Origin of the sequence: Planotetraspora sp. GP83 (assembly GCF_041262585.1) — a bacterium.
Classification (GTDB): domain Bacteria; phylum Actinomycetota; class Actinomycetes; order Streptosporangiales; family Streptosporangiaceae; genus JAOEGB01.
This window is the reverse complement of sequence record NZ_JBGCBZ010000020.1, coordinates 1-114,659: the sequence shown is the minus strand read 5'-3', so window position 1 is coordinate 114,659 and position 114,659 is coordinate 1. Positions and strand designations below refer to the sequence as shown.

At 71.0% G+C, this 114,659-nt stretch carries 104 protein-coding genes, 1 pseudogene and 1 riboswitch (1 of these 106 running past the window's edge); of the genes and pseudogenes, 59 read left to right on the top strand and 46 right to left on the bottom strand.

Features of this window, described 5'->3' with window-relative positions; genetic code table 11:
* Positions 1-357, top strand: partial view of an ArgE/DapE family deacylase gene (locus ABH927_RS25865; RefSeq protein ID WP_370025640.1) — the 3' end only. Its footprint begins 975 nt before the window's first position; only the last 357 of its 1,332 coding nucleotides appear in the window; the start codon falls outside the window, past its left edge; it ends in the stop codon at positions 355-357.
* 178 nt (positions 358-535) lie between these two features.
* On the opposite strand, the gene ABH927_RS25860 is transcribed toward ABH927_RS25865, so the two are convergent.
* Positions 536-2,935 (bottom strand): helicase-associated domain-containing protein, encoded by a 2,400-nt coding sequence (locus ABH927_RS25860; protein WP_370025638.1) that lies wholly within the window; start codon positions 2,933-2,935, stop codon positions 536-538.
* Between the two features lie 355 nt (positions 2,936-3,290).
* Entirely contained in the window at positions 3,291-3,800 is a 510-nt protein-coding gene (locus ABH927_RS25855) for an ATP-binding protein (protein ID WP_370025636.1), read from the bottom strand.
* A 201-nt stretch (positions 3,801-4,001) separates the two neighbouring features.
* Between ABH927_RS25855 and ABH927_RS25850 the strand changes: the two genes are divergently transcribed.
* From ABH927_RS25850 to ABH927_RS25840, 3 genes are all read left to right on the top strand, one after another.
* Positions 4,002-4,823, top strand: a complete 822-nt coding sequence (locus ABH927_RS25850; protein WP_370025634.1) for a helix-turn-helix domain-containing protein — start codon at positions 4,002-4,004, stop codon at positions 4,821-4,823.
* A complete protein-coding gene (locus ABH927_RS25845) occupies positions 4,824-5,057 on the top strand; it encodes a DUF397 domain-containing protein (protein ID WP_261582766.1) in 234 nt (77 codons plus the stop codon).
* Positions 5,058-5,160: 103 nt separating this feature from the next.
* Positions 5,161-5,439: a hypothetical protein gene (locus tag ABH927_RS25840; RefSeq protein ID WP_370025631.1), complete on the top strand. Its 279-nt coding sequence runs from the start codon at positions 5,161-5,163 to the stop codon at positions 5,437-5,439.
* A 58-nt stretch (positions 5,440-5,497) separates the two neighbouring features.
* On the opposite strand, the gene ABH927_RS25835 is transcribed toward ABH927_RS25840, so the two are convergent.
* Positions 5,498-6,082 carry a histidine phosphatase family protein gene (locus tag ABH927_RS25835; protein ID WP_370025629.1) on the bottom strand — a complete coding sequence of 195 codons (585 nt, stop codon included), beginning with the start codon at positions 6,080-6,082 and terminating at the stop codon, positions 5,498-5,500.
* Between the two features lie 94 nt (positions 6,083-6,176).
* Between ABH927_RS25835 and ABH927_RS25830 the strand changes: the two genes are divergently transcribed.
* The gene (locus tag ABH927_RS25830; RefSeq protein WP_370025627.1) at positions 6,177-7,046 is read left to right on the top strand and encodes a Gfo/Idh/MocA family protein; all 870 of its coding nucleotides are present in this window, start codon (positions 6,177-6,179) and stop codon (positions 7,044-7,046) included.
* Here ABH927_RS25830 and ABH927_RS25825 read toward each other — a convergent pair.
* Complete coding sequence (locus ABH927_RS25825; protein WP_370025625.1) at positions 7,007-8,302, bottom strand: acyltransferase family protein; 1,296 nt, start codon at positions 8,300-8,302, stop codon at positions 7,007-7,009. The genes ABH927_RS25830 and ABH927_RS25825 overlap by 40 nt on opposite strands.
* A gap of 199 nt (positions 8,303-8,501) precedes the next feature.
* Positions 8,502-8,631, top strand: a riboswitch (cobalamin riboswitch).
* Positions 8,632-8,704: 73 nt separating this feature from the next.
* Between ABH927_RS25825 and ABH927_RS25820 the strand changes: the two genes are divergently transcribed.
* The 4 genes from ABH927_RS25820 to ABH927_RS25805 all read left to right on the top strand — a co-directional run bounded on the left by ABH927_RS25820 (position 8,705) and on the right by ABH927_RS25805 (position 12,310).
* Entirely contained in the window at positions 8,705-9,709 is a 1,005-nt protein-coding gene (locus tag ABH927_RS25820) for an ABC transporter substrate-binding protein (protein WP_370025623.1), read from the top strand.
* Positions 9,710-9,807: 98 nt separating this feature from the next.
* Entirely contained in the window at positions 9,808-10,830 is a 1,023-nt protein-coding gene (locus ABH927_RS25815; RefSeq protein WP_370025621.1) for a FecCD family ABC transporter permease, read from the top strand.
* Entirely contained in the window at positions 10,827-11,618 is a 792-nt protein-coding gene (locus tag ABH927_RS25810) for an ABC transporter ATP-binding protein (protein ID WP_370025619.1), read from the top strand. Before ABH927_RS25815 ends, ABH927_RS25810 begins: the two co-directional genes overlap by 4 nt.
* Positions 11,615-12,310: an adenosylcobinamide amidohydrolase gene (locus ABH927_RS25805; RefSeq protein ID WP_370025617.1), complete on the top strand. Its 696-nt coding sequence runs from the start codon at positions 11,615-11,617 to the stop codon at positions 12,308-12,310. Before ABH927_RS25810 ends, ABH927_RS25805 begins: the two co-directional genes overlap by 4 nt.
* Positions 12,311-12,338: 28 nt before the next feature.
* Here ABH927_RS25805 and ABH927_RS25800 read toward each other — a convergent pair whose 3' ends face one another.
* From ABH927_RS25800 to ABH927_RS25790, 3 genes are all read right to left on the bottom strand, one after another.
* Positions 12,339-13,055 (bottom strand): SDR family NAD(P)-dependent oxidoreductase, encoded by a 717-nt coding sequence (locus ABH927_RS25800; protein WP_370025615.1) that lies wholly within the window; start codon positions 13,053-13,055, stop codon positions 12,339-12,341.
* A 328-nt stretch (positions 13,056-13,383) separates the two neighbouring features.
* On the bottom strand, positions 13,384-15,183 hold the full coding sequence (locus tag ABH927_RS25795; RefSeq protein WP_370025614.1) for a protein kinase domain-containing protein: 1,800 nt from the start codon (positions 15,181-15,183) through the stop codon (positions 13,384-13,386).
* Positions 15,184-15,208: 25 nt separating this feature from the next.
* Positions 15,209-16,840 (bottom strand): zinc ribbon domain-containing protein, encoded by a 1,632-nt coding sequence (locus tag ABH927_RS25790; RefSeq protein WP_370025612.1) that lies wholly within the window; start codon positions 16,838-16,840, stop codon positions 15,209-15,211.
* Between the two features lie 195 nt (positions 16,841-17,035).
* Here ABH927_RS25790 and ABH927_RS25785 point away from each other — a divergent pair, with 195 nt between their 5' ends.
* A complete protein-coding gene (locus ABH927_RS25785; RefSeq protein WP_370025610.1) occupies positions 17,036-18,202 on the top strand; it encodes a sensor histidine kinase in 1,167 nt (388 codons plus the stop codon).
* Between the two features lie 28 nt (positions 18,203-18,230).
* Positions 18,231-18,911: a response regulator gene (locus ABH927_RS25780; protein ID WP_370025608.1), complete on the top strand. Its 681-nt coding sequence runs from the start codon at positions 18,231-18,233 to the stop codon at positions 18,909-18,911.
* Here the strand turns inward: ABH927_RS25780 and ABH927_RS25775 are convergent.
* Positions 18,836-19,564 carry a hypothetical protein gene (locus tag ABH927_RS25775; protein ID WP_370025606.1) on the bottom strand — a complete coding sequence of 243 codons (729 nt, stop codon included), beginning with the start codon at positions 19,562-19,564 and terminating at the stop codon, positions 18,836-18,838. The two genes, ABH927_RS25780 and ABH927_RS25775, sit on opposite strands and share 76 nt — an antisense overlap.
* A 104-nt stretch (positions 19,565-19,668) precedes the next feature.
* Positions 19,669-20,046 carry a hypothetical protein gene (locus tag ABH927_RS25770; RefSeq protein WP_370025604.1) on the bottom strand — a complete coding sequence of 126 codons (378 nt, stop codon included), beginning with the start codon at positions 20,044-20,046 and terminating at the stop codon, positions 19,669-19,671.
* A 177-nt stretch (positions 20,047-20,223) separates the two neighbouring features.
* Between ABH927_RS25770 and ABH927_RS25765 the strand changes: the two genes are divergently transcribed.
* From ABH927_RS25765 to ABH927_RS25755, 3 genes are read left to right on the top strand one after another with little or no spacing between them, the layout of a single operon-like run.
* The gene (locus ABH927_RS25765) at positions 20,224-22,332 is read left to right on the top strand and encodes a DUF6421 family protein (protein ID WP_370025602.1); all 2,109 of its coding nucleotides are present in this window, start codon (positions 20,224-20,226) and stop codon (positions 22,330-22,332) included.
* A gap of 13 nt (positions 22,333-22,345) precedes the next feature.
* Positions 22,346-22,999 carry an SDR family NAD(P)-dependent oxidoreductase gene (locus ABH927_RS25760; RefSeq protein WP_370025600.1) on the top strand — a complete coding sequence of 218 codons (654 nt, stop codon included), beginning with the start codon at positions 22,346-22,348 and terminating at the stop codon, positions 22,997-22,999.
* A 31-nt stretch (positions 23,000-23,030) separates the two neighbouring features.
* Positions 23,031-24,104, top strand: a complete 1,074-nt coding sequence (locus ABH927_RS25755) for a low specificity L-threonine aldolase (protein ID WP_370025598.1) — start codon at positions 23,031-23,033, stop codon at positions 24,102-24,104.
* Positions 24,105-24,116: 12 nt separating this feature from the next.
* On the opposite strand, the gene ABH927_RS25750 is transcribed toward ABH927_RS25755, so the two are convergent.
* Complete coding sequence (locus tag ABH927_RS25750) at positions 24,117-24,413, bottom strand: DUF3467 domain-containing protein (RefSeq protein WP_370025596.1); 297 nt, start codon at positions 24,411-24,413, stop codon at positions 24,117-24,119.
* Between the two features lie 60 nt (positions 24,414-24,473).
* Positions 24,474-25,181, bottom strand: coding sequence for a DUF305 domain-containing protein (locus tag ABH927_RS25745; protein WP_370025594.1), 708 nt, complete (start codon positions 25,179-25,181; stop codon positions 24,474-24,476).
* Positions 25,182-25,303: 122 nt separating this feature from the next.
* On the opposite strand from ABH927_RS25745, the gene ABH927_RS25740 reads away from it, so the two are divergent.
* Together ABH927_RS25740 and ABH927_RS25735 are read left to right on the top strand one after the other, a co-directional pair.
* Positions 25,304-26,002 carry a DUF3105 domain-containing protein gene (locus ABH927_RS25740; protein WP_370025593.1) on the top strand — a complete coding sequence of 233 codons (699 nt, stop codon included), beginning with the start codon at positions 25,304-25,306 and terminating at the stop codon, positions 26,000-26,002.
* 64 nt (positions 26,003-26,066) lie between these two features.
* Positions 26,067-26,195 carry a hypothetical protein gene (locus tag ABH927_RS25735; RefSeq protein WP_370025591.1) on the top strand — a complete coding sequence of 43 codons (129 nt, stop codon included), beginning with the start codon at positions 26,067-26,069 and terminating at the stop codon, positions 26,193-26,195.
* A gap of 61 nt (positions 26,196-26,256) precedes the next feature.
* Here ABH927_RS25735 and ald read toward each other — a convergent pair whose 3' ends face one another.
* Positions 26,257-27,378, bottom strand: coding sequence for an alanine dehydrogenase (ald, locus tag ABH927_RS25730; protein ID WP_370025590.1), 1,122 nt, complete (start codon positions 27,376-27,378; stop codon positions 26,257-26,259).
* A gap of 156 nt (positions 27,379-27,534) precedes the next feature.
* Between ald and ABH927_RS25725 the strand changes: the two genes are divergently transcribed.
* Positions 27,535-28,581 (top strand): SecDF P1 head subdomain-containing protein, encoded by a 1,047-nt coding sequence (locus tag ABH927_RS25725; RefSeq protein ID WP_370025588.1) that lies wholly within the window; start codon positions 27,535-27,537, stop codon positions 28,579-28,581.
* A gap of 144 nt (positions 28,582-28,725) precedes the next feature.
* On the opposite strand, the gene ABH927_RS25720 is transcribed toward ABH927_RS25725, so the two are convergent.
* Positions 28,726-31,122 carry a molybdopterin cofactor-binding domain-containing protein gene (locus ABH927_RS25720; protein ID WP_370025586.1) on the bottom strand — a complete coding sequence of 799 codons (2,397 nt, stop codon included), beginning with the start codon at positions 31,120-31,122 and terminating at the stop codon, positions 28,726-28,728.
* A 107-nt stretch (positions 31,123-31,229) separates the two neighbouring features.
* Here ABH927_RS25720 and ABH927_RS25715 point away from each other — a divergent pair, with 107 nt between their 5' ends.
* From ABH927_RS25715 to ABH927_RS25695, 5 genes are all read left to right on the top strand, one after another.
* Positions 31,230-32,747: a PucR family transcriptional regulator gene (locus ABH927_RS25715; protein WP_370025584.1), complete on the top strand. Its 1,518-nt coding sequence runs from the start codon at positions 31,230-31,232 to the stop codon at positions 32,745-32,747.
* A 392-nt stretch (positions 32,748-33,139) separates the two neighbouring features.
* Positions 33,140-34,438 carry a helix-turn-helix domain-containing protein gene (locus ABH927_RS25710; protein WP_370025582.1) on the top strand — a complete coding sequence of 433 codons (1,299 nt, stop codon included), beginning with the start codon at positions 33,140-33,142 and terminating at the stop codon, positions 34,436-34,438.
* A gap of 87 nt (positions 34,439-34,525) precedes the next feature.
* On the top strand, positions 34,526-35,101 hold the full coding sequence (locus ABH927_RS25705) for a copper resistance protein CopC (RefSeq protein WP_370025580.1): 576 nt from the start codon (positions 34,526-34,528) through the stop codon (positions 35,099-35,101).
* A gap of 4 nt (positions 35,102-35,105) precedes the next feature.
* Positions 35,106-37,100, top strand: a complete 1,995-nt coding sequence (locus tag ABH927_RS25700; RefSeq protein ID WP_370025578.1) for a cytochrome c oxidase assembly protein — start codon at positions 35,106-35,108, stop codon at positions 37,098-37,100.
* Positions 37,101-37,239: 139 nt separating this feature from the next.
* Complete coding sequence (locus tag ABH927_RS25695) at positions 37,240-37,653, top strand: sensor histidine kinase (RefSeq protein ID WP_370025576.1); 414 nt, start codon at positions 37,240-37,242, stop codon at positions 37,651-37,653.
* Positions 37,654-37,705: 52 nt separating this feature from the next.
* On the opposite strand, the gene map is transcribed toward ABH927_RS25695, so the two are convergent.
* Complete coding sequence (gene map / locus ABH927_RS25690; protein WP_370025574.1) at positions 37,706-38,554, bottom strand: type I methionyl aminopeptidase; 849 nt, start codon at positions 38,552-38,554, stop codon at positions 37,706-37,708.
* 43 nt (positions 38,555-38,597) lie between these two features.
* Between map and ABH927_RS25685 the strand changes: the two genes are divergently transcribed.
* Positions 38,598-38,777: a hypothetical protein gene (locus tag ABH927_RS25685; protein WP_261582799.1), complete on the top strand. Its 180-nt coding sequence runs from the start codon at positions 38,598-38,600 to the stop codon at positions 38,775-38,777.
* A 199-nt stretch (positions 38,778-38,976) separates the two neighbouring features.
* Here ABH927_RS25685 and ABH927_RS25680 read toward each other — a convergent pair whose 3' ends face one another.
* Positions 38,977-39,390, bottom strand: coding sequence for a hypothetical protein (locus tag ABH927_RS25680; RefSeq protein WP_370025572.1), 414 nt, complete (start codon positions 39,388-39,390; stop codon positions 38,977-38,979).
* Between the two features lie 105 nt (positions 39,391-39,495).
* On the opposite strand from ABH927_RS25680, the gene ABH927_RS25675 reads away from it, so the two are divergent.
* Positions 39,496-40,449 carry a LysR family transcriptional regulator gene (locus ABH927_RS25675; protein ID WP_370025571.1) on the top strand — a complete coding sequence of 318 codons (954 nt, stop codon included), beginning with the start codon at positions 39,496-39,498 and terminating at the stop codon, positions 40,447-40,449.
* A gap of 259 nt (positions 40,450-40,708) precedes the next feature.
* Here ABH927_RS25675 and ABH927_RS25670 read toward each other — a convergent pair whose 3' ends face one another.
* Positions 40,709-41,287 carry a hypothetical protein gene (locus ABH927_RS25670; RefSeq protein ID WP_370025569.1) on the bottom strand — a complete coding sequence of 193 codons (579 nt, stop codon included), beginning with the start codon at positions 41,285-41,287 and terminating at the stop codon, positions 40,709-40,711.
* Positions 41,288-41,417: 130 nt separating this feature from the next.
* On the opposite strand from ABH927_RS25670, the gene ABH927_RS25665 reads away from it, so the two are divergent.
* The 5 genes from ABH927_RS25665 (at position 41,418) to ABH927_RS25645 (ending at position 46,668) form a co-directional block, all read left to right on the top strand.
* Positions 41,418-42,578, top strand: coding sequence for a lipase family protein (locus ABH927_RS25665; protein WP_370025567.1), 1,161 nt, complete (start codon positions 41,418-41,420; stop codon positions 42,576-42,578).
* Positions 42,579-42,634: 56 nt separating this feature from the next.
* A complete protein-coding gene (gene npdG, locus ABH927_RS25660; protein WP_370025565.1) occupies positions 42,635-43,300 on the top strand; it encodes an NADPH-dependent F420 reductase in 666 nt (221 codons plus the stop codon).
* An 87-nt stretch (positions 43,301-43,387) separates the two neighbouring features.
* Positions 43,388-44,680, top strand: coding sequence for an esterase-like activity of phytase family protein (locus ABH927_RS25655; RefSeq protein WP_370025563.1), 1,293 nt, complete (start codon positions 43,388-43,390; stop codon positions 44,678-44,680).
* 58 nt (positions 44,681-44,738) lie between these two features.
* Positions 44,739-46,322 (top strand): FAD-binding protein, encoded by a 1,584-nt coding sequence (locus ABH927_RS25650; RefSeq protein ID WP_370025562.1) that lies wholly within the window; start codon positions 44,739-44,741, stop codon positions 46,320-46,322.
* A 13-nt stretch (positions 46,323-46,335) separates the two neighbouring features.
* Positions 46,336-46,668, top strand: a complete 333-nt coding sequence (locus ABH927_RS25645; RefSeq protein ID WP_370025560.1) for a 4Fe-4S binding protein — start codon at positions 46,336-46,338, stop codon at positions 46,666-46,668.
* A gap of 39 nt (positions 46,669-46,707) precedes the next feature.
* Here the strand turns inward: ABH927_RS25645 and ABH927_RS25640 are convergent, their stop codons facing one another.
* The gene (locus tag ABH927_RS25640; protein WP_370025558.1) at positions 46,708-47,340 is read right to left on the bottom strand and encodes a sensor histidine kinase; all 633 of its coding nucleotides are present in this window, start codon (positions 47,338-47,340) and stop codon (positions 46,708-46,710) included.
* A 30-nt stretch (positions 47,341-47,370) separates the two neighbouring features.
* Here ABH927_RS25640 and ABH927_RS25635 point away from each other — a divergent pair, with 30 nt between their 5' ends.
* Positions 47,371-48,567, top strand: a complete 1,197-nt coding sequence (locus ABH927_RS25635) for a PLP-dependent aspartate aminotransferase family protein (protein WP_370025556.1) — start codon at positions 47,371-47,373, stop codon at positions 48,565-48,567.
* Between the two features lie 285 nt (positions 48,568-48,852).
* Here ABH927_RS25635 and panB read toward each other — a convergent pair whose 3' ends face one another.
* Positions 48,853-49,737 (bottom strand): 3-methyl-2-oxobutanoate hydroxymethyltransferase, encoded by an 885-nt coding sequence (panB, locus tag ABH927_RS25630; RefSeq protein ID WP_370025554.1) that lies wholly within the window; start codon positions 49,735-49,737, stop codon positions 48,853-48,855.
* 223 nt (positions 49,738-49,960) lie between these two features.
* On the opposite strand from panB, the gene ABH927_RS25625 reads away from it, so the two are divergent.
* The 3 genes from ABH927_RS25625 to ABH927_RS25615 all read left to right on the top strand — a co-directional run bounded on the left by ABH927_RS25625 (position 49,961) and on the right by ABH927_RS25615 (position 53,552).
* On the top strand, positions 49,961-51,157 hold the full coding sequence (locus ABH927_RS25625; protein WP_370025552.1) for an MFS transporter: 1,197 nt from the start codon (positions 49,961-49,963) through the stop codon (positions 51,155-51,157).
* A 171-nt stretch (positions 51,158-51,328) separates the two neighbouring features.
* Positions 51,329-52,933: an MFS transporter gene (locus tag ABH927_RS25620; RefSeq protein ID WP_370025550.1), complete on the top strand. Its 1,605-nt coding sequence runs from the start codon at positions 51,329-51,331 to the stop codon at positions 52,931-52,933.
* 7 nt (positions 52,934-52,940) lie between these two features.
* The gene (locus tag ABH927_RS25615; protein WP_370025548.1) at positions 52,941-53,552 is read left to right on the top strand and encodes a TetR/AcrR family transcriptional regulator; all 612 of its coding nucleotides are present in this window, start codon (positions 52,941-52,943) and stop codon (positions 53,550-53,552) included.
* Between the two features lie 72 nt (positions 53,553-53,624).
* Here the strand turns inward: ABH927_RS25615 and ABH927_RS25610 are convergent, their stop codons facing one another.
* Positions 53,625-55,376 carry an NAD+ synthase gene (locus ABH927_RS25610; RefSeq protein WP_370025546.1) on the bottom strand — a complete coding sequence of 584 codons (1,752 nt, stop codon included), beginning with the start codon at positions 55,374-55,376 and terminating at the stop codon, positions 53,625-53,627.
* A gap of 369 nt (positions 55,377-55,745) precedes the next feature.
* Between ABH927_RS25610 and ABH927_RS25605 the strand changes: the two genes are divergently transcribed.
* Positions 55,746-56,123 (top strand): hypothetical protein, encoded by a 378-nt coding sequence (locus ABH927_RS25605; RefSeq protein ID WP_370025544.1) that lies wholly within the window; start codon positions 55,746-55,748, stop codon positions 56,121-56,123.
* Positions 56,124-56,328: 205 nt separating this feature from the next.
* On the opposite strand, the gene ABH927_RS25600 is transcribed toward ABH927_RS25605, so the two are convergent.
* The 3 genes from ABH927_RS25600 to ABH927_RS25590 form a co-directional block, all read right to left on the bottom strand.
* The gene (locus ABH927_RS25600; RefSeq protein WP_370025542.1) at positions 56,329-57,798 is read right to left on the bottom strand and encodes a BTAD domain-containing putative transcriptional regulator; all 1,470 of its coding nucleotides are present in this window, start codon (positions 57,796-57,798) and stop codon (positions 56,329-56,331) included.
* 116 nt (positions 57,799-57,914) lie between these two features.
* On the bottom strand, positions 57,915-59,954 hold the full coding sequence (locus tag ABH927_RS25595) for a sensor histidine kinase (RefSeq protein WP_370025540.1): 2,040 nt from the start codon (positions 59,952-59,954) through the stop codon (positions 57,915-57,917).
* Between the two features lie 49 nt (positions 59,955-60,003).
* The gene (locus ABH927_RS25590; RefSeq protein ID WP_370025538.1) at positions 60,004-61,218 is read right to left on the bottom strand and encodes an MDR family MFS transporter; all 1,215 of its coding nucleotides are present in this window, start codon (positions 61,216-61,218) and stop codon (positions 60,004-60,006) included.
* 75 nt (positions 61,219-61,293) lie between these two features.
* On the opposite strand from ABH927_RS25590, the gene ABH927_RS25585 reads away from it, so the two are divergent.
* On the top strand, positions 61,294-62,256 hold the full coding sequence (locus ABH927_RS25585; RefSeq protein WP_370025536.1) for a DUF5937 family protein: 963 nt from the start codon (positions 61,294-61,296) through the stop codon (positions 62,254-62,256).
* On the opposite strand, the gene ABH927_RS25580 is transcribed toward ABH927_RS25585, so the two are convergent.
* Positions 62,211-64,409, bottom strand: a complete 2,199-nt coding sequence (locus ABH927_RS25580) for a histidine kinase (protein ID WP_370025534.1) — start codon at positions 64,407-64,409, stop codon at positions 62,211-62,213. The genes ABH927_RS25585 and ABH927_RS25580 overlap by 46 nt on opposite strands.
* A gap of 228 nt (positions 64,410-64,637) precedes the next feature.
* Here ABH927_RS25580 and ABH927_RS25575 point away from each other — a divergent pair, with 228 nt between their 5' ends.
* The 5 genes from ABH927_RS25575 (at position 64,638) to ABH927_RS25555 (ending at position 72,972) form a co-directional block, all read left to right on the top strand.
* Positions 64,638-65,999, top strand: coding sequence for a glutamine synthetase family protein (locus tag ABH927_RS25575; protein WP_370025532.1), 1,362 nt, complete (start codon positions 64,638-64,640; stop codon positions 65,997-65,999).
* Between the two features lie 182 nt (positions 66,000-66,181).
* Complete coding sequence (locus tag ABH927_RS25570) at positions 66,182-66,946, top strand: hypothetical protein (protein WP_370025530.1); 765 nt, start codon at positions 66,182-66,184, stop codon at positions 66,944-66,946.
* Between the two features lie 302 nt (positions 66,947-67,248).
* Positions 67,249-68,013 carry a type 1 glutamine amidotransferase gene (locus ABH927_RS25565; RefSeq protein ID WP_370025529.1) on the top strand — a complete coding sequence of 255 codons (765 nt, stop codon included), beginning with the start codon at positions 67,249-67,251 and terminating at the stop codon, positions 68,011-68,013.
* Positions 68,014-68,219: 206 nt separating this feature from the next.
* The gene (locus ABH927_RS25560) at positions 68,220-71,219 is read left to right on the top strand and encodes a bifunctional [glutamine synthetase] adenylyltransferase/[glutamine synthetase]-adenylyl-L-tyrosine phosphorylase (protein WP_370025527.1); all 3,000 of its coding nucleotides are present in this window, start codon (positions 68,220-68,222) and stop codon (positions 71,217-71,219) included.
* Between the two features lie 178 nt (positions 71,220-71,397).
* A complete protein-coding gene (locus tag ABH927_RS25555) occupies positions 71,398-72,972 on the top strand; it encodes a hypothetical protein (RefSeq protein WP_370025525.1) in 1,575 nt (524 codons plus the stop codon).
* A gap of 8 nt (positions 72,973-72,980) precedes the next feature.
* On the opposite strand, the gene ABH927_RS25550 is transcribed toward ABH927_RS25555, so the two are convergent.
* The 3 genes from ABH927_RS25550 to ABH927_RS25540 all read right to left on the bottom strand — a co-directional run bounded on the left by ABH927_RS25550 (position 72,981) and on the right by ABH927_RS25540 (position 75,586).
* Positions 72,981-73,484, bottom strand: coding sequence for a DinB family protein (locus tag ABH927_RS25550; protein ID WP_370025523.1), 504 nt, complete (start codon positions 73,482-73,484; stop codon positions 72,981-72,983).
* A gap of 101 nt (positions 73,485-73,585) precedes the next feature.
* Entirely contained in the window at positions 73,586-74,536 is a 951-nt protein-coding gene (locus ABH927_RS25545) for an alpha/beta hydrolase (RefSeq protein WP_370025521.1), read from the bottom strand.
* A 117-nt stretch (positions 74,537-74,653) separates the two neighbouring features.
* On the bottom strand, positions 74,654-75,586 hold the full coding sequence (locus ABH927_RS25540; RefSeq protein WP_370025520.1) for an NADP-dependent oxidoreductase: 933 nt from the start codon (positions 75,584-75,586) through the stop codon (positions 74,654-74,656).
* A 277-nt stretch (positions 75,587-75,863) separates the two neighbouring features.
* On the opposite strand from ABH927_RS25540, the gene ABH927_RS25535 reads away from it, so the two are divergent.
* Positions 75,864-76,598 (top strand): sigma-70 family RNA polymerase sigma factor, encoded by a 735-nt coding sequence (locus tag ABH927_RS25535; RefSeq protein WP_370025518.1) that lies wholly within the window; start codon positions 75,864-75,866, stop codon positions 76,596-76,598.
* Between the two features lie 410 nt (positions 76,599-77,008).
* On the opposite strand, the gene ABH927_RS25530 is transcribed toward ABH927_RS25535, so the two are convergent.
* The 3 genes from ABH927_RS25530 to ABH927_RS25520 all read right to left on the bottom strand — a co-directional run bounded on the left by ABH927_RS25530 (position 77,009) and on the right by ABH927_RS25520 (position 80,564).
* Positions 77,009-77,554: an ester cyclase gene (locus ABH927_RS25530; protein WP_370025516.1), complete on the bottom strand. Its 546-nt coding sequence runs from the start codon at positions 77,552-77,554 to the stop codon at positions 77,009-77,011.
* A 358-nt stretch (positions 77,555-77,912) separates the two neighbouring features.
* The gene (gene glnA / locus ABH927_RS25525; protein WP_315967794.1) at positions 77,913-79,337 is read right to left on the bottom strand and encodes a type I glutamate--ammonia ligase; all 1,425 of its coding nucleotides are present in this window, start codon (positions 79,335-79,337) and stop codon (positions 77,913-77,915) included.
* Between the two features lie 192 nt (positions 79,338-79,529).
* Positions 79,530-80,564, bottom strand: a complete 1,035-nt coding sequence (locus ABH927_RS25520) for a hypothetical protein (protein WP_370025514.1) — start codon at positions 80,562-80,564, stop codon at positions 79,530-79,532.
* 120 nt (positions 80,565-80,684) lie between these two features.
* On the opposite strand from ABH927_RS25520, the gene ABH927_RS25515 reads away from it, so the two are divergent.
* Positions 80,685-81,146, top strand: coding sequence for an RDD family protein (locus ABH927_RS25515; RefSeq protein ID WP_370025512.1), 462 nt, complete (start codon positions 80,685-80,687; stop codon positions 81,144-81,146).
* A 12-nt stretch (positions 81,147-81,158) separates the two neighbouring features.
* Here the strand turns inward: ABH927_RS25515 and ABH927_RS25510 are convergent, their stop codons facing one another.
* The 9 genes from ABH927_RS25510 to ABH927_RS25470 form a co-directional block, all read right to left on the bottom strand.
* Positions 81,159-81,974: a class I SAM-dependent methyltransferase gene (locus ABH927_RS25510; RefSeq protein WP_370025510.1), complete on the bottom strand. Its 816-nt coding sequence runs from the start codon at positions 81,972-81,974 to the stop codon at positions 81,159-81,161.
* A gap of 4 nt (positions 81,975-81,978) precedes the next feature.
* Positions 81,979-82,650 (bottom strand): DUF4191 domain-containing protein, encoded by a 672-nt coding sequence (locus tag ABH927_RS25505; protein WP_370025508.1) that lies wholly within the window; start codon positions 82,648-82,650, stop codon positions 81,979-81,981.
* 48 nt (positions 82,651-82,698) lie between these two features.
* On the bottom strand, positions 82,699-83,628 hold the full coding sequence (gene lipA, locus ABH927_RS25500; RefSeq protein ID WP_370025506.1) for a lipoyl synthase: 930 nt from the start codon (positions 83,626-83,628) through the stop codon (positions 82,699-82,701).
* A gap of 67 nt (positions 83,629-83,695) precedes the next feature.
* A complete protein-coding gene (lipB, locus tag ABH927_RS25495; RefSeq protein WP_370025504.1) occupies positions 83,696-84,358 on the bottom strand; it encodes a lipoyl(octanoyl) transferase LipB in 663 nt (220 codons plus the stop codon).
* Positions 84,355-85,101, bottom strand: a complete 747-nt coding sequence (locus ABH927_RS25490) for a Type 1 glutamine amidotransferase-like domain-containing protein (protein ID WP_370025502.1) — start codon at positions 85,099-85,101, stop codon at positions 84,355-84,357. Before ABH927_RS25490 ends, lipB begins: the two co-directional genes overlap by 4 nt.
* Positions 85,102-85,132: 31 nt before the next feature.
* Positions 85,133-86,026, bottom strand: coding sequence for a TIGR01777 family oxidoreductase (locus ABH927_RS25485; protein ID WP_370025500.1), 894 nt, complete (start codon positions 86,024-86,026; stop codon positions 85,133-85,135).
* A 134-nt stretch (positions 86,027-86,160) separates the two neighbouring features.
* Positions 86,161-87,648 (bottom strand): 2-oxoglutarate dehydrogenase, E2 component, dihydrolipoamide succinyltransferase, encoded by a 1,488-nt coding sequence (gene sucB / locus ABH927_RS25480; RefSeq protein ID WP_370025498.1) that lies wholly within the window; start codon positions 87,646-87,648, stop codon positions 86,161-86,163.
* Positions 87,649-87,680: 32 nt separating this feature from the next.
* Positions 87,681-89,060: a dihydrolipoyl dehydrogenase gene (lpdA, locus tag ABH927_RS25475; protein WP_261582841.1), complete on the bottom strand. Its 1,380-nt coding sequence runs from the start codon at positions 89,058-89,060 to the stop codon at positions 87,681-87,683.
* Between the two features lie 96 nt (positions 89,061-89,156).
* Positions 89,157-90,644, bottom strand: a complete 1,488-nt coding sequence (locus tag ABH927_RS25470) for a leucyl aminopeptidase (protein WP_370025496.1) — start codon at positions 90,642-90,644, stop codon at positions 89,157-89,159.
* 136 nt (positions 90,645-90,780) lie between these two features.
* Between ABH927_RS25470 and ABH927_RS25465 the strand changes: the two genes are divergently transcribed.
* The 3 genes from ABH927_RS25465 to ABH927_RS25455 all read left to right on the top strand — a co-directional run bounded on the left by ABH927_RS25465 (position 90,781) and on the right by ABH927_RS25455 (position 92,723).
* Positions 90,781-91,146 carry a GntR family transcriptional regulator gene (locus tag ABH927_RS25465; RefSeq protein WP_370025494.1) on the top strand — a complete coding sequence of 122 codons (366 nt, stop codon included), beginning with the start codon at positions 90,781-90,783 and terminating at the stop codon, positions 91,144-91,146.
* Entirely contained in the window at positions 91,143-92,129 is a 987-nt protein-coding gene (locus tag ABH927_RS25460) for a DUF1648 domain-containing protein (protein WP_370025492.1), read from the top strand. Before ABH927_RS25465 ends, ABH927_RS25460 begins: the two co-directional genes overlap by 4 nt.
* A 225-nt stretch (positions 92,130-92,354) precedes the next feature.
* On the top strand, positions 92,355-92,723 hold the full coding sequence (locus ABH927_RS25455; protein ID WP_370025490.1) for a hypothetical protein: 369 nt from the start codon (positions 92,355-92,357) through the stop codon (positions 92,721-92,723).
* Here the strand turns inward: ABH927_RS25455 and ABH927_RS25450 are convergent.
* Together ABH927_RS25450 and ABH927_RS25445 are read right to left on the bottom strand one after the other, a co-directional pair.
* Complete coding sequence (locus tag ABH927_RS25450; RefSeq protein WP_370025488.1) at positions 92,650-93,615, bottom strand: adenosylcobinamide-GDP ribazoletransferase; 966 nt, start codon at positions 93,613-93,615, stop codon at positions 92,650-92,652. The two genes, ABH927_RS25455 and ABH927_RS25450, sit on opposite strands and share 74 nt — an antisense overlap.
* A 25-nt stretch (positions 93,616-93,640) precedes the next feature.
* A complete protein-coding gene (locus ABH927_RS25445; protein ID WP_370025486.1) occupies positions 93,641-94,954 on the bottom strand; it encodes a bifunctional adenosylcobinamide kinase/adenosylcobinamide-phosphate guanylyltransferase in 1,314 nt (437 codons plus the stop codon).
* Between the two features lie 259 nt (positions 94,955-95,213).
* On the opposite strand from ABH927_RS25445, the gene ABH927_RS25440 reads away from it, so the two are divergent.
* A complete protein-coding gene (locus ABH927_RS25440) occupies positions 95,214-95,468 on the top strand; it encodes a hypothetical protein (protein ID WP_370025484.1) in 255 nt (84 codons plus the stop codon).
* 43 nt (positions 95,469-95,511) lie between these two features.
* Here ABH927_RS25440 and ABH927_RS25435 read toward each other — a convergent pair whose 3' ends face one another.
* Positions 95,512-96,510 (bottom strand): aldo/keto reductase family protein, encoded by a 999-nt coding sequence (locus tag ABH927_RS25435; RefSeq protein WP_370025483.1) that lies wholly within the window; start codon positions 96,508-96,510, stop codon positions 95,512-95,514.
* Positions 96,511-96,534: 24 nt separating this feature from the next.
* Positions 96,535-98,589, bottom strand: coding sequence for a multicopper oxidase family protein (locus tag ABH927_RS25430; protein ID WP_370025481.1), 2,055 nt, complete (start codon positions 98,587-98,589; stop codon positions 96,535-96,537).
* A 192-nt stretch (positions 98,590-98,781) separates the two neighbouring features.
* On the opposite strand from ABH927_RS25430, the gene ABH927_RS25425 reads away from it, so the two are divergent.
* Positions 98,782-100,224, top strand: coding sequence for an SMI1/KNR4 family protein (locus ABH927_RS25425; RefSeq protein WP_370025479.1), 1,443 nt, complete (start codon positions 98,782-98,784; stop codon positions 100,222-100,224).
* Between the two features lie 54 nt (positions 100,225-100,278).
* On the opposite strand, the gene ABH927_RS25420 is transcribed toward ABH927_RS25425, so the two are convergent.
* The gene (locus tag ABH927_RS25420) at positions 100,279-100,896 is read right to left on the bottom strand and encodes a DUF3043 domain-containing protein (protein WP_370025477.1); all 618 of its coding nucleotides are present in this window, start codon (positions 100,894-100,896) and stop codon (positions 100,279-100,281) included.
* 145 nt (positions 100,897-101,041) lie between these two features.
* On the opposite strand from ABH927_RS25420, the gene ABH927_RS25415 reads away from it, so the two are divergent.
* The 7 genes and pseudogenes from ABH927_RS25415 to ABH927_RS25385 all read left to right on the top strand — a co-directional run bounded on the left by ABH927_RS25415 (position 101,042) and on the right by ABH927_RS25385 (position 106,876).
* Positions 101,042-101,842 carry a PspA/IM30 family protein gene (locus ABH927_RS25415; RefSeq protein ID WP_370025475.1) on the top strand — a complete coding sequence of 267 codons (801 nt, stop codon included), beginning with the start codon at positions 101,042-101,044 and terminating at the stop codon, positions 101,840-101,842.
* On the top strand, positions 101,839-102,117 hold the full coding sequence (pspAA, locus tag ABH927_RS25410; protein WP_370025473.1) for a PspA-associated protein PspAA: 279 nt from the start codon (positions 101,839-101,841) through the stop codon (positions 102,115-102,117). The genes ABH927_RS25415 and pspAA overlap by 4 nt, the downstream gene beginning before the upstream one ends.
* Positions 102,117-103,016 (top strand): zinc metalloprotease HtpX, encoded by a 900-nt coding sequence (htpX, locus tag ABH927_RS25405; protein ID WP_370025472.1) that lies wholly within the window; start codon positions 102,117-102,119, stop codon positions 103,014-103,016. Before pspAA ends, htpX begins: the two co-directional genes overlap by 1 nt.
* A gap of 52 nt (positions 103,017-103,068) precedes the next feature.
* Entirely contained in the window at positions 103,069-103,617 is a 549-nt protein-coding gene (pspAB, locus tag ABH927_RS25400) for a PspA-associated protein PspAB (protein WP_370025470.1), read from the top strand.
* A gap of 260 nt (positions 103,618-103,877) precedes the next feature.
* Positions 103,878-104,615: pseudogene (locus tag ABH927_RS25395) on the top strand (serine/threonine-protein kinase); the annotation flags it as partial.
* 844 nt (positions 104,616-105,459) lie between these two features.
* A complete protein-coding gene (locus tag ABH927_RS25390; protein WP_370025700.1) occupies positions 105,460-106,068 on the top strand; it encodes a hypothetical protein in 609 nt (202 codons plus the stop codon).
* A 16-nt stretch (positions 106,069-106,084) separates the two neighbouring features.
* A complete protein-coding gene (locus ABH927_RS25385; RefSeq protein ID WP_370025468.1) occupies positions 106,085-106,876 on the top strand; it encodes a maleylpyruvate isomerase family mycothiol-dependent enzyme in 792 nt (263 codons plus the stop codon).
* Positions 106,877-106,888: 12 nt separating this feature from the next.
* Here ABH927_RS25385 and nadA read toward each other — a convergent pair whose 3' ends face one another.
* Complete coding sequence (nadA, locus tag ABH927_RS25380; protein WP_370025466.1) at positions 106,889-108,043, bottom strand: quinolinate synthase NadA; 1,155 nt, start codon at positions 108,041-108,043, stop codon at positions 106,889-106,891.
* A gap of 252 nt (positions 108,044-108,295) precedes the next feature.
* On the opposite strand from nadA, the gene erpA reads away from it, so the two are divergent.
* Entirely contained in the window at positions 108,296-108,649 is a 354-nt protein-coding gene (erpA, locus tag ABH927_RS25375; protein ID WP_261582858.1) for an iron-sulfur cluster insertion protein ErpA, read from the top strand.
* Between the two features lie 184 nt (positions 108,650-108,833).
* Positions 108,834-109,820 carry a carbohydrate kinase family protein gene (locus ABH927_RS25370; RefSeq protein WP_370025464.1) on the top strand — a complete coding sequence of 329 codons (987 nt, stop codon included), beginning with the start codon at positions 108,834-108,836 and terminating at the stop codon, positions 109,818-109,820.
* Positions 109,821-109,936: 116 nt separating this feature from the next.
* On the opposite strand, the gene ABH927_RS25365 is transcribed toward ABH927_RS25370, so the two are convergent.
* Positions 109,937-110,287, bottom strand: a complete 351-nt coding sequence (locus ABH927_RS25365; protein ID WP_370025462.1) for a sulfurtransferase TusA family protein — start codon at positions 110,285-110,287, stop codon at positions 109,937-109,939.
* Positions 110,287-111,420 carry a cysteine desulfurase family protein gene (locus ABH927_RS25360; protein ID WP_370025460.1) on the bottom strand — a complete coding sequence of 378 codons (1,134 nt, stop codon included), beginning with the start codon at positions 111,418-111,420 and terminating at the stop codon, positions 110,287-110,289. Before ABH927_RS25360 ends, ABH927_RS25365 begins: the two co-directional genes overlap by 1 nt.
* Before the next feature lie 186 nt (positions 111,421-111,606).
* On the opposite strand from ABH927_RS25360, the gene coxB reads away from it, so the two are divergent.
* From coxB to ABH927_RS25345, 3 genes are read left to right on the top strand one after another with little or no spacing between them, the layout of a single operon-like run.
* Complete coding sequence (gene coxB / locus ABH927_RS25355) at positions 111,607-112,440, top strand: cytochrome c oxidase subunit II (protein ID WP_370025458.1); 834 nt, start codon at positions 111,607-111,609, stop codon at positions 112,438-112,440.
* Positions 112,437-114,089, top strand: coding sequence for a cytochrome c oxidase subunit I (gene ctaD, locus ABH927_RS25350; RefSeq protein WP_370025456.1), 1,653 nt, complete (start codon positions 112,437-112,439; stop codon positions 114,087-114,089). The genes coxB and ctaD overlap by 4 nt, the downstream gene beginning before the upstream one ends.
* Complete coding sequence (locus ABH927_RS25345) at positions 114,089-114,484, top strand: cytochrome c oxidase subunit 4 (RefSeq protein WP_370025454.1); 396 nt, start codon at positions 114,089-114,091, stop codon at positions 114,482-114,484. The genes ctaD and ABH927_RS25345 overlap by 1 nt, the downstream gene beginning before the upstream one ends.
* The last annotated feature ends 175 nt before the right edge of the window (positions 114,485-114,659 follow it).

Below are 114,659 nucleotides of genomic sequence, written 5' to 3'. Positions count from 1 at the left end.
CGGCGCAACCCGGTGGCGGTCACCTGGCCGGGCGGGCAGTTCGCCAGCGGCCGCCTCCCCGAAGGCCATCCACTGCTCGGCGAGATGGCCCGGGCGGTGGCCGACGTCACGGGCGGCGACCCCGGCACGACGGCCGCGCCGTACGGGAGCGACCTGCGGCTCTACGCGGCGGGAGGCGTGCCGGCGCTGCACTACGGCCCGGGTGACGTCCGCTTCGCCCACGCGCCGCGCGAGCAGGTCGATCTGCGCGAGCTACGCGACGTGACGCGGGCCCTCGCCCTCCTGGTGCTCCGCCGCTGTGGAGTACTGGTGGACGCCCTCGTGGATGTCCGGCAGAGCGGATACAGCGCCGTCTAACGAGGAACCCGGGCGTTTTACGCCCGGGAGGAACCGCCTTCTGACCCCCGCGTCTCAAACGCTCGGACATCAATCTGGGCGTTCTGGGTCTCGACGGAGCGAGCGGCACTGCTCGATGCTCCCGACAACACTCCCGGCAACCTGCGACTTCGGCCTCGCCGCGGGGGCGAGAAGCTGTCTACATGCTCGTGACGGAGGCGATCTCGTTGAGCGGGAACTCCAGGTAGTCGCCGGCCTCCTCGCACCAGGCGTCGAGGACGCCGCTGCGCAGTTCCCCGTGGCTGACCGTCGCCGTGACGCCGTCGGAGAGCGTGATCAGCGCTCGGACGTCGCGGTCCACGACGAAGCCGAGCAGCGACTGCTGCGCTGTCGGCAGCCGGGTCGCCATCCGGCCGATGACGGCCCAGGTCTGCACGGTCTGGGTGGTCTGCCCCTTCTCGCCGGAGCGCCCGGACCCCGCGCTGACGAGCAGCCGCTTGGCGTGCTCCCTTGGGTCGGGGGGCGGCTCCACCAGAGTGGCGGGCGGGTCGAGCTCGGCGACGCGTCCGCCGGGAAGAAGGATCAGCCGCCCGGAGCTCGGCTCCCGGCGGATCGTGATCTCGCCGGTGTCGTCGACCGGCACCGGGGCGTAGCCCGCCTCGCGCAGGGCCGCCAGCGTGGGCGTGGCCTGCGCCGCGCTGGCGAGCACGGTCGGGGCCAGCAGCCGGAGCCCGAGCTTGGCGAGCCGCCGGTGCGCGGCGATCTCGGCCAGCAGCGCGGGATCGGAGCCCTGGATGATGCAGCCGACGGCGGACACGGTGACCTCGCCGTGCCGCCGTGCCGCGTCGCGGATGAGGTACGTCAGGGGCTGCGGAAGCGTGCCCACCTCGGCCAGGGCGGCGAGCAGGGAGTCGGCGGTCTCCCCGCCGTCCAGTGCCCGCCGTACGCTCGCCGCGCTGAACCGCCACACGGAGGCCGCTCCCTGCGACTCCCGGTCGGCGGCGCGGTCGAGCAGAGACGCCAGCTCGACCGACGGCGGCCCGGTGACCACGGCGGTGAGGTCGCCGCCGAACAGCGCCGTGCGCTGCGCGCTGGCGAGGGCCCGGGTCGAGCACTTGACGAGCACCGGGTCGTGCTCCACTTCGGGCACCGTGTCGTCGCTCTCGTCGCCCGCGACCGAGGCGAGCGCGGACAGGGCCCGCCCCAGCTCCGTCAGCGTGTCGTGCGCGCAGAGGCCCAGCAGCCTGGCCTCTTCGAGGATTCCGGGCGTGCAGTCGGCGAGAAGCTGCCGGTCGAGCAGCGGGGCCCGCCAGTGGACCGACTGCACGAGCTCCTGCAGGGTCGCGAAGCCCTTGCCCTCCGGGATCTCGGCGAGCGCGCCGATCACCGCCCGGCGAATCCTGGCGATGGTCTCCCCGGCCGGGTCGTCGCCCAGAACGGCCGGGTAGCGGCCCTGGACGCGCCGCAGCGACGCGCGCTCCATCCGCCACCAGGCCGACAGCAGCACGCGGAGCCGGGCCGGGGCGTCCTCCAGCCGCCAGGCGTCGAACCGTTCGGTCGGGACGAGCCCGCCCGCGTCGTCGTCGAGAGCGATCAACCGGGCGACGGTGGAGACCTCCAGGAGCAGCCGGGTCTCCTCCTCCGAGCAGCCGGTCTCCTTGGCGACCCGCTTGACCTCGCGGACGCCGACACCGCCGTTCTTGAGCAGCGGCAGCGGCGTCTTGTCCGCGTTCTCCAGCAGCGCGGCGGCCCGGTCGAGCACGTGCGGGGCGGCCAGCGACATCGCGTGTTCCACGGCGCCGGGGTCCACCTCGGTCATGGCCAGGTCGGGGGGATAGGGCGTGAACGCGCCGTGGTAGTCGGGGCCGCGCAGGGCCAGCGCCACCTCGCGGGGCATCTCCGCGACGTCCCACTGGGTACGGAAGATCAGCCCGCGGTCGAGGGCCCACTTCTCGGGGGTGCCCGGCGTGATGAAGCGGTTGCCGTCCACGCTGCGGACCGGGCCGTCCCAGGCGAAGCCGTCGAGCATCTCCATCGTGCCCTCGGGGGCCTCCCGGATGAGCGCGCCGAGCCGTTCGGTGTCGCCGAGCAGCGCTGTCAGCTTCGCGGTGATCTGGCGCTTCCCGCCCTGGACGGGCAGGTCCAGGGTGCGGCAGATCCGCCGCAGCCCCTCGGTGTTGAGCATCCAGGAGTCGAGATAGGCGCCGAGCGGCTCGCCCAGCCCGCACGGGGCGGTCCACCAGCGGGCGACGGCTCCGGCGAGCGTGATCCTGCCGTCGGGGCCGGGCCAGGCGACCGCGTGGTCGTAGAGGCGGTCCAGCCAGGGGATCACCTCGGAGGTGCTCACGCCGAGGAAGCGGGCGAGTTCGTCCTCGGTCGGGCGGCCGCCGATGACGAGGCAGGCCTGCAGGAGCTCCAGGGGCGGGAGGGGGAGGCCGCGCATGACCTCCATGATCGCGAAGCTGTTGCCTAGCCGCTGCGCGAGCGCGTCGAGCCGCCGGGGCCACGGCGCGGCGATCGCGTCCGGGCGGTTGGCCAGGACGCGGGCGAGTCTGTCTTCATCGAGAGTTGTCAGCCAGCCGATTAGGTGATCGTCCATCACAGATCTCTCGGGAGTCTCAGGAAGCCACCGTAATGCAGATCACACTCTTGACGGGGTCCGCGAGCCAGAATACTGCCCCCCGTTACGAACCCCGAGATCACGATATTCTCCGCCGATCGCTGCGAAACGGGCATGCCGTCCGGTCATTACGGTTCGATCTCAGCACATCCTGGTCTGCCGTGCGGACGGTTCGCGTGATATAGCCCCATCGGCCAGAGGGCGCTCCCGTGCATTCCGGGCTGCACGGGAGCGCTCCCCGGCGGATGGACCCATCGCGGCGACAGGCAGATGTGGCCAATCGGATAGGTTCTGCGGGCCGGGCTGAGACGTCCGTAGGCGCGCGGAGAGCCGCTCAGCCCGACAGGACCGCCCACACCGCCTTGCCCTGCGGGGCCAGCGGGCACCAGCCCCAGCGGACGCTCAGCGACTCGACGATGTGCAGTCCCAGACCGCCCGGCTCGAACGGCGAGGGGTCCCGGAGCACGGGCTCCGCCGATCCGGGGTCGGTGATCGCGCAGGTCACCAGCGCGCCCCGGCGGATCAGTGACAGCCGGATGACCTCCCGGGCGCGGGGCGCGCTCAGGACCAGGCCGTGCCGCAGGGCGTTGGTGGCCAGCTCGGAGACGACCAGCTCCATGCCGTCCTGCAGGTCGGTCATGTCCCAGCCGGCGAGGGTCCCCGCCGCGAAGCTCCGCGCCGAGTGCACGGATTCCGCCTTGGGGAGGAGGACGAAGGTCGCGCTGGCGGTGACCGATCCGGGATCGAGGAGATCACGTGCGGGCTCCGGCCACCAGCCGATTGGGGGCCACCAATCGAGCGCCGACCACTGGTTCTGGCCACGAGTCAGGTTCGTGGACTGCACGAGATCATGATGGTGGACACTCCTGTGCATGTGCAAGAGCGAATGCACGTGCACGGGGTTGGTGCAACCGCTACGGTTACCCCGACACAATCCCGGGACGAAAGGGGGCGATCTTTGACAGACTGTGAACCAGTCCACAAAGCGGAGGAATAGCACGTGTCGATAGATCCGCCCGGATCAGGCTCCACCGTTCGGCGAATCATGCTCGGCGCCAGTCTTCGCCGGCTGCGCGAGGACCGCGGGCTCACCCGCGAAGTCGCCGGGTTCCACATCCGTGCCTCGGAGTCGAAGATCAGCCGGATGGAGTTGGGCCGGGTCGGGTTCAAGACACGTGACGTCGAAGACCTGCTCACGCTGTACGGCGTCCACGACGACGCGGAACGGCGTGGCCTGCTGGAGATGGTCCGCGAGGCGAACACGCCTGGCTGGTGGCACAAGTACGGCGAGGTCCTGCCGAACTGGTTTGTCACCTATGTCGGACTAGAGGAGGCCGCGAGCGTGATCCGCACCTACGAGGTGCAGTTCGTGCCCGGCCTGTTGCAGACGCAGGCGTACGCCCGGGCGGTGGTCCAGCTCGGGTATCCGGACGCTCCCAAGGCCGAGATCGACCAGCGTGTGCATCTGCGCATGCAGCGGCAGGAGCGGCTCACGGACAAGGACGGTCCCAGGCTGTGGGCCGTCGTCGACGAGGCCGCGCTCAGGCGGCCCATCGGAGGGGGAGCGGTCATGCGTGAACAGCTCCAGCACCTGCTGGAGGTGGCCACGCTGCCCAACATCACCCTGCAGGTGATGCCCTTCCGCTTCGGGATGCACGCGGCCGAGGGTGGCGCGTTCACGATCCTCCGCTTCCCGGAGTCCGACCTTTCGGACGTGGTCTACGTCGAGCAGCTGTGGGGTGCCCTCTACCTTGACAAGCGTGAGGACATCGATCCCTACCTCACGGCTATGGAGCAGTTGTGCGTGGAGAGCACAACTCCCGGGGGCACCGCCGAGATTCTCGGCGAATTTCTCAGAGAGATATGAATGCAGACATATAACGGGATGCCCGCAACTGACCTCACCGGGGTCACCTGGCGGAAGAGCGTCCACAGCAACTCGACCGGCAACTGCGTGGAGCTCGCGGAGCTCCCCGACGGCAGCGTGGCCGTACGGAACTCGCGTTATCCCGAGGGGCCGGCCCTGATCTACACCCGCGACGAGATCCGGGCGCTGGTGCTCGGGGTCAAGGACGGCGAGTTCGACGGCCTCCTGGTGTAACGCCGTATTAACGCCGCGCGGACGCGCGTAACAGCGCCGCGCAGCCGGCGTAACAACGATCCGGCAGATTAGGTCCTTGAACGCTGAAACGAGGGGGCCGGTCGTGTTGGACCAGATGACTCTTTATCCGGTGGCCGACGACGTGCTGTTCGCGCCCGGCGGCCGCGTGGTGATCCGCACGTACGGCGTGGCATCGGCGGCCGATCCGGAAGACGGGGCGCCGCGGACGGTCGCCTACCGGACCTGGGTCACCGGAGTGCGCGACCAGCCTCGCTACTGGCGATGGGGCCATTTCGAGGACGCCCGCCGCGGCCACCGCAAGGTCCTCGAATGGCTGACGGGCCGCGGGCCGCAACCCAAGCCGGTCGCCGCCACCTCCTGAGGAGCGGACGAAGACGGCACCTACGGACCGTCCCGGCAGGCCGCGCGCCTATACGGGGCTACGGGGCTACGGGGGCGTTCCAGCGGAGCAGGACGGCCTCCTCGTGTTCGTACCCCAGAGCCGAGTAGGTGCCGGTGTCCAGCCGCAGGTACCGCCCGTACGCGGCAGGCAACCCCAGCCATCGGGCGGCCAGCACGCGGAGGAAGTGGCCGTGGGCGACGATCAGCACGTCCCCGCCGGCCGACCGGATGCGCGCGATGACCTTGTCGGCCCGCTCGCCGACGTGCTCGACCGTCTCGCCGGGGTGCGCCTCGTCCCCGGGGACGATCCCGTCCCGCCAGACGTACCAGCCCGGGCGGGTCCCGCGGATCTCGGCGGTGGTCACGCCCTCGTAGCCGCCGTAGTCCCACTCCCACAGGTCGGGGTCCACCTCGTAGGACTCGACCCCCGCGAGCTCCGCCGTACGGCGGGCCCGCTGGGCGGGGCTCACGAGGACCAGGGAGAAGACGCGGTCCTTGACCACGCCGGCCAGTGCGCGCGCCTGCTCCTCTCCTCGCCCGGTCAACGGCAGGTCGGTCCGGCCCGTGTGCCGTCCCGCCCTGCTCCACTCGGTCTCGCCGTGTCTCAGCAGGATGACTTCCATAGGCAAACCATCATGCCGGTACGGCTTCCGCCCGCCGAACCCGCCCGCCGTCCGCCCCGGGGCGGTCCAGTAGGGTCGCGGCGGGAGGGCGCACATGGAACCGGTATCGGTGGGATTGGTCGGCGCGGGCCCGTGGGCGGAGATGGTGCACGCACCGGCTCTCGCCGCCGGGCCGCACACGAGGCTCGCCGGGGTGTGGGCTCGCAGGCCGGAGGCGGCCGACGAGCTCGCGGGCAGGCACCGCGCCCCCTCGTTCGAGCGGCTGGAGGACCTGTTCGAGGTCTCGGAGGCGATCGCGTTCTCCGTGCCGCCCGCGGTACAGGCCGAGATCGGCGTCCTCGCCGCGAAGGCGGGGAAGGCGCTGCTCCTGGAGAAGCCCCTCGCGGCCGACCTCGACGGCGCGCGGCGGCTGGCCGACGCCATCGGCGAGGCCGGGGTGGCCTCCCAGATGGTCTTCACCTTCCGCTACTCGCCGGCGACCACGGCGTTCCTCGACCGGGCCCGCGAGCTGGGACCGTTCGGCGGTTACGCGGCCAACATCTCGGGCGCCCTGCAGGGCGGGCCGTTCGCGACCCCGTGGCGCCTGGAGCGCGGCGCCGTGCTCGACGTCGGACCGCACATGATCGACCTGCTGGACGCCGCCCTCGGCCCGGTGGTCTCCGTCAGGGCCCACGGCGACCCCCTCGGCTGGGTCGGGCTGATGCTGGAGCACGCGAACGGCGCGGTCAGCGAGGCGTCGCTCTGCATGGCGGCGCAGGGCGAGCTGCCGCCCGCCCGCGTGGAGGTCTACGGGCGGGAGGGCAGCGCCCTGCTCCTCGGCTCGGAGCTCGGCGACGACGTCTTCGCGACGGTGGCCCGCGAGTTCGCCGACACCGTCCGCCGGGGCGGTGGGCACCCCCTGGACGCGCGCCACGGCCTGCGGCTTCAGGAGATCATCGCCGACGCGGAGCGCCAGCTCGGCTGAGCGGCCGCCGCGAGGCGCAGGCCCGCGACCAGCGCCAGTGAGGCGGCCACCGGCGCCACGCCGGGCACGAAGCCGGTAACCATGAGGGCGGTCAGCGCGCCGCCGATCAGAACGGCCGCCGCGACGACCCGACCGGCCGACGCGGCGCCGGTCGGCTCCTCGAAGCGCCCGAACAGGCCCACGAGCGCCAGCAGGACGGTCACGAGAGCCGCCAGCCACAGCGGCACCTGGCCCCACCAGGTGAACGATCCGGCTTCCGGCGTCTCCAGCCCGAACCCGAACATCGCGATCCCGGCCACGGTGACCAGGGCGGTCATGTGCCAGAGGTAGATCGTCATCATCCGCGGCGCGAGGACGGCCAGCAGGGCGTTCATCTTGGGGCGCCGGGCGAGCGTGTTGAGGGCGGGCCGCAGCAGCATCGCCAGGCCGAGCTGCCCGGCGAACAGCGCGAGCATGCAGGCGCTCGGCGGGGCCATGTTCGAGATCATGCCCGGCATGCCGATCATGCTGGCGGGGTACGGCCCGGCGGCCACCAGACCGGCGACCATGCCGAACCCGGCCACCGCGAGTCCCGCGGCGCGGGGCCCGGCCAGCCACGCCAGCCTGCCCTCGGCGTACAGGAACCCGACCTGGTGCACGGCCAGCCAGACGAAGACCACGTTGAGATAGCCGGCCCCCTCCAGGCCGGAGAACCGGATCACGTCCATGAGCACCGCCCCCGCGGCCAGCGCGGGCAGGGCGCGCGACGCCCGCACACGGGCCATGTACGGCGTGGCCAGCACGGCGACCAGGTAGACGGCGAGGAACCAGAGCAGCTGGCCGACCGTGCGCGCCGCCACCTCGACCGGCTGGGACGGCATGCCGAGCGCGTCGAGGACGTAGGGAAGCGGCAGCCAGACGAAGACCAGGGGAAGCACCGGCCAGGCCAGCCTGCGGAGCCGCCTGGCCGTCCACAGGCCCGCGGAGCCGGATGAGGGCGAGCCGGATGAGGCCGACCGCCAGCTGATCGCGTTGGCCGCGCCGCCCGCGAAGAACACGAGGGGCATGACCTGGGTCAGCCAGGTGACGAGGGGGACGCCCGCCAGCGCGTTGCCCGTGGTGAGCCTGCCGTCCGCGTAGATCAGGACCGGCATGGTCCAGTGCTGGAGGACCACGAGCACCATGCCGAAGACGCGCAGCAGGTCGATGAACCGGTCCCGCGGCGCCGGTGAGGCGGCCGGCCGTACGGGTGCCGGGGGAAGCGTGGTCAGGGACATGGGAGCCGCCTTAGCCGGGGGATCGGACCCCTTAAAGGTTTCGCGAACCCCCTGGTCAGCGCAGCGACGGAGGCACTACTCGTGGTCGCGCCCAGAGGCGACCCCGCAGGTGGGGCAGGCCCTACCATCGGCGGGAGAGACCGGGGCCGCTGGACCGTTCAGGCGGACCGTGCGGGCCCGCGAACTGGACGGTGGGACGGGAGTTGGTACCGTTCTGTGCAACGCGCGTGCTGTAGCGAAGTCCGGTGTGAGCCCGGCGCTGTCCCGCAACTGTGTTTCCCCGCCCCCGGGGATGAGCCAGGTCGCCTGCATCCCGCGCCGACGCCATCAACCCTCGAGGAAAAGGGTGATCCGTCGCTATCAGCGGGTCTCTCGATTTCCCGGCTCCCCCTGGAGGATTCCGTGAGTCCCGTACGCACGGCCGTCGCCCGCGTGCTGCCCGGTGTGGCCGGCGTGCGCGTGCTCTGTGTGGTCGGCTTGCTCTGTGTGCTCGGACTGGCCGGATGCGGCCAGGCGGGCGACACGGGCGCCGCCGCTCCCACCGCCGGCAACGCCAACTCGCCAAGCACCACGACGACGGCTCAGGGGGCGTTCCCCGTCACCGTCCAGGCCGGGAACGGCTCCGTGACCATCGCCAAGAGGCCCGAGCACATCGTCTCGCTCTCCCCGACGGCCACCGAGACGCTGTTCGCCATCGGGGCGGGCGCCCAGGTGGCCGCGGTGGACGACCAGTCGACCTACCCGCCAGAGGCCCCCAAGACCTCGCTGTCGGGGTTCAAGCCGAACGTCGAGGCGATCGTCGCGGCCAAGCCCGACCTCGTCGTGCTGGCCAACGACCTGGAAGGCGTCGTCGCCGGGCTCGGCAAGGTCGGCGTGCCGGTGATCCTGGAGCCCGCGGCGACCAAGCTGGACGAGGCCTACGACCAGATCGCCGACCTCGGCGCGGCCACCGGCAACGCCATGAAGGCGGCGGAGGTGGTGGACGGGATGAAGACCCGGCTCGACCAGCTCGCCGCCGCCGCGCCGAAGGGCAAGCGGCTGACGTACTACCACGAGCTGGACACCACGCCCTACGCCGCGACGTCGAGCACGTTCATCGGCCAGATCTACGCGCTGTTCGGGCTCACGAACATCGCGGACAAGGCCCCCGACGCGGCGGGCGGCTATCCGAAGCTGTCGGCCGAGTTCGTGGCCAAGGCCGACCCCGACCTGATCTTCCTCGCGGACACCAAGTGCTGCGGGCAGAACGCCGCCGCCCTCGCCGAGCGTCCCGGCTGGTCCGGGCTGTCCGCGATCAAGGAAGGCCACGTCGTCGTGCTCGACGACGACATCGCCTCCCGCTGGGGGCCCCGCGTCGCCGACCTGGCCACGGCCGTGAGCGCCGCCGTCCAGAAGGCCGCGAGCTGAGGCGCGCCCGTCTTCCGGGGGCACGGCGTCCAGAACGGCTTCCGGAACGCCTTACTGGAGAGGCGGCTTCCGGGGGAGGACGGCCGCCGGGCGGACCGGTGACGTCGGCGGGGTTGCGCCTCGGGCCGCTCATCGTCGCCCTGGTCGTGCTGGCGCTCAGCCTCGCCCTGGGCGTGCTCGTCGGCGCGGCCGGGATCTCGCCCAGGGGCATCGCGCTCGCGCTGCTCGACCGGCTGCCGTTCGTCTCGGTGGACTCGGGCCTGTCGCCGGTCGAGCAGAATCTGCTGTTCCAGCTCAGGGTGCCCCGGGTGCTGCTCGCTGCCGTGGTGGGCGGGCTGCTCGCGATCGCCGGGGCGGGGTACCAGGGGGTGTTCCGCAACCCGATGGCCGACCCGTACCTGCTGGGAGCCGCCGCCGGGGCGGGCCTCACCGTGACGATGATCGTCGTGTTCCTCGGCGGCGACGCCCGGCTCGTGCCGGTGGCCGCCTTCGCGGGAGCGGTCGGCGGCGTCTTCCTGGCGTACGCGCTGGGCAACACCGCGGGCCGCGGCGGCGGCACGGCCACCCTCGTCCTCGCCGGGGTGGCCGTCACGTCGTTCCTCACCGCCCTGCAGACGTTCGTGCAGCAGCTCAAGGTGGACGAGCTCCAGCGGATCTACTCGTGGATCCTCGGAGACGTGGGCGGCGGCTGGGAGCAGGTCTGGCTGATCGCCCCGTATGCCGTCGTCTCCTCGGCCGTGATGCTCCTGCACGGACGGCTGCTCGACGTGCTTTCGGTCGGCGACGAGGAGGCGATGAGCCTGGGCCTGCGCGCCGCCCGTGCCCGGTTCGTCGTGCTCCTCGCCGCGTCGCTGGCCACCGCGTCGGCGGTCGCCGTGAGCGGGCTCATCGCGTTCGTCGGCATCGTGGTCCCTCACGTGGTCCGGCGGCTGGCGGGCTGGTCCTACCGCGTCGTGCTGCCGCTGTCGTTCGTCGGCGGCGCGGCGTTCCTGGAGCTGGCCGACCTCGTCGCCCGCACCGTGCTCGCCCCCGCCGAGCTGCCGATCGGCGTGGTCACCGCCTTCGTCGGCGCGCCCTTCTTCGTGGTCGTCCTGCGCCTGACCAAGCGGGTGGACACGTGAATCCCAAGTGCCCGGTCGAGGTGCGGGCGCTCGGGGTGACGCTCGGCGGGCGGGAGGTGCTCGCCGACGTCGCGCTGTCGGCCGGCGCCGGAGAGTGGCTGGCGATCATCGGGCCGAACGGCGCGGGCAAGTCCACCCTGCTCAAGGCCATGCTGGGCCTGGTGCCCCACCAGGGGGAGGTACTCATCGGCGGCGCCCCCGTGCGCGACCGCGCGCCGCGCCGGCGGGCCCGCCTCGTCGCCTACGCGCCGCAGAATCCCTCCCTGCCGGCCGACATGACCGTGTACGACTACGCACTCCTGGGGCGCACGCCGTACATCGCCTATTTCGGACGGGAGAGCGCGCGGGACCGCGAGGTGACGGGGTCGGTGCTGGAACGGCTCGACCTGACGGAGCTGGCGTCCAGGCCGCTCGGCCAGCTGTCGGGCGGCGAGCGCCAGCGGGTCGTGCTCGCGCGCGCCCTGGCTCAGGAGGCCCCCGTGCTGCTGCTCGACGAGCCGACGACCGCGCTCGACCTCGGCCACCAGCAGCAGGTGCTGGAGCTGGTCGACCGCCTGCGCCTGGCGGACGGGCTGACGGTGGTGACGACGCTGCACGACCTGATCCTCGCCGGGCAGTACGCCGACTCGCTGGTCCTGCTGTCCTCGGGAAGGGCGGTCGCGTCCGGTCCGCCGAAGCAGGTGCTGACCGAGGCGCTCCTCGTCCGGCACTTCGGGGCCCAGGTCAGGGTCGAGCCGGGCCCGGACGGCAGGCCGCTCGTGCACCTGATCCGGCCGGGTGACCGGTGAGCGCGCAGGCGGGCGGCCCGCTGTCGCTGAGCCACCGGTTCGAGGACGGCGCGCGGCTGGGGTCGCTGCTCTGGGAGTTCGGGCCAGGCTGGCGGATGATCTCCTCGGCGATGCTCGGCGGCGGCGTCGGCCGCCGGGAGTGGGTGCTGAACGCCCAAGTGACCAGTGACTACTCCCGCATGGACCCGGTGGACCACCTGCTCGCGATGGGCCCCGAGGGGCCGGGCGTCGGGATGCTGACGGCCGCGATGGTGGAGCGTTACACCCGTGCGGCCGACGGGGAAGTGGAGGCCGTGGCGACGGTCGGCCTGCGGGTCCCCACGTGGGCCGCCTCCCCGGAGGGCAGGCCCGATCCCGAGCTGCGCGGCGGGGCTCCCGGGCCGTTCGCGGCCCGTCCCGGGACGATCAACATCATCGTGGCCGTCCCCGTGGCGTTCTCCGACGCGGCGCTCGTCAACGCGGTCATGACCGTGACCGAGGCCAAGACCCAAGCGCTCACCGAAGCGGGGTTCTTCTGCACCGGCACCGCGTCGGACGCCGTGTGCGTGGCCGTACGCGACGACGGCCCGGAGGAGCTGTTCGGTGGCCCGCGCTCCGAGTGGGGAGCGCGGATCGCGCGGGCCGTCCACCGGGCCGTCCTCGACGGGGCCGAAGGCTGGCGGCGGTACGCCTCCTCGGCGGACGGTCACTGATTTCAGCCCGGGATGCGGATCGGGCTGATCAGAACATCCCGCCGCCGGCGCCGATGCATTGTCCGGTGATCCACCGTGCCTCGTCGGACGCCAGGAACGCCACGACGTTGGAAATGTCCTCCGGCTCGCCGACACGGCCGAGCGGAGTGGCATCGACCTCGCGGGCGATCAGCTCGGCAGGAACGCCGGCGAGAGCGGGCGTGTTGACCGCGCCAGGCAGCACGCTGTTCACCCTGATGTCGCGCGGGGCCAGTTCACGCGCCGCGACCCGGACGAGGTGATCGGCCGCCGCCTTGCTGGCCGCGTACACCCCGGTGCCTGGGCGGGGCATGAGCGTCAGCCCAGCGGAAATCACTACCACCCGGCCGCCTTCCCGCATGCGGAGGCCGCACTCGCGGAGCGCCACGAATGAGGCACGGGCGTTGGTGGCGAAGATCTGGTCGAAGTCCTCGTCAGTGGTATCCGCGAGGGTCCCGTGCCGGGTGTTCGCGGCGCTGTGTACGAAGATGTCCAGGCCGCCGAACTCCTTCTCGGCGACATCGAACAGCGCGCGCACCTGTCCGGGGTCGGAGATGTCGGCACCGGCGGCCACAGCGGCGGCGCCGCTCTCGCGGAGGGCCTTCGCTACTGCCGCTCCCTGTGCCGTATCACTCTCTGAAGGGGAGTGGCAGACGACCACGCTGGCGCCTTCCCGACCGAGCCGCTCCGCGACAGCCTTACCGATCCCACTGGACGCACCAGTCACCAAGGCAACCTCGCCGGTGAATGTCATGTTCTCTCCGGATCTCTGGGAGTGTGCTACCTGCCCCCGGTTCAACCGAACACATCTGCAGGCTTAACCAACGAGTGCAGACGCTACATCTATTTGTTGCGTCAAGCAATCTTTGCCAGCAGGGCGCGGACGTGCGCTGATGCCAAGAGGAACCGGAGTGTGCGCAGTGGTAGAGGGCTCCCCTGTCTGCCGCGGCAGTCGGGTTACGACAAGCGGCTGCGCTCCGCGGCTGGACACCATGGCCTCGGGCCGGTCAAGCGGGGTCATCCGGATGCTCGCGCAATCGAGCGGCTTCCGGCTGTCAGGAGGTGAACGCGACGGTGTTGACCATGTGGTCGATGACCTGCTGGTCGCATCTGCCTGACGCGCAGAAGAACGTGATCAGCACCGTCGTGTCCCCTGTGGCCTGCCGTACGAGATAGGCCTGGAAGTCCAGGCGGCCGACCTGCTGGGGGTCGCTGATCAGCCCCGCGATCTTGAACGCGGGTTTGGCGCCCACCGTGGTCGGCACCGGCGCGCCGCTGAAGCCGACCGTGCCGGGGAGCGCCGACTGGAGGCTCTGCTGGAGCTCGACCGGCGAGTCCGACGTGCTCAGCGTGTTGCTCACCTGGGCGAAGACGCCCGCCGCGCGCTCCGGCTGGCTGCTGATGATCGGATTGACCTTCGACCAGTCGGTGTTGCCGGGGACCGCGAACAGCGCGTTGAACTCGCCGGTCGCGGGAGAGGCGATCATCCATTGGTCGGAGTTCGTCTTCGCCTGCCCCCAGGTCGAGGGATAGGCCATGGTGAACGGCGCGGCCACGGTGCCCGGGTAGGTGTTCCAGGGCGCATTCGCGTCGCCGCCCCGGGTGAAGACCAGCGTGGCGGCCACCGCGAGGCAGACCAGCAGCACCAGACCGCCGATCACGGGCCCCACTGGGAACTTCCGCTTGGCGGCCGCCGCGCTCGGCGCCGTCTGCGCTTCCGAAGGGTACGTCGCCTGCGGGTAGGACTCCTGCGGGTAGGACTCCTGTGGGTACGTCTGCGGGTGCGACGCCTGCTGGTAGGACGCCTGCTGGTAGGACGCCGACGGGTGCGACACGGGCGGCTGGGATACGGATGGGTGTGACACGGGCGGGTGCGACACCGGGGGATAGGACTGGGCCCCCGGCTGCCGGCCGGGCTGTCCGGCCTCCGGGCCTTGGCGGTCGTGCGCGCGCTGGTCGTAACCCGGGTGGTCGTAACCTGGGTGGTCGTACGCCGGGTGGTCGTCCTCCACGCCGCTGATCGCGTCACGGAGCGCGGCCACGAACGCCTGACAGGTCGGGAACCGCTCGTCGGGGGTCTTGGCGAGACCCCGCGCCATCACCGCGTTGACCGCGTGCGGCAGGTCGTTGCGGTACGGCGTGAGCGGCGGCGGCTCGTGGGACACATGGGCGTACAGCAGCGCGAGCTCTGTGTCGCGCTGGAACGGCGGCTGCCCCGCGAGCGCCTCGTAGACGACGCAGGCGAACGCGTAGAGGTCGCTGCGCCCATCCACCGGCAGCCCGCGGATCTGCTCGGGCGCGACATAGCGCGGCGTGCCCATGAAGTGCCCGTGGCTGGTCAGCCCGGCCTCGGCCGACGAGCTCTTGGTCAGCCCGAAGTCGGTGAGGTAGACGTGGTCGGACTCCGTCACCAGGATGTTGGCCGGCTTCACGTCGCGGTGGACGAGCCCGTTCGCGTGGGCCGCGTCCAGCGCCGAGGCGATCTGCGAGAAGAGCCGGTTGGCCCGCGCCACCGGCAGCGGGCCCGCCGACTGGACCAGCTTGCGCATGTCGCTGCCCTCGACGTAGCGCATGGCGATGAACAGCAGCTCGTCCCGCTCGCCCGCCTCGTAGATCGGGATGATGTTGGGGTGGTCGATGCTCGCGACCAGCCGCGACTCGCGGACGAACCGGTCGCGGAAGCGGTGGTCGTGGGAGAGCTGCGGCGCGAGGATCTTCAGCGCCACGGCACGCCCGAGCCGCTGGTCTCTCGCCCGGTAGACGGTGGCCATGCCGCCCCGCCCGACGACCGCCTCGACCATGTAGTCACCGAGCTGCCGCCCGATGAGCGGCGGCATGGAGGGCCCGTCGCTCATGTCGCCTCCTCGCGTGTGAGCCGGTTCACGAGTCCGCCGGGTGCCCGCAGAAGCCGCAGAACCGGTGCCCCTGCCCGAGCCGCATGCCGCACTGCGTGCAGAACTTCATCTGCGCGGGCCCGCGCGGCGGCGAGCTGTCGCCCGGACGCTGGGGCTGCGGGACCGGCACGGGCCGGCTGGACCCGGATTGGCCGGGCCCCGATATGTGCACGGGCGGCCGTGAGGTCCCCGGCGGGTCCGACACCTCGCCGGGACGAGGCGTGTCGAGTGTGCCCGGTGGCCGCGACGTCTCCGGTCGGGGCGCCTCGAACACCTGTGTCGCGCCGGGGTTTGCGCTCGGGTTTGCGCCGGGGGTTGGGGGGTGCGGCGGCCAGGACGCCACGGGCACCGGCTCCTGCGCCGGCGCGTCGCCCGCGCCCCCGCCCGTGCCCCCGCCCGTGCCCGCTGTGCGCCTGCGCCGCAGCAGCACCGGTACGGCCACGGCCGCCAGCAGGCCCAGGACCACGAGGCCGCCGGTCACCCAGACGAGCGGCGACACCGCGGCCGCCTTCTTGGGCTGAGGCGCGGCCGCCTTGACCGCGCGGCCCGCGTCCTCGGCCGTCCCCGCCTTGGCCCGGGCCGCCCTGAGGTGGTCGAGCGCCACGGCGTGGTCGCTGCGCAGGTTGAGCACCTGCTGCAGCACCGGGATCGCGCTGCCGTAGAGCTTGTTGTGGTAGGACGCGAGCGCGTTCTCGTAGACCACGTCGACCGGCCCGCGGCGCGGGGTGACGCCCGCGGCGACCAGCGCCGTGCGGATCTCGTCGGCGGGGGTGATCGTCTGCGGGAGGTCGCCGCCTCCGGCGAGCAGCCCGACGACCTCGCTCCTCCCGTCGTCGATGAGCGCCGCGCCGGCCGCCCCCTGCTTGAGCAGGGCGGCCAGCTTGTCGTGCTCGTCGGCCTTGAACGTCCGGCTGCCCGGTGGGTCGAGGTGCGCCGTGTCGAGCTTGGGCGGCAGCTTGGCCGAGGGCCTGCCGGTGAGCGTCATCACGTCGAGGGAGGCGACCGCGCTGCCGATCGTGGTGCCGAGCGGCACGGTCGGCAGGGTCTCCTTCTCACCGCCCTTGGTCAGCTTCAGCACGGCGGGCGCCGCGGGAGACGCCCCGGTCGTGAGGATCTGCGCGGGCAGCCCCTCAGGTAGCGGCGGGTCGAGGTAGGGGAAGACGGTGACCTTCGTGGTCACCGTGGCGATGCACGTGGAGTTCGCCCCCTGCGGGGGGTAGCACGCCTGCAGCCGCCGGTCCAGGTCCGCGTCCTTGAGCGAGTGGCGCGAGAAGTCGGCCGGGATCTTCACCTTGAAATATTCGGCGAAGACCCGGTTGGCGGCGTAGACGCGGGGGTCCCGGCTGGCCTGGACGACTCCGGTGGCCGTGACCACCACGCCGTCCGGGGTGACGGTGAACCCGCTGCCCTCGGCCAGATCGGTGTCGTACTCGCGCACCGCCTGCTGGATGACGCTCCGGTCGTCCAGCAGCGTGATGGAGACGTGGGAGGCCGACTCCACGCGGACGGCGCCGGGCGTGACGCGGTCGGTGGACCCGCTCGGGTGGGGGTGGAGCAGGGGCGTGATCAGCACGCCCAGTGCAGCCAGCCCCGCTGAAAGGGAGTGCAGGCGGGGCATCGCCGTCTCCTATGCCTGATGGGAACAGTCCAAGGGTCGCAGTGCCGGCTAGGCCGTACAAGGCATTGTGCCGGGACCGACACCCACTTGATACCGCCGATCGATCATGCGGGCACTTGCAGACGACTTGCAACCGAATTGGGACGTTCCATTAGGCGATGGGAATGACGCCGGGAACACATTAATCTGCCCGGCATGCGCCCTTTCATCCGGCATCTTCGCTCGCTCCCCAAGGTCGATCTCCTGATCGGGCTGGCGGTCATCGCCCTCGGCACGCTTGAGGCGCTGACGGTCGCCACGGCCTACGGCGCGAGCGAGAACCCGGAGTTCTGGTGGATCGCGCAGGCGCTGGTGACCGGCGTCCTGCTGTGGTATCGCCGCCGGGCTCCGGTGGCCGTCTTCATCCTGATGATCCTCGCCCAGTACGCCTGGCACCGGCAGGGCAACGAGAGCTGCCCGGTCTGGCAGCTCGCCGCCCTGCTCATCGTCTTCCACACGGTCGGCGCGCACCTGCCGCTCAAGCGCGGCGGGACCTGGGCGCTCACCGGGATCCTCGTCTTCGACTCGGGGGCCGTCGACCACCGCTTCCTGCCGTTGGAGGAGGTCATCTTCCTCACCGTGCTCTTCGGCTCGGCCTATCTGACCGGGCTGGCCCTGCGCGGCTACCTCCTGCGGGTCCACCGGATGGCCGAGCGCGCCGCCCGCATGGAGATGGAGCGGGAGCGGCGGGCCGCCGAGGCCGTCGCCGCCGAGCGCAACCGGATCGCCCGGGAGCTGCACGACGTGGTCGCCCACAGCGTCAGCATGATGGTCATGCAGGCCGGGGCGCTCCGCCGTACTCTCGGGGGCGACAACCTGGTGCTCAAGGGCATCGAGCAGACGGGCCGGGAGGCCGTCGAGGAGCTCCGGATCATGCTGGGCGCGCTGCGGATGCCGCAGGACGAGGCGCTGCCCCAGCCGGGCCTCGACATGGTCGGCAACCTGATCTCCACCGTGGGCTCCTCCGGCCTGCGCGTCAGCCTGGCCGTCGAGGGCGACGCCGTACGGCTCCCGCCTGGCCTCGACCTGTCGGCCTACCGGATCGTCCAGGAGGCGCTCACCAACGCGGTGAAGTACGCCGGGGAGGCCGACGTGTGGATCCGCGTCGCCTACCACCGCGACTCGCTGGAGCTGGAGGTCGTCGACGACGGCGGGGGCGGCGGGCCGGCGCTGTCCACAGGCAACGGGCTGATCGGCATGCGGGAGAGGGCGGAGCTGTTCGGAGGCTCGCTCGAGGCCGGGCCACTGCCCGAGGGCGGCTTCCGCGTTAACGCTAGGCTGCCGATCTCGCAGGGAGTTCCGATGAGCGAGGCGACGAATTGATCACCGCTGTGACGCCGGGAGAGACCTGGTGACGTCCATCCGCATCGTCCTGGCCGACGACCAGGCGATGATCCGCGCGGGGCTGCGCATGGTCGTCGAGAGCGAGCCCGGCATGGAGATCGTGGGAGAGGCCGCCGACGGCGTCGAGGCGGTCGCCGTGGCCAGGCGCGTCCAGCCGGACGTCGTCCTCATGGACATCTCCATGCCGAGGATGGACGGCCTCACCGCCGCCCGGCAACTCCTCGACACCCCACGGCCTCCCAAGATCATCATGCTCACCACCTTCGACACCGACGAGAACCTGTACGCCGCGCTGCGGGCCGGGACGAGCGGGTTCCTGCTGAAGGTGTCCCCGCCCGAGCAGCTCGTGGAGGCCATCAGGGTGGTGGCGGCCGGGGACGGCCTGCTCGACCCCGCCGTCACGACCCGGGTGATCGCCTCCTTCGCCGGCCGGCATGAGCCGGTCCGGCCGCCGCAGCTGTCCGACCTCACGCCGCGCGAGCTCGAAGTGCTGCGGATGCTCGCCCGCGGCCTCACCAACGCCGAGATCGCCAAGGACCTGTTCGTCGGGGAGGCCACGGTCAAGACCCATGTCGCACGCGTCCTCATGAAGCTGAACCTGCGCGACCGGGCTCAGGCGGTCGTGTTCGCGTACGAGTCGGGTGTGGTGACGCCGGGCACGGCGCCGGGAGAGATGGGGCTCGGGTAGTAGGACGCCCACTCGGTGTTGCTCATGCGCAGCAGCTTCACGCCGACGTAGCCCAGGACCAGGACATTGCCGCCGCTCCAGAAGAAGCTGAGCGGGCCGTAGTCCATGACGTACGGCGAGATCCAGACCAGCGCGCCGGCGGCGGGGATCCACCAGCGGACGAAGCCGGCCCGGGTCAGCGCGATCATCAGCAGGATCAGTCCGATCGGGCCGAGGAAGACCCACGGCATCTGGAACGCGAAGACCACGCCGGGCAGGTCGTACACCTGGTTGAACAGCTTCTCGGCCTGGTCGGCCGGGTAGCGCTGGCCGAACCACCATTCGACCGCGTCGCCCATCAGCAGCGCCGACAGGTTGACGAAGCCGAGGGCGGTGAACACGCCGCCGATGTGGCCCAGCACCGTCCCGCGGGTGCGCGTCAGGTGCAGCAGGCCGAGGGCCGCGAGCGGCAGGAGCAGCCAGCTCCAGTGGTAGAGGGCGGACTGGAGTTGCGCCAGCGCCGGGTTGATGGCGAAGGTCGCCACCTCACGGTCGTCGTCGCTCCATGTGCCGGGGTCGACCAGGGTGGCGGTGAGCTGGAGGAGCGGCGAGACGATCAGCGTGGCGCCGATCGCGGTCCGCCGGAAGTCGGCGGCATTGGTGATCTTCAACATCGGTCGTCCTTTCGGGGGGTGGCGGACGCCCGTCTCGGGGAGTCCGTCACGGGGGTGATGAGGCGTCACCCGCTAGGGCGACGCCGCGATATCTGGGGGCGGGGTCAGGCGGGCGTGGTGAGGGACGCGCGGTCAGGCGGCCGGGGTCCGAACCACCACTCCACGGGGTCGGAGAACATCAGCGCCGACATGTTGGCGGCGCCCAGGACGGTCACGATCCCGGCGATGTGGCCGAAGACGACGGCCCTGCGCCGCGTCGGGTGCAGCAGGCCGATCGCGGCGACCGCGGTGAGCAGCCAGCTCCAGTGGTAGAGCACCGACTCCACCTGGGCCAGCGCGGGGCTGGCTCGGAAGCTGACCGCCTCGCGGTCGTCACCCCATGTCCCGGGGTCCACGATTACGGCGATCAACAGGAACAGGGGGGCCAGGATCAGCAGGGCCCCCGTGGCGACGCGCCGGAACCTGGCTGACTGCTTGAACATCGTTCCTCCTCGGCTGTTGCTCTTACAGCCGGGAACGGTAGGTCCGCGCCGTGCGCCGTCACGTCCGCCGCCGGGGTGATTGCGCCTCACCCGTACGGGCTAGGTACTGACTTCTCGCCCTTTACGCTTGAATGTGTATATTTTGCGGGAGTTGGTTCCTAAAACGGGAGATTTTTCATGAGGGCATTCCCGTCGGTCCTGTTCGACGAGGCGCACAGCGAGGCCTGGACGATCCGGCGGGACGTCGCCGAGGCCATCAACCGCGCGCACCCCGACGACAACAGCTACGCGGCGGCCGCCGACGTCCTGCGGAGGCTCGGCCACACGGTGGCCGCGCACACCGAGGGCCCCGTCACGGCTTCGCTGCTGGACGCCCACGACGTGTTCGTGGTCGCCCACCCGTCGGGGGCGCTCTGGGAGCGGACGACCGGTGTGGGCAGCCCGGTCTTCGCCGAGGGCGAACTGGACGCCATCGAGGCCTACGTCGCCGGCGGCGGCGGGCTCGTGGTGCTGGCCGAGTGCGAGCACGAGAAATACGGCAGCAACCTCGCCGACCTGCTCGGCCGGTTCGGCGTGGGCATCGAGCACACGACCGTCCAGGACCCGGCCAACTGCCACAACAAGGTCGCGACCTGGGTCCTCGCCGCCCGCGGGCCCGCGGAGGAGGACGCCCCCGGCGTGCGGCAGGACGTGCTGGCCGGTGTGGGCCAGGCCTGCTTCTACCGGGCGGGCACCCTCGTGACCCCTCCGGGCGCGACCGTCCTGTTCCAGACCTCCGCGACCGCCGACCCCTCCGGCCGCCCGCTGGCGGTAGCCGTACGGCACGGGCGTGGCCGGGTGGTCGTCCTGGCCGACTCGGACCTCTTCGGGGACGACTCGCTCGGCGACTACGACCACGCCCAGCTCTGGACCAACCTCGTCACCTGGGCCGCGCGCATCCCCACCTCGCGTGATCATGCACAGGTTCCCGTTCCGCCTGGCCCCCTCTCGCGTGATCATGCCGGGGAGGCGTGGGCGGGGCTCAAGGCGGCTGTCGAGGAGCTGCGGACGCTCCAGGCCAAGGACGGGTCGATCACGGGAGATCACGACCGCGCCGCCGCGCTGATCACCGAGATCACCACCCATGTCGTACGGCTCGCGCCCCGCTTCCCGCACGACCGGGAGTATCTCGACGCGGTCGTGGCCGACTTCCGCAAGTGGGCGGCGGACGGGCTCGGCGTGCCCGACTTCCTCGACTCGCTGAACGCCTTCCACCCCGACGCCCAGCGGGTCGACGGGCTGGAGCACCTCGTGATCTTCCCGATGTACACCCAGAACGGGAATCCCAACCGCAACGTCGAGGCCGTCTGGATCCGCGTCGTCTGGCCGGAGTGGCTGGCCGCGCTGGAGCGGGGCGGCTACGACAACCCGATGTTCGTGCCGATCGCGTTCGAGGACTTCACCTCCGGATACGACACGAACTCAGCCGTGCTCTTCCCGGAGACCGTCGCCGTCCGGGAGACGCCGCCGAGGTTCAGCTGGGGCGGCATCTTCTGCGACCGCGAGGCGGCCAGGTTCCGCGCGGTCAGCGAGGCCGCCGCGGCGACCCTCAAGCTGGCGCTCCCGCCGGACGCCGCCCGGCTGCTGGCCTCGCAGGACCTCGCCCAGGACACGTTCGTCCTGTGGGACCTGGTCCACGACCGGACGCACAGCCACGGCGACCTGCCGTTCGACCCGTTCATGATCAAGCAGCGCATGCCGTACTGGCTCTACACGCTCGAAGAGCTGCGCTGCGACCTGACCGCCTTCGGGGAGGCCGTGAAGCTGGAGGCGAACGGCGTGCCGCACGCGCGGTACGTGCAGTACGCCATCCTGTTCGACCGGCTGTTCCGCTTCCCGATCACCGGCGCCCGGGTGCGCAACTACGACGGGCTCGGCGGCCAGCTCCTGTTCGCCTACCTGCACCGCCAGGGCATCGTCCGCTGGACCGACAACCGGCTCTCGATCGACTGGGCCCGGGTGGCGGACGGCGTCGCCGACCTGCGGGCCCAGGTCGAGAAGCTCTACCGCGACGGCATCGACCGGTCGAAGCTCGCCCACTGGCTGGCCGCTCACCAGCTCGTCGCGGCCTACGTCGAGCCGCACCCGGAATCGGTGTGGAGCCGGGGCGTCCAGGCGCTGCCGCCGGAGCAGAAGGCCAAGGTGGACGCGGTGCTGCCGGACGAGTTTCCCCTGAGCATGTTCTACGAGGCGCTGCGCCGTAAGCTCGCCGACGTGGTGGAGTCCACGAAGGGCATCCGGGCGTGAGATTGGGGGAGCGATGAGCAGGGTGATTCTGGTCGCGGGGTCGGGCAGCCCGTCCGGGGAGGCCGTCGTCCGGCGGTTCACCGAGCTGGGCGACACCGTCATCGCGGTGAACAGGACCGGCGCGGACGGCGCCCAGGCGGTCGATCTCCTCGACCCGGCGGCCGTACGGGACCTGACCAAGCGCATCGAGGCCGAGCACGGCAAGGTGGACGGGATCGTCCACCTGGTCGGCGGCTGGCGCGGGTCCAAGACCTTCGCGGAGACCTCGCTCGCCGACTGGGACCTCCTGCACAGCCTGCTGATCCGGACCCTGCAGAACGTGACGCTCGCGTTTGAACCGCTGCTGCGGGCGAGCGACGACGGCCGCTTTGTGATCGTGTCGGCGAAGGCGGCCCAGCGCCCCACGAAGGGCAACGCGGCCTACGCCGCGGCCAAGGCGGCCGCGGAGGCGTGGACGCTGTCGCTCGCCGACGCCCTGAACGGCACGGCGTCCGCGGCCGTGATCCTGGTGGTCACCGCTCTGGTGCACGATGGGATGCGGGCGGCCGACCCGGACAAGGCGTACACGGGCTTCACCGACGTGAACGACCTCGCGGGGGCGGTCGCGGGGCTGTGGGACCAGGACGCGGCCGCCGTCAACGGGCGGCGGATCGACCTCACGGCCTGACGCCTTCCTAACGGACAGATGGAGACTTTTCGTGACTACGGATGCCGTGCGGCGGCATGATCCCGCGACCAAGACGTTCGCCAGCGACAACTACGCGGGGGTCCACCCCGAGGTCCTGGAGGCGATAGCCCTGGCCAACGGCGGGCACCAGGTCGCGTACGGCGACGACGTCTACACCGAGGCCGTGCGGGGCGTCTTCCGGCGGCACTTCGGCGACCACGCCGAGGTGTGGCCCGTCTTCAACGGCACGGCAGCCAACGTGATCTCGCTGCGCTCGATGTGCGCGCCGTGGGAGGCGGTGGTCTGCCCGGAGACCGCCCACATCAACACCGACGAGGGCGGCGCCCCCGAGATGACCGGGGGCCTGAAGCTCCTGCCGGTGCCGACCACGGACGGCAAGCTCACGCCCGACCTGATCGACCGGCAGGCGTGGGGCTTCGGCGACGTGCACCGGGCCCAGCCGCGGGTCGTCTCCATCTCCAACGCGACCGAGCTCGGCACGCTCTACACACCCGCCGAGATCAAGGCGATCTGCGACCACGCCCACGAGCTCGGCATGTTCGTCCACCTCGACGGCTCGCGGATCACGAACGCCGCTGCCGCCCTGGACGTGCCCCTCCGCGCGCTCACCACGGACGCGGGGGTCGACGTGCTGTCGTTCGGGGGCACCAAGATCGGGCTACTGCTGGGGGAGGCCGTCGTCGTCCTCAACCCCTCGGCCGCCAAGGGCCTGCCGTACCTGCGCAAGACCAGCATGCAGCTGGCCTCGAAGATGCGGTTCGTGTCGGTGCAGTTCGAGGCGTTGCTCGGTGGCGACCTGTGGCTGCGCAACGCCCGCCAGGCCAACGCCATGGCGAGGCGTCTCGCGGAAGCCGTACGGGACGTCCCCGGTGTGACGGTGCCGCGCCCGGTGGAGGCCAACGCGGTCTTCGCGATCCTGCCGGCCGACGCCGCCGACCGGCTGCGCAAGCGGTTCCGGTTCTACAACTGGAACGAGCAGATCGGCGACAAGAAGGTCGAGGTGCGCTGGATGTGCGCCTTCGACACCACCGAAGCCGACGTGGACGCCTTCGCCGGCGCCCTGCGGGAGGAGCTCCGCGCCTGACGGGCGCGCGGTTCACACCTTCTGGCCGGTCTCCTTCTCGTACGCGCTGAGCTGCTGCTCCAGGGCTTTCATCAGCTCGAACACCTGGGCGGGAGGGAGCCGGATCCGGCTGACGATCCTGGTGGGCACGCTGACGTACCGCTCCCCGGAGCGGGGGTCGTCGGCGAGCGCCGGAGGCCGCGTGATCACCGCGAAGTCCAGGACGAACCCATCCTCGGTGTGCCAGACCGAGGCGAAATTGGCGTACTGCCCCGCCTCCACCTCGGCGGAGATGCTCACCTCAAGGCGGCTCTCGGGTTCATCGTTCACTGTCTCTCCCCTCTGGCCACGGCATTTACATCGTGCCCCGGCCGGAGGGCGTGCGTGCGCCTATCCGGTGGGGCTCTTGAGGATGGACGGCATGGGCTGGGCGCCCCGTTCCGCCAGGAGGCCCTTCATCAGCCTGATCTCGGCGGTCTGGCCGTCGACGATGTGCTGGGCCAGCGACCGCACCTCGGGGCGGTCGGACAGCTTCAGCAGGCCATCGGCCATCTCCACGCCGCCCTCGTGATGACGGATCATGAGCTGGAGGAAGAGGACCTCGGCGTCCCTGCCCTGCGCCGACCGCAGGCGGTTCATCTCCTCGTCCGAGGCCATGCCCGGCATGCGGCCCGGCATGTGGCCCGGCATGCCGCCCGGAGTCGCCCCGGAGACGGCCCCGCCGCCGTGGCCGTGGCCGGACATCCAGGCCATCGGAGGCAGGCTGGACGACTGGTCGAGGCCCCACTGCTGGAGCCAGCCCATGAACATCCCCCGCTGGGCGGTCTGCGTCGTGATGATGTCGTACGACAGGGTCCGGAGCGGGCCGTCGGAGGTCTTGTCGCGCACGATGAACGACATCTCCACCGCCTGCGAGTGGTGGACCGCCATGTCTCTGGCGAACCCGGCCTCGGGAGAGGCGTCTCCCGGCGTGTCCGACCTCGTCACGAAAAGCATCAGTATGGCTGCCGCGACCACGACGACGACCAGCCCGGCGATCGGGAGCGGCCTCCGGGGCCGCGGCGTGGTGTCGAGCGGGACGCTCGTCTCGGTGGTCATCGCACCACAGGCTACCCGCCCGCCCTGACAGGGCTGAGCCAAACTCCCATCTATACCCACTATTCTCCATACCGCAGTGGGGGTGTCAGTAATAAGGCGCGGACGAGGCCGTTGGAGGATGGATGACGAAGGAAAAGGCACAGGCGAGGCGTGACAACCTCGCCCGCATGCGGGCCGAGCAGAAGCGCAAGGAACGGCGTGCGGCCCTCCTGATGTGGGGAATCGGCGGCATCGTCATCGTCCTGATCGTCGGCCTGGTCGGTTTCTACGTCATCAACGACAAGGCGCAGAAGTCGCTGAGCGCGGTCAAGGCCTACACGTACAAGGGCTCCGACCACACGTGGAACAAGGTCTCCTACAAGGAGAACCCGCCCGTCGGAGGCCAGCACAACTTCTACTGGCAGAACTGCGGCATCTACGACAAGCCCATCCACAACGAGCACGGTGTCCACTCCCTGGAGCACGGCGCGGTCTGGATCACCTACCGCCCCGACCTGCCCAAGGCCGACGTCGACAAGCTGAAGACCCTGGCCTCCGCCGACTACATGCTGCTCAGCCCCTACCCCGGCCTTCCGGCCAAGGTGATCGCCAGCTCCTGGGGCCACCAGATCGTGCTCGACGGCGCCGGCGACCCCCGGCTGCCCGAGTTCATCAAGACGTACAAGCAGAACCCGAAGTACACCCCCGAGCCGGGCGCCGCCTGCGACCAGGGCGTCGGCACGACGGCCGACCAGCCGCTCCCGCCGGAGCCGTCCCCGTCGGCCAGCCCCACCGCCGGGCAGCCCTCCACGATGCCGAGCGCGTCCCCCAAGGCCTCCTGAACCGGGCCGCCCGCCCGTGATGAGCACGCGGAGCACGCGGAGCACGCGGAGCCAGGCGCTCCTCGTGCTCCGTGTGCTTGACGCGCCCCTTCTCCAGCACCGCCACGTCGAAGCCGACGACCAGCGGCTCCGCGCCCTCCGGGCCCAGGTGCCGGCTGAAGCGGGCGATGTCGTAGCGGGCGACACGAGGTGAACTGGCCGCGCGTTCGCTCTGGACGGCCCTCCGAGCCGCCCGCAGCCGCTCTCAGCCGCCCTCAGCGGCCCTCCAGCAGGCGCTCGCCCGGGACCGCCTCCAGCCCGTGCGCCTCGGCCACGGGAACGCTGGTGAGGTGGCCCTGATGGGTGTTGAGGCCGCGGGCCAGCGCCGGATCCGCCGAGAGGGCCTCCCGCCAGCCCATGTCGGCGATCGCCAGGGCGTACGGCACGGTCACGTTGGTCAGCGCGTACGTCGAGGTGTGCGGCACGGCGCCCGGCATGTTGGCGACGCAGTAGAACACCGAGTCGTGCACCCGGTAGACGGGGTCGTCGTGGGTGGTCGGGCGCGAGTCCTCGAAGCAGCCGCCCTGGTCGATCGCGATGTCGACGAGCACCGAGCCCTTCTTCATCCGGGACACCAGCTCGTCGCTGACGAGCTTGGGCGCCTTGGCGCCGGGCACGAGCACCGCCCCGATCACGAGGTCCGCGTCGAGGACCGCCTTCTCGATCTCGTACGCGTTGGACGCCACCGTCTGGCAGTGCCCCTGGTAGACCAGGTCGGCCTGGCGGAGCCTGTCGATGTTCCGGTCGAGCAGCAGCACCTGGGCCTGCATGCCGAAGGCGATGGCCGCCGCGTTCATTCCGGACACGCCCGCGCCGATCACCACCACCTTGGCCGGGTACACGCCGGCGACGCCGCCCATCAGCACTCCGCGGCCCCCGCCCTGCCGCATGAGGTGGTAGGCGCCGACCTGCGGGGCAAGCCGTCCCGCCACCTCCGACATGGGCGCGAGCAGCGGCAGCGCGCCGTCCGCCGTCTGCACGGTCTCGTAGGCGATCCCGGTCACGCCCGAGTCGAGCATGGCCCGCGTTCCCGCCTCCGACGCCGCGAGGTGCAGGTACGTGAAGAGGACCTGGCCCTTGCGCATCCGCCGATACTCGGCGGGCACCGGCTCCTTGACCTTCAGGATCAGCTCGCCTTCGGCCCAGACGTCGTCGGCCGAGTCGAGGATCACGGCTCCGGCGGCGGCGAAGTCGGCGTCGAGGATCGCCGAACCGGTGCCGGCGTCCCTCTCGATGTAGACGTCATGGCCGTGCCGTACGAACTCGTGGGCCCCGGCCGGCGTGAGCGCGACACGGTACTCGTGGGTCTTGATCTCACGGGGAACTCCGACCTTCATCGCTCCACTCTGTGGGCGTCGTGACCAGTACGGCAGACCGCAACGCGCAAGCATTTGTCGGGCATTCATGACAAATTGTCAAAGATGCCGGAAGCTGGACGGCGCATGGTCGTCCGATTACCTGCCCTTGGCATACGTCGGTAGGCTCTGCGAGCGATGGCAGGGATCGAGGTGGGGATGCAGAACGCGCCCGTGCCGGGTGATGAGGAACCCGTGGCCCCAGGCGGAGCCGAGCAGACGCCCCCGGGTCCGAAGACGCCCGAAGGTCCTCCGGCACCGGACGATCTCCAGGCGACCCGGGGGACGACGGTGGCGCTCGTCGTCGCCCTCGTCCTGGTCGTCGTGATGACGGGCGTCCTGGGCGCGGTCGCCATCCTCATGACCCGCAACCCCGACGCGCCGCCGCTCTCGCAGACGCCGGTCCGCCACCTCCAGGTCCCCATGCACTTCGCACCGGTCACCGGCGTGACCCGTGCGCCGTGCGCCGACGCCGACGCCGTCCCCGACAGCGCGGGCACCAGGTGCTACCAGCTCGATCCGGGGGTCACGGTCGCCACGGTGCAGAAGATCGAGCCGGTCCCGGAGCGCGACGGCACCTACTCGATCCGCCTGGTGCTCGCCCCGGACAGCCGCGACCAGATCGCCGAGCTCACCCACGAGACCGTCAAGCAGCAGCTCGCCATCGTCGTGGCGGAGAAGGTCGTGGCCGCTCCCCGCGTCGCCCAGGAGATCACCCAGGGCAGCCTCAGTATCGCGGGCTTCACCAAGGCGGAGGCCGACGCACTCGTCTCGACATTGACGGGCGCCATGCCGGGGCAGCAGCCCGCCGTCCCGCAGACCAGCCCCTCGCCTCCGGCCGGGCAGCAGCCGACCACCGGCGGCAGTACCGGCACAGGCACCGGAGTCGGCCAGCCGGGTCAGACCCAGCCTCTGCAGACCCAGCCCGGCGCTCCGCAGGACGGCGGGGCCAGGCTCGGCGAGGGCCAGCCGGGCGGTCTCGGGGCCGGTACGGCACAGCCGACGCCGGGCCAGACCGTCAGGCCCGTCGGCCAGCGCACGGCGGGCACCACCCGGTTCGCCAACTGCAAGGAGGCCAAGGTCCACGGCCAGGGGCCGTTCTTCAAGGGCCGGCACCGGCAGTACGACTGGTACACCGACGTCGATCACGACGGCGTCGCCTGCGACCCCGACGACCTCGTCTGAGCGGTGACCCGGACCGGGGGTCCGTCACCGATGCGTGATCACGTACGGTCTTCTCCCACGTCAGCCCGCGTCGCCGGGAACCTCTGCATGATCACGACTGGCGTTTGCGCAGGTCGCCTCGGCTTGCCGGGAGCCCGTGCATGATCACGCCGGGGTGGGGGTGGCGGCGGGGAGGGCGATGTCCTCGGGGCGGATGGGGACGCGGGGCAGCTCCAGGCCCGTCGCGGCCCGTACGGCGGCCGCCACGGCGGGCGTGGAGGACAGCGTCGGAGGCTCGCCCGCGCCGCGCAGGCCGTACGGCGCGTGAGGGTCCGGGTTCTCCAGGATCGACAGCCGCATCGGCGGCATGTCGAGGATCGTCGGGATCAGGTAGTCGGTGAACGACGGGTTGAGCACCCTGCCGTCGCGGACCTGGATCTCCTCCATGAGGGCCAGGCCGAGGCCCTGCGCCGTGCCGCCGTGGATCTGCCCCTCCAGGGCCAGGGGGTTGAGGATCCTCCCGACGTCCTGGACGGCGGCCAGCTCGACGACCTTGACCAGGCCGAGCTCGACGTCCACGTCCACGACGGCCCGGTGGACGCACAGCGCCAGCTGGGTGTGCGAATCGCCCTGACCGGTCACCGGGTCCATGGGGAACGTCGGCCGGTGGCGGTATTCCCGCGTCTCCTCTACGGGGCCGAACCGCTCCAGCAGCTCCTCCAGGCTCAGCCCCGGGCCGTCCGCGTGGAGCCTGTCGAGACGCTCCCGTACGGCTTCGCAGGCCGCCTTGACCGCGCCGCCCGTGACGTAGGACTGGCGGGACGCCGACGAGGAGCCGGCGGAGCCGACCGAGGTGTCCGCCGGGGCGACCGTCACCTTGTCGATGCCGAGCTCGGTGCGGGCGATCTGCTCCTTGACCGTGATCAGCCCCTGCCCCACCTCGGCGGCGGCCGTGTGCACGAGCACGTGCGGCTCGCCGCCGAGGAGCTCCACGCGCACCCGTGCGGTGGAGTAGTCGTCGAAGCCCTCGGAGAAGCAGATGTTCTTGATGCCGACGCCGTATCCGACGCCGCGCCGCACACCCTCACCGTGGGTGGTCTGCGCGACGCCGCCGGGAAGGGACCGCAGGTCCGGAACGGCGGGAGGCTCGGTGCTGGAGAGCCTGGTGACTGCGGGCCCGATGATGGAGGGCCCGATGATGGAGGGCCCGGTGATGGAGGGCCCGGTGATGGAGGGCCCGGTGATGGAGGGCCCGGTGGTGGAAGGCTCGGGCAGCGGCATGGCGGCCAGCTCGCGGAGCATGCCGGCGAGCGGCGCGGGGGAGTCGACGACCTGCCCCGTCGCCAGCCGGGAGCCCTGGGAGACGGCGTTGCGGATCCTGATCTCGACCGGGGACAGCCCGCACGCCTCGGCCAGCCTGTCCATCTGCGACTCGTAGGCGTAGCACGCCTGGACGGCCCCGAAGCCGCGCATCGCCCCGCAGGGCGGGTTGTTCGTGTAGACCCCGTAGGCGTCGATCCGGACGTTGTCCACCTCGTACGGCCCGACGCCCAGCGACGCGGCGTTGCCGACCACGGCGGGAGACGTCGAACAGTACGCGCCGCCGTCGAGGAGGATCTCGGCCCTGACGTAGACCAGCCGCCCGTCGGCCGTGGCGCCGTGCTCGTAGCGCATCCACGCGGGGTGGCGGTGGACGTGCCCGAAGAACGACTCCTCCCGGCCATACACGATCTTGACGGGCCTGCCGGTCCTGAGGGCCAGCATCGAGGCGTGGATCTGCATCGACAGGTCCTCGCGGGCGCCGAACGCGCCGCCCACCCCGGCGAGCGACAGCCGCACCTTCTCCTTGGGCAGGCCCAGGCAGGGCGCGACCTGGTCCTGGTCGACGTGCAGCCACTGCGTGGCGATGAACAGGTCCACGCCGCCGTCCTCGGCGGGCACGGCCAGGCCGGACTCGGGGCCGAGGAAGGCCTGGTCCTGCATCCCGACCTCATACTCGCCGGTGACGACCACCTCGGCCGCGGCCCCGTCCGCCATGCGGGCCTCCGGCCCGGCGTCACCCACTCGGACCGGCTGGTGCCGTACGAGGTTGCCGTCGGGATGCACCGGCGGGCAGGACGGGTCGAAGGCGGCCCGGCGGGGATCGACGACCGCCTCACGCGGCTCGTAGGCCACGACGATGGCGGCCGCCGCGCGGCGGGCCGTCTCCGGATGGTCGGCGGCGACCAGCGCCACGGGCTCGCCCTGGTACCGCACCTGGTCTACGGCCAGCACCGGCTGGTCCCGGCGATCCAGGCCGTAGAACTTCTCGCCCGGCACGTCCTCATGGGTCAGCACCGCGAACACACCAGGCATGGCCAGCGCGGGCCCGATGTCGATCGAGCGGATCCACGCGGACGGGTGCGGGCTGCGCAGCGTCGCCCCCCACAGCATGCCGTCCAGCCAGAGATCCGAGGAGTACGCGAACTCGCCCGTCACCTTGAGCGTGCCGTCTGGGCGGAGCACGCTCGCGCCGACGCCGGAGCGCGACCCGGAGCGCGACTCGGTCTGGATGCTGGTCACGTGGGCAGTACATCAACCCCGGCCGTCCGGGCCCAATGGGCGGCGGCATGAAACCCGGCGGTGGGGCGTGGCGCTGATTGTAGATTTCTCCAAATACGCTAAGTCGTGTGCTCTTGAGGGATCTGCTCGCCGTCGCGGAGCTCCGGCTCGCCCTCCTCACGGGCGACGACCGGCTCGACCGGGAGATCTCCGGCGTCCTCATCACCGACCTGCCCGATCCGGGGCGGTACGTCTCGGGCGGTGAGCTCGTCCTCACCGGCCTGATGTGGCGGCAGGAGCCCGCCGACTCGGAGCGGTTCGTGGACGCCCTGGTCAAGGCGGGCGTGGCGGCGCTGGGGGCGGGCGACGCGCGGCTCGGCCTCGTCCCGGACGACCTCGTGGCCGCCTGCCGGGACAGGGGCCTGCCGCTGCTGGAGGTGCCCGTCGAGGTGCCGTTCGGGGCCGTCACGGAGATCGTCGGGAGGCGGCTGGCCGGAGCTCAGGTGGGCGATCTGCGCGGCGCGCTCGGCCGCCATCGCAGGATCGTCGCCGCCGTCGCCGAGGGCGCGGGGCTCGACGAGCTGTTCTCGCTCATGGCGAGCGAGCTGGGCGTCACCGGGGCGGTGATCTCCGCGTCCGGTTCGGTCATCGCGGGCGAGCTTCCGGAGGGCCATGCCGTACGGCTGGCACGGGAGTATCTCGCCGCGGTCCGTCTTCCCGCCGTGGTCGGGGTGAACGGCCCCTTCACGGTCTTCGCGGTGGACCGCTCGCACCGGGCGGCCGGATGGGCGCTGGCGTGCCGGGGCGAGCTGGACGTGGAGGTCGGGTTCGAGCTGGCCTCGTGCGTGGCCATGGAGCGGACCCGGATGGAGGAGGGCCGCCGGGTGGAGCGGCGGCTGGCTGAGCAGCTCATCGCGCTGGCCTGCTCGGGGGCCCCCGACCTCTCCGAGCTGTCGGCCCGGCTCCGGACCTGCGGCATCGACGCGGCCGAGCCGTACGTCGTGGTGACCGCGACGGCGGCGCGGCGGAACGCCACGGAGGGCCCCGACCCCGCCGTGCTGGGCGGCCAGGTGGTGGAGGAACTGCTGGACCGCCAGGTGGTGGCCGCCGCGGGGGCTGACGGGTCGGTCGCGCTCGTGCCCCTGCGCGATGACGGTACGGCCGGCGCCCTGGCGGCGGGGCTGCGGGAGCGTACGGCCCTGCTGACCGCCGGGCTGCCGGGGACACGGGTGTCGATCGGCGTGAGCGGAGCCCTGACCGGCCCTTCGGCGATCCGGGGCGGGGTCGAGGAGGCCGGCCACGCCAGGCGGCTGGCCGACGCGCGCGGCGGGGGAGTGGTGACGAGCGACGAGATCTACACCCACGCCCTGCTGCTGGCGACCGTGCCCGGAGACGTCCGGCGGTCGTTCGCGGAGCGGCTGCTCGGGCCGCTGTTCGACTACGACCGGCGGCATCAGGCGGAGCTGGTGCGGACGCTCGGCTCGTTCCTCGAGTGCGCGGGTTCGTGGAACGCGTGCGCGGAGCGGCTGCACGTGCACGTCAACACGGTCCGCTACCGGATCCGCCGGGTCGAGGAGCTGACCGGCAAGGACCTGTCGTCGATGGCCGACCGAGTCGATCTGTTCCTCGCCCTCCGAGCGTCATAACGCCTGGACCGATGCCGAGCCCGACCCACGCGGGTGCGGCGTGCCCGGAGCCGTCCGGCCCACGCCCTGGCGGCATCGACACTTCGTTAGGTGCGGCCATCCGGAACGTCATCCCCGGGTCAGGGGTCACCAGGCTGACAGACCCGGGGAGGACTAGGTGGGCTCGTCAGAGCCTTCTCGTTGTGAACTCGGCGTTGCTGAATAACGAGTCAGCAGCAGTAGTCATTCGCCACTGCGAGTGATGACGGGGAGGCACTCGCCGCCGTAACATTGCCGACAGTGGCCAGGCTGACCGACACAAGGGCAGTCAGGGCAAACAGTACAAGGCGGCGCATTAGGGTCTCTTTCGTGAGGGATCGACGGTCGGGCCTACATCTTCTCAAGGGGTGCGTGTGACCAGTCAAGGTATGGTCGGTGAGCGGATCAAGTTGATCCGCAGGCAGCGTGGTCTGTCCCAGGCGCAGCTCGCCCATCCTGAGTTGTCCGATAGCTATGTTTCTCTGATCGAAAGTGGCAAGCGCACCCCTACTCCCGCCGTGCTGGAGTTGCTCGCCCAGAAGCTCGACTGCTCGCTCACCTACCTCGTCAACGGCGTCACCGCCGAGCAGATGGAAGAGCTGGAGCTGGGCCTTCGCTTCGCCCGGCTCGCTCTGGAGAACGGTGATCTCGCCGAGGCCAGGCGCCTGTACGCGGAGCTCCTCCGGGACAACAGCCTGGCGGGCCTCGCGTCGCTCTGGCAGGACGCGCAGTACGGCTACGCGCTCGCGACCGAGGCCTGTGGCAACCTGCCCGAGGCGATCGCGGTCCTGACCACCCTCCGCCAGGGGGACAACGAGGCGCAGTCCCCGGAGCGCCGCGTCCAGATAGCGATCGCGCTCTGCCGGTGTTACCGCGATCTCGGCGACTTCCAGGCGGCGGTTCACTCCGGTGAGAACATGGTCGGGCTCGCGACGTCCCGTCCGGTCTGGAGCGACGACCTCGTCGAGCTCGGATCCACGCTCCTGTCGGTGTACATCGAGCGGGGCGACATGCTGCGCGCGCGGCAGTTCGCCGGTGAGCTGCTCTCGGCGGCCGAGGCGCTCGGCTCCCCGCGCTCCATCGCCGCGGCGTGCTGGAACGCCGCCATGGCCGCCGACGCGGTCGGATCCGGCGAGGAGGCGATGTCCCTCATTGAACGGGCGCTGGCCGTCCACTCGGAGAACGGCGAGCCGCGCAACCTCGCCCGGCTTCGCTCCGCCTACGCCAAGCTCCTGCTGCGGGTCCGGCCGGCCGAGGCTCTCGCCGCCAGGGACCTGTCGGTGCGCGCGCTGCGGGAGCTCAAGGAGTCGTCGGCCGGAACGGGTTCCATCGCTCGCTGCGAGCTGAACATCGCACGCGCCGAGATGGCGCTGGGCAACCCCGACAAGGCCGCGGAGCACGCGCTGGTGGCTCGCGAGATGGCCGCCGACGGGACCCAAGTCGCCGTGCTCGCCGACGCGCGGCTGGTTCTCGGCCAGGCGTACTGGCTCCAGCGGAGGGATGAGGAGTCGCTGGCCGAGCTGGGCGCGTCCACCGAGTCGCTGGAGCGCCTTCCCACCACGCGCAAAGCGGCCGAGAGCTGGCAGGCCGCGGCGGAAACCATGGGACGTCTGGGAGATCACGACGCGAGCATCGCCGCGTACCAGCGAGCGCTTGCCTGCGCTGGACTCTGAGCCGGGTCATCGGCGTCGCCGGGCGTTCCGACGTCTTCCGACGCGGGGTATGGACCGGACCCCCGCGTCGGTAGCCTTGGTAGTGCCATGAAGAAACCTCCGATCGCCGCCGTCATCGCGTTCGTCGTGACTCTCCTGCTCGGTACGGCACTCGCCCTGCCGGCACAGGCGCACACGTCGCTCAAGAGCAGCGACCCGCAGAAGAACGCGCAGGTGGAGACGCTGCGCAAGGTGACCCTCGAGTTCACCGAGTCCGTGCGTTTCCCGGTCGTGATCGTGCGCGGTGCGAACGGCGACCGCTACGAGAGCGGCGACCCGGTGGTCAACGGGCCGAAGGTGAGCGAGGCCGTCGCGGACGGTGTGCCCCCGGGCAGGTACACGATCGCCTGGCGGGTCGTCTCCGAGGACGGCCACCCGGTCGAGGGGGAGATCCCCTTCACCGTCGTCGGGGCGAAGACGTCCTCGCCGAGAGCCACGGCCTCCCCGCCGCCGGCGGCTGAGGCTTCCGCTCCGCCCGCTCCGGCCACCACCGCCGGGGCCGCCAAGGACGCCGACGACGCCGGGGACGACAGCCCGAAGATCCCCGGCTGGCTCTGGGCCGTGGTCTTCGGACTGGCCGGCATCGGCATCGGGATGTTCCTGAGCGTGCGGAAGAAGCCGTGATGCCGTGAACAGGACGCTGCGCCTGACCGTGGCCGCGCTCTGCGCGGCGGCGGGAGCCTTAGTGATCGGGATGGTCGCCGGAGGAGCCGCCACCCCGCGGATCATTCCCGGCCTGCCCGACGAGGGCATGCTCACCCGCTGGGTGCTGCCCTTCTCCAAGCTCGCCGTGGACGTCTCGGGCGTGCTGACCGTGGGCCTGCTGGTGTTCGCCGCCGTCTTCCTGCCCAGTGACAAGGGCCTGCTGGGTAAGCCCGCCCTGGGCTACGTCAAGGCCGCCTCGTGGACCGCGCTGGTCTGGGCCGTCGCGGCCGGCTCCTCGCTGATCTTCAGCCTGTCGGAGGCGCTCGGCCTGCCGGTCGGCGAGATCCTGGGCGGCAACTACCTGACGAGCTACGCCAGCCAGATTCCGCAGGGCATCGCGCTCACCCTCGTCGTCCTGTTCGGCGTCGCCATCGCGCTGTTCGCGCGCGGCGCGATCACCGTCGGAGCCGCCGGGGGGCTCCTGGTCTTCGCGCTGGCGACCCTGCTGCCGCCCGCCCTGACCGGGCACAACTCCACGTCGCCCAACCACGGCCTGGCCACCACGTCGGTCGCCTTCCACCTGGTCTTCCTGGCGCTGTGGGTGGGCGGGCTGGGAGTGCTCTGCGTCCACGCCCTGCGCGGGGAGCGTCAGCTCGACGTGGCCGCGGCCCGGTTCTCCACGATGGCGCTGTGGTGCTTCGTGGGCGTCGGGCTGTCCGGCGTCGCCAGCGTGCTGGCCCGGCTCGCGTCCGTCAGCGCCCTGTTCACCTCGGCCTACGGGCTGATGCTGCTGGCCAAGACCGCCGCCTTCGTCGTGCTCGGCGTGGTGGGGTACCGGCATCGCGGGAGGACACTGCCGCGGGTGGCCAAGGGCGAGCCGCACGCGTTCCTCCGCCTCGCCCTCGGAGAGATCCTGCTCATGGCGGCCACCGTCGGCCTCGGCGTGGCGCTCTCGCGGACCGCCCCGCCGGCGATCAAGCCGCCGACGGACCGGGCCTTCGAGCTGCTCGGCTACCTGGTTCCCCCGCCGGTCTCGCTGGGCAACCTGCTGACCCTGTGGTGGTTCGACCTGTTCTTCGCCGCCATCGCGGCGACCCTGGCCGGGCTGTACGCCGCGGGGGTCGTGCGGCTCAGGCGCCGCGGCGACAAGTGGCCGTGGGGCCGCACCGCCAACTGGTTCCTCGGCGTGGTCATCCTCGTGCTGGCCACCCAGAGCGGCGTGGCCCGCTACGCGCCGGTGCTGTTCAGCGTGCACATGACCGAGCACATGGTCCTTTCCATGCTCGTCCCGATCTTCCTGGTGCTGGGCGCGCCGATCACCCTCGCGCTGCGCGCGCTCAAGCCCGCCGCCCGTCGGGGCGACCGGGGGCCGCGCGAGTGGATCACGGTGATCCTGCACAGCCGGGCCGCGAAGTTCATCGCCCACCCCGCCATCGCCACGGCGATCTTCGTCGCCTCGACGTACGCCCTCTACTTCACGCCGCTGTTCGCGTCCGCCATGGAGGAGCACCTCGGGCACATCGCGATGACGCTGCACTTCCTCCTCAGCGGCTGCCTGTTCTTCTACGTGATCATCGGGGTCGATCCGGGGCCGCAGCGGCTGCCCTACGTCGGCCGCCTGCTGCTGCTCCTGGTCACCATGCCGTTCCACGCGTTCTTCGGGCTCGCGCTGATGAGCATGGGCACGGTCCTCGCGTCGAGGTGGTACGACCAGCTTGGCCGTACGTGGGGGGCGTCCTCGGTGTCCGACCAGCAGACCGGTGGCGGGATCGCCTGGGCCTTCGGCGAGATCCCGACGCTGATCGTGCTGCTCGCGCTCGCGATCCAGTGGTGGCGTGACGACGACCGGGCCGCCCGCCGCGCCGACCGCCGCGCGGACGCCGCGGCGGCGAAGACCGGGGGCACCGGCGACGCCGAGCTGGACGCCTACAACGACTACCTCGCCAAGCTGAACAAGAGGGACGCGGCCGCCGAGTAGAGTCCCAGGCCCATCTCGTCCACGGCGATTACCACGCCACCCCCGGGGGTAGCGTGGCGACTCCGAGAACGGGAATCACCCAAGGGATACGCGGCATCCCAAGCGGGCGGGCCCGTGCGGCGGGTCAGGAGGGTGGGGATTGTCCGAGGAAGTTCGCCTTCGCAAAGGCGAGGGCCTCACCCAGGCACTGGAGGACTACCTCGCTGACTGGACCGAGAGGTCCGGCATCGTGGTGGAGACCTGGGCGCTGCCCGCCGAAACCGTGCCCAGGCGCCTCGCCCAGGCCGTGTTCGCGACGGTCGCCGAGGCGCTGACCAACGCGGAACGGCACAGCGGCGCCACTCACGTCTCCATCGCGGTGACGCTCGGCCGGAGTGGCCTGCGGCTCACGGTGAGCGACGACGGCGCGGGGTTCGAGGTGGACAGGCCCGGCAGGATAGCCGGGAAGGGGCTGGCCGCCATGCGCGCCCATTTCGCCGAGGTGGGCGGCACGCTCAGGATCAACAGCGTCCCCGGAGGCGGCACCACGATCACCGGCGTCATCCCCGTATGACTTTCGCCGAGCCTGACACTCAGGGCGGCGTGAACTCGGGGCGGCGCCGGGGTCAGGGCAGCGTGAGGATCTCGTGACCCGAGTCGGTCACCAGCACCGTGTGCTCGAACTGGGCGGTCCGCTTGCGGTCCTTGGTCACGGCGGTCCAGTGGTCCGGCCAGATCTCGTATTCGATCGTCCCGAGCGTGAGCATCGGCTCGATGGTGAACGTCATGCCCGGCACCAGGGTGACCGACAGCGACGGGTCGTCGTAGTGGGGGACGATCAGGCCGGAATGGAACGACGCCCCGATGCCGTGGCCGGTGAAGTCGCGGACCACGCCGTAGCCGAAGCGCTTGGCGTACGCCGCGATCACCCGGCCGACGATGTTGAGCTGCCGTCCGGGGGCGACCGCCTTGATGGCCCGCATGGTCGCCTCGTGGGTCCGCTCGACCAGCAGGCGGGACTCCTCGTCGACGTCTCCCACCAGGTAGGTCGCGTCGGTGTCCCCGTGCACGCCGCCGATGTAGGCGGTGATGTCCACGTTGACGATGTCGCCGTCGTTGAGGACCGTGTCGTCGGGGATGCCGTGGCAGATCACCTCGTTGATCGAGGTGCACAGCGACTTCGGATAGCCGCGGTAGCCGAGGGTGGACGGGTACGCGCCGTGGTCGCAGAGGAACTCGTGGCCGATCCGGTCGAGCTCGTCGGTGGTCACACCGGGGGCGACGTGCCTGCCGACCTCCTCGAGGGCCTGGGCGGCGATCCGGCCCGCGATCCGCATCTTCTCGATGGTCTCCGGGGTCTGGACGTCGCTGCCGCCCTTCTTCGGTTCGGCCTTCCCCACATACTCCGGGCGCTCGATGTTGGCGGGGACCTTGCGGGTGGGCGAGATTCGCCCGGGCCGGAGCAGCGTCGTCATGCCGACAAGTCTAGTTGGGCTTTCACGGGGCAGGATTAGCGGCGTGAGCGATCAATGGTGGTTCTGCCTCAAGCACATGCGCGTCGAGCCCGAGAAGGGCTGCCCCAACAAGGACCGGCTCGGCCCCTACGAGACGGAGGAGGCGGCGGCCAATGCCCTGCAGACCGCCGCCGAGCGGAACAAGGCCTGGCGGGAGCAGGACAAGAAGTGGGACGACGACTGACCCCACCCCCCGCGTGATCATGCACAGGTTCCCGGCGACATGGGACGACGTGGGCGACCCCAAGACGTGATCATGCACCTGTTGCGGTCCTTGGATGACCTTTCAGGCCGCCGGCTCCAGCGGTCCCTCAGCGCGGTCGCCCCGTACGGGGCCGCTCCAGCCTGCCCGGGCCCGCTCCAGCGGGTGTCCGGGCCCTCCCTTAAGCCGGTCCTCGTCCCGCGCCCGTCATGACAGGTTCAGAGTCCGGTTCGGCGGTGGGCTCGGTGGCTGGTTCGGTGGCGGAGCCGGCGGTGTGTACGGCATCCGGCTTGGCTGTTGCTCCGGCGTCCGGGCCGGTGACGGGTTCGGTCGCCCCGGCGTGCCGCCCGGCCGCCCGCCGCGCTACGAACCGGCCGACGGTCACGACGCCGATGCCGCTCCACACCATGTTGAGGATCGCGGACGGCCACGCCGCGTGGTAGGCGCTGTTGACCATCAGCGTGGCGGCTCCGCCGAAGTTCAGAAGCTGGTACGGCAGCCCGTTTCCGGACATCTTCCCGGCCGACACCATCGCGTAGCCGTACAGCAGAGCGATGGCCCCGAAGGTGCCAATGATGGTGACAAAAGTAGACATTCGTGGTCACTCGCTACCGGGAAGGCTGTTCATGCCTTAATGATCCCGCCGGTCCCAACTGAAGTGCAAGTGAAGAGTTCTTAAGTGTCCCGTAAGCTGATCTGCATGGAGATCGACCCCCGGCGGTTGCGGGTCCTGCACGAGGTCTTTCGCAGGGGTGGAGTCATGAAGGCCGCCGAGGCGCTGCACCTCACGCCGTCCGCGGTCTCCCAGCAGCTCGCGCAGTTGGAGCGGGAGGTCGGCCTGGCGCTCGTCGACCGGTCGCAGCGCCGTGTCACGCTGACCCCGGCCGGGCGCGTGCTCGCGGCCTACGCCGAGCGGATCGAGGAGCAGCTCGTCGAGGCCCGGCAGGAGCTCAACCGCTTCACCGAGCGGTTGTCCGGCCCGGTCACGATCGCTGCGTTCCCCACGGTGATCCGCCACCTCCTCGTGCCCGCGCTCCGCGAGCTCGCCGTACGGCATCCGCGGATCACACCGGTCATCCACGAGCGGTTCGGACCGCCGGCCGTGCAGGAGCTCCGCCTGGGCGGCGTCGACCTGGTAGTGACCGAGCGGGACATGAGCCAGCCGGCCTCCTCGCTGCCGTCGATGTCGCGGCACCCGCTGTACGACGACGAATATCGCATCGTCGCCCCACCGGCCTGGGCGGACATTCCCTGCACCGTGGACGACCTGGTGGACCTGCCCTGGGTGGCGGGCGTGCCCGACCAGGCGTGCGGCCAGGCGCTGGAGCGGCTGGCCCAGCTCCATGGATTCGCGCCGCGCCGGGTGCATGTGATCGCCGAGTTCCCGCCCGTGCTCGGGCTCGTGTCGGCCGGTCACGGGGTGGCCATCGTGCCCTCCCTGGCCCTTCTCGACGTGCCGCCGGGCGAGGTCGTGGTGACCGGCATCCGCGGCGTCGGATCCCGCCGGATCGAGGCGCTGACCCGCGTGAGCCGTACGACGTCGGGGGAGCCCGACCCCGTGCAGGCCGTCGTGATCGAGGTCTTGAGGGAGACCGCGGATGGGGTCGCCAGGCGGGTCGGCGAGCTGAGCCGTTCTCCGGAGGTCCCCGCCTGATCGTGTCCCCCGCGCACCTGCCACGTGATCATGCACATGTTCCCGTACGCACCGTCCCACCTGGCGCTTTGGGTAGCGTGATCATGCATGATGAGGATGCGCCTGACGGACAGACACACTGCATGATCACAACGAGTGTCGGCGCTGATCAGACCGCGTGCGGCGGAATCGATGCATGATCACGACGCGGGAAGCTCCACGTCCCTGGGCTTCCCGGGAAACCCTGCATGATCACGGCGATGGTTGGATGGCCGGCGCTCTAGTCGGGGACGCGGGGGCCGGTCACGCGCTCGGCCAGCCGGGCGAGGCGCTCGCGCAGGCGGAGCCGCCGGACCTCCCCGGCCGCGGTGCTGACCAGGTGTTGCGCCACGTCGAAGCTCACCGGCCCATCGTCGGACGGTACGGCTATCGCGTCGTGCGCCAGCGACTCCAGCTCGGGGTCGCCGCCGTCGAGGGCGAGGATCGTGGCGCCTGTACGGCGGGCGTCGTCCACGCGCTCCAGCAGCGGCACGGGCGCCCGCCGCTCCGCCACGACGAAGAGGGTCTCCCCGCGGCGGGTCTCCTTGAGGCGGTCGAGCCCCACGCGCAGGTGCGGCGGCGCGTTCTCGGGAGGCGTCCAGCGCAGGAGCGTGGGGGAGAGCTGGGACAGGCCCGACAGCCTCGCCTCGTCGGCCAGGTGGGCGGTGACGTGCCAGGGCTCGTCCTCGGGCGTGCCGACGACGAGCAGCCCGCCCGACGAGCGGGTGGTCCGGAGGGCCAGGCCGAGCTCGCGGGTGCGCTCGACCCAGCCGGTCGACGCGAGCACCTCGCGGAGCAGGCTAACCGACGCAGCGTCCATGTGGTCATGGTGCCTGACAAGGTGCGGTGAGGTCGCGGCAATTGGGTTCTTGACACGAGGTTACCTCCGGGTAACGATCTGCCCACGGCGCCGTTGTTGGAAAGTGATCCAATAGCCGGAGGGCGGCTCAATGAACCTTCGTGTTCGTGCCACCATGTCCATGATCCTGTCCACGGTCGGGGCTCTCCTACTGCTGCCCGCGCTGGGCGGCACCGCGCGATCCACTGCGGCCGGCGACGTCGTCGAGGCCCGGCCCACCACCGTCTACCTGGCGCCAGGGAAGCTGCTGGAGGTGCCGGTGAAGACCTGGCACATCCTCTACCGGTCCACCTCGGCGACCGGCGCGGCCGACGTCGTCTCGGGCACCCTGCTCGTCCCCAACTCCCCCTATCCGCTCGGCAGGCGCCCGATCGCCGGGTACGCCGTGGGAACCCACGGGATGGGGGACCAGTGCGCCCCCTCGGCCGCCATGGCGAAGGGCACCGAGGCCGAGCTGGCGTTCGTGAGCCTGATGCTGCTCAAGGGCTGGGCCGTCGCCGTCACCGACTACGAGGGCCTCGGCACGCCGGGCGACCACACCTACATGGCCGGGATCTCGCAGGGCCATGCCGTACTCGACGCGATCAGGGCGGCGATCAGGTTGCCGGAGGCGAAGCTGTCCGGGGACGCCCCCGTCGTGGTCATGGGCTACTCCCAGGGTGGCTCCTCGGCGGCGTGGGCCGCGCAGCTCCAGCCGTCGTACGCCCCCGAGCTGCGGCTGAAGGGGGTCGCGGCGGGCGGGGTGCCGGCCGACCTCCAGGCGGTGGCCGACCATCTCGACGGCACGGGCGACTTCGGGCTGGCCGCCGCGGCCGGCGTCGGGCTGGACGCGGCCTACCCGGAGCTCGCGCTGAGCAGCTACCTCACGCCGGAAGGGGCGGCCCTCTTCGACGACGCGCGTGACGACTGCCTGGCCGAGCTGAGGTCCAAGCTCGCGGGACGGCACTTGAGCGACCTCACCACCACCGACGTCATGCACCGGCCCGACTGGCAGGCGCGGCTCCGGGAGAACCGTCTCGGCGCGGCCTCCCCGAGGGTGCCGCTCTTCCTCTACCACGCCAAGGGCGACGAGATCATCCCGTACGGCGTGGGCAGGACGCTGCGGGACGAATACTGCGCGCGCGGGGTGAAGGTGCTGTGGAGCGGCCTCCCGGCGGGGAGCCACGTCCTCGGCGCCGTGGAGGGCGGCCCGCTGGCCATCGGCTGGCTGGCCAACCGGGTGCTCGGCCTTCCGGCGCTGACGAACTGCTGAGGTGCCGCCCCGCCCCGGGGGACCGTCGACCGGGGCGGGCTGGCATCATCTGTCCCATGGCTGAGCACAACGACCTCCCCGACGTCACCACGCTGTCCATCGGCATCCTGGGCGGAACGGGAGACCAGGGCAAAGGACTGGCCCACCGGTTCGCCCAGGCAGGGCACACGGTGCTGATCGGCTCCCGCAGCGCCGACCGCGCGCGGGAGGCGGCGGACACCATCGGCGTCCGCGGCGCGGAGAACGCCGCCGTCGCCGCCGAGGCGGACATCGTGATCGTCGCGGTGCCGTGGGAGGGGCACAAGGCCCTGCTGGAGTCGCTGCGCGAGCAGCTCGACGGGAAGATCGTCGTGGACTGCGTGAACCCGCTCGGCTTCGACAAGCAGGGCGCCTACGCGCTGCCCGTCGAGGAGGGGAGCGCGGCCCAGCAGGCGGCGGCCGTACTGCCGGGCAGCCGGGTCGTGGCGGCCTTCCACCACGTGTCGGCCGTGCTCCTGCTCGACCCGTCGGTGGAGAAGATCGACCTTGACGTGCTCGTGCTCGGGGACGACCGGGGGGCCACCGACACCGTGCAGGCGCTGGCGGGCCGCATCCCGGGAGCCCGGGGCGTCTACGCCGGACGGCTCCGCAACGCCCACCAGGTCGAGGCGATGACCGCCAACCTGATCTCGATCAACCGCCGCTACAAGGCCCACGCGGGGATCCGGGTCACCGACGTCTAGGCCACCCGGGCATTCATCTGATCTTCACCGTGGAGACGTTCGCGTTCACTACTTTCAGGCGCTGTCCCCCCTCTGAAAGGTTCCAAGGTGCTACGTCCCATCTCCGCAGGTCTGGCGCTCGCCGCAGCGGTCGCTCTCTCGGTTCCCGGCACGGCTTCCGCCGACCACGCCAAGGGGCCCGCCGTCGTCGCCGACGCGACCCTCCCCGCTCCGCCGCTGAAGCAGGTGCAGCCCGCCATCGCCGACGACCACGGCATCAAGCTCGGCGGCGTCGGCAGCGGCCTGTTCCCCGCAGGGGAGCCCGGCGAGTTCTGGATGGTCACCGACCGGGGCCCGAACGGCCAGCCCACGGTCAACGGGGAGAAGCGCCGCACGTTCCCGGTGCCGGAGTTCGACCCGGCCATCGTGAAGGTGGCGCTCAAGCACGGCAAGGCCAAGATCAAGAAGTACCTCCCGATCGTCGGCGCCTCGGGCAAGGGCGTGACCGGCCTGTCCGACCAGGCGGGCCACGACGAGACCCCCTACACGTGGGACGGGCTCACCGCCCTGCCGTACAACCCGAACGGGCTGGACACCGAGGACCTCGTGCGCACCCGCGAGGGCGACTTCTGGCTGGTGGACGAGTACAGCCCGTCGCTGCTGCACGTGTCGCGCAAGGGCCAGGTGCTGGAGCGGTACGTGCCGAGCGGTCTCAACCTGACCGGCACGGACTACCCCGTGAAGGACACGCTGCCCGCGATCCTGGCGAGCCGCCAGCAGAACCGGGGCTTCGAGGGCCTCGCCATCTCCGCCGACCAGCGCACGCTCTTCCTGGCCGTGCAGAGCCCGCTGGCCAACCCGGACAAGAAGACCGGCAAGAAGTCGCGCGTCGGGCGCATCCTCACCTTCGACCTGCGCAGCCGCACGGTCACCGGCGAGTACGCCTATCAGCTCGAGGACGTCACGACCTTCGACCCGAAGGTGAACGGCGACCAGAGCGAGATGAAGATCTCCGGGCTCGCCTACGCCGGCCGTGGGCGGCTGCTGGTCGACGAGCGCACGGACAACGTCGCCCGGATCTACCAGATCGATCTGTCCAAGGCGACGAACCTGCTGGGCGGCCCCTTCGACTCCCCGGCGACCACGCCGTCCCTTGAGGCGCTGACCGACCTGTCCGCGATCACCCTCCCGGTCAAGTCGCTGGTCCTGGAGCCGAACACGCTGATCCCCTCGCTGCCGGGCAAGATCGAGGGCGTCGCCGTGCTCGACCCGTGGACCGTCGCGCTCGCCAACGACAACGACTTCGGCCTCGGCGACTTCGACTCGAACGGCAAGCTGATCGACAGCGGCGTGCCCAGCCGTGTCGTCATCGTCAAGCTGGCCAAGCCCCTCGGCCGGTAAGAGACAATCCCTTGTAAAAAGGTAGGTTTTATGGGTTAAATGGCGATGAGGAGGGACCATGACCGATCTGGATCTCATCGCCGATGTGTTCGTGGCGGGCGGCGGCCCGGCGGCGGCCTGGGCGGCGCTCAAGGCGGCCGAGGCCGGGGCCGACGTGGTCGTCGCCGACAAGGGGTACCTCGGGACGAGCGGCGCCACGGCGGCGGCGGGAACCGGCGTCTGGTACGTCCAGCCGGACGCCGCCGCCCGCGAGGAGGCCATGGCGAGCCGTGAGGGCCTGGGCGGCTACCTGGCCGACCGGGGCTGGATGGCCCGGGTACTCGACCAGACCTACGCCAACATGAACGAGCTGGCCACTCTCGCCCGCTACCCGTTCCCCGTCGGGGAGGACGGCAGGCAGATCCGGCGCGGTCTCCAGGGCCCCGAGTACATGCGCCGCATGCGCCTGCGGGTCAGGCGGGCAGGGGTGCGCATCCTCGACCACAGCCCCGTGACGGAGCTCCTCGTCGACGGCGACGGCGCGGTGGCGGGCGCCGCCGGCCACCGCCGCCAGCACGACCAGCCCTACCGGGTCCGGGCGGGCGCCGTGGTGCTGGCCACCGGCGGCTGCGCCTTCCTGAGCAAGGCGCTGGGCTGCGACGTCAACACCGGAGACGGAGCGCTGTACGCGGCCGAGGTCGGCGCGGAGATGTCGGGCATGGAGTTCTCCAACGCCTACGCCATCGCGCCGGAGTTCACCTCGGTCACCAAGACCGCCTTTTACTCCTTCGCCACCTTCTACCACGAGGACGGGACAGTCCTTCAGGGCGCGGGGTCGCACAGCCGGTCGGTCATCGCGCGGGCCCTGCTGAAGGAGCGGGTCTTCTGCCGTCTCGACCGGGCCGACGCCGGCGCCAGGGCCGCGATGCGGCTGGCCCAGCCGAACTTCTTCCTGACCTTCGACCGGCTCGGCGTCGACCCCTTCACCCAGCTCTTCCCGATCACCCTGCTCGCCGAGGGGACCGTGCGCGGCACGGGCGGCGTTCGCGTCGCCGGCGACGACTGCTCGACCTCCGTGCCCGGCCTGTACGCCGCAGGGGACGCGGCCACACGCGAGCCGATCTGCGGCGGCTTCACCGGGGGCGGCAGCCACAACGCGGCCTGGGCCATGTCGTCCGGTACGTGGGCCGGGGTCGGGGCCGCCCGCCACGCCCGCTCCCTCGGCGGCCGGGCGGCGAGCCGTACGGTCAGGGGCGCGGGCGGCGCGGGACTACGGCCGACCGGCACGTCCCCGGCGGACACCCACCGTGAGATCGTCGCGGCGGTCCAGGCGGAGGTCCTGCCGTACGACAAGAACTATCTGCGGCACGGCGACCGGCTGCGTCCCGCGCTGGCGGCCCTCGACGGCGTGTGGGCCGAGGCCAGGCGGTCGCTGCGCGCCGACGGGGCCGACGCGATCAGGGCCCGCTCGGCCGCGGCGATGGTGGCGCACGCGCGCTGGATGTACAACGCCGCCCTCGCGAGGACCGAGACGCGCGGCATGCACAAGCGCGAGGACTTCCCCTCCCAGGATCCGGCGCAGCACCACAGGCTCCTCACCGGCGGCCTGGACGAGGTGTGGACCGCGCCGGAGGCCCCGGCGGCCGTGGCGGTGGCGTCGTGATGGAGAGGGCGTCATGATCGAGATCGTTTCCCGCGACCGGTGCGTGGCCTGCGACAAGTGCGTCGAGGTCTGCCCGACGGACGTCTTCCGGCGGGGCGAGGACGGCATCCCGGTCATCGCCCGGCAGTCCGACTGCCAGACGTGTTTCATGTGCGAGGCGTACTGCCCGGTGGACGCCCTGTTCGTCGCGCCCCAGGCGCATCCACTGCCGGAGCGTCCCGACGAGGCGGACGTGCCGCTGGGAAGTTATCGGAGGCAGATCGGCTGGGGGCACGGCCGCAAACCGGGAGCGCTGCTCGCCATCGGCCCGGCCCTGCCCGGAAGCAACGGCCCGCTCATCTCCTGACGACCGGGGGTCACGACGTCCTGAGCGCGTGGACCGGGGTCACGGCGCGGGCACGTCCGCGCGTGTCCCGACATCGGACGTGGGCAACTCCATGACGAGGTGGAAGCGGCCGTCGCCGGTGCGTCGCGTCGCCACGGTCCCGCCGAGCTGGGCCGCCCGCTCGGTGAGGCCGGTCACCCCGTTGCCGTACGGCCCGGATGGCGGCGCGTTGTCGTTGACCAGTTCGAGCCGGACGGCGCTCTTCGACCGTGAGACGGTGATCGAGCAGGTCATGGCGCGGCTGTGCCGTACAACATTGGTGATCCCCTCGCGCACCGCCCACGCGAGGGTCTCGTCGGCGGGCCGGGCCAGACCGGCGTCGGCGACATCGCCGACATCGATACGGCAGGCCACCCCGGACGACTCCAGCAGGCCCACCGCCCGGTCGATCTCCTGGGCCAGGGACATCTCGCGATATCCGCGGGCCACCTGGCGCACCTCCTGCGACGCCTCCCGGGCGATCCGCATGAGCACCGCCGCCTCGGCCAGCTCCGATCTGGCCCACTCCAGCTCGCGGGTGACGATGACGAGCCGGACGACCGCGTAGACGACGAAACCGGTGACGAAGACGGTGAGGCCGTAGTAAACGCCGGCGGTAGTGATTCTGGGGCGTCGGCGGATTGAATCTGACAAATCCGGGTGATATCGGTCATTCTGGTCGGCATGAGTCCTCTTCGTCCGGAGACCCGTGCGGTCCATCTGCCCAAGCCGGAGCTGAACGGCAGCACGCCGATCTCGGTGCCGATCTACCAGACGTCCGGTTTCGTCTTCGACGACCCCGCGGTCTTCGCCGACGGGATGGCCCGCCCCGACGGAGCGTATGTCTACGGGCGGCTGTCGAACCCGACCGTCCGCGCCCTGGAGGAGGCCGTCGCGGACCTGGAGGGCGGCGTCGCGGCGATCGCGACCGGCTCGGGGATGGGCGCGATCAACGCCGTGCTGCTCGGGCTGCTCGGGGCGGGAGACCACCTGATCGCCCAGACGGCCTTGTACGGTGGCACGGCGACCATGCTGGCCGGGCTGGCGGAACGCCACGGGATCGAGATCACGTATGTGCCCGAGGCCGACCCCGCCGCCGTCCGCGCGGCCGTGCGCCCCTCCACGAAGGCGCTTTACCTGGAGACGATCGCGAACCCGATGACCCAGGTCGCCGACCTGCCCGGGATGTCCGCCGCCGGGCGGGAGGCCGGACTGGTCACCGTGGTGGACAACACGTTCGCGTCGCCGATCCTGTGCCGGCCCATCGAGCACGGCGCCGACGTGGTGGTGCACTCCGCCACGAAGTACCTGTCCGGGCACACCGACGTCCTCGGCGGCGTCGCGGTCTTCGCGTCCTCCGAGCTGCACCGCCGGATCTGGTCGTACTCGCTCGAACTGGGGGCGACGGCCGATCCCTTCGCGGCGTGGCTCACGCTGCGCGGCATCCAGACGCTGCCCCTGCGCATGGAGCGCCACTGCGCGAACGCCCGCCTGCTCGCCACCCGGCTCGCCGGGCATCCCGCCGTGAGCGCCGTCCACTGGCCCGGCCTGCCGTCGCACCCGTCGTACGAGCTGGCCGCCAAGCTCCTGCCCGACTTCGGCGGCGTCTTCTCCTTCGACCTCGCCGGTGGCCGGGCCGCGGGGGAGGCCTTCATGCGTGCCGTACGGCTGGCACTGCTCGCGCCGTCGCTCGGCGGCGTGGAGACGCTGATCCTGCACCCGGCGACGACGTCCCACCGGTCCCTCAGCGGGCCGGAGCTCGCCGCCGCGGGGATCGGCGAGGGGACGGTCCGGGTGGCCGTCGGCATCGAGCACCCCGAGGACCTCTGGGCCGACTTCGAGCAGGCCCTCGGCCGCCTCGGCGGAACGTCGGCGTCGTGAGCATGACATCTGTGACGATCGTGACCCGTGAGGACGTCGAGCGGGCCGCCGCCCGGATCGCCGGGCACGTCCGCCGGACTCCGGTCGCCGAGGTCGAGCCGGGGCTCTTCCTGCGGCGGCGCTCGCCGCCCTCCGGTCCGGGGTGTACGTCCCGGAGGACGGCGAGCGCGTCGCCGTCATCGTGTGCGGCGCCAACACCGACCCGGCGACCCTGGCCTGAATGAACCTGGCCTGGGCGAACTCGGCCTGACCTGATCGGGCCCGGGTGACCCGGACCCGGCCTGGTCAGTGGTAGCTGTGGTCGGCGGTGGGGAAGGCGCCGGAGACCACCTCGTCGGCGTAGGCGCGCACCGCCCGGTCCATCTCGCCGGCCAGGTCGAAGTACTTCTTCACGAACTTGGCCGGCCGGCGGGTCAGGCCCATGAGGTCCTGCCAGACGAGGACCTGGGCGTCGGTGTCCGCGCCCGCGCCGATGCCGATCGTCGGGATGCTGAGCGACGTGGTCACCCGCTGGGCCAGGTCGCTCGGCACGCACTCCAGCACGACGGCGAAGGCGCCCGCGTGCTCCAGGGCCTTGGCGTCGGCCATGAGCTCGTCGCCCGACTGGCCGCGCCCCTGCACCCGGTAGCCGCCGAGGACGTTGACCGACTGCGGGGTCAGGCCGAGGTGGGCCATGACCGGGATCCCGGCCGACACGAGCAGCTCCACCTGGGGGAGCACCCGCTGGCCGCCTTCCAGCTTGATGGCGTGGGCCCCCGCCTCCTTCATGAAGCGCGCGGCGGTCTCCAGGGCCTGCTGCGGCGAGGCCTGGTAGGACCCGAACGGCAGGTCGGCGACGACCATCGCACGTGACGAGCCCCGGACCACCGCGGCGGTGAGCGGGAGCAGGTCGTCGACCGTGACGGGCAGCGTCGAGTCGTAGCCGTAGACGACCATGGCGGCCGAGTCGCCGACGAGCATCACGGGGATGCCCGCCTCGTCGAACACCCTTGCGGTCATGGCGTCGTACGCCGTCACCATCGGCCACTTCTCGCCCCGCTCCTTGGCGGCCGCGAGGTCGCGGACGGTCACCCTGCGCCCCGCCTGGCCGCCGTAGAGGGCGGTCGGCCGGCTGGGCGCGGGCGTGCCCGATGCGGCGGGCGTGCTGGATACAACGGAAACAGAGGACATGGCTACCTCCAGGCCTCGTGGCGCCCCTGTGGCGTCCCCGGACAGTCAGATCATCGCATGCCGTCCAGGGCTATAACACCCCGGGCGCGTGCGCTAATCCGGCGCGCGAGACCACGCGGGCGCGCGGGGCCAGAACCCGACGGCGAAGACGGCGCCCCGGAAATCCAGTGGCGGAACTGTCGGGGGCGCAGGGCACAATGCCGTGCGGAGGTAAGCAATCACAATGGCCATCGAACCTTACCGGCGGGTGCTGGCGCTGCCGGGCGTCCGGGCTTTGCTGCTCGTCGGCCTGGTCGCCAGGATCCCCCTGACCGGCACGGGGATCACGCTGACGCTGCACGTCGTCAACAGCCTCGGGCTGGGCTTTCTGCAGGCCGGCCTCGTGGGCGCGGCCAGCATGGCCGGGGCGGCCGCGGGCTCGCCGCTCGCGGGAAGGTTCATGGACCGGCGCGGGCTTCGGCCGGTGCTCGCCGTCACCACCCTCGTACAGCTCGCCTTCTGGTGCTGCGCTCCGGCCCTGCCGTACCAGGCGCTCGTGACGGGAGCGGTGATAGCGGGCCTGTTCAGCCAGCCCGTGTTCGGGGCGATCCGGCAGTGCCTGGCCGCGATGGTGCCCGCCGAGAGCCACCAGACCGGCTTCGCCCTGGACTCGATGGCCGTGGAGTTGTCGTTCATGGTGGGGCCCGCGCTGGCCGTGGCGAGCGTGACGGCGTTCTCCAGCACCGTGACGATGTACGCGGTGGGCGTCGCCCTTGTCGGCTCCGGGGCGGCGCTGTTCGCGCTCAACCCGCCGACGCGGTCGGCCGAGGAGTCCGCGCAAGAGGAATCGAGGGAGAAAATCCCCCGGCGCCAGTGGCTCGGGCCGGGCCTCCTCACCATCCTCGGGGTCGCGTCCGCGCTGACGTTCGTGCTCACCGCGACCGAGTTGTCACTGGTCGCCACGCTGAAAGCGGACGGCGCGACCGGCTGGACCGGCCTGGTGATCGCCGTGTGGTGCGCCTACTCCGTGATCGGCGGCTTCGTGTACGGCGGGCTGTCCCGGGGGCTCTCGCCCCTGGTGCTGATCGGCGCGTTGTGCGCGCTCACCGCCCCGCTGGGGCTCGTGGGCGGCGGGTGGTGGTGGCTCTGCCTCGCCCTCGTGCCCGCCGGGGTGCTGTGCGCGCCGTCCCTGTCCTCCACGGTCGACGCGGTCAACCGGCGCGTCCCGGCCGCCGTTCGGGGCGAGGCGATGGGGCTGCACGGCATGGCGCTGACCATCGGCGTCGCCTCGGCCGGGCCGATCGCGGGAGGGGTCGTCGACTCCTACGGTCCGAGCTGGGCCTTCGCCGCGTCGGGCGCGGTCGGAGTGCTCTTCGTCCTGGTCGCCGTGCCGTTCTGGCGCGACGTCCGCCGGCCCGCGGCCGATCCCGCTACCGCCTGACGGCTGCTCCCGTCTCTGCTTGCCGGCCGATCCCGTCACCGCCTGGCAGCGGTCGCGGCCGGCTCGGGGTCGCCGTGCCTCCACATTATGAAACGATACTGTTGCGTATCGAATCTGCTTGCGCTACGCTCACGTAGCGAAACTTAAGCGTATCGAATTACTGGGGGGTCCGTGGAAACGCATACCGGTCACCCACGCCGCTGGCAGGTCCTCGGTGTGATGGTGTTCAGCCTGCTGGCCGTTGTCCTTGACAACACGATTCTCAACGTCGCGATCAAGACGATCGCCGACCCGGTTCACGGTCTGGGCGCGACCCAGAGCGAGCTGGAGTGGGCGATGAACTCCTACACGCTCGTCTTCGCGGCGCTGCTGTTCACCTTCGGGGTGCTCGGCGACCGTTACGGGCGCAAGAAGATGCTGTTCGTCGGCATGGTGCTGTTCGGCCTGGCGTCCGTGGCCAGCGCCTACTCGCAGGACCCGATGCAACTCATCGTCGCCAGGGCCTTGATGGGCTTCGGCGGCGCGGCCATCATGCCCGCCACCTTGGCGATCATCTCCAACGTCTTCCCGGTCCACGAGCGCGGCAAGGCGATCGGCATCTGGGCGGGCGGCGTCGGCATCGCCGTCGCGATCGGCCCGATCACCGGCGGCATCCTCCTTGAGCACTTCTGGTGGGGCTCGGTCTTCCTGGTCAACGTCCCGATCGTGCTGATCAGCCTCGTCCTGATCGGCATGCTCGTCCCCGACTCCAAGGACCCGAACAAGACCAAGCTCGACCCCGTGGGCGTTCTGCTGTCGATCGTGGGCCTGATCAGCCTCGTCTACGGCATCGTGAAGATCAGCGACCTGGGCACGTTCGCCGACGCCTCGGTCATCGTGCCGTCGCTGGTGGGCATCGCGATCCTCGCGGCGTTCGTCTGGTACGAGCGGCGGATCGACCACCCCGCCTTCGACGTGCGCAACTTCCGCAACGCGGGCTTCTCCACCGCCATCGCCAGCGTGGGCCTGGTCTTCTTCGCCGCGCTGGGCGTCATGTTCTTCATGGCCTTCTACTGGCAGATCGTCCGGGGCTACTCGCCGCTGCAGTCCGGCGCGCTCGTGCTGCCGTTCGCGGCCGCGCAGCTCATCTTCGCGCCGCAGAGCGCGCGGATGGTGCAGAAGTACGGTTCCAAGCTCGTGGGCACGGTGGCGATGATCGTCATCGCGGGGGCGCTCGCGGCCTACACCCTGGTGACCGCCACCACGCCGATCTGGATCCTGCTCACGCTCGCGTTCATCCAGGGAGTCGCGATGGCCAACATCATGCCGCCCGCGACGACCGTCATCATGAACTCCCTCCCCAGGGAGAAGGCGGGCGTCGGCTCGTCGATGAGCAACGTCGTCCGGCAGGTCGCCGGCACGCTCGGCATCGCCATCCTGGGCGCGGCCCTGTCGGCGAGCTACCGCAACGGGATGGAGGGCAAGGTCACCGCTCTGCCGGAGCAGCTCCGCCACGTCGTGACCGAGTCGATCTCCGGGGCGGCGGGCGTCGCCGGGCGGCTGGGCCCGCGTGGCGCGAGCCTGATGGAGACCGCGAACGACGCCTTCGTGAGCGGCATCCACTGGGCGGCCCTCGGGTCGGCCCTCGTCGCCCTCGCCGGAGCGCTCATCGTGGCGCTGTGGATGCCGGGCAAGACGGGGGCGCACGCCGCCAAGCCCGGGGCGCCCGGCCGTACCGGCGCGACCGCTCCTGGAGCGGAAGCGGCCGAGCCGGAGAAGGAATCAGCGGTAGTGTGAGCTTGCGATGACTACGCAGCAGACGGAAGGGGTGGCCCGCCCGGCGGGCCGCCCCCGCAGCGAGAAGGCCGAGAAGGCCATCATCGACGCCGCCCTCGACCTTCTCGGCGAGGGCATCGGCGTGTCCGAGTTGTCCATCGAGGCGATCGCATCCAGGGCGGGCGTCGGCAAGACGACGATCTACCGCCGCTGGTCCAACAAGGAGGACCTGGTCGTCGACGCCCTGGCCTCGCTGAAGCCGCCCATCCCGCCGCTCCACGGCGCGTCCGTGCGGGACGACCTGGTCACCTACCTCCGCGTCGTGGGCGACGAGTCCCGCCACATGCGCACGCGCTGCATCATGAACATCGCGATGAGCGCGTGGGAGCGCCATCCGCGCCTGGCCGAGCGGTTCCGGGCGATCGCCATCGAGCCGCGCAGGGCGGCCCTGCGGGGCGTCCTCCAGCGCGGCATCGAGAACGGCGAGCTGCGTTCCGATCTCGACATCGAGATGGCGATGGCCATCCTGAGCGGCACCATGATGTGGCGGACCAAGTGGTTGGGCGAGGACGCCGAGCTCCCCGACGACCTCCCGGAGCAGATCGTGGACGAGGCCCTCCGGGGTTTCCGCCCCCGCTGAGCCCCCCGGCCAGGGGCTCAGCAGGCCGGGGAGGCCAGGCCGGGAAATCAGGCCGGGAATTGGGCCGGGAAATCAGGTCAGGGTTTCCCGCCAGCGGTTGGTGATCGGGAGGCGGCGGTCGCGGCCGAAGTTCTTCGGCGTGATCTTCGGGCCCGGCGGATACTGGCGGCGCTTGTACTCGGCCAGGTCCACCAGGCGGATCATCCGCGTGACCAGCTCGGGGTCGTGGCCCGCGGCGATGAGCTCGTCGCGGCCCATGTCCTTCTCCACGTAGTCGCCGAGCAGCCGGTCGAGCACGTCGTACGGCGGGAGCGAGTCGGTGTCGCGCTGGTCCGGCCGCAGCTCGGCGCTGGGCTCCTTGGTGATCGAGTTCTCCGGGATGGGCGGTGTGCCCGGCTGGGCGTTGCGCCACTGCGACAGCTTCCAGACCTCGCTCTTCAGCACGTCCTTGATCGGGGCGAAGCCACCGGCCGAGTCGCCGTAGAGCGTCGAGTATCCGGTCGCCAGCTCGCTCTTGTTGCCGGTGGTCAGCACGAGGTGGCCGTGCTCGTTGGACAGGCTCATCAGCAGCATGCCGCGCACCCGGGCCTGAAGGTTCTCCGCCGCGAGGCCGTGCAGCTCGATCTCCTTCTCGAACGCGGTGACGATGTCCGCGATCGGCGCCACCTGGGCGTTGAGCCCCTGGCGGCGGACCAGTTCCTCGGCGTCGGTGATCGAGTGGTCGGAGGAGTAGCGCGACGGCATCAGCACGACGTGGACCCGTTCCGGCCCGATGGCGTCGGCCGCGATGGTGGCGGTCAGCGCCGAGTCGATGCCGCCCGACAGGCCGAGGATGACCGACTGGAAACCGTTCTTCCGGACGTAGTCGCGCACCCCCAGGACCAGGGCGTTGTAGACCTCGGCGAGGTCGTCAAGCCGTTCGGCGATCATGGGAGGTCCCGGCTCGTACGGCTCGACCGGCGTGGCCGACAACAGCAGGCGCTCGACCGTGATGACCGTGCCGTCGTGGGCGTCGATCCGGAACTCGCCGAGCTCGCCGGTGGCCTCGGGCAGCTCCAGGTCGGTGACCAGCAGCTCCTCCTGGAACTGCGCCGCGCGGGCGACCAGCTCTCCCGAGGCGTCCACGACGAGGGAGTCGCCGTCGAAGACCAGCTCGTCCTGCCCGCCGACCATGTTCACGTAGGCCAGCGCGCAGCCCGCCTCCCTGGCGCGGCGGGCACACAGCTCCAGCCGCACGTCGTCCTTGTTCGTCTCGTACGGCGAGCCGTTCGGGACGACGAGCAGCCCGGCGCCCGCCTCGGCCACGGCGGAGACCGGGCCGCCCTCCTGCCAGAGGTCCTCGCAGATCGCGATGGCCACGTCGATGCCGTGAAGCCGGAAGACGGGCAGCCGGTCCCCGCGCACGAAGTAGCGGTATTCGTCGAAGACGCCGTAGTTGGGCAGGTGGTGCTTGGCCGACCTGATGACGACCTCGCCCTGGTAGAGCAGGGCGGCGGCGTCGAGCGGCGCGCCCTTGGGCTGGCCCACCCGCGGGGCGAGGTCGGCCCGGTCGAGGTAGCCGACCACGACGGGGAGGTCCCCGAGCCCCTCCTCGGCGAGCCGGGCGGCCACGGACGACAGCGTCGCGATCGACGCCTCGACGAACGAGGAGCGCAGCACCAGGTCCTCAGCCGGATATCCGGTCAGGAACAGCTCGGTGAAGACGACGAGATGTGCGTCACGCTCGGCGGCCCGGCGGGTCCACTCGACAAGCGTGTCCGCGTTGGCGGCGATGTCGCCGACGACGGGATTGGTCTGGGCGAGGGCGATACGGAGTTGAGCCACGCCCCCCACCTTAGAAGGTCCGATTTGTTGTCGTCAAAGCGACGATAAGGGGCGTCCCTCATGAGCGGGATGCCGTCACCCCCAGGCGCCGAAAAGGTGACGTGAGCCACGGATGGGATCCGGCGCCTCGCCTTGGTGCGTCCGAAAGGTGAGGGGCCGGCGTCCGATCTGCCTCGCCGGCGGCGAGTCCGCCCCACTTCCCTCGCCGGCGGCGAGCCGGCCAGAACATTCCCGAACGTGACAAACATCGCATCATGGGATGAATGGCAATAAACCACCCATAAGCTCGGTTGTGCTGTCACGTAACAGCAAACACGTCCGCGGTCCGGAGCCACTGGACCAGCGTGTGTACCAAGGAGAAGAGTTCAAATGCGTAAGATCACACGGCGTCTGGCTGCCGCCGCTGCCACTCTCGCGGTCGGCGGAGGCATCATCCTCGCCTCCAGCGGCGCCGCCTCCGCGTCCACCGCCCAGGTAGAGCGTCACGGCGTTACTGTCGTCACCCGCTACGTGGGGTGGGACGACAACAACCGCAACAAGCACCAGTGGAACAACCACCAGTGGAACAACCACGGCTGGTACAACCACAACCACAACCACTACTGGAACAAGCACAACCACCACTGGAACAAGCACTACGGCTGGTACGGCACCAGCTGGAGCGACGACTGGAACGACGACGACTACAACTGGCGCGTCAGCGCCTACCGCTACGGAAACGGTTACACGGTCGTCTACGGCCGCTGATCTCGAACCGGACCATCGGGAGCGGAATCCGATGATCGTCCGTCGAGAGACTGATCACCTGTAAGGCCGCGGAAGCCGAGCGGGTGAATGGACGAGGCCCACTGTCGGCACATGCCGACAGTGGGCCTCCTCATTTATCGTCGCGACGAGGGCGTGGAGCAGAGAAGCGTCATTCGGGAGGGCGATCAGATGACCTTCAGGCGTGTCACGGCTCCGGGGAGCCGGGGCTGACCAGGCCTCTCTCGTACGCCAGGACCACGAGCTGCGCGCGGTCGACCAGCCCGAGCCGCTTGAGCAGCGCGGCGACCTCGTCGGCCACCTCGCGCTCCGGGACGGCCAGTGTCACGGCGATCTGCCGGTTGGTGAAGCCCCGGGCGACGAGCTTGACCAGGTCCACGTCGGAGTCCGACAGGCCGCTGGGCGCGGCGGGGTCACGCCGCCCGGCGAAGGCGGCGATGAGGTGCGTGGTGACGGCGGGGTCGAGCAGGGCGTCGCCCGCGACCGCCGCCCTGACCGCCGCGATGAGCTGCTCGGGGGCCGAGGTCTTCAGCACGAAGCCGCTGACGCCCGCCCGGAGGGCCGAGTAGAGGTTCTCGTCGGTCCCGAACGTCGTCATCATGATCACTTTGGGCGGCGCCTCGGACGTGAGGATGCGGCGGGCCGCGGCGAGGCCGTCGAGGCGGGGCATCTGGATGTCCATCAGCACCACGTCGGGCCGGGTGGCCTGGACGAGGGCGATCGCCTGCTCGCCGTTCTCGGCCTCGCCCACGAGCTCGAGCCCCGGCTCGCTGTCGAGGATCACCTTCAGGCCCGTCCGGACCAGCGCCTGGTCGTCGGCGATCGCGACGCGCAGCGTTCCGGCTGCCGCCCCCGTGGCGGACACGGGGGCCTGCCGTACGGCCTGCGGCGCGTCGGCGGGCGTGTCCAGATGGGCGGCCTGGTTGAGGATGTCCTGCTCCAGGCGCTGGAGCGTGGGGCCGAGATCGAGGCCGAGCTCGTCGCGCAGCGCCTCCCTGGCCCGGCGCAGCGCGCCCAGCGCGTCTCCCTGCCGACCGGCGCGGTAAAGGGCCAGGGCGAGCAGCCGCCAGGCCTCCTCTCTCAGCGGGTGCGCGGACGCGTGGCCTTCCAGGTCGGGGATCATCGTGCCGGTACGGCCGAGCCGCAGGGCGGCGTCACCGCGGCGTTCGATGGCGAGGAGGCGTAACTCGTCGAGCCGCAGCGCCTCGGACTGCGCCCACGGCAGCTCCTGGAACTCGGCCAGCGCGGGACCCCGCCACAGCCCGAGCGCCGTCTCCATGAGCTCCAGGCTCCGCGCGGGGTCGTCGCCGTGGTCGTTCTTGACCACGTTCTCGAACCGCCAGGCGTCGACGTGCTCGATGTCGGCGCGCAGGGCGTAGCCCGGGGGAGCCGAGATCAGGATCCCCGCCTCTTTCCGTGGGGCACGGCCCGGCTCCAGGGCACGCCTGAGCCGCGATACGTAACCCTGGATCGTCGAGAGCGCCTGCGCGGGCGGCTCTCCCGGCCACAGCTCGTCGATCAGCACACCGACGGGCACGGCGCGGCCGCCGGCCACGAGGAGCCGGGCCAGCACGGCCTGCTGCCGCTGCCCGCCGAGGTCCAGCGTCTCACCTTCGGCAACCGCCTCGAACGGCCCGAGAGCACGAAATATCACCATCGCACCGGTAAGCGTAGAGGCACCGGCGGGATCGGCGCTGGTGGCCTCCTCTCGGTTGCGTCACGACACCCGGCGCGGAACATGTGCGTGATCACGCCAGAGGGAGGGCTGGGGGGTCAGGCGGGGAGAGGGAAGCGGGCTTCGACGACCGTGCCGCCTGTGTCAGGGGAGGTGACGACACAGCTCCCGCCCAGCTCGGCGGCGCGCTCCCGCATGGAGGACATGCCCACTCCCGCCCGCATGCGCGCGGGCAGGCCGATCCCGTCGTCCACGACGCGCACGCGCAGCTCGCCGCCGGATCCGTCCGGTACGGCCGGGCCGCCCCTTTCCAGCACCACGTCGACCCGGGTGGCGCGGGCATGCCGTCTGACGTTGTTGAGCGCCTCCTGGACGATGCGGTAGACCGCCACTTCGACGGCGGCCGGAAGCCCGTCCAGATCGCCCTCGACCCGCACACGCGTGGTCGCCTCGCCCTCCGGCGCCGAGAGAGCCGAGGAGGCCGAGGGCATGGTCTCCTCGGCGAGGGCCCGCACGGCTCCCGCGAGCCCGAGGTCGTCCAGCGCCGGGGGCCGCAGGCCGTACACGAGCTCGCGGATGTCGCCCGCGACGGCGTCCATGCCGACACGCAGGTCCTGCAGGAGGCCGTCGGCGGCGGCGGGGGAGCGGGTCAGGCTCATCCTCGCCATGTTGATCGTCATGGCCATTGCCCCGAGGGTCTGGCCGAGCCCGTCGTGCAGGTCGCGGCGCAGGCGGCGGCGCTCCTCCTCCCGCGCGGCGAGGATGCGTTCCCGCGACCGCTGGAGGTCGGCGGCCATCCGCACGGCGTGGGCCACGTCGGCCACGTAAGGCAGCAGCGTGGCGATGACCCGCTCGTCGTGGGCCGCCGCGAACCGCCTGGCCCCCGGTTTGCCGATCAGCAGCCGCCCCACCGGCTCCCCGTGCCAGATCAGCGAGATCTCCCGGGGCGCCGTGCCGACCGTGCCGCTCTCGACGTATCGGGGCCGGCCGTCGGTGATCTCGACCGCGACGCCGTCGACCGCCAGGCCGTCCCGGACGACCGTGACGACCGAGGCCAGCGCGTCGGCCGGGTCGGCCCGGCGCACCTCGTGGGTGAGCCGCTCCGCGAGCAGGGCGGGGTCGCCGACGCTGCCGTACAGCGTCCGGTCCACCACGCGCTGGAGGGCGCGCCGGAGCGGTTGGAAGAACGCCCCGGCGAACAGGGCCGCGGCCAGCCCGGCGACCTGGTGATATCCGGAGACGACGAGGCTCGAGACCGCGCCCACGCCGAAATAGACCCCGCTGATCACGGCGAGCAGCCCGGCGGCCACGAAGGCCCTGCTGATCACCGTGTCGATGCCGTAGAGCCGGTACCGCAGCGCCGAGAAGAGGATGGCGAAGGGGATGACCGCCGTCCACGCCGACGCGATGATCCACATCGACTCGCCGAGCACGTAGAACACGACGTAGCCGGTGAAGGCGCTGAGCGGCCACGCGATCTGCCGCCGGGTGGCCGGATCGGCGTGGCGCAGCCGCAGGACCAGCGAGGCGAGCGCCGCGACGACGCAGGCCATGATCACGTACTGCATGGCGGCCCAGGTCGCCGAGTAGTGCGGCGCGAGCGCCCGGATCTCCAGCGGGTTGTGGATCACCGTCGGCCACGGGTACGTCGCGGGGTCGGGGTCGGGACGGACCAGGGAGAGCCCGACCTCGGCGACCGTCGTGACGGCCCCCACCACGACCACCGGCCGCCAGCGAGGCGAGGAGAGCCGCCCGGTGGGCGAGTAGAGCGGCAGCAGGATGGCCAGCAGGAGGCCCGCGGCCGCCCAGCACAGGATGCTGAGCCAGCGCGCGGAGGCCGCCGTGACCATGTCGCCGTGGGACGCCGAGGAGAACGACACCGCCGTGAACAGGACGTTCCCAGACGCGAGCAACCCGCCGGCGCACATGAGCCATGCCATGCTGAGCCGGGGGCGCTGGGAGACCAGGAACGCGCCCACGGCGGGGAAGGTGAGCGCCACGCCGAGGTCGGGGGTCAGGGCGGTGCCGGGCTGCCACTCGGCCGGGATCCGGAGCTGGATCAGCACTCCGACCGGCGTCAAAGCCAGTGCGATCGCCGCCATCACCCAGGCGACCGTCCGCCCCTGTGTGTCTTTCATTCTGGAAAGGGATTATGTCGGCAGTGTGCCGATATCACCACCTTGCGCGTCAGTGTGCCGCGCGGCGCCGGATGGCCGGGCCCAGCGCGAGTTGCCCGGCGGCGGCGAGCAGGCCGAGCCCGCCCACCAGGAGCCAGAGGACCGCGGGCCCCACGGCCAGCAGGCGTGTCCCGGCCAGCGGCGCCAGCAGGCCCCCGGCCGACCAGGACAGGCCGTACAGGCCGGAGTAGCGGCCGCGCAGGTGTGCGGGGGCGAGCGAGGCGACGATGGACCCGGCGAGGCCCGCGGTGAGGACCTCGCCCAGCGTCCAGACCGCGACGGTCATCGCGTAGCCGGCCGTGGACGTCGCGATGGCGGTGAGCGCGAACCCGGCTCCGGCGACGGCGATCCCGGCCGCCAGCGCCCTGCTCGGGTCGCGCCGGGCCAGCCATCCGTTCGTCACCGGCTGGACGACGACGATCAGCAGCCCGTTGACCGCCATCGCGACGCCGTACGCGCCGGGCGGCAGGCCCCGGCCGGTCATGGCGAGCGGCAGCGTGCTGTACGCCTGGAGGTAGACGAACGTGAAGGCCAGGTTGATCAGCACGAAGGCGACCATGAGCCGGTCGCGGAGCACGTCGGTGAAGCGTCCCGGCTGGTCCTCCTCCCGGACGGGCCGTGTCTCGGGGATGGCCCGCCACACCAGCACGCCGAAGATCAGGCAGGTGACGGCGTCGACCCAGAAGAGCGTCGTGAAGCCCGACTGGGCCAGCCAGCCGCCGGTGACCATCGCGATCGAGAACCCGAGGTTGACCGCCCAGAACAGCAGGCCGTACGCCCGGGGCCGCTCCTCGGGGGAGACCAGGTCGGCGACGAGCGCCTGGGACGCCGGGCGGTAGGCGTCCACGACGACGCCGAGCACGAGCATCGCCGCGACGATGCCGGGAACGCTGGTGGTGTAGCCGAGCGCGAGCATCGTGGCGGCCGTCGCGACCATGCCGCCGGTCAGCGTCGCCCGCCGGCCGAAGTGATCGGCCGCCCACCCCGCGACCGGCTGCGACAGCAGCGACCCCACGCCGAACGTGGTCATCACCAGCCCGGCAGCGGTGAGCGACATGCCCCGCGCCTGCGTCAGGTAGATGCCGATGAACGGCTCCACCATCGTGCCGAGGCGGTTCACGAGCGTGCCGGCGAACAGCACCCAGAACGGCCGGGGCAGCCCGCCCAGCCTGGAACTCACGAACCCCGGCTTGCGGGTCATTGGCTTGTCGATCGCGGTGGTCACGCGGTCCACCCTTGGACAACCGCCTCGCGCCGTGCCAATCTTTTAGCTCTCGCTAAATCGTCGGAGGGGGTCCGCGTGCCGGTGGAGTGGCGGTTCTCCCCGGACGACGTGGCGCGGCTGCGGTTCGCGTTCTCGCCCATGTGGGAGCTGGTGACCAGCCTGCGCGTCCTGCGCGCCCCCGCGCGCCACTCGCTGCACCTGCCGTGGCTGCGTGCCGTACGGCCCCGCCTGCGCGATCTCGACCTGGCGGAGCTGTTCGCGCTGCTGCCGCTCACCGGCTACATCCCCGACTTCCTGACGCCGCCGCCCGACACGCCGCTGCCGGATTTCGCCGCCGAGCTGGAACGCGTCCGGCTCACGCCCCCGGACATGGCGTCCGAGGAGGTGGCCTCGGTGCGGACCGCCGATCCGGAGGCCGTGGCCCGGTTCCGGGACGATCCGGCCAAGGGCGTCCAGCGGGTGGCCGACCGGCTCCAGGACTACTGGACGGCCGCGTTCGAGGAGTTCTGGCCGAGGATCCACGGCCTGCTCGACGCCGACGTGATGTGGCGGTCGCGCAGGCTCGCCGCGGGGGGAGTGCGCGAGCTGTTCGCCGACCTCCACGCCTCCGTCGCCTGGCACGGCGACCGGCTCATCACGGTCAAGGAATGCGACTTCTCCGGCGACATCGGCGGTGACGGGCTGGTCCTCGTGCCCAGCGCCTTCGGCTGGCCGGACGTCTCGATCATGTACGAGCCGTACCGGCCGATGCTCAGCTACCCGGCGCGCGGCATCGGCACCCTGTGGTCGGGTGGCGCCCCGTGCACGCCGAACGCCCTGTCCGCCCTCATCGGCCGCACCCGCGCCCAGATCCTCGTCGCGCTGGAGGACCCGGTCTCCACCACCGCGCTCGCCCGGCGGCTCGACCTCACGCCGGGCGCGGTCAGCCAGCACCTCACCGTCCTGTCCGACGGCGGGCTGGTGACCCGGCAGCGGCTCGGCCGGGAGGTGCTCTACCGCCGCACGTCCGTCGGCGACACGCTCGCCTGCGGCGCGTAGCCGGCCGGCAGGCGCGCGGTCACGGTCGTTCCCTCGCCAGGAGCCGAGGTCACCGCGCACGTGCCGCCCAGCTCGGCCGCGCGCTCGGCCATGGAGAACAGCCCGACTCCCGCCCTCCGGTCGAGCGGCAGGCCCACGCCGTCGTCGGCGACGACGACCAGCAGCTCGTCGTCCAGGCGCAGCGTGACGCGGACGTGCCGGGCGCGGGCGTGCTTGCGGACGTTGGTCACCGCCTCCTGGACGATGCGGTAGGCCGCCACCTCCACGGCGGCGGGCAGCCCGTCCAGCTCACGGTGTCCTTCCGCGGCGCCGTCTCCCGCCGTTCTGGGACCCCGCCCCTCTGGTAGACCTGCCGGACCGTGCACCTCGACCACGATTGCGCCGCCCGGCCGCTCGCCCGCCTGGGACGTGTGAGCCGTCCCGTACTCGCCCAGATCGAGGCCGAGGTCGAGGTCGGGGCGCACTTCCTCCGCGAGTGCCCGTATCGCCGCCACGAGACCGAGGTCGTCGAGGGCCGGCGGGCGCAGGCCGTACACGAGCTGCCGGATGTCGGCGGAGACCGCGTCCATGCCGCCGCGCAGGTCCTGGAGCAGGCGGTCGGCCGTTCCGGGGGAGCGTTCCAAGTTGAGCCGCGCCAGGTTGAGCGTCATCGCCATGGCCGAGAGGGTCTGCCCGAGCCCGTCGTGCAGGTCGCGGCGGAGACGGCGGCGCTCCTCCTCCCGCGCCGTGAGGATGCGCTGGCGGGAGCGCCGCAGGTCGTTGGTCAGGCGCATGGTGTGCGCGGCGTCCGCGACGTACGGCGTGAGCACCCCGATGACCCGCTCGTCATGGGCCGCGGGGAAGCGCCGCCTGCCCGGCGGGCCGATGAGCATCCGGCCGACGGGCTCGCCGTGCCAGACGAGCGCGATCTCGCGGGTCACGTGGCCCACCTCTCCCGCGGTCGTGGTGGTGCCCTCGGCCTCCACCGCGATGCCGGTCACGGACAGGCCCTCGCGGAGCGTCTCCAGGGAGGCGAGCAGGCCGTGGGCCGGGTCGGCCTGCTGGAGCCGCCGTCTCAGGCCCGCCGCCAGCGCCAGGGGGTCGCCGCGGGAGCCGTACAGGGCGCGGTCGACGAGACGCTGCAGGCCGCGCCGGATGGGGTGGAAGAACGCCCCGGCGAACAGCGCCGCGGCCAGCCCGGCGAACCGGTCCACGCCCGACAGGATGAGGCTGGAGCCGGCGGTCACGAGGAGGTAGACCGCCGCTATGGCGCTGACCAGGCCGACGCCCACGATGGTGCGGCTGATCAGCGTGTCGATGCCGTAGAGCCGGTAACGGAGCACGGCGACCGCGATGGCGGCCGGGACGAGCGGGATGGTCAAAGACGCGACCCACCAGAGCGGAGGGCCGATCACCCACGGGGTCACCAGGCCCGCGATCGCCACCAGCGGCCACAGGATCTGCCGGCGCTCCACGGGGCCCGCCTTGCGGAACCGCACGACGAGTGAGAAGAACGCCAGCGCCATCGCGGCGGTCACGACCGCGTTCAGGACGCCACGGGTCGTCTGGAAGTAGGGCGCGAAGGCGGTGACCTCCCACGGGTTGTGCCCCGTGCGGGCGCTGGACGGGCCGATCAGCACGCAGGCCCAGTCGAGCGCGAGGGCGCTCGCGGCGAACGCCCCCGGGACGCACCAGCGCTTCGACAGGATCCGGCCCGTCGGGTAGAGCAGGGGGAGGAGGATGCCCAGGGCGTAGGTCGTGAGATTCCACACGCCGTCCGCGAACACCCAGAGCGGGTGCACCGCCGGGTGACCGCCGTTCTGGACCAGCAGCCCCGCGAGGTTGACCGCGAGGATGTTGGCCGCCGAGCCGAGCCCGCCGAGGCAGAGCAGCCATCCGAGCAGCAGCCGCGGCCGGGAGATCACCAGCAGCGCCCCGAAGACGGGGAAGGCCGTGCCCGCCATGTCCTCCGGGGCGAACGGCAGCGGCGTGTAGTCGGCGGGCGGCAGCCGGGCCGTGACCCAGATGTCGCCGACCTCCAGGCAGACCGCCACGACGGCGATCGTCACGGCGACGGCCGGCCCGAACGCCCGCACGCGGTCGAACGGCTGATCTGCCACGACGAGGGGCTCCTTCGGGTCGGCCGCCGTCGTGTTCGCTGTGGCCACAGGCATGGCCGGGACGCTATCCGGGGCCGTTCGACACCGGATCAACGACGGATCAACATCATTGACGCGCCGCCGGAGGGAAAGGTTCGAGCCCGGCTCAGGGGCGGGCAGGTCTCAGGGCCCGTGTAGGGCGCACCCTGGGAGAGGGGCGTCTCACAGCCCCTCGTAACGCCTGTGAAACACACAAGAGGCAGACTGGTACACGACCAGACATGTATTTCCGAGAGGTACGCCTTGGACCGCCAGCAGGAATTCGTCCTTCGCACGCTCGAAGAGCGCGACATCCGGTTCATCCGGCTGTGGTTCACGGACGTGCTCGGGTTCCTGAAGTCCGTGGCGATCGCGCCGGCCGAGCTCGAGGGGGCCTTCGCCGAAGGCATCGGCTTCGACGGCTCGGCGATCGAGGGCTTCTCCCGGGTCTACGAGTCCGACATGCTGGCCAAGCCGGACCCGTCCACGTTCCAGATCCTGCCGTGGCGGAGCGAGTCGCCGGGCGCCGCCCGCATGTTCTGCGACATCCTCATGCCGGACGGCTCGCCGTCGCACGCCGACCCCCGCTGGGTGCTCAAGCGCACACTGGCCAAGGCCGCCGACATGGGCTTCACCTTCTACACCCACCCCGAGGTGGAGTTCTTCCTGCTCCGCAACAGGCCGGAGAAGGGCCAGAGGCCGGAGCCGATCGACGACGGCGGCTACTTCGACCACACGCCACACAGCGCGGGGCACGACTTCCGCCGCAACGCGATCATGATGCTGGAGTCCATGGGCATCTCGGTGGAGTTCAGCCACCACGAGGGCGCCCCCGGCCAGCAGGAGATCGACCTGCGCTACGCCGACGCGCTGACGACCGCCGACAACATCATGACCTTCCGCCTGGTCATGAAGGAGGTCGCGCTGGAGCAGGGCGTCTGGGCGTCGTTCATGCCCAAGCCCTTCACGGAGTATCCGGGCTCCGGCATGCACACCCACATGTCGCTGTTCGAGGGTGACCGCAACGCCTTCTACGAGCCGGGCGCCGACTACCAGCTCTCCAAGGTCGGCCGGTCGTTCATCGGCGGGCTGCTTAAGCACGCCGCCGAGATCACGGCCGTCTGCAACCAGTGGGTCAACTCCTACAAGCGGCTGTGGGGCGGCGCCGAGGCCATCGCCGGAGCGGGTGGCGAGGCCCCCTCCTACATCTGCTGGGGCCACAACAACCGGTCCGCGCTCGTCCGGGTGCCGATGTACAAGCCGCACAAGGGCGGCTCGACCCGCATCGAGTTCCGCTCGCTCGACTCCTCGTGCAACCCGTACCTGACCTTCGCCGTGATCCTGGCGGCCGGGCTGAAGGGCATCGAGGAGGGGTACGAGATGCCTCCCGGCGCCGAGGACGACGTGTGGGCGCTCACCAGTGGCGAGCGGCGGGCGCTCGGCATCCAGCCGCTGCCGCAGTCGCTCGACGAGGCGATCTCGGTGATGGAGCACAGCGAGCTGGTCGCCGAGACGCTGGGCGAGCACGTCTTCGACTTCTTCCTGCGCAACAAGCGGGCCGAGTGGGGGGAATACCGCCGCCAGGTCACCGAGTTCGAGCTCGGCCGCTACCTGCCCGTCCTGTAGCTCATCGGCCGGCCGATCCCGAACATCCCGCCCAGGCGTCATCGCCCCGTTACAGCCCGCTAACGGCCACGACACCGCGTCTGTTTACCTTTGTCGAAAGCCGGAAGAGTAAAATCGGCTCGCTTGTTACGGATATGCGGACGGACCGTAATGAGGCATGGCGTGGTGAGGGGTGTGGCTAGATGACGGCAGTTGCGGGGTTGCAGACCGTTTTGAGCGTTCCCAACCGCTTCCGGGGGCCCGAGGGCACCGCCAACGGCGGATGGATCGCGGGCACGCTGGCGAGCTCGCTGACCTGCGCGGGTCACGACTCGGCGGTGGAGGTCACCCTGCGCAGACCCGTCCCGCTGGAGACGGAGCTCGCGGTCGAGCACGTCGGCAACACCGTCACCCTTTCCGACGGCGAGCGCCACCTCGTGGAGGCGATCCCCGTCGTGATGGGTCCGGGCGAGACGCTGACGCCCCCGCCGTTCGTGCCGTTCACCGACGCCGCCCGGGCGGAGGCGGGTTTCCCCGGACGGCACGGCCGGGCGATCGCGGGCTGCTTCGCCTGCGGCGTGCGGGAGCCGGGCGACGGCCTGCGGATCTTCCCCGGGCCGGTCGAGGGCACCGACCTGGTGGCCGCCGGATGGCGGGTCCCGATCGGGGTCACCGACGAGAACGGCGTCGTCCCCGGCTCGATCATCTGGGCCGCTCTCGACTGCGCCACGGGCTGGGCCCACTACAGCGCCGAGGAGGACACGCCCCAGCCGGTGGAGTCCGCCCTGCTGGGGCGGCTGACGGGCCAGGTGTTCCGCCGGGTGTACCCGCTCGGCCGATACTCGGTCGTAGCCCGTCCCATCGGGCGCGAGGGCCGCAAGCTGTTCGGGGTGAGCGCGGTCTACGAGCTCGACGGCACCCTGGTCGCCGCCGCCAAGGCCACCTGGATCACCCCCCGTTCGGCGTGATCACGCACGGGTTCCCGCGTGTGGTGCCCTGCCTGCGCGCCCCCGAATCGTGATCATGCACAGGTTCCCACATGAGTGGGGTGACCTGCGCTCTCCGCATTCATGATCATGCAATACATCCGTTAACCGGCCCGACCCGTCAGCTTATGCATGATCACGATGTGGGGTTGCGCAGGTGGCGGGGCACCTACAGGAAGGTGTGCATGATCACGCCTGGGGCGATGACTGTTTCGACTGTCGGACTGTATGGCACGACCGTCCTGGGGATGCCGATTCGTGGCATATGTCCGTAAGCTCGGCGCATGCGGGAACATGTCATCGTCATCGAGCATGAGGCCGAGGCGGGCCTGGGTTTCTTCAGGGGATGGCTGGAGGGCGCGGGCGTCGGCTGCGAGGTGGTCCGGCCGTACAAGGGGGACGCGGTTCCGGAGAGCGCCGGCAGTGGGCTGCTGGTCCTCGGCGGCGAGGCGTCGGCCTGGGACGACGAGGGGTACGGCTGGCTCCCGGCCACGAGGGCGCTGCTCGCGCGATCGGTGGAGGACGGCGTGCCGGCACTGGGCATCTGCCTCGGAGCGCAGCTCATGACCATCGCCTGCGGCGGCACGGTCGAGCGCGGCGCCGCGGGGCTGGAGATCGGCGCGTGCGCGGTCGAGCCGCTGCCGGAGGCCGCCGGCGATCTCCTGTTCTCCGCCCTGCCCGAGTCGCCGTGTCGCGCGGTGCAGTACCACTACGACGCCATGACCCAGCTGCCCCCCGGCGCCGTACGGCTGGCCACGGGCGGGCAGTACCCCAACCAGGCCTACCGGCTGGGGGAGCGCGCCTGGGCCGTGCAGTTCCACCCCGAGGCCACCGCCGACATCTTCATCTCCTGGACGAGCGGCAGCCGCCTCGCCCCCGACCGGATCGACGAGCTGAACACGCAGGTCAAGGACGCGGAGCCCGGACTTGTAGAGACCTGGCGGCCCCTGGCGGAGGCGTTCGCGGCCGTGGTCCTCGAAACCACGCCGCGAACGCACGCCGCGACGCACGCCGCGAATTCACCGGAGCGTGCCCTGAACATGTCCTAGGGAGACACGAGTGCGCGGGCAACCCGCGTGATGGCGTGATTACGCTGAGAAACCGCTAAGGACGTCGCACAACGTCACGGGTTACCGTGTGCGCGGTGACCGTCAGGCCGATCTCTGCGAGGAGGCTCTCATCCCATGGGTAATTTGGCTGGGAAGCCCGTCGCGGAGGAGTCGGCGTCCTCGACGCCGGCGTGGAGGAAGGAACGGTGAACGCCGCGCCCCGCATCCAGACCACAGCAGGCCGCCTGGCCGCTCTCGGGTTCGCCGACGGCGCCAGAGCCGAGCGGCTGCTCGACGAGCTCGGCCCGGAAGCGGTCGGCGACTTCGACCTGCTCGACGACCTCGTCGCCGCCGCCGACCCCGATCTCGCGCTGACCTCCCTCAACCGCCTGGTCGAGCGCGATCCGAGCGCGCTCGGGGCGCTCCGCGCGGATCCGGCCGTCCGTGGCGGGCTGCTCGGCGTCTTCGGCCTGAGCGCCGCCCTGGGCGACCACGTCGTCAGGCATCCCGGGAGCCTGTCACTGCTCCAGTCCCGGGAACGGCTCACCGACCGCGAGCTCCGCGAAGAGCTGCTGCCGGCGGTCGGCGCCGACCCGGAGGCGGACGAACCGGTCGCCTGCGAAGTCCCGCCGCTCGCCGGGCAGCCCGTCGGCGCCGCGCTCCAAGCGCTGCGCGTCGCCTACCGGGGCAGGCTGCTGCACCTGGCGGCCCGTGACGTCACGGGGGAGACGACGCTCGCCGAGACGGCCGCCGAGCTGGCCGACCTGGCGGGCGCGGCCCTCGACGCCGCCCTCGCCATCGCGCGAGCCGAGACCGAGGACTCCGGCGACGTACGGCTGGCCGTCGTGGGCATGGGCAAGTGCGGCGCGCGGGAGCTCAACTACATCTCCGACGTCGATGTGATCTTCGTCGCCGAGCCGAAGGACGGGGTCGACGAGACCAAGGCCCTGCGGATCGCGACCAGGCTCGCCCAGGCCATGATGCGGGCCTGCTCGACCGGCACCCCCGAGGGCTCCCTGTGGGAGGTGGACGCCAACCTGCGCCCCGAGGGCAAGATGGGGCCGCTGGTGCGGACCCTCGACAGCCACCTCGCCTACTACCGCCGCTGGGCCAAGACGTGGGAGTTCCAGGCCCTGCTGAAGGCCCGGCCGGTCGCCGGCGACCTGGACCTCGGCCAGGAGTACGTCGCGGCGGTCAACGAGCTCGTCTGGCAGGCCGCGGCCAGGCCCAACTTCGTGGAGGACGTCCAGGCGATGCGGCGCCGCGTCGAGGCCCACATCCGGGCGGGGGAGGCCGAGCGGCAGATCAAACTCGGGCCGGGAGGGCTGCGGGACATCGAGTTCGCCGTGCAGCTCCTCCAGCTCGTGCACGGCCGTTCGGACCCGCTGCTTCGCCGCCGGGCCACGCTGTCCGCCCTGGCGGCGCTGTCCAGAGGGGGATATGTCGGGCGGGACGACGCCAAGGCGCTCGCGGAGGCCTACACCTTCCTCCGCCAGGTCGAGCACATGATCCAGCTCTACCGGCTGCGCCGTACCCACGTGGTGCCCTCCGGCGCCGCCGACCTGCGCCGGATCGGCCGGGCGCTCGGCATGACGACCGACCCGGTGGGGGAGTTCACCACGACGTGGAAGCGGCACGCCCTGGAGGTGCGCCGGCTGCACGAGAAGCTGTTCTACCGGCCGCTGCTGCAGGCGGTCGCCCGCCTTCCCGAGTCGGAGTCGCGGCTGTCCACCGCCGCGGCGAAGGCCCGCCTCGAAGCCCTCGGTTACGCCGACCCCGAAGGATCGCTGCGGCACATCGCCGCTCTGACCAGCGGCGTCTCCCGCCGGGCCGCCATCCAGCGCACCCTGCTGCCGGTCATGCTCGGCTGGTTCGCCGACGCCCCCGACCCGGACGCGGGCCTGCTCGGCTTCCGCCAGGTGAGCGACAAGCTCGGGGCCACGCCGTGGTACCTGCGGCTGCTCCGCGACGAGACCGCCGTCGCCGAGCGCCTCGCCCGGTTGCTCGGCACCAGCCGCTACGCGACCGTCCTGCTGCTCCACGCCCCCGACGCCGTGGCCATGCTCGGCTCGCCCGCGGAGCTGGCCGTACGGCCCGCCGAGACTCTGGCGACGGAGGCGGCCGCGGCCGTCAACCGCCACAGAGAGGACGCCGAGGCCGCCGTCGCCTCCGTCCGCGCCCTGCGCCGCAGGGAGCTGTTGCGTACGGCATGCGCGGACCTGTCCGGGCTGATCGACATCGAGACGGTCGGGCAGGCCCTGTCGTCGCTGAACGACGTGACGATCCAGGCGGCGCTCGACGCGGCCGTCAACAAGGTCTCCGCCGGTCGGGGCGCGGCCTTCCCGACCAGGCTCGCGGTGATCGCCATGGGCCGCCTGGGCGGCCTGGAGAGCTCCTACGCGAGCGACGCCGACGTCATGTTCGTGCACGCCCCCCTCCCCGGAGTCTCCGAGCGGGACGCCACGGACGCCGCCCAGGCGGTGGCCGAGGAGATCCGCGGGCTGCTCGCCCTGCCGGCCCCGGATCCGCCGCTCCAGGTCGACGCCGGTCTGCGCCCGGAGGGACGGCAGGGGCCGCTGGTCCGCACGATCGCGTCCTACAAGGCCTACTACGACCGGTGGTCCGCGCCGTGGGAGGCCCAGGCGCTGCTGCGGGCGCGGTTCTGCGCCGGGGACGCCGGCCTGGGCGCGGACTTCATGGACCTGATCGACCCCCTGCGATATCCGGCGGACGGCATCTCGGCCGACGCCGTCAGGCACATCCGCAAGCTCAAGGCGCGGATGGAGGCCGAGCGGCTGCCGCGCGGAGCGGATCCGGCCCTGCACACCAAGCTCGGCAGGGGCGGGCTGTCCGACGTCGAATGGGTCGCCCAGCTCATCCAGCTCCGGCACGCGGGAGCCGTACCGGCCCTCCGGACGACCCGCACCCTCGAAACCCTTCGCGCGGCGGCGGAGGCGGGCCTGCTGGACCCGGCCGATGAGGCGGTGCTGGCGGAGGCGTGGCGGTTCGCCTCCCGCATCCGCGACGCCATCATGCTCGTGCGCGGCCGGGCCGCCGACAGCATCCCCGGGCTGGTCAAGGAACGGGCGCTCATCTCGCAGGCGCTCGGATACCCGCCGGACGGCTCGGAGGACTTCATCGAGGACTACCGCCGCGTGACCCGCCGGGCCCGCGCGGTCGCCGAACGCGTCATCTACGAGGACTGAGCAGCCGCATCCACGAGGACCGAGCAGCCACTCGGCGCTTCCGTTGCGAGGTGCTGCTCACTTCGCGGGTGGTTTCAGCCCTTCTGGTACGGCTTGCACTGCCCGGCGAAAGCCGTACAGACCGTGATTGCCTGATGCGTTGCGCTTGCAGCCTGTAACGGTGTATCAACTGGTGCGGGTGATCTCTTTGATCTCGTATTACGCGGACCTCGCCATTGGTCTAGTTCTCGCCTTCCTGCTGCTGTCGCTGCTGGTCAGCGGCCTCAACGAGGGCATCGTCAGGCTGCTGGGAATTCGCAGCAAGTTTCTGTGGGCCTACCTCCGCGACACGCTCGACGGCGCGGAGACGGCGGACAAAGCCTCGGCGCCGCTCAAGGCCCTCGACCGGCTCCTCGGGATGCTGAAAGGCCTCGGGCGCAGGCTGCGGAATCCGCTCGTGGATCTGCTGCCGCCCCCGAGCGAGGGGCGCTCCCGGCTGCCCGCGACCGTGCTCGGGGTCTTCGCCAGGCTGCCGTTCGGCAAGGATCCCCGCCCCGACTTCATCGCGCAGCCGGCACCCTCCGAGAGCCCGCCGCTCGCGCCCGCCCTCGACAGCGTCGCCGCCGAGGAGGTGACGACGCCCATTACCGAGCCGGGCGCATCCGCCGCCCCCGCCGACGGCGCCGTGCCTGACCCGCCTTTGCCTGACCAGGGCGTGCCTGACCAGCCTGCGCCCGACCACGCTGTGCCGGCTCAGCGGGGGCCGGTCGACGGTGTTCCGGCCGGTCGGGCGGTCGAAACCGTGGCGATGGGTGCGGCGGGGCGGACCGGCGTCACGGCCCTGGCCGGCACCGCCGAAGCGTCCGCCGACCAGACGGCCGACCCGGCCCACGGAGCCGACCAGGCCGACGCCGCCGAGGTGGCCGAGGTGGCGGAGGCGGTGGGGATGGCGGAGGCGGCGGGGGCCGCCGCGCAGGGCGACCCGGTGGAGACGGCCGCGCCCCAGGTCGTCCCGGCCGGGCAGGGCAAGTCGATGGCCGAGCTCCTCCACGAGCGGCTGCAGGAGATCGACCACACCAAGCGCGGGAAGACCAGCATCGCCGAGATCCCCCCGGCCCGGTTCGCCGTCGCGCTCCTGGAGATCGCCACCGAACACGGCGGCATCGAGGCTCTGATGAGAGATCTCGACACTCTGAAGAGCCCGCTCTACCGGCCGCTCAAGGCCGTCTGGGACAGGACGAACAACGACCTCGAAGCCTTCCGCAGGGGCGTCGAGGAGTGGTTCGACGGCGAGATGACGCGGCTCACCCTGCTGTACCGCCGCTACGTCCGGTGGGTCCTGGCCATGCTGGCCCTGGCCGTCACCCTCCTGTTCAGCATGGACGCCCTCGAGTACGGCAAGACGCTGCTCAACGACAACGCCTACCGGAGCGAGGTGACGGCCTTCACCCAGTCGGGCCCCGAGGCGCTCGCGCCGTTGAAGGCCCAGTGTGAGCCGGGTCAGGACCCGTACGCCTGCGTGACCGACGTGCTGAGCACGCCGGCCTTCGTCAAGATCTTCACGCATGCGCCGGTGAGCGTGGTCATGCGGGCCGACGCGAGCCCCGCGTGGCAATGGCACGGCGGCGACTGGTGGAGCCGCCTGGCCTCCCCGGGCCACTGGCCGGGGTTCCTCGCGACGCTGGTGGCCCTGCTCTTCGGCGCCCCCTTCTGGTGGGACATCCTCCGCCGCATCACCGGGATCCGCCCCCGGGCCGGCGGCAACGCCAAGTAGGCCCCCCGTCAGGCGCCGGTGACGCCGTCGGCCATCTCGCGGAGGATGTCGAGGTGGCCGTTGTGCCGGGCCGTCTCCTCGATCAGGTGCATGATGATCCAGCGCAGGGTGACGTGCCTGCCGTCCCGGATCGGGCGTTTCGCGGTGGCCTCCAGGTCGTTGGCGGCCACGAGCTCGCGGTAGCGGGCGCACTGGGCCTCGTAGTCGTCAAGGAGCTCGCGGAGCGGGATGTCCACGCCGATGCGCATCTCCCGGTCGGGGTCGTCGTCCGTCCACGGACCCTCGTCCTCCTCGCCGAGGAAGACCACCTGGAACCAGGAGTACTCCACCCATCGGAGGTGGCTGACCAGGCCGGACATCGTCGTGAGCGGTGAGTCCGGCAGGGGAGCGCGGCGGGCGTCCTCCTCCGACACCCCCTCGCACTTCGCGTGCACGGTGGCCCGGACGTAGTCGAGGAAGGTCGCGAGCGTGGCGCGCTCGTCCCAGGTGGGCGGCGTGTCGGTTCGTGTCATGCGCCGCATCCTCCTGGCCGCCGACCGGCCGTGTCGAACGAATAAATAGGGAGGCTGATCGGGTGCCGCCGGGCCGGGGATCCCGGCCCGGCGGCAGGTGGTCACAGGGAGGCCAGGACGCGGACGCGGTCGGCGATGACGCGGCGGGCGACGTCGGAGGCGTGGGCGATGCTCTCGAACTCGTGGGGCACGCCGGGGTGCAGGTGGAACTCGACCGGGACGCCGACCTGGGACAGGCGCAGGGCGTAGGTGAGGTCCTCGTCGCGGAAGATGTCGAGCTGGCCGACCTCGATGTAGGCCGGCGGCAGCCCGGTGGGGTCGGCGAGGCGGGCGGGAGCGGCGTGGGCGGGGGTGTCGGGGCCGCCGGCGGCCTCGCCGAGCAGGGCCTGCCAGCCGGTGCGGTTGTCGTCCCACGACCACAGGGCGAACGGCGCGAGGTGAGGGTCGGGGGTGAGGGTACGGTCGTCCAGCATCGGCATGAGGAGGATCTGGCGCGCGATGGCCGGGCCGCCCCGGTCGCGGGCCAGGATCGCCACGGCGGCGGCCAGCCCGCCGCCGGCGCTGTCGCCGAACACGCCGATCCGGGCGGGGTCCACACCCAGGCCGGCGGCGTGCTCGTGCAGCCAGACCAGGGCGGCGTAGGCGTCTTCCACCGGGGTCGGGTGGGGGTGCTCGGGGGCGCGCCGGTAGTCCACCGACAGGATCGGGGTGCCGCTGGCCGACACATAGCGGGACACCGATCCGTCGAACAGGCCGACATGGCCGAGGATCATGCCGCCGCCGTGCAGGTAGAGAGCGGCCGGGCCCGGCTCGGCGCCCTGCTTGACGTACCAGCGCAGCAGGATCGACGCGCCGTCGGCGGTCACCATCTTGTAGTCGGTGATCGTGACGTCGCCGGGGGCGGGCTGGGCGGCGTCGGTGTGGGCGATCAGACCTTCCAGGGCGGCGCGGCGGGCGGCGACGTCGCCGACCGGCGGCGGGGTGCTGCCGGCCATCGCGGCAGCGATCGGGGCGAGGGCCTCGGCGACCTGCGGGTCAAGGGTGAAGGACATGACGTTTCTCCTTGTGCCGGGCCGGGCGAGGCGCCCGGTCCGGGGTCTGAGGTGAGCGGGTAATGAAACAGCGGCCTGCGGACGGGCCCGGCGGTGATTCGGCCGGGGACGTTCGGGTCAGGGGATGAGGATGGTCTTACCTGCCAGCCGTCCGGCGGCGGCCTCGTCGTGGACGGCGGCCAGGTCGGCCAGCGGACGCCGCGCGGCCACGTCGATCCGCAGGTGCCGGCGTCGACGCGGGCGACGAGATCGGCGAGCTGGGCGGCGTCGCTGCGGGCGAGCACCCGCACCGCCTGCACCCCCGCGGGCGGGGTCGTCGGGGCCGGGGGTGGTGGTGCTGACGAAGACCCCGCCGTCGGCGACCAGGCCGGCCAGCTCGGCGGTCTCCTCGGGCGAGGTGGTCACCAGGTTGAGCACGACGTCGAACCGCTCCCCGGCCACCGCCCGCGCCAGCGGGACGGTGGTGTAATCGACGACCCGGCCGGCCCCGTAGGCCCGCACCCGGTCGGCGCTGCGTCCGCTCGCCGTGGCCGTGACCCGCGCTCCAGCCCCTCCCGCGAGTTGGATGGCGTACCCGCCCACCGCGCCGCCCGCGCCGTTGACCAGGACGCTCTGCCCGGCGGCCAGGCCGGCGTGCTCGAACAACGCCTGCCAGGCCGTCAAACCCACCGCCGGCAGCGCCGCTGCGTCCGCCAGATCGACCGTCCGCGGAGCCGCGGCCAGGATCCCGGCCGGGACGGCGACGTACTGCGCGGCCGCGCCGTCGGCGTCCATCGGCAGGAACGCCACCACCGCATCCCCGACCTCCCAGCCGGTGACCTCCGCGCCGACCTGCTCGACGGTGCCGGCCACGTCGATGCCCGGCACATGCGGGAACGACACGGGGAACACCTGCCGCAGGAGATCGGCGCGGATCGCGACGTCCACCGGATTGAACGACGTGGCGGTCACCTTCACCACCACCTGCCACGCACCCGCGACCGGCCGCTCGGCGTCCTCGTGGACCAGGACGCCGCTGTCGCCGTGGGAGTGGTAACGCACTGCCTTCATGATCTCTCCTCACTCAGCTGCTTCGAATTTGAAGCATGCAGAGATGTTAACCCGCTTCGAGTTCGAAGTAATACCCCGAGCTGGAGTGTTGATCGTCATAGTGTTGCAAATTCGAAATATGTACAGTGGGGGCATGACCGACCCCGACCCCGCCACGGCGGACACCGGCGGGCCTCGTCCGGAGAGTGGACGATAACCCTCCATCGACTCGAGTCGATGGAGCCGGGACGTCGCATATCCGATCACCAATCCGGTGGCGGACGGGAAGATAGGGCGCATGGTCGAGGCTGGAGGAGTGCCGGGCTTGGACGGGTCGCCGGACGGGGCGCGGTTGCCGGACGACGCCCGGGGAGGCGGCGAGGCGGCGTTCGAGTCGCTGGTGGAGCGGCATCGCGGGGAGCTGTACGCCCACTGCTACCGGATGCTGGGCTCGGTCCAGGACGCCGAGGACGCCGTACAGGAGTCGCTGCTGGCGGCATGGCGCGGCCTGTCCGCGTTCGAGGGCCGCAGCTCGCTGCGGACGTGGCTCTACCGCGTGGCGACCAACGCCTGCCTGCGGCTGTCCTCGCGGCGGCCCCGGAGGATGCTGTCGCCTGAGTACGGCCCGGCCCGCTCCGACACCCGGGATCTCGGGAAGCCGGTGACCGGTCCCGTCTGGGTCGAGCCGTGGCCCGATGATCTGCCCGACGATCTGGCCGCCCCGCTCCGGCACCCGCCGCCGGGACGGCTCGGACAACGTCCTCCTCCGCTACGAGGTGCTCAACCCCGGCGCATGAGGCCGGAGGGGCAAGGCCCGTACGAGCCGGGCTCGGGGCGGGGCTCAGAGGTCGCCGAGCTCGCCGAGCGGTTTCGTCCAGAAGTCCGGGTCGCGGGGCTCGTGCTTGAGCGCGGGGTCGATGGCGGCGTTCATGATGCGGGCGAAAGCCTTGTACGCCTCGTCGTCACCGACGCGGATCTGCCCCCGTTGTATGCGGTGGTACCAGTACTGCTGTTCGGCTTCGATGCGCGGTAGGAGCTGGTCACGGCTGAGCGTCCGGGCTTCCTCGACGGTGAGTCGCTTGAAAGCTGGCATGCCCTGATTGTGGCATTGGTCGCAACAACCAGCGGGCCGAGGTAACGGAGCCCCGTACAAGGTTTGTGTACGGGGCGAGCAGTGCGCGCTACGTCACTCCCGATGGCCATGCCATCGTCGGTCGGCACCATTATGGGGACGAGAACGGCCGCATCGCCTACGAGTACGCCAGGGTCACGTTCGATGGCTGAGGCTCGCGGAGGACGAGATGCGCATGGCCGCCGGCCGCGCCCCCGCGGCGGCGGCAACGGCCCAGACACGGCCCGGGCGGATGGCGAGTAACCATGTGCCCAGGCCGGGGCAACCTGTCTCATCACACGTCGTCGGCTCCGATCGGGCGAATACGGCTCTTAACGTCTCCCAAAAAACTCTCCAGCCTTTGGGACTCGGACGGAATCAGAACGGACCTGTGATTGCGGGGACCTTGCTGTCAGGTCCCCGTCCACTGTGTCAGCCGTCAACCTCGGCTCAAGCTCCGTCAAGCCGAAGCCGAGCTGGCTGTACAGCTCTAGCTGATCGAAGTATTCACGGTGTGAGGTGATCTTGCCATGCTGGACGTGGGTGGCACATGTGGCGCGGAGAGCGACGCGGTGACCCGTTCCGACTATTTCCCGCCCATTCGGCAGGAGGAAGGGTCCCGTATGGGTGCCGGTATAGGTCCATTCCGTGATGGCCGGGTTATCGCATTCGGAGAGCTCGAACCAGGCCGTGGCGTGGAAGTCGGGAAACCCCCTGAAGAATTGCTCATACATCCACGCGATCTGATCGTGTCCTTCTGCCACGCCTGACGGTGTCACGTACACAGCGTCCGTGCTGTAGCAGGAGAGGATTCCCGGTAAGTCGTGAGCGTTGATCGTGTCGCCCAGTCGGTGCTTGAGGTCCCAGTAAGTGGTCATGGGATGCCTTCGGTCGATCGAACCTTTCTGACTCCTCAACATACGCAGCGAGGAGTCTGCCACTGGTCCCGGTGGCGTATTCCGAAGGTAAAGGGCGTCCTCGATCTCGTGATCGCGCAGGACGTCGCCGGGGGTAGGGGAACCGGCCGCCGAACGTCGCGACGACTGATCAGGTGTGGCCCTGCATGACGGCGAGACGCTGCTCACGGACGACGATGACGCCCGAGTCGGCCCGCGGAAGTTCGTACGCGCAATGCGGCAAGCCCGTGGCAAGGTGCGGGACCTTTCCACGGGCTTCCGTTTCCACGACTTGCGGCACTACCTCGCGTCGCTCCTGATCGTCAGCGCGCGGTACCGATCACACGTCGTAGTAGAGCTCGAACTCGTGCGGGTGCGGGCGGAGACGGATCGGGTCGATCTCGTTCTCGCGCTTGTAGGCGATCCAGGTCTCGATCAGGTCGGGAGTGAAGACCCCGCCTTCGAGCAGGTACTCGTGGTCGGCCTCAAGGGCGTCGAGGACCTCGGGCAGCGAACCCGGCACCTGCGGGACCTGGCGGGCCTCCTCCGGCGGAAGCTCGTAGAGGTCCTTGTCGACGGGCTCCGGTGGCTCGATCTTGTTGCGGATGCCGTCCAGACCGGCCATGAGCTGCGCGGCGAAGGCGAAGTACGGGTTGCACGACGGGTCCGGCACACGGAACTCGATGCGCTTGGCCTTCGGGTTCGAGCCGGTGATCGGGATGCGGACGCAGGCCGAGCGGTTGCGCTGCGAGTACACCAGGTTGACCGGAGCCTCGTAGCCCGGCACGAGACGGTGGTAGGAGTTCACCGTCGGGTTCGTGAAGGCGAGCAGCGACGGGGCGTGCTTGAGCAGGCCGCCGATGTAGTAGCGCGCCGTGTCGGACAGGCCCGCGTAGCCGACCTCGTCGTAGAAGAGCGGCTCGCCGTCCTTCCAGAGCGACTGGTGGCAGTGCATGCCCGAGCCGTTGTCACCGAAGATCGGCTTCGGCATGAAGGTCACGGTGTGGCCGTACTCGATGGCCGTGCTCTTGATGATGTACTTGTACAGCATCAGGTTGTCGGCGGTCTTGAGCAGCGTGCCGAACCTGAAGTCGATCTCGGCCTGGCCGGCGGTGCCCACCTCGTGGTGCTGCATCTCGGTCTCGATGCCGGCGTCGATCAGGTTGCGGACCATCTGCGAGCGCAGATCGGTGAAGTGGTCCATCGGCGGGACCGGGAAGTAGCCGCCCTTGTACCGGGGCTTGTAGCCCAGGTTGCCGCCCTCGGAGGCCTTGCCGGTGTTCCAGGCGCCCTCGATCGAGTCGATGTAGTAGTAGCCCGCGTTCTGCCGGGTCTCGAAGCGCACGTCGTCGAAGATGTAGAACTCGGCCTCGGGGCCGAAGTACACGGTGTCCGCGATGCCGGTTCCCTTGAGGTACTCCTCGGCCTTGCGGGCGACGTTGCGCGGGTCGCGGCTGTAGGCCTCGCCCGTCAGGGGGTCGTGCACGAAGAAGTTGATGTTCAGCGTCTTGTGCTGGCGGAACGGGTCCACGACGGCCGTCGAGGGGTCGGGCAGCAGGAGCATGTCCGACTCGTGGATGGCCTGGAAACCGCGGATCGACGAGCCATCGAACATGAGCCCGTCGGTGAAGACGCTCGGACCGAAGTTCTCAGCGGGGAAAGTGAAGTGGTGCGTCGTCCCCGGCAGGTCCGTGAACCTGACGTCAACGAACTGCACACCCTCGTCCCGGATGAACTTGAGGACGTCGTCGGCAGAGTTAAACACTCTCGAACCTCCCAGGGGCATGGCTAGCAGACCCGAACATAGGCCTATGCCGTTTCGACCCCATGTCTCGTTTGTTTCGCGCGTGTTAAGGGGAGTGCCTTCTCACACTAACCCCGGCGTTGCTGTGAAACGGGTGTCACGGGCGCTCGTTGACTGACTCTTGTCCCGCGATCTGTACGGCGTTCGCCCAGGTCAGGTGCCTGTCGTGGCCCGGCACCCGGGATGGTCGAGGTCGTCGTGCCTCCGGTCGTACGGATCGACGGGCGGCCCGGATGGCTTGACCTTCGACGGCTGCTCCGGAAAGTCGGGATGAACGAATCCGTCATCGAACCCGCAACCGCCGCCGGCATTGCCCGACCAGATGTGATCCACCCACACCGTCGTCTTCCCGTTCTGCCGGTAGGCGGCGATCTTTACCTTGCGATGTGAGACGACCCGCATAGTGGTGCCACGATCTCCGGGACGGTTGACGGCGTAGACGAACAGGTAGTCCACCTTGATCGTGATGCCTTTCCGGCCGTCGCCGTCCCGCCGCCGGGAGATCGTCGTCTCCCCGTCGACCTTGATCACGTCGCTGGCCGGCTCCGCCGCGCCGGGCTGGAGGCTGAACACCCATGAGCGCGTGCCGCCGTTCTCTCCCTTGCCGAAGTGCTGGAGGAACCATTTGCGCTGCTCAGGCTCCAGGAGCTTGATGAAGGCCGCCGGCTTCTTGCCGCGCACGGTGTCCAGGTCGAGATAGGCCGCGGCGAGCATCTTCCGCACGCGCTTCAGCGCGGCCTCGGCCTGCTTCCCGGTCAGCCCGCCCAGCGCCTTGGCCGCGGGCATGACCAGGCCCTTCTCCCCATCGGCGTACTGCGCCGCCTTCGACCCGGCGAAGGGATCCCAAGCGGGCTGAACCGTGGGCTGGACCACGGGGGGGTCGGCTTCCCCGGCGGGCGTCAGGGCCGGGCCCGGACGGGCGAACGCGGGAGCCATTCTGTGTTTCGCCACGGGCTCGCCGGTGTCGACGAACCCGTCCAGCACGTCGGGACGCATGCTGATCAGCAGCCCCGCGGCCACGACCAGCCCGCACAGGGTCAGCACCACGATGGGCGCCTTGTCCCGCGCTCCACCCCTCCTCTTGAGGCGCGCCGCCTCGACGCCGAGCCGCCTGATCTCGTCCTCGTCGAACTGGGCGACCAGTGCCTCGAAGCGTCCGTCGATATCGTCAGGGTCCGCAGGCCGCACCGATCACTCCAAACGACTGAATAAACGTGAAATCAGGAAAAGGGGAGAGCCGTGCTAAATGATGTACGGCTTGGCCTCCGAGCGGAAGACCGGTGACTGGCCCCGATACGCTGATGGACTATGAGTGACCGGCAGCCGCGATGGACGCAGACCTGGATCGGAGGCTCCCGGGCCGCCGGGGCCGACCTCGGCTATCCGGGTGAGCGGCTGGGACTGCCGGAGGAGGGCCGCGGCGCCGTCGCCGGGTTCGGCCGCAGGCTCGGCGCAGTCCTGGTCGACTGGCTGGTGTGCACCTGGGCGATCGCCGGTGGCCTGCTGCACGCCCGAGGGCGGGACCAGGGCTGGGTCGGCCTCGCCGTCTTCGCCCTGGAGTACGTCCTGCTGGTCGGCATGCTCGGGATGACGCTCGGCATGCGGCTGTTCGGGATCCGCGTGGCCACGCTCGACGGCGGTCGTCCGGCGCTCGTCTCCGTGCTGATCCGCACGCTCCTGCTGTGCCTCGCCGTACCGGCCCTGATCTGGGACCGGGACCGCCGCGGCCTGCACGACCGGGCGTCCGGCACCGTCGTCGTCAACGGCTAAGCCTGCCAACGGCTAAGCAGCCGGCCGCCGGCACTGGAATATCGCGGTGCCGGGGATCAGGCGGCCGCGCAGCGGGCTCCAGCCACCCCAGACACCGTTGTGACCCTCGGGCCACTCGGGCTCCATCAGCCCGTCCAGGAGCAGCCCCGAGGAGACGATCGCCCCGACCCAGTCGGACATCGTCCGGTGGTGCTCCACATAGGACGGCACGCCGCCGGAGTGCTCGACGTACGGCGACCGGTCGAAGTAGGAACGGTCGGCGGTAAGCCCGCGCGGCCCGGGGTCGTCGGGGAACGCCCACCGGATCGGATGGCTGACCGAGAAGACGAACCGCCCGCCCGGCCGGAGCACCCGCCGGACCTCGGCCAGCACCGCCCCGGCGTCCGCGACGAACGGCAGCGCTCCGAACGCGGAGCACGCCAGGTCGAACGAGGCGTCCTGGAACGGCAGGACCTCGGCGTCGGCCTGCACCACGGGCAGGTGACGCTCACTGGAGAGATCGATGCGGCGGGAGTGCTGGAGCTGGCGGTACGACAGGTCGAAGGCCACGACGATCGCACCCTGGCCGGTCAGCCACCGGCCGCACTGCCCGGCCCCGCAGCCGACCTCCAGGACGCGCCTGCCCCTCACCTCGCCCAGCAGACGGGCGTCGGCCTCGTCCAGGCCCTCCGGGCACCAGACGAAGCCGTCGTCACGCAGGAACTGGCCGTGCTCGGCCTGGTACTCGTCGGCCGCGCCGTCCCACCAGCTGCGGTTGGCCCGTGACGTCTCGGAGCGGGAGACCGGCCGCCTGCCGACCTCTACTGCCGGACCCCCGGTAGTGGACAAGCGATCAGCGGGCCTTGGGGCCGCGCGGCATCCGGACGCCCCGGGGCAGCGGGCCCTTGGGCAGCGGCACGGCCGGGGTGAGCGCCCGCATGCGGTTGTTGACCTCGGACACGGCCGGCTTCTTGAGGTTGCGGGGCAGCTTCATCAGATGCCGCTGGAGCTTCGCGAGCGGAATCTGGCCCTCGCCGTCACCGCACTGGATGTCGTACACCGGGACGTCCACGGCGACCCGCTGCACGCGCTTCTTCTCGGCGACGAGCATCCGCTGCACCCGGCTGGACGGCCCCTCGGAGATCAGGATGACTCCCGGGTAGCCGACGATCCGGAACACCAGGTCCTGGTCACGGTTGACCGCGACCGGCTTTTCCTCCACGTGCCAGGTGCCCCGCAGGCCCTGCAGGATGGCGTACGTCGCGCCGGGCTGGCCGTGCAGCATCGAGTACTGCGCGCGCTGGGCCAGCCGGCTGAAGACGAGCATGCCGACCAGCAGGGCGGCGAAGACGCCGAATACGATCCAGGTCCAGCCGAAGAACACGCCCACCACGACGAACACGGCGAGTGTGCCCAGCGCCGATCCGTAGACGATCGGCATCCCCTTGGGATCGGCCTGTTTGATGATCTGGGCGACCATCCGGATCTGCTTGAGCCGTCCGGGAGTCGCTGGGTCTTTCGCCATGGTGTGAAGGATACAAATCCGGGGGCCGATTAATGAAAACGAGACCGACTAGAGCGTCTGGCGCGCGGCGATCGCCTGCTGGTAGAGCCGCCCGGCCCGGTAGGAGGACCGCACGAGCGGGCCCGACATGACGCCGGCGAACCCGATCTCCTCGGCCTCCCGCTGGAGCTCCACGAACTCCTCGGGCTTCACCCAGCGGTCCACCGGATGGTGGCGGGGGGTGGGCCGGAGATACTGCGTGATCGTCACGAGGTCGCAGCCGGCCTCGTGCAGGTCGCGCAGGGCCTGGGTGATCTCCTCGCGCTCCTCGCCCATGCCGAGGATGAGGTTCGACTTGGTGACCAGCCCAGCCCCGCGGGCCATCGTGATCACCTCTAGCGAGCGCTCGTAGCGGAAGGCGGGCCGGATCCGCTTGAAGATCCGCGGCACGGTCTCGATGTTGTGCGCGAAGACCTCGGGCTTGGCGGAGAAGACCTCCTCCAGCTGCTCCCGGTGGCCGTTGAAGTCCGGCACCAGCAGCTCGACGCCGCAGCCGGGGACCATCGTGTGGATCTGCCTGGCGGTCTCCGCGTACAGCCACGAGCCGCCGTCGGGCAGGTCGTCGCGGGCGACGCCGGTGACAGTGGCGTACCGCAGGCCCATCTGCTGGACCGACTCGGCGACGCGGCGCGGCTCGTCCGTGTCGTACTCGGCGGGCTTCCCCGTGTCGATCTGACAGAAGTCGCAGCGCCGGGTGCACTGGTCACCGCCGATGAGGAAGGTGGCCTCGCGGTCCTCCCAGCACTCGGAGATGTTGGGGCAGCCCGCCTCCTGGCAGACGGTGTGCAGCCCCGCGCCCTGGACCAGGGACTTGATCTCGTTGAAGTTGGGCCCGTTACGCAGCCGTGTCTTGATCCACGGCGGCTTCTTCTCGATGGGGGTCTGGCTGTTGCGCACCTCCAGGCGGAGGAGCTTTCGGCCTTCTGGTGCAACCGTCACCCATTCAGCTTATTACCTGGGCTCAGGTGATCTGAGACGGCTCCCGGACCGCCCGGGAAGGGCGTCGTCAGGCCAGATCCTCTTCGTACAGGTCGTACGGCTCGGCTCCGAGGGCCTCGGCCAGCCGCTTCTCCGCGAAGGGGATGACCTCCTCGACGGTGATGCGGCGGCCCGTCTCGGCCGACAGGGACGTCACGCCCGCGTCCGCCACGTCGGCGGGCATGATCCGGTTGTACCAGCTCAGATCGTTCACGCAGTTCAGCGCGAAGCCGTGCATGGTCACGCCGCGGGACACCCGGATGCCGATGGTGCCCAGCCTGCGGTCGGGCAGGCCGTGACTCGGGTCTCCCGGAACCCACACCCCGCCGCGGCCCTCGACGCGGCGGGCGACCAGCCCGAAGTCCGCGCAGACCTGGATCAGCACCTCTTCCAGCGTGCGGACGTAGGAGACGACGTCATCGATCCGGATGATGGGGTAGCCGACGAGCTGCCCGGGGCCGTGCCAGGTGACCTTCCCGCCGCGGTCGACATCGATGACCGGCGTGCCGTCGGCCGGACGCTCACCGGGGAGGGTCCGCGTGCCCGCCGTGTAGACCGGCGCGTGCTCCAGCATGAGGCACAGGTCGGAGATCTCGCCCGCCACCCGCCGGCTGTGCGCCAGCCGCTGCGTCTTCCAGGCCTGCTCGTACGGTACGTCGACGCCCATGCGGACGATGGCAAGCCCTTTCACGGTTCAAGGGTAGACGTCAGTTGGCGGGGCTCGATACGGAACTCCTTCACCTTGGCGCCGTCCCGCTCCACGCGGTAGGCGTAACCCTCCGGATTGACGCTGACCGCCTGGATGAACTCCGTGCCGACGTAGTGGAGCGCCACGCCCTCGTCCGCGGCGTACCCGTCTGGCAGCTCGCCCGAGGCGACCGACGCGTGCAGGAGCCTGCGGCGCTGCGCGTCGGAGTTGTAGTGGACACCGCAGGAGTAGGGCAGCAGGGCCAGGCCCTCGGCCCAGGGCCGCAGCGTGGGCCCGAAGGAGTCGGTGTTGCCGCCGACGTGCCAGCACAGCGCTCCGGCGCTCTGCCCGGACAGGACGACGCCCGCCCGCCATGCCTCGGCGAACGCCTCGTCGAGCCCGTGGAGCCGCCACAGCGCCGCGAGGTTGGCCACGCTCCCGCCGCTGACATAGATGGCGTCCTGCTCCAGGATCCACTCTCGGGGATCGTCGACGTTGGGCATCGGGAAGACCGTTAAGTGGCTCACCTCGACGTCCCACTGGGCGAACGCGCCGTACATCTTGAGCAGCCAGTCGGCGTCGTCGCCGGTCGCGGTCGCGAGGATCCCCAGCTTGGGCCGGTCCTCGCCGGTGAGGTCGAGCACGTAGCGCAGCAGCGCCGTCGGCTCGATGAACCCGTACCGCTCCGTCTGCCGGAACGACCCTCCGCCGATGGCGACGATGTGCGACTGTCCAACGCGGCTCATTGTTCACTCCTGTGTCAGGACGAAGGACTCACTAGAGTACGGCGGGCAGCGCGTCTTCGAGGGCGGGATGGGCGAACCTGTGGCCTGCGTCCAGCAGCCGCCCGGGCAGCACGCGCTGACCGGCCAGAACGCCCTCGGTGGCGAACTCCCCGAGCGCCAGGCGAAGGGCGAACGCCGGTGTGGCGATGGGCATCGTCGGCCGGTGCAGGGCTTTGCCGATGGCCCTGGTGTAGTCGGCGTTGGTCACGGGCTCCGGTGCGGTGACGTTGACCGGGCCCGACATCTCCTGATTGGCCAGGAGGAACCGGACCGCAGCCACCCAGTCCGGCAGGGAGATCCACGAGACGTACTGCTTCCCGCTCCCCAGGACGGCGCCCGCCCCGAGCCTGAAGATCGGGAGCACCTTGGCGAGCGCCCCGCCCCGGCCGCTGAGCACGACGCCCGTGCGGAGCCGTACGACCCGGATGCCGGCCTCCTCAGCGGGCGCGGCGGCCGCCTCCCACTCCCGCACGAGACCGGCGAGGAAGCCCGCCCCGGACGGGGAGGACTCGTCGACCGGACGGTCGCCGGTGTCGCCGTAGAACCCGACCGCCGACCCGGACAGCAGCACTCGGGGCTTGTCCTTCAGCGCGGCCAGCGCCTCCGTGAGGGTCCGGGTGCTGCCGACCCGGCTGTCCACCAGCTCGCGTTTGTACGACTCCGTCCACCGGCGGTCGCCGATCCCGGCCCCGGCGAGATGGACGACGGCGTCCGCCCCCTCCAGCACGGCTGGATCCAGGACCCCTCTTGCCGGGTCCCAGAACGCCTCGTCCGGCCCCGCGGGCTCGCGCCGTACCAGCCTGAGGACCTGGTCACCGTCGGCGCGCAGGGTGCGGACCAGGGCCGAGCCCAGAAGGCCGGACGAGCCGGTCACCACGATGGTCATGAGCCCACGCTAGTTGACCGCCCACAGAGACGGCGGGAGCCGCCCCGCGGTGATGCGGGGCGGCTCCGGCGTCGGCGTGGCCGTGTCTTAGGTTGTCTTAGGGCGTCTACGGTTGGTCTTCGTGGCCGCTCCGCTTACGCGAGCCCGAGCTGGCCCTCGAAGCGGCCCTCCTCGAGACGGCGCTTGATCGTGGTGAGGAAGCGGGCGGCGTCCGCTCCGTCGACCAGGCGGTGGTCGTAGGTCAGCGCCAGGTAGACCATCGAGCGGACCGCGATGACCTCGCCCTCGGGGGTGTCCACCACGACCGGGCGCTTGACGACGGCGCCGGTGCCCAGCATGCCGACCTGCGGCTTGTTGAGGATCGGCGTGTCGAACAGCGCGCCGCGGCTGCCGGTGTTGGTCAGCGTGAACGTCCCGCCGCCGAGCTCGTCCGGGCCGATCTTGTTGGTGCGGGTGCGCTCCGCCAGGTCGGCGACCTTGCGTGACAGGCCGGCGATGTTGAGGTCGCCCGCGTTCTTGATCACCGGGACGATGAGGCCGCGCTCGGTGTCCACCGCGATGCCGAGGTTCTCGACGTCGTGGTAGGTGACCTCGCTCGTCTCGTCGTTGATCACGGCGTTGAGCTTCGGGTGGACCTTGAGCGCCTCGACCGCCGCCAGCGCGAAGAACGGCATGAACGACAGCTTGACGCCCTCGCGGGCCTCGAAGGCGCTCTTGGCCCTCGCGCGCAGGCCGGCGATGCGGGTCACGTCGACCTCGACGACGGTCGTGAGCTGCGCCGAGGTGTGCAGCGACTCCATCATGCGGTCGGCGATGACCTTGCGCAGGCGCGACATCTTCGCGGTGGTGCCCCGCAGCGTGGTGTCCACCTGGACCGGCTCGGGTGCCGCCGCGTGGACCGGCGCCTGGACCGGCGCGGCCGCGACCGGAGCCGGGGCGGGAGCCTCGGGGGCGGGCGCGGCCGCCGCGGCGGCGGCCTGCTCGCGCTGGACCCGGGCCGCCTCGATGACGTCCTGCTTGCGGATGCGGCCGCCCACGCCGGTGCCGGTCAGCGAGTCGAGGTCGACGCCGTGCTCGGCGGCGAGCTTGCGGACCAGCGGCGTGACGTACGGGCTCTCGCCCGACGACGGCAGCGGCGCGGGCTCAGTGGCCGGCGTGGTGGCGATCGGCGAGACCGGAGCCGGAGCGGCGGCCTGGACGGGCGCCGGGGCCGGGGCGGGCGCGGGAGCCGGCGGCGTCACGACGGCGGGCGCGGGCTGCGGGATCGAGGAGATCGGCGACGGCTGAGCGGGCGCCGGGGCGGCGGCCTGGACCGGAGCGGGCTCAGGCTCGGGAGCCGGCTCGGGAGCGGGAGCCTCGGCCGCGACCGGAGCGGCGCCCGCGCCGTTCGAGTCGATCAGCGCGAGCTCGGCCCCGACCTCGACGGTCTCGTCCTCAGCGACGATGATCTTGGTCAGGTAACCCGCGGACGGCGAAGGGATCTCGGTGTCGACCTTGTCGGTCGACACCTCGAGGAGCGGCTCGTCGGCCTCGACGTGCTCGCCTTCCTTCTTCAGCCAGCGGGTGACGGTGCCCTCGGTAACGCTCTCGCCGAGCTGGGGCATGGTTACGGAGACCGGCATGGTTCTCTTCTCTCGCGTTTCCTTGGAGGGCTTCAGTTGTGTACGTGGAGCGGCTTGCCGGCCAGGGCCAGCATCGCCTCGCCCAGAGCCTCGGACTGGGTCGGGTGCGGGTGGATCAGCTGTGCGACGTCGGTCGGCGTGGCCTCCCAGTTGAAGATCAGCTGGGCCTCCGCGATGAGCTCGCCGACGCGGCTGCCCACCATGTGCACGCCCAGGACCCGGCCGTCGCGCTCGGCGACGACCTTGACCTCGCCCTGAGTCTGGAGGATCTTGCTCCTGCCGTTCCCGGCCAGGTTGTACGAGAGCTCGACGACGTCGTGGCCGCGCTCGCGGGCGACGGCCGAGCTGATGCCCACCGACGCCACCTCCGGCTCGGAGTAGGTGATGCGCGGCACGCCGTCGTAGTCGATCGGAACCGGGTTCAGACCGGCGATGTGCTCGGCGACCAGAATGCCCTCGGCGAAGCCGACGTGGGCGAGCTGGAGGGTGGGGATGAGGTCCCCCACCGCGTAGACGCCCGGCACGTTGGTCTGGCAGTACCCGTTGACCGGCACGTAGCCGCGGTCGACGGTGACGCCCGCCTCCTCGTAGCCCAGACCGGCCGAGACGGGGCCGCGGCCGACGGCGACGAGCATGAGCTCGGCGTCGAGGGTCTTGCCGTTCTCCAGGGTGACGACCACACCGGTGCCGGTGGTCTTGACGCTCTCGAAGCGGGCGCCCAGCTCGTACTTGATGCCCCGGCGGCGGAAGGCGCGCTCCAGGAGCTTGGAGTTGGACTCGTCCTCGAGCGGCAGCAGGTGCGGGAGCGCCTCGACGATGGTGACCTCGGCGCCGAAGGAGCGCCACACGCTGGCGAACTCGACGCCGATCACACCGCCGCCCAGGATCACGACCGAGGACGGCACGTGGTCGAGGACGAGCGCGTGGTCGCTGGAGATGACCTTCTCGCCGTCGATCTCCAGGCCGGGCAGCGACTTGGGCACCGAGCCGGTCGCCAGCACGACGTGGCGGCCCTCGAAGACCTGGTCGCCGACGACCACCCGGTTCGGGCCGGCGAGGCGGCCCTCGCCCTCCACCACGGTGATCTTCTTGCTCTTGATGAGGCCGGCGAGCCCCTTGTAGAGCCCGGTGACGACCTTGTCCTTGTAGGAGTGAACCCCGGGGACGTCGATGCCCTCGAAGCTGGCCCGCACGCCGAAGGTCTCGCTCTCGCGGGTCTGGTCGGCCAGCTCCGCCGCGTGCAGAAGGGCCTTCGTGGGGATGCAGCCCCGGTGCAGGCAGGTCCCCCCGACCTTGTCCTTCTCGATCAGGACGACGTTCATGCCGAGCTCCGCCGCCCGGAGGGCGCAGGCGTAACCACCGCTACCGCCACCTAGGACGACGATGTCGAAGGGGCCGCTGCCTTCAGCCACTGGAATGCTCCTTGCTGGATTCACACACCGTCGGATGGACCCGACGGCATCTTTTCACTTGTCTATGAGGTTCGGGTGTCTATGCAGTTCTGGCGTTCAGTTGTCCGCGTAGCGCTCGGCGACGCCGATCAGCGTGCGGGTGATCGCGCCGGTGCCGCCCTTGGGCGTGTAGCCGTGCGGCTCACCCTTGTTGAAGCCGGGCCCCGCCATGTCAACGTGTGCCCAACGAATGCCGTCGGGAACGAATTCCCGCAGGAAGATCCCGGCGGCGAGCATGCTGCCCCAGCGCTCGGGGTTGAGGTTGGCGATGTCCGCGACGGGGGAGTCGAGCCCCTTGCGGAGCTCCTCCGGGAGAGGCATGCCCCAGGCGCCCTCGCCCTCGCCCTGCGCGATCTCGACGACCTCCTCGCGGAGCGCGTCGTCGTTGGCCATCACGCCCGCCGTGCGCCAGCCCAGCGCGACGATCTGCGCGCCCGTCAGCGTCGCCACGTCGACGATCAGGTCCGGGTTGTCCTCCGCGGCGCGGGCGATGCCGTCGATCAGCACCAGGCGGCCCTCGGCGTCGGTGTCGAGCACCTCCACCGTCTTGCCGCTGTAGGTGTGGAGCACGTCCGAGGGGCGCTGCGCCGTACCGGACGGCATGTTCTCGGCGAGGCAGAGGTAGCCGACGGCGTTGACGGCGAGGCCGAGCCGGGCGATGCCCAGGAGCGCGCCGAGGACGGCTCCCGCGCCGCCCATGTCGGACTTCATCCAGTCCATGGACGCGGAGGGCTTGAGCGACAGGCCGCCGGAGTCGAAGGTGATGCCCTTGCCCACGAACGCGACGGTCCGGGTGGCGCCAGGGTGGCTGTAGGCGAGGCGGACCAGGCGGGGCGGGTTGACCGAGCCCTGGCCGACGCCGACGATGCCGCCGTAGCCGCGCTCCTTGAGCTCGACCTCGTCGAGGACCTCGACGGACAGGCCGGCCTCGCCGCCGGTCTGCTGGGCGATCTCGGCGAACCGGGCGGGCCACAGGTCGGACGGCGGCGTGTTGACCAGGTCGCGGACCAGCGCGACCGACTCCGCGACCGTCGCGGCGCGCTGGACGGCCTCCTCGGCCCCCGGCGCCTTCGACAGCACGGTCAGCTCCGCGACCGGTTCCCTGCCGTCGCCCTTGGTCCGGTAGCGCGTGAAGCCGTACGCGCCGAGCAGGCCGCCGACCGCGACGGCCCCGGCCTCCTCGGCCGTCGTGGCCGGCAGGGCGATCACGGCCGACGCCGTGCCGGCGAGCGACCGAACGGCGGCTCCGGCGGCGCGGCGCAGGGTCTCCAGGTCGTAGCCGCCCTCGGGGCTGTCGCCCAGGCCGACGGCGGCCACCACCGGGGCGGGCAGCGCGCCGAACGTCGGGATCTTGGCGATCTCCTCCGCCTTGCCCGTGAAGCCCACCGCGGTGAGGGTCTCGGCGAGCTTGCCGTTCAGGGCCTGATCGAGGTCGCCGGCGCCGGGAGCCGTCCGCGGGCCCTCCGGAGAGGTATGGATGCCGACGACGAGGGCACCGGTCTCGATGGAGACCGTGTCAGATGCATTGACGCGCACTGTGGTCACGTGTGCCGATGCTAGCTGGGCTTACTCCCCTACGCATAAACGAGGGGTCATCCTACCAATCGGTAACCACAATGGTGCCAATGGCGGTAGCACTATATGTAAATATTCCCGATATGGTGCTAATGTCGCTAGCATCATGTTGCTGAAGCTTGATCTCAACGATCCCCGTCCCCTGCACGAGCAGGTGACCGCCGCCATCCGGCGGGCGATCGCGGACGGGCAGGTCGCCCCGGGGGAGCGGCTGCCCCCCGCGCGGGACTTGGCCGACGCGCTGGGCGTCAACGCCAACACGGTGCTGCGCTCCCTGCGCGACCTGCGGGATGAGGGGCTGCTGGAGTTCCGCCGCGGGCGCGGCGTGTCCGTCCTGCGGCGGCCCGACGCCCGCGAGGCCCTCGGGGGAAAGGTGCGCGACCTGCTCGACGAGGCCGCCCGGTACGGCTACGGCCCTGGCGACGTCATCGAAATCATCACGGAACTCTCACGAAGTGGAGGCCCGGAATGAGGTTCCGGACCCGTTTTCTGCTGACCGCCGGAGCCTGGACCGCCCTTGTCGCCGTGGCGCTGGTGACGACACCCCTGGCGTTCCGGGACCGCCTGCCTGACCCTGTGGCCTCGCACTGGGGGCCGTCCGGCACACCCGATGGCGCCATGTCCTTCGGGGGATTCGTCACATTCCATGTTGTTTTGTGGGCCGCGATCGCCGGCGTCTGCCTGGGCATCGCCACGCGTGCCGGGGCTTTGCGGCGGCGGTACGCCCGCGGGCGGATCGGAGCGGCTCTCGGGGCGGGCGCCTGCCTCGCGCTCGGACTCCAGGCGCTGTCCCTGAACGCCAACCTCGACCGGGCCCGGTGGGAGCAGGCGGGAACGGTCGGCTGGCGGGTCGTCCCCCTCATCGCCGCCGCCCTCCTCGCCGGCTGGATCGGCCACCTCGCCACCCGGCCCGGGCCAGACGAGCGCCCGGAGGACGGCGAGACGCCGGTGGCGCTGCACCTCGATCCCGGTGAGCGGGCGGTGTGGGTGTCGTCGGTGTCCGCCCCCTGGGCGAGCGCGATGGCCATCGTGGGCCTGGTCGCGGCCGGTGCGATCGCGCTGGGCGCGGTCCTCGGACTGCCGGGCGCCCTGTGGATCACGGCGGCGGCGCTCGTCGTCATCGGCCTGGCGGGGCTGGCCCTCTCCTCGGTGCGCGTGAAGGTGAGTCCCGAGGGCCTGCGGATATCGTTCGGCCCGCTCCGGTGGCCCTCCCGCCACGTGCCGCTGGAGAAGATCGAGAAGGCGTGGGTGGAGCAGCGCCGCCCCTCAGAGGTCGGCGGGTGGGGCTTCCGCGGCCTCCCGGGCAGGGCCACGATCATGCTCCGGGGCGGGGAATGCCTGGTCGTCCGCTACACCTCCGGGGGCGAACTCGCCATCAGCATCGACGACGCCGCCACAGGAGCCGCCCTTCTCACCGCCCTGAAAGCCCCCGCCCCCCCGCGTGATCATGCATAAGTTCCCGGGCCTTGTGGCTGACCTGCGCAGCCTCCGGTCGTGATCATGCGCGTATTCCCCGAGGAGCCACGCCACCAGCGAAATCCTGCTTCGTGATCATGCGGCGCCCCCCGCCGGAGCGGCTCCGGCCTCACGCTCAATTTCCGGCACAGGCAATGCCCCTGGACCTGTACGAGGTGTATCGCGATGCGTTGTAGCAGTCGTAGTGTTCGTAGCAATGGGGACTTGTGGGTGTTCCTCCTCGTCACCTTCGGGGCGTCGTGGCTGGCCGCGACCCCGGTGTGGGTGAGCGGCAGCCCGCTCGGCTCACCACCCGTCCTCGTGACGGCAGTGATCATGATGATGACGCCGTCTCTCGGCGTGGTCGCCGTATGGCGCCTGGTGCACCGGGGCACGCCGTTCCGGCAGTGGGCGCGGCAGACCGGTCTCACCCTTGGGCCGAGCCGCGCCAGGACGGGCAAGCTCGTCGCGGCGGCCTGGCTCGGCGAATCGGTCCACGGGTCGGAATCGGTCCAGCGGGTCAGAGGAGAGCGCAGACGAGCAGGGCCGCCGTCGTGGCGGTCTCGACCAGCGCGCCGAGCACGTCGCCGGTGATCCCGCCAAGCCGCCGTACGGCGCGGCGGCGCACCAGGGCGGCGGCCCCGAGACCCCCCGCCATCGCCAGGAGCAGCACGAGCACCGTGCTCAGCGACGTGCTCAGCGATGTGCTCAGCGATGTGCTCAGCGACGTGCCCGCCGTCGTGACGTCCAGCCCGCCGATCAGGGACGCGCCGGGAGGATGGAGGCTGTCCTGGGCCGGCAGGGGGAGCGACGTCCGGCCCCCGCCTCCTAACCACGGCTGAAGGCCCCCGAGTGTGGGGGCGGATCCGAGCAGGGCCACGGCCAGGGCCGTCAGGGCGGTCGCGGCGATCGCCCGGCTTCGCCGTACGGTGCCCGCCACGAGCGCGCCGAGACCGCCGGGACGGGCGGCGGGGACGCCGTCACGGCAGGCCCACGTTACGGCGAGCCGGCCGGTGGCGCACGCGGTCACGAGCGCGGCGGGGGCGGGGGCCGCCGACAGCGCCGCGATCTGGGCGAGCAGCGTGAAGACCAGCGTCACGACGCCGAACGGGCCGATGTCGGAGCGTTTCATGATGTCCAGGGCGGCCTCGGCGGGCTTGCCGCTGCCCAGCCCGTCGGCCAGGTCGGCCAGGCCGTCGAGATGGAGACCACGCGTCAGCCATGCCAAGGTCCCGACGGCGAGCACGGCTGCCAATAAGGCGGAGCCCGACACCCAGTGGACGACCACCAGTACGGCGGCCGGCACGAGCCCGAGGATCACGCCGACGAACGGCGCCAGCACCATGCCGCGGCCCGCGATCCCTCGATCCAGCCCGCCATCCACGGCGCCATCCGTGTCGCCGGGCCGGACCGGAAACACGGTGAACATCCCGATGGCGAACCGCCACGCGGCGCGGAGACCACTTAGCGGGGACGTTCCGGACACAGCGGAGGATCGTACCGGCGCGGGATCAGATCGGCAGCGGTGTGACCCGGCCCGCGACCACCAGCGCCACGTCCTCGGACTCGCGGGCGAGCCGCTGGTTGAGACGCCCCAGCGCGTCGCGGAACAGCCGCCCGCTGGCGGTCGCCGGGACGACTCCGAGGCCGACCTCGTCGCTGACCGCCACGACCGGGCCGGGTGCGTGCCGCCAGGCGTCCACCAACTCGTCGCATCGCCGGGCCACGCGATCCAGCGGAGACATGTGATCCAGAGGAGGCGCCTCGCCGTGATCCGCTGTCGGGGCCGGCGTGTCGCCGAGGTCGCCGGGCCACGCGCCGCATTCGTCGAACACGGCGGCCAGCCAGGTGCCCAGGCCGTCGATCAGGAGCGTCCCGGGCGGGTCGCGGAGGAGGGCGGTCAGATCGACGGTCTCCACGGTTCGCCAGTGCGCCGGGCGGCGGTCCCGGTGGGCCTTGACCCTGGCCAGCCAGGACGGGTCGTCTCCTCCGGACGGCCCGGTCGCCACGTATGTCACGTCAGGGTCGGCCGCCACCCGCAGCTCGGCCTCCTCCGACTTGCCGGATCGGGACCCGCCGAGCAGCAGAGTGCGCCGGGGGCGGCGTCCGACCTCTACGGATTCCCACTTGGGGGCCGCCGTGAGCACGGTCCCGTCCGGTACGGCTCTCGCCTGCCAGAACCCCAGCCTCCGGGCGAGCTCGCCCTCCGAGGGCACGCGATGATCGAGATGGACGGCGATCACCTGCGTGCGCGACGTCACGAGGCCGCGGTGACGGAGATCGCCGAGGCGGTCCGGCCGGTCGAGCAGGTCGATGAGCACCAGGTCGTACGGCTCCGCGGCGTACGGCATGATCTCGCAGGCGAGGGGACGGCCCCGGCCGGCCCGGAGAGCACCGGGATCGTCTCGGCCGGGGCCGGCGCCAGGAGCCCGCGGGGCGACGCCGTGGCACTCATCCGGCCGGGAGAGGACCCGGGGCCGGGTCGCGGCGTGGCTGGGAGCGGCCTGTACGACCCCGTGCGTGGCGTAGAGCAGCCGCCCTCCGGCGGGGTCGATGATCTCGCACCCGTCGGGGCCGTGCCGTAAGACGTATCCCCCGGGAAGACCGTGTCCTTGGGGAAGGCCCGGTCCGTCGGGTGGCTCGGATATGGCCGGGAGGGCGTCGGTGCGGGGTGGCTGGTTCGCGGGCGACAGCCGTACCTGGCCATTCAGGACGAGAGACGCCGGGCGGCGGTGTCCGGGCGGGAGCCGTCCGCAGGAGGCGCACGGGCAGCCGGGAGCGGGCCAGCCGTCCGGGCCGGCGGTGCCCTCCAGGAAGACCTCCACGTCACCTCCACGATCGTCCGGCCAGAGACGCCCGACATTAACGCGTTGCCCTGACATCCGCGGCGCGGGGCTACAGGCATGTGGAGGGACGGCGAGCCGAAGCCCGCACGCATGATCACGAAAGGTGGAGATGCAGGTCGCGGCCCTCGTGCGGGAAGGCGTGCATGATCACGATGTAGGAGGGCGCCGGTGGGGAGACTCGCGGGGGAAGGTGTGCATGATCACGCCGGGTGAGGGGGATGTAGGGTAGCCCGGTCCGGTGGCGGGCAATGACGTGGATGAAACCGCTCACAAGGGGTGCATGGGCATGACGTGGCGTTGGCGTTATGAGGACGCGAAGGGCGGCGAGGTGACGGATCGTCCGCTGCCGCGCGAGATCTTCTCCAGCCAGGCCGACGCTGAGTCCTGGCTTGGAGAGACGTGGCGCGACCTGCTCGAATCCGGCGTCGAGCAGGTCACGCTGATGGAGGACGAGCGCGTCGAATACTCGGGGATGTCGCTGCGCCCCGAATGAGCCCCCCGAATGAGCCTGAATGAGCCCCGGATGAGCGACGGGCTTACGGGCGCCGGGTGGGGCTGATCGTCCTGGCGGGGTCGCGCTCGATCACGGGAGCGAGCACGTCGTCGATCCGCCGCAGAGTCTCCGCGTCGAGCTTCACGCCCGCGGCCTTGACGTTGTCCCGCACCTGGTCCGGGCGCGACGCGCCGACGATGGCGGACGACACGTTCGGGTTCTGCAGCACCCAGGCCACGGCGAGCTGGGCCATCGTGAGCCCGTGGTCGGCCGCGAGGGGCTTGAGGTCCTGGACCCGCCGCAGCACGTCGTCGTCCATCATCCGGCTGATGAAGCCGGCGCCGGCCTCGTGGGTGGCCCGCGACCCGGCGGGCGCCGGCTGCCCGGGGAGGTACTTGCCGGTGAGGACGCCCTGTGCGATGGGCGAGAACACGACCTGGCCGACCCCCTCCTTCTCGCACAGCGGCACGACCTCGGCCTCGATGACCCGCCACAGCATGCTGTACTGCGGCTGGTTGGAGACGATCCGGTCGAAGCCCATCTCGTCGGCGATCTTCAGAGCCCGCGCGATCTGGTCGGCCGTCCATTCGCTGACCCCGACGTAGAGCACCTTGCCCTGCCGTACGAGATCGTCGAAGGCGCGGAGGGTCTCCTCCAGGGGCGTCTCGACGTCGAAGCGGTGGGCCTGGTAGAGGTCGACGTAGTCGGTCTGGAGCCGGCGAAGCGAGCCGTTGACGGACTCGACGATGTGCTTGCGGGACAGGCCGCGGTCGTTGTGGCCCGGCCCCGTGGGCCAGAAGACCTTGGTGAAGATCTCCAGCGACTCGCGTCGCACGCCCTTCAGCGCCCGCCCGAGCACCTCCTCGGCCCGGGTTCCCGCGTAGACGTCCGCGGTGTCGAACGTGGTGACGCCCTCGTCCAGGGCCGTCCGCACGCACTCGCGCGCGGCGTCCTCCTCCACTTGGGAGCCGTGAGTGATCCAGTTGCCGTAGCTGATCTCGCTGACCATGAGGCCGCTGCGGCCGAGATGGCGGAATTCCATGATTCCGACCCTAGGACATCCCGGTTACATGTGACTGTGGCCATGGTGGGCGCCACTGATCATGGCACCGCCCATGTGCAGCGCCATGATCCCGGGCGGGTAGACCACGAGCGGGCGCATCATCCCCTCGTCCTGGTGCTCCAGCAGGTGGCAGTGGTAGGCGAAGCGTCCGGTCGCGCCCTCGAACCGCCCCGCGACGGTGACGACCTCGTTCTCCCCGACCAGGATGACGTCCTTCGCTCCCTGCTCGCCGGGCGTGAGGACGCCCGCCTGTTTGTACGCCATGGGCTTCAGGGTCGTGCCGAGCGTGGCGTCGAAGCCGCTGACGTCGTAGATGTCGCGAGAAATGGCCTGGAAGCGCATCAGATGGATGTGCATCGGGTGCGGGAAGTCGGTGGCGTTGATGAACGTCCACAGCTCCCAGGCGTCCAGCTCGGCGAAGTAGTTCACCACGTCGTCCGGCCCGTTGGCGATCCGCCGGTAGGTGAGGACGTTGCCGTCCGCCGTCTTGAGCTGGACGACCCCCTCGCTGGGGATCTTCACGGAGTCGGGGTGCACCTTCTCCATCTCCCACATCTCCGAGTGCCTGCCGCCGCCGACCTTGGTCAGCACGATCCGGTGGGTCCGGTCCGGCGGGAGGCTGTCGTGCGTGGTCCGTACGAACGAAGGCGAGACGACGGCCGGCAGCCTGAACGCGTCACCCCCCTCGGCCGCTTGGCCGCCCACCCGGAACTGCATCACCTCCGGGTACGGCATGCCCGCCGAGGGCATGCCGGGCGTGGCGTCGGCGGCCGTGTTCACCAGGCGCAGCCGTCTCCCCGCGTGGCCGCCGAAGTCGATCAGCACGTCCGCGCGCTCGCCCGAGGAGAGGGTGAGGAACTCGAGCGGGACGGGGGCCGGGAGAAGGCCGCCGTCCGTCCCGATCTGCTTCATGGCGCCCGTCACCGTCTTCCCGGTCGCCTCGTCGATCAGCGCCAGCCGGAACGTCCGCGAGTTGGCCGCGTTCAGCACGCGGAACCGGTACCACCGGGGCTCCACGTCCAGGTAGGGCCAGATGATCCCGTTCACCAGCGTGTACGGGCCCTCGAACGGCCGGGTGACCCGCTGGATCTCGTTCCGGAAGGTCACCTTGTGCAGCAGCCGGCCGGTGAGCCGCCCCGCGGCGTCCGTCTCCAGGTTGCGGTCGCACAAGATCAGCGGCATCTCGTACGGCCCGCTGGGCAGGCCGAGCGCGTCCTCCTCGTCGTCCCGGATCCAGTACATGCCGAACAGCCCGGCGAAGATCGTCCAGGTCGAGGTGTGCATCGTGTGGTCGTGGTACCACAGGGCGGCCGACGGCTGCCGGTTCAGGTACTCCGAGATCTGCACCTCTCCCGCCACGTGGCCGTTCTCCGACCAGCCGTCCTGCCCGCCGCCGGTGACCGCGCCGTGCAGGTGGACGACGAGCCACGGTGGGATGCCCGCCACGTCGTCCCTGGGCACGGCCCCGCCCCGGCCGGGGAGTGTGTTCGGCGGCGTGCCCGTGCCGACCGGCGCGTACACCTGCACCGCCGTGACCGGCACGTGCTCGCCCTCGATCCGGTTGGTCCAGTAGACGCGCAACCGCCGGCCGCGCCGCACCTCGATGGTCGGGCCGGGGACGTGCCCCTCGTAGGCCCACAGCGTGGTCGGCGGGAGCTGGGAGTGGAGCCGCCTGGACACCGACCGCATCTCGATCGTCAGGTCGCCGTCCGGCCTGATCAGCGGCGGGACGCGGAGCGCGTCGGCGAACGGCGTGAGCGTGGCCGTCACCGGCTGGTCCACGCCCGCGAGATCCGGTACGTCGCCTCCCGAGGGGCCCTGCCCGGCCCGCCGTCCCGCGGCGCTCTCCCGCGCGGCTTCCGGGGCCGCTCCGGCTTCCTGCGCCGCCCCGGCCTCCTGCCCTGCTCCGGGCTTCCGCGCCGCTCCGGCCTGCTGAGCTGTTCCGGCCTCCTCGGCGCGGGTCTCCCCGGCCCAGGCGGGTGTCCCCTTGGCGGACGCCGAACCCGTGACGGCCATGGCCGCGGCCAGGCCCAGGAACCTCCGCCTGCTGGTCTCCATCGTTCAGCCCCTTGTCGAGATCGTTTCGCGCCCCAGCGATCCGACGGCGATCCCGGACGGTAGCCGCCGAAGTCCCCAAGATCGTCGGGACACCCCGACGTGAGGCCGCCGTTGGCCGAAACTTGACCCTGGGGTGGGGGCTTCCGCTCATCCGCCACGGCTGTGGGCCCGGATCGCGATAAGGTGCCCGCCGTGCGCCGGTTGATCACTTCTCATCCCGTACGGCTGGCCCTCGCGGCGGCGCTCGCCTGCGCCGCCGGCGTCGCCCTGGGAGTCGCCCTCATGCGGCGCCGTACGGCTTCCCGGCCCGCGGCGGGTTTCCGGGGGGCGGCTGTCGTTCGCCCTCGCGGGCTTCCGGAGCAGCCTGGGCACGATCACCAGGCCGAACAGGACACCGCACGACAGGCCGAGCCGGGGACCACACCTCCCGAACCTCCGGAACCTTACGCGGAGCCCGTGCTGGGGCGGCCCACGGCCGAGGACCTGAAGCGCTACGACCGGCCGGAAGGCGGAGCGCTGATCGCCCGGCTGGTCGCCGCCAGGGCGGGCCGGGAGCCGTTCTCGGAGCGCTTCGCCGCTCTCGACGCCACCACCCGCAGACGGACGATCCGCTGGGCCCAAGTCGCCGTCGCGCTCGGCGTGCTGTTCCTCGCCTCCCAGGCACTGGACTCCGCGACGTTCGGCGGCGACTCCATGAGCTGGCTCGGGCTGGGCACCGGGCCAGAGTCCTCTTATCCGGATTCGCCGGAATCTGAGGCCGAGTCCTCGGAAGACGCCTATTACGGATACGACCTCCCGGGGCGGAGCGCGTACGCCGGAAACTGCGGCGACCCGGCGGCCGGGCTCTGCGACGACATGGACGACGACATGGGCGACGACATGGGCGACGACATTGGCGAGGACGGCGACTCGGGCGGGTGGTCGCTCTCGGGGCCGGAGCCGATCCCCTTCTCGCACGCCGGCATGCCTGATCCGGCGGAATCCGGTGACCCGGATGAGGCCGGCCTGACCGGCGCGGCCGCGTCGCCTTCACCCTCCGTCGAGATGGCTCGGCCCGATCCGGGATGCGAACCGCGGGGGGCGGGGAAGAAGCCGGTGGTCCGGCCGATCGATCCCCATGTCACCGCGGCGGTCAACAGGCAGTGGCGGCGCATCGAGAAGTGGCTGAAGGCCCACGCGCCGGTGACGTACAGGCGGCTCACCCGCCCCGCGAGCGCCCGGATGATCGCCAAGGTGGAGGCGAAGACGGGGATGCGCGTCCCCGACTCGCTGCGGGCGTCCCTGCTGCGCCACGACGGCGGGCCGAGCGGCTCCGGCCTGGAGCTTCCGCCGTTCTACACAATGGTGGGAGTGGCGGACATCGCCGATTCCTGGGATACGTCCTGCCAGTTGGGCGGCGGCTGGGTGCCCTTCGCGGTCTCGGGTGACGGTGGTTTCCTGTTCGCCGACTCTCGGACCGGCGAGATCGGCGAATACTTCCCCGAAGACGGGCGGCCCACCCAGGCCCAGTGGCCGTCGTATTACCGCATGCTCAAGACCATCGCCGATGCCCTCGTCACGGGCGCTCCCGTCCTGTACGGGTCCACCCCCACAGTGACCGACGGCAGCCTGAGCTGGAACCTCCCCGAGGAGTGACGAAACCCCGCCCGTTGCCGGGCGGGGCGCCGTACGACCTGGGGAGCGGGCCGGTCAGCTCTTGGAGGGAACCGGCTTGCCGCCGGGAAGCACGGTCGGCTTCGGGAAGCGCAGGCGGCGGATCTGGGAGGACCGCATGGCCGCGTAGAACCCGATGCCCTTGAGGTTCTCGCCGGGGAACCTCTCGGCGACCTCCCTCTTGACCCGCCCTGCCACGTAGAACGAGCTGATCAGGACGAGCAGCATCACGACCGGCAGCGACAGGGTGTAGACGAGCAGCACCACCGACCGGACGGGAACCGGGAACGGCACCATCGACACCAGCATGATGACGAAGACGGCCGGCAGGAAGTACTGCCCCGGGAGGCGGCGGGAGTCGACCCAGTCGCGGGCGAACTTGCGCGCCGGGCCGCGGTCACGAGGCTGAAGGTACCGCTCGTCGCCGCGCAGCATGCCCTCACGCTGGCGGACCCGGGTCGCTCGGTCGCGCTCGCGCTGGAGGCGGTAGGCCTCCTTGCGGTTGGTGGGAGCCGTCACGGGGGAGCGGCGGCGGCCCTGCGCCTCACTCCGCTTGGGGGTGGGACGGCCCTTGCCCGGAGTCCCCTGGGGCTTAGGATCGTCTACAGGGACGGGGGAGTCGGCCGTAGGGGTCTGGGAACGACGTCGGAACACGTCGCCCAGCCTACCGGGCGTGCAACTTAGTGACGCCCTCGCGCGTTATGCGTAGGGTGAACCCAGGCGGCGACGCCGCCGAAAAGGGGCTGGAACGGCTGGGGTTACCCACGCACAACCTTTAAGAAGGGGACGGCCGACGCGCATGAGCGTGATGAAGAGACTTTCGATGATCTTCAAGTCGAAGGCCAACAAGGCCTTGGACAAGATGGAGGATCCGCGGGAGACCCTGGACTATTCGTACCAGCGGCAGTTGGAGCTGCTGCAGAAGGTCCGCCGGGGCGTGGCCGACGTGGCCACCAGCCGCAAGCGGGTGGAGCTGCAGATCAACCAGCTTGAGAGTCAGGCCGCGAAGCTCGAGAACCAGGGCAGGCAGGCGCTCTCCGCCGGCCGCGAGGACCTGGCACGTGAGGCGCTGACCCGGCGTAACGGCCTGAACACGCAGATCGCCGACCTTCGGATCCAGTACAGCAATCTTCAAGGCGAGGAGGAGAAGCTCACCCTCGCCAGCCAGCGGCTCCAGACCAAGGTCGACTCCTTCCGCACGAAGAAGGAGACCATCAAGGCGACCTACACGGCCGCCGAGGCGCAGACCCGGATCAACGAGGCGTTCTCCGGCATCTCCGAGGAGATGGGCGACGTCGGCCTCGCGATCCAGCGCGCCGAGGACAAGACCGCTCAGATGCAGGCACGCGCCGGAGCGATCGACGAGCTGCTCGCCAGTGGCGCCCTCGACGACTTCACCGGCCAGCGCGACGACATCCAGGCGGAGCTCGACCGCATGGGCGGCGGCACCGACGTGGAGCTGGAGCTCGCCAGGATGAAGGCCGAGCTGGGACAGGGCCCCGCGCCGAAGAGCGCGATCGAGGCCGGGCAGCCGGGCCAGGCCGCCCAGCCGTCGTCGCAGCCCACCCAGCAGTACCGTCAGCCGGGGGAGGGCCTGTGATCGTCAGAATCATGGGTGAGGGACAGGTCGAGATCGGCGCCGCCGACATCGAGGTCCTCAACGCGCTCGACAGCGAGCTCGAGGCCGCCATCGAGTCCGACGACGAGGCCGCCTTCCGGACCAAGCTGCACGCCCTGCTGGACAAGGTCCGCCAGGTGGGCAGCGCCCTTCCGGACGAATCGCTGGAGCCGTCCGAGCTGATCCTGCCGCCCGCCGACGCTTCGATCGAGGAAGTGCGGGAGATGCTCGGGGACACCGGGCTCATCCCTGGCTGATGGTCCGCACAAGGTTCGCCCCCGATCGCGGCCTCACGGTCCGGATGACCGTGACGATGTTCCTGCTCGGCCTGCTGTACGTCGCGTTCGTGGCCGCGCTGCTCGCCGCCGGTGTGCGGGCGGTGACGGTGCTGGTGATCGCCGCGGGCCTCCTGCTGGTGCAGTACTTCCTGTCCGACCGGATCGCGCTGTTCGCGATGCACGGGCGGGAGGTCTCCCCGCAGGAGGCTCCCGAGCTGCACGGCATCATCGACAGGCTCGCCGCGATGGCGAACATGCCCAAGCCCCGCGTGGCGATCGCCGACTCCGACGTCCCCAACGCGTTCGCCACCGGGCGAGACCAGAAGCACTCGGTCGTCTGCGTGACCACGGGCCTGCTGCGCAGGCTCGACGGGCCCGAGCTCGAAGGCGTCATCGCTCACGAGATGTCGCACGTCGCGCACCGGGACGTGGCAGTGATGACGATCGCCTCGTTCCTGGGCATCGTCGCCGGGCTGATGACCCGGCTCGCGCTCTACTCCGGCCTCGCCGGGGGAGGCCGCAGGGACAACAACAACGGCCCACCCGTCGGCCTGATCATCCTCGCGGTCTCGGCCATCGTCTACGCGATCAGCTTCCTGCTCACGCGGGCGCTGTCGCGTTACCGCGAGCTGGCCGCCGACCGGGCCGGTGCGCTGCTGACCCAGCGGCCGTCGGCTCTCGCGAGCGCCCTGACGAAGGTGAGCGGGGAGATCGCCCGCATCCCGACGAGGGACCTGCGTGAGGCGCAGCCGTTCAACGCCTTCTACTTCGTCCCGGCGCTGTCGGGCGAGAGCGTCGCGGCGCTGTTCTCCACCCATCCGCCGCTGGAGCGCCGCCTGGAGCAGCTCGCCAGGATCTCGGCCATGCTGGGCCGCTGAAGAGCCGCTGAAGCCGCAAAAAGGGACGCTGAAAGAAGCTGAGGGGACGCTGATGGGCTGGTTCGACGCGCTTCTGGGTCGTACGAAGGCGGCGAAGCCGGATCTCGACGCGCTGTTCGCCCTGCCGTCGGCGGCGGTGACGCTGCAGGCGGCGACGGGCTTCACCCCGGAGGGCGCGGGTTCGGTCTCCTTCCGGGCCGCGGAGGGCGGCGCGTTCGCCCAGTTGGAGAAGGACATCGAGGCCCTGCTGGGGAAGGCGGAGGTCTCCCAGGACTCCTACGGTTACACCTGGCTGCTGGTGCGCAATCCGGACGTGTCTGGGCTCGTGACGGACCTCCACGCGGCCAACTCCTCGCTGGAGTCAGCGGGCTTCGGGCCGTCCCTGCTCTGCTCGCTCGTGACCTTCGCCGACCCGTCGGGCCGCAAGCTGGCGATCGTCTACCTCTACAAGCAGGGCACCTTCTACCCGTTCGCCCCGTCCGGAGGCACCCGCCGGGACAACGCCCTGGAGCTACAGGTGCGCGGCGTCCTGACGGACGAGCTCAAGATCGAGCCCGACCTCTCGCGCTGGTTCCCCGTCTGGGGCGCCCCCGGCCTCTGACCTTCACCCCCCCCACCATTGGTGGTGATCATGCACAGGTTCCCCGGCACGCGGCAGACCTCCGACACCACCGATCGTGATCATGCACATGTGCCCTCTCGTGGTGGGCCGGCTGGGCAAACGTCTCCCGTGATCATGCGGTCGCGGAGCCTGCATGATCACGAAGCGCCTTCGCCCAGCTCAACCGTTACGGACGGGAGCCTGTGCGTGATCACGCAACACCTTGCCCCGGCTCAACCACCGCACGTGGGAACGTGTGCATGATCACCGGAGGGGGGATGCGGGAGCCGTTGCGGCCGGCGGATCCCACGCGAGTGGGCCGCTACCGGCTCACCGCGCGTCTCGGCGAGGGCGGCCAGGGCACCGTCTACCTCGGCGCCGCGCCGTCCGGATCACCGGTGGCGGTCAAGGTGCTCCGCTCCGACCTCGCGGGGAACGGCGAGGCACAGGATCGCTTCGTCCGGGAGGTCTCCGTCGCCCAGCGGGTGGCGGCGTTCTGCACGGCACAGGTCATCGAGACCGGCGTCGACGCCCATCGCCCCTTCATCGTCAGCGAGTACATCGACGGCCCCACCCTGGCCGCCGTCGTCGAGCGCGAGGGGCCACGGCACGGTCCGGCCCTGCACCGCCTGGCCGTCGGCACTGTGACCGCCCTGGTCGCGATCCACCAGTCGGGCGTCGTGCACCGGGACTTCAAGCCGTCCAACGTGCTGCTCGGCCAGGACGGGCCTCGGGTCATCGACTTCGGCATCGCCCGCGCCCTTGACCGCGCCTCGACGTTGACCTCGGTGGTGGTCGGCACGCCCGCGTACATGACGCCCGAGCAGCTTTCGGGCGAACAGGCCGGAACCGCCGCCGACATGTTCGCCTGGGCCTGCACGATGGTCTACGCCGCCACCGGCGAGCCGCCCTTCGGCAGCGACAGCCTCCCGGCCGTCTTCAACCGCATCATGAACGCCGAGCCCGACCTCGGCTCGATCGAGGAGCCGCTTCGCGGCCTGGCCGCCCAGTGCCTCGCCAAGGACCCGTCCGCCCGCCCCACGGCCGGCGACATCCTCCTCCGCCTCCTCGGTCATGCCCCCGCCGCCGCGCCGCCCGGTGACGTCGTGCGGTCCGTCACGGGCGTGCCGTCCGGCGCCGCGCTTCAGGACCAGGCCCATCTCACGGGCCGCTCACTTCCCCAGGACGAGGGACTCCTCCAGGAGGGTACGGCGGCCGCCTCGCCGGGCACCGCCGTACATGCCGACCTACATGCCGCCCTACATGGCGCCGCGGATGCCGTGCCGACACGGCCGGGCAGGCGGGCCGGCCCCGAGAGGGCGGATGACGGGGCCGGCCACGGGCTGGGGAGCGGGGGGACGAGGCGGCGGCCGCGCGTCTTGCCGGTGCCGATGGTCGTGCTGGCGGTCGTGCTGGTCCTCGCGGGAGGCGGGTTCCTGCTCGCCAACACTCGGGATGCGCCGACTGCCCCCTCAGACGGCGGCGCGCTGCCGGGCACGTCGATCATGCTGGAGGAGAAGGCGGACGATCCCATCAAGGTCACGTCCTACGTCGCCGGAAATGACGTCTATCTGAGGGATCGGGACGTACGGAGCGCGGACAGGCGGACCGGGGACTGGCGAGCCGAGGGCATAGGCGGCGGGGACGTGCGCGCGGGGGACTCGCGGGCTGGGGAGACGGGGGGCGGGAACGGCTTCACGAAGGTCCCGGGATACTTCGAGGTCCAGGTCGAGGACGGCGGTGCCAGGGCGGTGGGGATCGACACCCGGATACGCCTCGTCAGGCCTCGCCGCCGTGTCCGTCGTCGACCGCGCGACGGGGAGGTCCCGCACGATCGAGACCGTGAAGGCGCCGTTGTACGTCTCGTCTCCCGCGTGGTCGCCGGACCACTCGAAGATCCTGCTGACGGTGCTCAGCCCCGTGGCGGGGGACAAGGCCGATGGAGCCGGGTTCGTGATCGTGGACGTGGCGGCGTGGAGGGCGACGTTCGCCAAGGTCACAGATCCGGACGTGGGGGAGTGGTCGTACTTCTGGCGCGGAGACGGGCGGGCCGTGGCGACGTGGGCGGCCACGGACGCGGGGGAGGGCATCCGCTTCTACGGCCTGGACGGCGCCGCGCTCACCACGCTGACGAACGTCGGCACGCCGATCGAGATCGCCGGCGACATCGTGTCCCCCTCGGGAGGACTCCTGCTGACCAGGTGCCCCAAGACGACCGCGCAGGTCTGCGCCTGGACGGCCGGCGGCGCCGAGCGTGCCCGCGTGCCGTTCTCGTCCGAACGGCTGATCGGCTGGTACGACGAGGACCACATCGCGGGGTGGCGCCGCGCGGGCGACGGCTGCGAGATCGTGGTCGCCGGTCTCGACGGTACGGTCGTCAGGCGCCTCGCCACCGCGTCCACCGCCGCCTACAAGGAGGTCGCCCTCCGCTACACGCGGACGACGCGATGAGCGACGATAGGCCACGATGAGCGACATGATGACCAAGGAATGGACCCACATCGAGTACGCCGACGCGGCCGGCCGGGAGATCACCCGGATGGCGGAAGCCGTGCGAGGCCGTGATCCGGCGACGCCCGTGCCCACCTGCCCCGGGTGGGACCTCGCGGAGCTGGTGGCCCACACCGGGGCGGTTCACCGGTGGGCGGCCGCCATGGTCCGCGACCTCGCCCCGCGCCGCTACGACAGGCAGGCCATGGACCACGGCCTTCCCAGCCGCTTCGAGGACTACCCGGCCTGGCTCGAGGCGGGAGCCGCACTCCTGGTGGAGGCACTGAAGGGACAGGACCCCGGCGCGGAGATGTGGTCGTGGGCGGGTGACCGGCACGCGCGCTTCTGGTCACGGCGCCAGCTCCACGAGACCGTCATCCACCGGGCCGACGTGGAGCTCGCCGTCGGCGCCGAGCCCTCGATCGACGAGGACGTGGCAGCCGACGGCGTCAGCGAGTTGCTCGACGTTCTCCCTTACGCGAGCTGGCGGCCGCTCCTGGCCGGGCTCAGGGGCGACGGCGAGACGATCTCCTGGCAGCCCGGCACGGGCGCGGGCTGGCTCATCCACCTGACCCCTGACGGGTTCTCCTACGAGCGGTCCAGCGCCCCCGCCCAGGCCACGGTCCGTACGGCTACCGCCCGCGACGTGCTCCTGATGGCCTGGGGGAGGCGTCGCCCCCAGGACCGCCCCCAGGACCGCCCCGGGGACTACGCCATCGAGGGCGACGCCGCTCTCCTCCAGTGGTGGGCCGAGCGTTCCGCCATCTGATCCGAGATCAGATCAGGGGAGCGCCAGCATGCGGTCGAGCGCGACCTTGGCCCAGTGGGTGGTGTCCGGGTCGACCGCGATCTGGTTGACGACCTCCCCGGCGGCGAGCGACTCCAGCGCCCAGACCAGGTGCGGCAGGTCGATCCGGTTCATCGTCGAGCAGTAGCACACGGTCCGGTCGAGGAACGTGATCGACTTGTCGGGGAACATCTGCCCGAGGCGCTTGACCAGGTTCAGCTCGGTGCCGACGGCCCAGGACGACCCGGCGGGAGCCTCTTCCAGCGTGCGGATGATGTACTCGGTCGAGCCCACGTGGTCGGCCTTGGTCACGACCTCGTGGCGGCACTCGGGGTGGACAAGGACGTTCACACCCGGGATGCGGGCGCGGACCTCGTCGACGCACTCCGCCGTGAACCGGCCGTGCACCGAGCAGTGGCCCTTCCACAGGATCATCTTGGCGTTCTCGAGCTGCTCCTGGGTGAGGCCGCCGTTCGGCCGGTGCGGGTTGTAGACCACGCAGTCGTCCAGGGACAGGCCCATCTCCAGCACGGCGGTGTTGCGGCCGAGGTGCTGGTCGGGCAGGAACAGGACCTTCTGGCCCTGCTCGAAGGCCCACTCCAGGGCTCTCTTCGCGTTCGACGAGGTGCAGACCGCGCCGCCGTGGCGGCCGCAGAACGCCTTGATGTCGGCGCTGGAGTTCATGTACGTGATGGGAACCACCTGGTCGGCGATCCCGGCGTCCTCCAGGGCGTCCCAGCAGTCCTCGACCTGGGTGAAGGTGGCCATGTCGGCCATCGAGCAGCCCGCCGCGAGGTCGGGCAGGACGACCTTCTGGGAGTCGCCGGTCAGGATGTCGGCCGACTCGGCCATGAAGTGGACGCCGCAGAAGACGATGTACTCCGCGCCGGGCCGCGCGGCCGCCTCGCGGGCCAGCTTGAACGAGTCTCCGGTCACGTCGGCGAACTGGATGACCTCGTCGCGCTGGTAGTGGTGACCGAGCACGAACAGCCGGTCGCCGAGCAACTCCTTGGCCGCCCGGGCGCGCTCCACCAGCGCCGGGTCGGACGCGGAGGGAAGCTCGCCGGGACAGTCGACTCCGCGCTCACTGTGCGGGTCGGTGCCCCGACCGAGGATGAAGAGCGGAAGCCCGGTCTCGGTGATCGTCACGACCACACCCCCTTCGGGGACTTATCGTCGGATTGACGACTAATAATTACACAGCTCTCGCATCACCTATTCCGGCCCCCCCACCCCCATGGCCTCACCACCAAAAGGGGCGCCCGGAGCCCGCCGGACCGGAGGCGAGGCCATCAACGCGGAATGTGTAGCGATCGGCGGGTGTTGGTAGCGTCTAGGTAGGACGTCGGAATCAATCGACCGCTCCGGGTGGGCGGTTGGCGCAGACGCGGGAGTCATCAGATGACGGTTGAGAGCAGCGAGACCACACAGCAGGGCCTGGTCCTGACTGATGCGGCCGCCGCCAAGGTCAAGAGCCTGCTTGAGCAGCAGGGCGAGGAAGGACTGCAGCTGCGCGTGGCCGTGCAGCCGGGCGGTTGTTCCGGCCTGCGCTACCAGCTCTTCTTCGACGACCGCTCCATGGACGGCGACGTCGTTTCGGACTTCGGCGGTGTGAGTGTCGTCACTGACCGGATGAGCGCGCCGTACCTGACCGGAGCCACGGTGGACTTCGTGGACACCATCGAGAAGCAGGGCTTCACGATCGACAACCCGAACGCCACGGGTTCGTGCGCCTGCGGCGACTCGTTCAACTAAGGCTCGCGACAGAGGCTCGCAGCAAGGGCTCGCAGCAAGGGCCCGCAGCAAGGCTGTCCTGAGCTTGGCAGACCGCCCCGTACGGGTTTCCGTGCGGGGCGTCGTCATGTCCGAGGGGGTACCCTCGACGGGTTCAGCAAGATTGCCCCTTATCCCAGATGCTGACAACGAGGAGAATAACCCCGTGCGCATCGTTGTGACCGGCTCCATCGCGACCGACCACCTGATGACCTTCCCCGGCCGCTTCGGCGACCAGTTGATCGCCGAGCAGCTCGACCGGGTGTCGCTGTCGTTCCTCGTCGACGATCTGCAGGTCCGCCGTGGCGGCTGCGCGGCCAACATCGCCTTCGGGATGGGCTGCCTCGGGCTGACCCCGGTGCTGGTCGGTGCCGTGGGCACCGACTTCGCGGACTACCGCTCGTGGCTGGAACGGCACGGCGTCGACTGCGCGTCGGTCCACGTGTCCGAGCTGCACCACACCGCGCGGTTCCTCTGCACGACGGATGAGGAACACAACCAGATCGCCTCGTTCTACACGGGCGCCATGGCGGACGCGAGGGAGATCGAGCTCGGCCCGATCGTGGAGCGGCTGGGCGGGCTCGACCTGGTCCTGATCAGCCCCAACGACCCGGCGGCCATGCTGCGGCACACCGACGAGGCGCGGAACCGGGGCATCCCGTTCGCGGCCGACCCGTCGCAGCAGCTGGCGCGGATGCCGGACGACCAGATCCGCCTGCTGGTGGAGGGCGCGGCCTACCTGTTCAGCAACGACTACGAGCTCGGGATGATCGAGCAGAAGACGGGCTGGTCCCACGAGGAGATCCTCGACCGGGTCGGCGTCCGCGTCACCACGCTCGGCCCGAAGGGCGCGCGGATCGACCGCAAGGGCGAGCCGTCCCTGCAGATCTCGCCCGCCCCGGAGCTGGGTAAGGCCGACCCGACGGGCGTCGGCGACGCGTTCCGGGCCGGTTTCCTGTCGGGTCTCGCGTGGGGCCTGTCGCTGGAGCGCTGCGGCCAGCTCGGGAACCTCACGGCGACCCACGTCCTGGAGCGGGTCGGCGGCCAGGAGTACCAGCTGGGCCAGCGCGTCTTCCTTGAGCGCTTCGCCGGGGCGTACGGCCAGGCGGCGGCGGACGAGGTGGCCCCGCACGTCAGGTGCCACTACGCCTGACGCGGGGCTCAGCCTGCGTCGCGCTCAGCCTGCGTCGCGCTCAGCCTGACGCGGCTTGACACAAGGCCGATCAGCCTGTGACAGGGATCGGCCGGGCGCGTGGACGGGCGCCCGGCTCAGTAGTTGCGCCGCACGTGGATCGACCAGCCGCCCTGGGGCAGGTCGTAGCTCCCCACGTGCTCGTGCGACTTGAGCCTGCACCAGGCGGGGATGTCGGTGAAGGCGGCGGGGTCGTCGGCGAGGACGGCGACCACGTCGCGCATCGGCACATGGTTGATCCGCTCGGCCAGCATGATGATCGGGATGGGGCACTTGCGGCCCAGCGCGTCGATGGTCAGCGCGGGCGCCTCCTCGGGTCCGCGCGGCTCCCGTTGATCTCGGGGCTCTCGGCGGTCTCGGGGGTCTCGGGGGTCGCGGGGTGGAGTCTCCGGCGCGTTCCCGCCGCCACCCGACCGCCTGCGCCACATCAGTGAACCCCCAAACTCGACCGGATCCGCCGCACGATGTCCGGGAGGACGGCGAGAAAGCGATCGACGTCGCCCTCGGACACGCCACGGGGCAGCGATACCCGGACATTCCCGTGCGTAAGCACGCCCATGGCCTCCAGAACATGCGATGGCCGAAGCGTACTAGCCGTGCAGGAGCTCCCGGACGAGATCGCGAACCCCGCCTTGTCCAACTCAGTCAGGAGCGCCTCGCCTTCGACGTAGAGGCAGGAGAAGGTCACGATGTGCGGCAGCCGCCGGACCGGGTCGCCGATGACCTCGACGTCGGGCACCAGGCGGGGCACCTCGGCGCGGATCCGGTCCACCAGCGCGGACAGGCGGGGGCCCTCGGCGGCCTCCTCGGCCGCCCTGGCGCGGAGCGCGGCGGCGGCGGCCACGATGGCGGGCACGTTCTCGAAGCCCGGCACCCGGCGGCGCTCCCGCTCGTCCTCGGGGTACGGCGAGCGCCAGCGGGTGCCCTTGCGGATCGCCAGCACGCCGACCCCGGCGGGACCGCCCCACTTGTGGGCACTGGCGGTGAGCACCGACCAGCCCCGGGGGATCGGCAGGCGCCCGGCGGACTGGGCGGCGTCCACCAGGAGCGGCACCCTCGCCGCCTGGCACGCCTCGGCGGCCTCCTCGACCGGCTGGAGCGTCCCGACCTCGTGGTTGGCCGTCTGGAGGCAGGCGAGAGCCGTGCCGGGCCGGGAGACCGCCTCGGCGAACGCGCCCGCGTCGGCCTGTCCGGTACGGCTGACGCCGACGATCTCCAGTTCGCCGCCGTCGCGTTCGTGGACCGCCGCGGCCTGCAGGACGCTGGAGTGCTCGACCGCGCCCGCCACCAGGTGGCGGCCCATTCGGCGGCGGCCCTGAAGGGCGCCCAGGACGCCCAGGTGAACGGCCTGGGTCCCCGAGGAGGTGAAGGCGACCTCGTCCGGCCGGGCACCGAGAACGTCGGCTACCTCCGCTCTGGCCTGCTCCAGTAACATCTGGGCGCGGCGGGCCGTGCCGTACAGCCGCGCGGGGTCGGCCCAGCCGGCGTCGAGCGCGGCCATGAGGGCGTCGCGAGCCGCGGGATGGAGAGGTTCGGTCGAAGCCGCGTCCAAGTAGGCCACGGTTAGGACACTAACGGGGGCTGGTCAGAGGGGCGCCGCCGGTCCGCGCTAATGTGTCCCCCAGCGTGAACTCAACAAGTAAAGGGGGAACCGGCGGAAAGGTTGTGCCGGTTGAACCCGAGCGCCAAATCTGAAAAACCGCCCAAGAGAGGGACTCTTGGGCTTCATCTGTGGGGTAGGCGATCCGTGAGTCCGACCCGCCGTACGACACGGCGACCGTTGGCCCGCCGCCGGTTGACCGGCGTCGCCGGCGTGGCGCTGCTGGTGGTGGCGTCCGCGACGGCGTGTAGCAAAGAGGCCGCCGACCAGTGGTCCCGTGGGGGCATGCCGGAAGGCGTTACCAAGCAGGCGACCATCGTCCATACGCTCTGGGTCGGGTCGTGGATCGCGGCTCTCGCCACCGGCGTCGTCGTGTGGGGCCTGATCCTGTGGGCGGTGCTGTTCCACCGCAAGAAGCAGAGCGCGACCGACCACCTGCCCCCGCAGGTGCGCTACAACCTGCCGATCGAGATCCTTTACACGGTCGTCCCGGTCATCATGGTCGCGGTGTTCTTCTTCTTCACCGCGCGGGACGAGACCGAGATCACGAAGGTCACCGGAACCGCCCCGGTCAAGGTGGCCGTCGAGGGCTACCAGTGGAGCTGGCGGTTCACCACGGAGTACCAGGGCCAGAAGGCGGTGGCGGCGGGCGTCCCGGTCGACCTGAGCAAGCAGAGCGTGGAGACCCCGCAGGGTCCGCAGCTCGTGCTGCCGGTCAACAGCGAGGTGCAGTTCGACCTGCACTCGCCTGACGTCATCCACTCGTTCTGGGTGCCGGCCTTCGCGTTCAAGCAGGACGTGTTCCCCGGGAACGTGCACAACAGGTTCCAGATCACGACGCTCGACCGGACGGGCGTCTTCACCGGCCGCTGCGCCGAGCTCTGCGGTACCGACCACAGCAGGATGCTGTTCTCCGTGAAGCTCGTCCCGCAGGCGGAATTCGACCAGTACATCAAGAGCCAGGCGGGGAGTGCGCAGTGACCGCCATCCAGGAACCGGCCCGCCTCGTCGCGCGGCCGTACACCAAGGGCACGGTCATCGCCAAGTGGCTGTCCTCGACCGACCACAAGATCATCGGTCACCTCTACCTGATCACGTCGTTCGTGTTCTTCCTGATCGGCGGCATCATGGCGCTGGTCATGCGAGCCGAGCTGGCCCAGCCCGGCCTGCAGTTCGTGTCGAACGAGCAGTTCAACCAGCTGTTCACCATGCACGGCACGATCATGCTGCTGATGTTCGCCACGCCGCTGTTCGCCGGCTTCGCCAACGAGCTCATGCCGCTGCAGATCGGCGCGCCCGACGTGGCGTTCCCGCGGCTCAACATGGTGAGCTACTGGCTCTACCTGTTCGGCAGCACGATCGCGGTCGCGGGCTTCCTCACGCCGGGCGGCGCCGCGTCGTTCGGCTGGACGGCGTATGCCCCGCTGTCGAACGCGGTGACCTCGCCCGGCCTCGGCGGCGACATGTGGATCATGGGTCTGGCGCTGTCGGGCCTCGGCACGATCCTCGGCGCGGTCAACTTCATCACGACGATCATCACCATGCGGGCCCCGGGCATGACGATGTTCCGGATGCCGATGTTCACCTGGAACATCCTGCTCACCAGCATCCTGGTGCTGCTGGCCTTCCCGGTGCTGGCGGCCGCGCTGCTCGCCCTGGAGGCCGACCGGAAGCTCGGCGCGCACATCTTCGACTCGCACGGCGGTCCGATGCTGTGGCAGCACCTGTTCTGGTTCTTCGGCCACCCCGAGGTGTACATCATCGCGCTGCCGTTCTTCGGCATCATCACCGAGGTGCTGCCCGTCTTCAGCCGTAAGCCGGTCTTCGGCTACATCGGCCTCGTGGGCGCGACCATCGCGATCGCCGGCCTGTCGGTGACCGTCTGGGCGCACCACATGTTCGTCACCGGCCAGGTGCTCCTGCCGTTCTTCTCGTTCATGACGTTCCTCATCGCGGTCCCGACCGGGGTGAAGTTCTTCAACTGGATCGGCACGATGTGGCGCGGCCACCTGTCGTTCGAGACGCCGATGCTGTTCGCGGTCGGCTTCCTGGTGACCTTCCTGTTCGGCGGCCTCACGGGCGTCATCCTGGCCTCGCCGCCGCTGGACTTCCAGATCAGCGACAGCTACTTCGTCGTGGCCCACTTCCACTACGTGGTCTTCGGCACCGTGGTGTTCGCGATGTTCGCGGGCTTCTACTTCTGGTGGCCCAAGTTCACCGGGAAGATGCTCAACGACAGGCTGGGCAAGGTCCACTTCTGGACGCTGTTCTTCGGCTTCCACCTGACCTTCCTGGTGCAGCACTGGCTGGGCGTCAGCGGCTTCCCGCGGCGATACGCCGACTACGCGGCGTCGGACGGCTTCACCGGCCTGAACATGATCTCGTCGGCGGGCGCGCTCCTGCTGGGTCTCTCGACGCTGCCGTTCGTCTACAACGTGTGGCGGACCTGGAAGACCGCTCCGAAGGTCACCGTCGACGACCCCTGGGGCTACGGCGGCTCGCTCGAGTGGGCCACCTCGTGCCCGCCCCCGCGGCACAACTTCCTCACGCTGCCGCGGATCCGCTCCGAGCGTCCCGCGTTCGACCTCAAGTACCCGCACCTCGCGGCCAAGCCCGAGCTGGAGGCCTGATGAAGATCCAGGGGTGGATGTTCCTGCTCTGCGGCATCTTCTTCGCCGCCGCGGACGCCGTGTACTGGTTCTGGTCGAAGGAACCGACCGGCACCACGGCCATGGCGATCTCCGTCGGGCTGGCGTTCATGATCGGTTACTACCTGCTGTTCACCGCGCGCCGGATCGGCGACCAGCCGGAGGACAACAAGGAGGCCGACGTCAGCGACGGCGCCGGGGAGATCGGCTTCTTCAGCCCGCACAGCTGGTGGCCGCTGTTCGTGTGCCTGTCGGCCGCGCTGACGTTCTTCGGCTTCACGATCGGCTGGTGGCTCTTCTTCATCGGGGTGTTCGCCACGATCATGAGCGCCATCGGTTTCGTGTTCCAGTACTACCGGGGCAACTTCTCACACTGACGGCCCTAAGACGGCCCTGAAACGGCCCTGAAACGGCCCTGAAACGGCCCTAAGACGGCCCTGAAACGGCTTCGAGACAGCGCGTCGGGGGGGGGGGGGGGGGGGGGGGGGCCCCCCGCCCCCGGGGGGGGGGGGGCCCCCCCCCCCCGGGTTTTTGGGGGGGGGGGGGGGTCCG

Excerpts from the sequence above, each read along its gene's own strand:
- ABH927_RS25465 (WP_370025494.1), top strand. The coding sequence starts at position 90,781 with ATGTTGCTGAAGCTTGATCTCAACGATCCCCGTCCCCTGCACGAGCAG.
- ABH927_RS25605 (WP_370025544.1), top strand. The coding sequence starts at position 55,746 with ATGCGTAAGATCACACGGCGTCTGGCTGCCGCCGCTGCCACTCTCGCG.
- ABH927_RS25530 (WP_370025516.1), bottom strand. The coding sequence starts at position 77,554 with ATGACCACTTACTGGGACCTCAAGCACCGACTGGGCGACACGATCAAC.
- erpA (WP_261582858.1), top strand. The coding sequence starts at position 108,296 with ATGACGGTTGAGAGCAGCGAGACCACACAGCAGGGCCTGGTCCTGACT.
- ABH927_RS25795 (WP_370025614.1), bottom strand. The coding sequence starts at position 15,183 with ATGAGCGACGGGCCCTCCATGCCGCCGCTCATCGGGCGGCAGCTCGGT.
- ABH927_RS25435 (WP_370025483.1), bottom strand. The coding sequence starts at position 96,510 with ATGGAATTCCGCCATCTCGGCCGCAGCGGCCTCATGGTCAGCGAGATC.
- ABH927_RS25775 (WP_370025606.1), bottom strand. The coding sequence starts at position 19,564 with ATGTTGAAGATCACCAATGCCGCCGACTTCCGGCGGACCGCGATCGGC.
- ABH927_RS25745 (WP_370025594.1), bottom strand. The coding sequence starts at position 25,181 with ATGACCACCGAGACGAGCGTCCCGCTCGACACCACGCCGCGGCCCCGG.
- ABH927_RS25675 (WP_370025571.1), top strand. The coding sequence starts at position 39,496 with ATGGAGATCGACCCCCGGCGGTTGCGGGTCCTGCACGAGGTCTTTCGC.
- ABH927_RS25490 (WP_370025502.1), bottom strand. The coding sequence starts at position 85,101 with ATGAGCCGCGTTGGACAGTCGCACATCGTCGCCATCGGCGGAGGGTCG.
- ABH927_RS25830 (WP_370025627.1), top strand. The coding sequence starts at position 6,177 with ATGGAACCGGTATCGGTGGGATTGGTCGGCGCGGGCCCGTGGGCGGAG.
- htpX (WP_370025472.1), top strand. The coding sequence starts at position 102,117 with ATGGTCCGCACAAGGTTCGCCCCCGATCGCGGCCTCACGGTCCGGATG.
- ABH927_RS25565 (WP_370025529.1), top strand. The coding sequence starts at position 67,249 with ATGCGGGAACATGTCATCGTCATCGAGCATGAGGCCGAGGCGGGCCTG.
- ABH927_RS25635 (WP_370025556.1), top strand. The coding sequence starts at position 47,371 with ATGAGTCCTCTTCGTCCGGAGACCCGTGCGGTCCATCTGCCCAAGCCG.
- panB (WP_370025554.1), bottom strand. The coding sequence starts at position 49,737 with ATGTCCTCTGTTTCCGTTGTATCCAGCACGCCCGCCGCATCGGGCACG.
- ABH927_RS25485 (WP_370025500.1), bottom strand. The coding sequence starts at position 86,026 with ATGACCATCGTGGTGACCGGCTCGTCCGGCCTTCTGGGCTCGGCCCTG.
- ABH927_RS25740 (WP_370025593.1), top strand. The coding sequence starts at position 25,304 with ATGACGAAGGAAAAGGCACAGGCGAGGCGTGACAACCTCGCCCGCATG.
- ABH927_RS25680 (WP_370025572.1), bottom strand. The coding sequence starts at position 39,390 with ATGTCTACTTTTGTCACCATCATTGGCACCTTCGGGGCCATCGCTCTG.
- ABH927_RS25515 (WP_370025512.1), top strand. The coding sequence starts at position 80,685 with ATGAGTGACCGGCAGCCGCGATGGACGCAGACCTGGATCGGAGGCTCC.
- ABH927_RS25670 (WP_370025569.1), bottom strand. The coding sequence starts at position 41,287 with ATGGACGCTGCGTCGGTTAGCCTGCTCCGCGAGGTGCTCGCGTCGACC.
- ABH927_RS25505 (WP_370025508.1), bottom strand. The coding sequence starts at position 82,650 with ATGGCGAAAGACCCAGCGACTCCCGGACGGCTCAAGCAGATCCGGATG.
- ABH927_RS25600 (WP_370025542.1), bottom strand. The coding sequence starts at position 57,798 with ATGGTGATATTTCGTGCTCTCGGGCCGTTCGAGGCGGTTGCCGAAGGT.
- ABH927_RS25765 (WP_370025602.1), top strand. The coding sequence starts at position 20,224 with ATGAGGGCATTCCCGTCGGTCCTGTTCGACGAGGCGCACAGCGAGGCC.
- map (WP_370025574.1), bottom strand. The coding sequence starts at position 38,554 with ATGACGACGCTGCTCCGGCCCGGGCGAATCTCGCCCACCCGCAAGGTC.
- ABH927_RS25580 (WP_370025534.1), bottom strand. The coding sequence starts at position 64,409 with ATGCCTGTGGCCACAGCGAACACGACGGCGGCCGACCCGAAGGAGCCC.
- ABH927_RS25845 (WP_261582766.1), top strand. The coding sequence starts at position 4,824 with ATGCAGACATATAACGGGATGCCCGCAACTGACCTCACCGGGGTCACC.
- ABH927_RS25770 (WP_370025604.1), bottom strand. The coding sequence starts at position 20,046 with ATGTTCAAGCAGTCAGCCAGGTTCCGGCGCGTCGCCACGGGGGCCCTG.
- sucB (WP_370025498.1), bottom strand. The coding sequence starts at position 87,648 with ATGCCGGTCTCCGTAACCATGCCCCAGCTCGGCGAGAGCGTTACCGAG.
- ABH927_RS25835 (WP_370025629.1), bottom strand. The coding sequence starts at position 6,082 with ATGGAAGTCATCCTGCTGAGACACGGCGAGACCGAGTGGAGCAGGGCG.
- ald (WP_370025590.1), bottom strand. The coding sequence starts at position 27,378 with ATGAAGGTCGGAGTTCCCCGTGAGATCAAGACCCACGAGTACCGTGTC.
- npdG (WP_370025565.1), top strand. The coding sequence starts at position 42,635 with ATGGCTGAGCACAACGACCTCCCCGACGTCACCACGCTGTCCATCGGC.
- ABH927_RS25415 (WP_370025475.1), top strand. The coding sequence starts at position 101,042 with ATGAGCGTGATGAAGAGACTTTCGATGATCTTCAAGTCGAAGGCCAAC.
- ABH927_RS25595 (WP_370025540.1), bottom strand. The coding sequence starts at position 59,954 with ATGAAAGACACACAGGGGCGGACGGTCGCCTGGGTGATGGCGGCGATC.
- ABH927_RS25645 (WP_370025560.1), top strand. The coding sequence starts at position 46,336 with ATGATCGAGATCGTTTCCCGCGACCGGTGCGTGGCCTGCGACAAGTGC.
- ABH927_RS25345 (WP_370025454.1), top strand. The coding sequence starts at position 114,089 with ATGAAGATCCAGGGGTGGATGTTCCTGCTCTGCGGCATCTTCTTCGCC.
- ABH927_RS25615 (WP_370025548.1), top strand. The coding sequence starts at position 52,941 with ATGACTACGCAGCAGACGGAAGGGGTGGCCCGCCCGGCGGGCCGCCCC.
- ABH927_RS25850 (WP_370025634.1), top strand. The coding sequence starts at position 4,002 with ATGCTCGGCGCCAGTCTTCGCCGGCTGCGCGAGGACCGCGGGCTCACC.
- ABH927_RS25550 (WP_370025523.1), bottom strand. The coding sequence starts at position 73,484 with ATGACACGAACCGACACGCCGCCCACCTGGGACGAGCGCGCCACGCTC.
- ABH927_RS25385 (WP_370025468.1), top strand. The coding sequence starts at position 106,085 with ATGAGCGACATGATGACCAAGGAATGGACCCACATCGAGTACGCCGAC.
- ABH927_RS25570 (WP_370025530.1), top strand. The coding sequence starts at position 66,182 with ATGACGGCAGTTGCGGGGTTGCAGACCGTTTTGAGCGTTCCCAACCGC.
- ABH927_RS25665 (WP_370025567.1), top strand. The coding sequence starts at position 41,418 with ATGAACCTTCGTGTTCGTGCCACCATGTCCATGATCCTGTCCACGGTC.
- ABH927_RS25545 (WP_370025521.1), bottom strand. The coding sequence starts at position 74,536 with ATGTCCTTCACCCTTGACCCGCAGGTCGCCGAGGCCCTCGCCCCGATC.
- ABH927_RS25825 (WP_370025625.1), bottom strand. The coding sequence starts at position 8,302 with ATGTCCCTGACCACGCTTCCCCCGGCACCCGTACGGCCGGCCGCCTCA.
- ABH927_RS25460 (WP_370025492.1), top strand. The coding sequence starts at position 91,143 with ATGAGGTTCCGGACCCGTTTTCTGCTGACCGCCGGAGCCTGGACCGCC.
- ABH927_RS25365 (WP_370025462.1), bottom strand. The coding sequence starts at position 110,287 with ATGTGGCGCAGGCGGTCGGGTGGCGGCGGGAACGCGCCGGAGACTCCA.
- ABH927_RS25625 (WP_370025552.1), top strand. The coding sequence starts at position 49,961 with ATGGCCATCGAACCTTACCGGCGGGTGCTGGCGCTGCCGGGCGTCCGG.
- ABH927_RS25705 (WP_370025580.1), top strand. The coding sequence starts at position 34,526 with ATGAAGAAACCTCCGATCGCCGCCGTCATCGCGTTCGTCGTGACTCTC.
- ABH927_RS25760 (WP_370025600.1), top strand. The coding sequence starts at position 22,346 with ATGAGCAGGGTGATTCTGGTCGCGGGGTCGGGCAGCCCGTCCGGGGAG.
- ABH927_RS25725 (WP_370025588.1), top strand. The coding sequence starts at position 27,535 with ATGGCAGGGATCGAGGTGGGGATGCAGAACGCGCCCGTGCCGGGTGAT.
- pspAB (WP_370025470.1), top strand. The coding sequence starts at position 103,069 with ATGGGCTGGTTCGACGCGCTTCTGGGTCGTACGAAGGCGGCGAAGCCG.
- ABH927_RS25785 (WP_370025610.1), top strand. The coding sequence starts at position 17,036 with ATGCGCCCTTTCATCCGGCATCTTCGCTCGCTCCCCAAGGTCGATCTC.
- ABH927_RS25650 (WP_370025562.1), top strand. The coding sequence starts at position 44,739 with ATGACCGATCTGGATCTCATCGCCGATGTGTTCGTGGCGGGCGGCGGC.
- ABH927_RS25430 (WP_370025481.1), bottom strand. The coding sequence starts at position 98,589 with ATGGAGACCAGCAGGCGGAGGTTCCTGGGCCTGGCCGCGGCCATGGCC.
- ABH927_RS25860 (WP_370025638.1), bottom strand. The coding sequence starts at position 2,935 with ATGGACGATCACCTAATCGGCTGGCTGACAACTCTCGATGAAGACAGA.
- ABH927_RS25540 (WP_370025520.1), bottom strand. The coding sequence starts at position 75,586 with ATGAAGGCAGTGCGTTACCACTCCCACGGCGACAGCGGCGTCCTGGTC.
- ABH927_RS25790 (WP_370025612.1), bottom strand. The coding sequence starts at position 16,840 with ATGCCCCGCCTGCACTCCCTTTCAGCGGGGCTGGCTGCACTGGGCGTG.
- ABH927_RS25535 (WP_370025518.1), top strand. The coding sequence starts at position 75,864 with ATGGTCGAGGCTGGAGGAGTGCCGGGCTTGGACGGGTCGCCGGACGGG.